Annotated in this window: 83 protein-coding genes, 5 tRNA genes and 1 pseudogene (1 of these 89 running past the window's edge); 48 read left to right on the forward strand and 41 right to left on the reverse strand. The window is 57.3% G+C overall.

The annotated features are described in order from the left end of the window. Nucleotides 1-77 precede the first annotated feature (77 nt). The 7 genes from dnaA to AH68_RS00035 all read left to right on the forward strand — a co-directional run bounded on the left by dnaA (nt 78) and on the right by AH68_RS00035 (nt 10863). The gene (gene dnaA / locus AH68_RS00005) at nt 78-1553 is read left to right on the forward strand and encodes a chromosomal replication initiator protein DnaA (protein ID WP_039196488.1); all 1476 of its coding nucleotides are present in this window, start codon (nt 78-80) and stop codon (nt 1551-1553) included. A 562-nt stretch (nt 1554-2115) separates the two neighbouring features. Beyond that, nucleotides 2116-3240 (forward strand): DNA polymerase III subunit beta, encoded by a 1125-nt coding sequence (gene dnaN / locus AH68_RS00010; RefSeq protein WP_039196489.1) that lies wholly within the window; start codon nt 2116-2118, stop codon nt 3238-3240. Nucleotides 3241-3404: 164 nt separating this feature from the next. Then, nucleotides 3405-4607 (forward strand): DNA replication/repair protein RecF, encoded by a 1203-nt coding sequence (gene recF, locus AH68_RS00015; RefSeq protein ID WP_039196491.1) that lies wholly within the window; start codon nt 3405-3407, stop codon nt 4605-4607. After that, nucleotides 4607-5092, forward strand: a complete 486-nt coding sequence (locus tag AH68_RS00020; RefSeq protein WP_039196492.1) for a DciA family protein — start codon at nt 4607-4609, stop codon at nt 5090-5092. The genes recF and AH68_RS00020 overlap by 1 nt, the downstream gene beginning before the upstream one ends. 282 nt (nt 5093-5374) lie before the next feature. Then, nucleotides 5375-7489, forward strand: a complete 2115-nt coding sequence (gyrB, locus tag AH68_RS00025) for a DNA topoisomerase (ATP-hydrolyzing) subunit B (protein ID WP_039196494.1) — start codon at nt 5375-5377, stop codon at nt 7487-7489. A gap of 53 nt (nt 7490-7542) precedes the next feature. Continuing rightward, nucleotides 7543-10248: a DNA gyrase subunit A gene (gyrA, locus tag AH68_RS00030; RefSeq protein ID WP_039196496.1), complete on the forward strand. Its 2706-nt coding sequence runs from the start codon at nt 7543-7545 to the stop codon at nt 10246-10248. A gap of 75 nt (nt 10249-10323) precedes the next feature. After that, the gene (locus AH68_RS00035) at nt 10324-10863 is read left to right on the forward strand and encodes a DUF3566 domain-containing protein (protein ID WP_039196498.1); all 540 of its coding nucleotides are present in this window, start codon (nt 10324-10326) and stop codon (nt 10861-10863) included. A 109-nt stretch (nt 10864-10972) separates the two neighbouring features. Here AH68_RS00035 and AH68_RS00040 read toward each other — a convergent pair whose 3' ends face one another. Continuing rightward, nucleotides 10973-12418, reverse strand: a complete 1446-nt coding sequence (locus tag AH68_RS00040) for an ATP-binding protein (protein WP_052189111.1) — start codon at nt 12416-12418, stop codon at nt 10973-10975. A gap of 390 nt (nt 12419-12808) precedes the next feature. Between AH68_RS00040 and AH68_RS00045 the strand changes: the two genes are divergently transcribed. Beyond that, the gene (locus tag AH68_RS00045) at nt 12809-14089 is read left to right on the forward strand and encodes an MFS transporter (RefSeq protein WP_052189112.1); all 1281 of its coding nucleotides are present in this window, start codon (nt 12809-12811) and stop codon (nt 14087-14089) included. Between the two features lie 143 nt (nt 14090-14232). Here the strand turns inward: AH68_RS00045 and gdhA are convergent, their stop codons facing one another. Further along, nucleotides 14233-15579 (reverse strand): NADP-specific glutamate dehydrogenase, encoded by a 1347-nt coding sequence (gene gdhA, locus AH68_RS00050; protein WP_039196500.1) that lies wholly within the window; start codon nt 15577-15579, stop codon nt 14233-14235. Between the two features lie 241 nt (nt 15580-15820). Between gdhA and AH68_RS00055 the strand changes: the two genes are divergently transcribed. After that, nucleotides 15821-16273, forward strand: coding sequence for an MscL family protein (locus tag AH68_RS00055; protein ID WP_039196502.1), 453 nt, complete (start codon nt 15821-15823; stop codon nt 16271-16273). A gap of 157 nt (nt 16274-16430) precedes the next feature. Here the strand turns inward: AH68_RS00055 and AH68_RS00060 are convergent. From AH68_RS00060 to AH68_RS00070, 3 genes are all read right to left on the reverse strand, one after another. Continuing rightward, nucleotides 16431-16503 (reverse strand) — tRNA-Ala (locus AH68_RS00060). Nucleotide 16504: 1 nt separating this feature from the next. Continuing rightward, nucleotides 16505-16577, reverse strand: a tRNA-Ala gene (locus AH68_RS00065). Between the two features lie 39 nt (nt 16578-16616). After that, nucleotides 16617-16690 (reverse strand) — tRNA-Ile (locus AH68_RS00070). A gap of 207 nt (nt 16691-16897) precedes the next feature. Here AH68_RS00070 and AH68_RS00075 point away from each other — a divergent pair. Then, nucleotides 16898-17569: a M48 family metallopeptidase gene (locus AH68_RS00075; RefSeq protein WP_039196504.1), complete on the forward strand. Its 672-nt coding sequence runs from the start codon at nt 16898-16900 to the stop codon at nt 17567-17569. Nucleotides 17570-17899: 330 nt separating this feature from the next. Beyond that, on the forward strand, nt 17900-18883 hold the full coding sequence (locus AH68_RS00080) for an L-lactate dehydrogenase (protein WP_039196506.1): 984 nt from the start codon (nt 17900-17902) through the stop codon (nt 18881-18883). Between the two features lie 175 nt (nt 18884-19058). On the opposite strand, the gene AH68_RS00085 is transcribed toward AH68_RS00080, so the two are convergent. The 4 genes from AH68_RS00085 to AH68_RS00100 form a co-directional block, all read right to left on the reverse strand. Further along, nucleotides 19059-20390, reverse strand: coding sequence for a hemolysin family protein (locus tag AH68_RS00085; protein WP_039196507.1), 1332 nt, complete (start codon nt 20388-20390; stop codon nt 19059-19061). A gap of 76 nt (nt 20391-20466) precedes the next feature. Continuing rightward, a complete protein-coding gene (locus AH68_RS00090) occupies nt 20467-21162 on the reverse strand; it encodes a carbonic anhydrase (RefSeq protein WP_039196509.1) in 696 nt (231 codons plus the stop codon). A gap of 153 nt (nt 21163-21315) precedes the next feature. Then, complete coding sequence (locus AH68_RS00095; protein ID WP_052189113.1) at nt 21316-22599, reverse strand: ATP-binding protein; 1284 nt, start codon at nt 22597-22599, stop codon at nt 21316-21318. Between the two features lie 240 nt (nt 22600-22839). Beyond that, complete coding sequence (locus tag AH68_RS00100) at nt 22840-25596, reverse strand: phosphoenolpyruvate carboxylase (protein ID WP_039196513.1); 2757 nt, start codon at nt 25594-25596, stop codon at nt 22840-22842. 361 nt (nt 25597-25957) lie between these two features. Here AH68_RS00100 and AH68_RS00105 point away from each other — a divergent pair, with 361 nt between their 5' ends. Then, nucleotides 25958-27697, forward strand: a complete 1740-nt coding sequence (locus tag AH68_RS00105; protein ID WP_236682482.1) for a threonine/serine exporter family protein — start codon at nt 25958-25960, stop codon at nt 27695-27697. 308 nt (nt 27698-28005) lie between these two features. After that, nucleotides 28006-29634 (forward strand): sodium/proline symporter, encoded by a 1629-nt coding sequence (locus AH68_RS00110; protein ID WP_039196517.1) that lies wholly within the window; start codon nt 28006-28008, stop codon nt 29632-29634. Nucleotides 29635-29947: 313 nt separating this feature from the next. Here the strand turns inward: AH68_RS00110 and trpS are convergent, their stop codons facing one another. Next, nucleotides 29948-31048: a tryptophan--tRNA ligase gene (gene trpS / locus AH68_RS00115; RefSeq protein WP_033501562.1), complete on the reverse strand. Its 1101-nt coding sequence runs from the start codon at nt 31046-31048 to the stop codon at nt 29948-29950. A gap of 127 nt (nt 31049-31175) precedes the next feature. Between trpS and AH68_RS00120 the strand changes: the two genes are divergently transcribed. Continuing rightward, nucleotides 31176-31556 carry a DUF3073 domain-containing protein gene (locus AH68_RS00120; RefSeq protein WP_004222827.1) on the forward strand — a complete coding sequence of 127 codons (381 nt, stop codon included), beginning with the start codon at nt 31176-31178 and terminating at the stop codon, nt 31554-31556. 111 nt (nt 31557-31667) lie between these two features. On the opposite strand, the gene AH68_RS00125 is transcribed toward AH68_RS00120, so the two are convergent. Then, nucleotides 31668-32105, reverse strand: coding sequence for a sterol carrier family protein (locus tag AH68_RS00125; RefSeq protein WP_039196524.1), 438 nt, complete (start codon nt 32103-32105; stop codon nt 31668-31670). Nucleotides 32106-32460: 355 nt separating this feature from the next. Here AH68_RS00125 and AH68_RS00130 point away from each other — a divergent pair, with 355 nt between their 5' ends. Next, on the forward strand, nt 32461-34908 hold the full coding sequence (locus AH68_RS00130) for a glycogen/starch/alpha-glucan phosphorylase (protein WP_039196526.1): 2448 nt from the start codon (nt 32461-32463) through the stop codon (nt 34906-34908). A gap of 327 nt (nt 34909-35235) precedes the next feature. On the opposite strand, the gene AH68_RS00135 is transcribed toward AH68_RS00130, so the two are convergent. After that, a complete protein-coding gene (locus tag AH68_RS00135; protein ID WP_033501558.1) occupies nt 35236-35463 on the reverse strand; it encodes a hypothetical protein in 228 nt (75 codons plus the stop codon). A 186-nt stretch (nt 35464-35649) separates the two neighbouring features. Between AH68_RS00135 and AH68_RS00140 the strand changes: the two genes are divergently transcribed. Together AH68_RS00140 and AH68_RS00145 are read left to right on the forward strand one after the other, a co-directional pair. Beyond that, entirely contained in the window at nt 35650-36444 is a 795-nt protein-coding gene (locus tag AH68_RS00140) for a rhomboid family intramembrane serine protease (protein ID WP_039196530.1), read from the forward strand. Between the two features lie 375 nt (nt 36445-36819). Beyond that, a complete protein-coding gene (locus AH68_RS00145) occupies nt 36820-38271 on the forward strand; it encodes a THUMP-like domain-containing protein (protein ID WP_144245670.1) in 1452 nt (483 codons plus the stop codon). A 186-nt stretch (nt 38272-38457) separates the two neighbouring features. On the opposite strand, the gene crgA is transcribed toward AH68_RS00145, so the two are convergent. Then, on the reverse strand, nt 38458-38937 hold the full coding sequence (crgA, locus tag AH68_RS00150) for a cell division protein CrgA (RefSeq protein ID WP_039199602.1): 480 nt from the start codon (nt 38935-38937) through the stop codon (nt 38458-38460). Nucleotides 38938-39060: 123 nt separating this feature from the next. Between crgA and AH68_RS00155 the strand changes: the two genes are divergently transcribed. The 3 genes from AH68_RS00155 (at nt 39061) to AH68_RS00165 (ending at nt 41809) form a co-directional block, all read left to right on the forward strand. Beyond that, complete coding sequence (locus AH68_RS00155; RefSeq protein ID WP_039196534.1) at nt 39061-39828, forward strand: DUF881 domain-containing protein; 768 nt, start codon at nt 39061-39063, stop codon at nt 39826-39828. A gap of 57 nt (nt 39829-39885) precedes the next feature. After that, complete coding sequence (locus AH68_RS00160; RefSeq protein ID WP_039196536.1) at nt 39886-40977, forward strand: class E sortase; 1092 nt, start codon at nt 39886-39888, stop codon at nt 40975-40977. Between the two features lie 187 nt (nt 40978-41164). Then, entirely contained in the window at nt 41165-41809 is a 645-nt protein-coding gene (locus AH68_RS00165) for an anthranilate synthase component II (protein ID WP_039196538.1), read from the forward strand. A 211-nt stretch (nt 41810-42020) separates the two neighbouring features. Here AH68_RS00165 and pknB read toward each other — a convergent pair whose 3' ends face one another. From pknB to AH68_RS00200, 7 genes are read right to left on the reverse strand one after another with little or no spacing between them, the layout of a single operon-like run. Further along, nucleotides 42021-44117: a Stk1 family PASTA domain-containing Ser/Thr kinase gene (pknB, locus tag AH68_RS00170; protein ID WP_039196540.1), complete on the reverse strand. Its 2097-nt coding sequence runs from the start codon at nt 44115-44117 to the stop codon at nt 42021-42023. After that, nucleotides 44114-45058 (reverse strand): serine/threonine-protein kinase, encoded by a 945-nt coding sequence (locus AH68_RS00175; protein ID WP_039196543.1) that lies wholly within the window; start codon nt 45056-45058, stop codon nt 44114-44116. The genes pknB and AH68_RS00175 overlap by 4 nt, the downstream gene beginning before the upstream one ends. Continuing rightward, nucleotides 45055-46521 (reverse strand): peptidoglycan D,D-transpeptidase FtsI family protein, encoded by a 1467-nt coding sequence (locus AH68_RS00180; protein ID WP_039196544.1) that lies wholly within the window; start codon nt 46519-46521, stop codon nt 45055-45057. The genes AH68_RS00175 and AH68_RS00180 overlap by 4 nt, the downstream gene beginning before the upstream one ends. Further along, complete coding sequence (locus tag AH68_RS00185; protein ID WP_039196546.1) at nt 46518-48143, reverse strand: FtsW/RodA/SpoVE family cell cycle protein; 1626 nt, start codon at nt 48141-48143, stop codon at nt 46518-46520. The genes AH68_RS00180 and AH68_RS00185 overlap by 4 nt, the downstream gene beginning before the upstream one ends. Next, nucleotides 48140-49756 carry a PP2C family protein-serine/threonine phosphatase gene (locus AH68_RS00190; RefSeq protein ID WP_039199605.1) on the reverse strand — a complete coding sequence of 539 codons (1617 nt, stop codon included), beginning with the start codon at nt 49754-49756 and terminating at the stop codon, nt 48140-48142. Before AH68_RS00190 ends, AH68_RS00185 begins: the two co-directional genes overlap by 4 nt. A 5-nt stretch (nt 49757-49761) precedes the next feature. Continuing rightward, nucleotides 49762-50277, reverse strand: a complete 516-nt coding sequence (locus AH68_RS00195) for an FHA domain-containing protein FhaB/FipA (RefSeq protein WP_039196548.1) — start codon at nt 50275-50277, stop codon at nt 49762-49764. 27 nt (nt 50278-50304) lie between these two features. Continuing rightward, nucleotides 50305-51012 (reverse strand): FhaA domain-containing protein, encoded by a 708-nt coding sequence (locus AH68_RS00200; RefSeq protein ID WP_003833618.1) that lies wholly within the window; start codon nt 51010-51012, stop codon nt 50305-50307. A 212-nt stretch (nt 51013-51224) separates the two neighbouring features. Between AH68_RS00200 and AH68_RS00205 the strand changes: the two genes are divergently transcribed. Next, nucleotides 51225-53672 carry a S9 family peptidase gene (locus AH68_RS00205; protein ID WP_039196553.1) on the forward strand — a complete coding sequence of 816 codons (2448 nt, stop codon included), beginning with the start codon at nt 51225-51227 and terminating at the stop codon, nt 53670-53672. 325 nt (nt 53673-53997) lie between these two features. On the opposite strand, the gene AH68_RS00210 is transcribed toward AH68_RS00205, so the two are convergent. The 3 genes from AH68_RS00210 to AH68_RS10690 form a co-directional block, all read right to left on the reverse strand. Beyond that, nucleotides 53998-54951, reverse strand: a complete 954-nt coding sequence (locus AH68_RS00210) for a sensor histidine kinase (RefSeq protein ID WP_236682420.1) — start codon at nt 54949-54951, stop codon at nt 53998-54000. A 307-nt stretch (nt 54952-55258) separates the two neighbouring features. Further along, nucleotides 55259-55915: a response regulator transcription factor gene (locus AH68_RS00215; RefSeq protein WP_039196557.1), complete on the reverse strand. Its 657-nt coding sequence runs from the start codon at nt 55913-55915 to the stop codon at nt 55259-55261. 7 nt (nt 55916-55922) lie between these two features. Beyond that, nucleotides 55923-56084, reverse strand: coding sequence for a hypothetical protein (locus AH68_RS10690; protein WP_158332974.1), 162 nt, complete (start codon nt 56082-56084; stop codon nt 55923-55925). 129 nt (nt 56085-56213) lie between these two features. Between AH68_RS10690 and AH68_RS00220 the strand changes: the two genes are divergently transcribed. From AH68_RS00220 to AH68_RS00230, 3 genes are all read left to right on the forward strand, one after another. Further along, nucleotides 56214-57278 (forward strand): alpha/beta fold hydrolase, encoded by a 1065-nt coding sequence (locus AH68_RS00220; RefSeq protein ID WP_173405831.1) that lies wholly within the window; start codon nt 56214-56216, stop codon nt 57276-57278. Between the two features lie 201 nt (nt 57279-57479). After that, on the forward strand, nt 57480-60068 hold the full coding sequence (locus tag AH68_RS00225; RefSeq protein WP_039196561.1) for a X2-like carbohydrate binding domain-containing protein: 2589 nt from the start codon (nt 57480-57482) through the stop codon (nt 60066-60068). A 362-nt stretch (nt 60069-60430) separates the two neighbouring features. Next, nucleotides 60431-61279, forward strand: coding sequence for a DMT family transporter (locus AH68_RS00230; RefSeq protein WP_052189232.1), 849 nt, complete (start codon nt 60431-60433; stop codon nt 61277-61279). A gap of 258 nt (nt 61280-61537) precedes the next feature. Here AH68_RS00230 and AH68_RS00235 read toward each other — a convergent pair whose 3' ends face one another. The 13 genes from AH68_RS00235 to AH68_RS00290 form a co-directional block, all read right to left on the reverse strand. Further along, nucleotides 61538-62383 (reverse strand): ABC transporter ATP-binding protein, encoded by an 846-nt coding sequence (locus AH68_RS00235; protein ID WP_201772597.1) that lies wholly within the window; start codon nt 62381-62383, stop codon nt 61538-61540. Between the two features lie 42 nt (nt 62384-62425). Next, nucleotides 62426-63559 (reverse strand): taurine ABC transporter substrate-binding protein, encoded by a 1134-nt coding sequence (locus tag AH68_RS00240; protein WP_201772598.1) that lies wholly within the window; start codon nt 63557-63559, stop codon nt 62426-62428. 60 nt (nt 63560-63619) lie between these two features. After that, complete coding sequence (locus AH68_RS00245; protein WP_039196565.1) at nt 63620-64447, reverse strand: ABC transporter permease; 828 nt, start codon at nt 64445-64447, stop codon at nt 63620-63622. Between the two features lie 38 nt (nt 64448-64485). Beyond that, on the reverse strand, nt 64486-65559 hold the full coding sequence (locus AH68_RS00250; protein WP_201772599.1) for an iron-containing alcohol dehydrogenase family protein: 1074 nt from the start codon (nt 65557-65559) through the stop codon (nt 64486-64488). Between the two features lie 97 nt (nt 65560-65656). Further along, complete coding sequence (locus AH68_RS00255) at nt 65657-67000, reverse strand: aminotransferase class III-fold pyridoxal phosphate-dependent enzyme (RefSeq protein ID WP_039196570.1); 1344 nt, start codon at nt 66998-67000, stop codon at nt 65657-65659. A gap of 225 nt (nt 67001-67225) precedes the next feature. Beyond that, nucleotides 67226-68425 (reverse strand): PucR family transcriptional regulator, encoded by a 1200-nt coding sequence (locus tag AH68_RS00260; protein WP_039196575.1) that lies wholly within the window; start codon nt 68423-68425, stop codon nt 67226-67228. Between the two features lie 65 nt (nt 68426-68490). Continuing rightward, nucleotides 68491-69210 carry a sulfite exporter TauE/SafE family protein gene (locus tag AH68_RS00265; RefSeq protein ID WP_039199610.1) on the reverse strand — a complete coding sequence of 240 codons (720 nt, stop codon included), beginning with the start codon at nt 69208-69210 and terminating at the stop codon, nt 68491-68493. A 296-nt stretch (nt 69211-69506) separates the two neighbouring features. After that, entirely contained in the window at nt 69507-69968 is a 462-nt protein-coding gene (locus AH68_RS00270; RefSeq protein ID WP_039196577.1) for an Hsp20/alpha crystallin family protein, read from the reverse strand. A 726-nt stretch (nt 69969-70694) separates the two neighbouring features. Further along, nucleotides 70695-72341 carry an ATP-binding protein gene (locus tag AH68_RS00275; protein ID WP_039199612.1) on the reverse strand — a complete coding sequence of 549 codons (1647 nt, stop codon included), beginning with the start codon at nt 72339-72341 and terminating at the stop codon, nt 70695-70697. Nucleotides 72342-72461: 120 nt separating this feature from the next. Further along, a complete protein-coding gene (locus AH68_RS10490) occupies nt 72462-72653 on the reverse strand; it encodes a hypothetical protein (RefSeq protein ID WP_144245671.1) in 192 nt (63 codons plus the stop codon). Between the two features lie 75 nt (nt 72654-72728). Next, nucleotides 72729-72811, reverse strand: a tRNA-Leu gene (locus tag AH68_RS00280). Nucleotides 72812-73041: 230 nt separating this feature from the next. After that, on the reverse strand, nt 73042-73290 hold the full coding sequence (locus AH68_RS00285; protein ID WP_034255222.1) for a hypothetical protein: 249 nt from the start codon (nt 73288-73290) through the stop codon (nt 73042-73044). A 368-nt stretch (nt 73291-73658) separates the two neighbouring features. After that, a complete protein-coding gene (locus tag AH68_RS00290; protein ID WP_039196579.1) occupies nt 73659-74144 on the reverse strand; it encodes a hypothetical protein in 486 nt (161 codons plus the stop codon). 194 nt (nt 74145-74338) lie between these two features. On the opposite strand from AH68_RS00290, the gene AH68_RS00295 reads away from it, so the two are divergent. Together AH68_RS00295 and AH68_RS00300 are read left to right on the forward strand one after the other, a co-directional pair. Beyond that, on the forward strand, nt 74339-75694 hold the full coding sequence (locus AH68_RS00295) for a hypothetical protein (protein ID WP_039196583.1): 1356 nt from the start codon (nt 74339-74341) through the stop codon (nt 75692-75694). Nucleotides 75695-75791: 97 nt separating this feature from the next. Next, nucleotides 75792-76496, forward strand: coding sequence for a response regulator transcription factor (locus AH68_RS00300; protein ID WP_039196585.1), 705 nt, complete (start codon nt 75792-75794; stop codon nt 76494-76496). A 211-nt stretch (nt 76497-76707) separates the two neighbouring features. Here the strand turns inward: AH68_RS00300 and tgt are convergent, their stop codons facing one another. Beyond that, complete coding sequence (gene tgt / locus AH68_RS00305) at nt 76708-78021, reverse strand: tRNA guanosine(34) transglycosylase Tgt (protein ID WP_039199614.1); 1314 nt, start codon at nt 78019-78021, stop codon at nt 76708-76710. Nucleotides 78022-78575: 554 nt separating this feature from the next. Between tgt and AH68_RS00310 the strand changes: the two genes are divergently transcribed. Then, nucleotides 78576-80567 (forward strand): S1C family serine protease, encoded by a 1992-nt coding sequence (locus tag AH68_RS00310; RefSeq protein WP_039196586.1) that lies wholly within the window; start codon nt 78576-78578, stop codon nt 80565-80567. Nucleotides 80568-80934: 367 nt separating this feature from the next. Further along, nucleotides 80935-83481 carry an HAD-IC family P-type ATPase gene (locus AH68_RS00315; protein ID WP_039196588.1) on the forward strand — a complete coding sequence of 849 codons (2547 nt, stop codon included), beginning with the start codon at nt 80935-80937 and terminating at the stop codon, nt 83479-83481. 42 nt (nt 83482-83523) lie between these two features. Here AH68_RS00315 and AH68_RS00320 read toward each other — a convergent pair whose 3' ends face one another. Together AH68_RS00320 and AH68_RS00325 are read right to left on the reverse strand one after the other, a co-directional pair. After that, the gene (locus AH68_RS00320; protein ID WP_039196590.1) at nt 83524-84534 is read right to left on the reverse strand and encodes an asparaginase; all 1011 of its coding nucleotides are present in this window, start codon (nt 84532-84534) and stop codon (nt 83524-83526) included. A 144-nt stretch (nt 84535-84678) separates the two neighbouring features. Further along, nucleotides 84679-86184, reverse strand: coding sequence for an amino acid permease (locus AH68_RS00325; RefSeq protein ID WP_039196591.1), 1506 nt, complete (start codon nt 86182-86184; stop codon nt 84679-84681). Between the two features lie 251 nt (nt 86185-86435). On the opposite strand from AH68_RS00325, the gene AH68_RS00330 reads away from it, so the two are divergent. The 5 genes from AH68_RS00330 to yddG all read left to right on the forward strand — a co-directional run bounded on the left by AH68_RS00330 (nt 86436) and on the right by yddG (nt 92142). Beyond that, nucleotides 86436-87914 carry an FAD-dependent oxidoreductase gene (locus tag AH68_RS00330; protein ID WP_039196592.1) on the forward strand — a complete coding sequence of 493 codons (1479 nt, stop codon included), beginning with the start codon at nt 86436-86438 and terminating at the stop codon, nt 87912-87914. A 193-nt stretch (nt 87915-88107) separates the two neighbouring features. After that, on the forward strand, nt 88108-89196 hold the full coding sequence (gene htpX, locus AH68_RS00335) for a zinc metalloprotease HtpX (protein WP_039196593.1): 1089 nt from the start codon (nt 88108-88110) through the stop codon (nt 89194-89196). 333 nt (nt 89197-89529) lie between these two features. Next, a tRNA-Gly gene (locus AH68_RS00340) sits at nt 89530-89603 on the forward strand. 231 nt (nt 89604-89834) lie between these two features. Beyond that, entirely contained in the window at nt 89835-91118 is a 1284-nt protein-coding gene (locus AH68_RS00345) for a helix-turn-helix domain-containing protein (protein WP_039196594.1), read from the forward strand. Nucleotides 91119-91185: 67 nt separating this feature from the next. Beyond that, nucleotides 91186-92142: an aromatic amino acid DMT transporter YddG gene (yddG, locus tag AH68_RS00350; RefSeq protein WP_039196595.1), complete on the forward strand. Its 957-nt coding sequence runs from the start codon at nt 91186-91188 to the stop codon at nt 92140-92142. Nucleotides 92143-92284: 142 nt separating this feature from the next. Here yddG and AH68_RS00355 read toward each other — a convergent pair whose 3' ends face one another. Both AH68_RS00355 and AH68_RS00360 read right to left on the reverse strand, forming a co-directional pair. Continuing rightward, the gene (locus AH68_RS00355) at nt 92285-94609 is read right to left on the reverse strand and encodes a YhgE/Pip family protein (protein ID WP_081995837.1); all 2325 of its coding nucleotides are present in this window, start codon (nt 94607-94609) and stop codon (nt 92285-92287) included. Between the two features lie 2 nt (nt 94610-94611). Next, on the reverse strand, nt 94612-97311 hold the full coding sequence (locus tag AH68_RS00360; protein ID WP_039196597.1) for a YhgE/Pip domain-containing protein: 2700 nt from the start codon (nt 97309-97311) through the stop codon (nt 94612-94614). Between the two features lie 308 nt (nt 97312-97619). On the opposite strand from AH68_RS00360, the pseudogene fbaA reads away from it, so the two are divergent. From fbaA to AH68_RS00430, 15 genes and pseudogenes are all read left to right on the forward strand, one after another. Next, nucleotides 97620-98686, forward strand: a pseudogene (gene fbaA, locus AH68_RS00365) (class II fructose-bisphosphate aldolase). A gap of 210 nt (nt 98687-98896) precedes the next feature. Beyond that, on the forward strand, nt 98897-100183 hold the full coding sequence (locus AH68_RS00370; protein WP_039196601.1) for an adenylosuccinate synthase: 1287 nt from the start codon (nt 98897-98899) through the stop codon (nt 100181-100183). A gap of 36 nt (nt 100184-100219) precedes the next feature. Beyond that, nucleotides 100220-101803 (forward strand): ClC family H(+)/Cl(-) exchange transporter, encoded by a 1584-nt coding sequence (locus tag AH68_RS00375; RefSeq protein ID WP_039196602.1) that lies wholly within the window; start codon nt 100220-100222, stop codon nt 101801-101803. A gap of 186 nt (nt 101804-101989) precedes the next feature. Further along, nucleotides 101990-103063 (forward strand): fluoride efflux transporter FluC, encoded by a 1074-nt coding sequence (locus AH68_RS00380; RefSeq protein ID WP_039196604.1) that lies wholly within the window; start codon nt 101990-101992, stop codon nt 103061-103063. Continuing rightward, nucleotides 103063-103458 carry a fluoride efflux transporter FluC gene (locus AH68_RS00385; protein WP_039196605.1) on the forward strand — a complete coding sequence of 132 codons (396 nt, stop codon included), beginning with the start codon at nt 103063-103065 and terminating at the stop codon, nt 103456-103458. Before AH68_RS00380 ends, AH68_RS00385 begins: the two co-directional genes overlap by 1 nt. Nucleotides 103459-103566: 108 nt before the next feature. Continuing rightward, entirely contained in the window at nt 103567-104994 is a 1428-nt protein-coding gene (locus AH68_RS00390; RefSeq protein WP_039196608.1) for a branched-chain amino acid ABC transporter permease, read from the forward strand. 3 nt (nt 104995-104997) lie between these two features. Beyond that, entirely contained in the window at nt 104998-105981 is a 984-nt protein-coding gene (locus AH68_RS00395) for a branched-chain amino acid ABC transporter permease (protein WP_039196609.1), read from the forward strand. After that, nucleotides 105974-106969, forward strand: coding sequence for an ABC transporter ATP-binding protein (locus AH68_RS00400; protein ID WP_039196611.1), 996 nt, complete (start codon nt 105974-105976; stop codon nt 106967-106969). Before AH68_RS00395 ends, AH68_RS00400 begins: the two co-directional genes overlap by 8 nt. Nucleotide 106970: 1 nt before the next feature. Further along, nucleotides 106971-107915, forward strand: a complete 945-nt coding sequence (locus AH68_RS00405; RefSeq protein ID WP_395947812.1) for an ABC transporter ATP-binding protein — start codon at nt 106971-106973, stop codon at nt 107913-107915. 396 nt (nt 107916-108311) lie between these two features. Beyond that, nucleotides 108312-109598, forward strand: coding sequence for an ABC transporter substrate-binding protein (locus tag AH68_RS00410; protein ID WP_395947813.1), 1287 nt, complete (start codon nt 108312-108314; stop codon nt 109596-109598). 374 nt (nt 109599-109972) lie between these two features. Continuing rightward, nucleotides 109973-111058 carry a LacI family DNA-binding transcriptional regulator gene (locus tag AH68_RS00415; protein WP_039196613.1) on the forward strand — a complete coding sequence of 362 codons (1086 nt, stop codon included), beginning with the start codon at nt 109973-109975 and terminating at the stop codon, nt 111056-111058. Nucleotides 111059-111282: 224 nt separating this feature from the next. After that, the gene (gene gtfA, locus AH68_RS00420) at nt 111283-112797 is read left to right on the forward strand and encodes a sucrose phosphorylase (RefSeq protein ID WP_039196614.1); all 1515 of its coding nucleotides are present in this window, start codon (nt 111283-111285) and stop codon (nt 112795-112797) included. 139 nt (nt 112798-112936) lie between these two features. Then, a complete protein-coding gene (locus AH68_RS00425; RefSeq protein ID WP_039196617.1) occupies nt 112937-113593 on the forward strand; it encodes a YesL family protein in 657 nt (218 codons plus the stop codon). A 10-nt stretch (nt 113594-113603) separates the two neighbouring features. Next, complete coding sequence (locus AH68_RS10495; RefSeq protein ID WP_144245672.1) at nt 113604-114056, forward strand: hypothetical protein; 453 nt, start codon at nt 113604-113606, stop codon at nt 114054-114056. Nucleotides 114057-114191: 135 nt separating this feature from the next. Next, nucleotides 114192-115343, forward strand: the 5' portion of a protein-coding gene (locus AH68_RS00430) for an ABC transporter substrate-binding protein (RefSeq protein ID WP_039196619.1). 135 nt of this gene lie beyond the right edge of the window; the window shows 1152 of its 1287 coding nt (coding positions 1-1152); its start codon is at nt 114192-114194; its stop codon lies beyond the right edge, outside the window.

Genomic DNA, 115343 nt, shown 5'->3' on the forward strand with positions numbered 1-115343 from the left:
GGTGGATAACTCGGGGAAAAGAGAGTACAAATAAACAGTTGCACTACTGGTAGAAGTCTGTCGAGAAAGGGGAATCCGTGGCCGATACGACAACCGATCCTCTCGATCAGGCTCGCGGGGTATGGTCCGACGCGCTGGCGTTGCTGCACCAGAATCCCGCGCTTTCCGTACGTGACAAAAGCTGGCTGGAAAATGTTTTTCCGGAAGGTATGTGGGGTCCCACCATCGTGTTGTGCGTGCCCAGCGCGGCCGCGCAGCAGACGTTGCAGAACGAATTGAGCCAACCTTTGCTGAAGGCGTTGCGAGAGGCCGCCGAACAGGATATTTTCCCCGCATTCAAGATCGTGGAAAAGAAGGAACCCGCCCAACCGGTCGTCGAGGAATACCCCCATTTTACCCCCGCGCCGCATGTTGAGGAAACCACGCAGGGCCAGCTCCCGATTCCGGTCGTCATGCCTCCGGAACGCCCCAACACCTTCCAACGAGGCCAGAACAGGCCTTTGCTGGACCCTAAGACCCATCTGAACAAGAACGCCACCTTCGACACCTTCGTCCCTGGCGATTCCAACCGTTTCGCACGCACCGTCGCATTGGCCGTCGCGGAAGGTTCCGGTCATGATTTCAACCCGCTGTGTATCTACGGCGGCTCCGGCCTGGGCAAAACCCACTTGCTGAACGCCATCGGCAACTACGCGCTGGTCAAGGATCCCTCGCTGAAGGTCCGTTACGTGACCAGCGAGGAATTCACCAACGAATTCATCGAAGCATTGGGCGACACCAACCAGAATTCCGGCCAAATCAAGGAATTCAACCGTCGCTACCGTGAAGTCGACGTGCTGCTGATCGACGATATCCAGTTCCTCAGCGGCAAGGACGCGACGCTCGAACAGTTCTTCCACACGTTCAACACCCTGCACCAAGCGAACAAGCGCATCGTGATCGCATCCGATGTGCCTCCGAAGGATCTGCAGGGCTTCAACGAACGCCTGATTTCCCGCTTCGAATCCGGCCTGACCGTTGACGTCAAACCACCGGATCTGGAGACACGAATCGCCATTCTGCGCATGATCGCCCATGAATCCAACGTTCAGGACGACGTGCTCAACCTTATTGCGGAACGTTTCACCGAGAACATCCGCGAGCTGGAAGGCGCGCTGAACCGCGTGACTGCCATGGCTTCCCTGAGCGGGCAGCCGGTGACTCGCGCGCTGGCGGAGCATACGCTGCAGGACTTCTTCGCGACCGATGTGGAAATCAAGCCCACCGACATCATCACCCAGGTGGCGAAATACTTCTACATCACGTTCGACGACATCGTCGGCCGTTCTCGCACGAAGAAAATCGCGCTGGCCCGCCAGATCGCCATGTATTTGGTGCGTGAACTCACCAGCATGAGCCTGAACGACATCGGCCAGGTGTTTGGCGGCAAAGACCACACTACGGTGATGCACGCCTACACCCGTATCAGCGATGAAATGCAGGAAAAGCAGGAAATCTACAACTATGTGACGGAGCTGACGCTGCAACTCAAGCAGCGTTCCGGCGAAAAATAACGTTTTTTTTTACGCGATTTTGCACGTTTACATGTGTTTCCGTGCGCCTATAAAAACGATTTTGCCGTTTTCTGCCTTGCTCAGGCGATTTTCAAAAGCCAAGTATGAGTATCAGTAAATTCTTTATCAGCTGATTTACCGACCATCCTGACACGCCGGCCTGTGGAAGATTTTTATTGAAGTTATCCACATGGTTGTACACAAATCAAGGATTTCTCGGTGGAAAACCCGTTGGAAACGCGAAAATTAGCGGTGGATGAATTGTGGACTATACACAGGCTTTTGTGGATAACTTTTTCTCATTGCCGAGCCTGTGGATAACCCCATGGTTTGTCCACACTCCATTCAAAAGTTATCCACAGGTAATGAGGTGAACTGAGCCCTTGCAAAATGTGGGGTCTAAGCACTTACCCACATTATCCACAGGCCTTATTATGACGAATATAGATTGTTGTAAGAAAATCATCATCGTCATCGTAAGTGGGGAATTCCCCACGCTTCGTCAAAACGCTGACAGCTCGCTAGAATGACTTATGGACCGAACGAAACGAGGAAACTAGCCATGAAAGTTGAAGTTAATTCCCAAGCGCTGGCAGACGCAGTAGCCTGGACCACCCGCGTGATCGACGCTCGCCCTGCATCCCCCATTTTGGCAGGCGTCCGTTTGGAGGCCATCGACGGCACTCTCCAACTTTCCGCCTTCAATTACGCCATTTCCGCCCGTCACCACATTGAAGCCGGCGTCGATGAAGCCGGATCCGTTTTGGTACTAGGCAAGCTGCTGGCGGATATCACCAAGTCACTTCCTGCTGCGAAAACCTACCTTTCCACCGATGGATCGACCATGACCATCACCTCCGGCAAATCCACATTCACCATGCAGCTCATGCCGGATGCCGAATATCCGGATCTTCCGGTAATTCCGTCCAAACTGGGCCAAGTGGACGCGCAAACCTTCACCCAGGCCGTCACCCAGGCATCCGTTGCCGTTTCCCGCGAGGAGAATCGCCCCGTACTCACCGGCATCCGCGTGCAGTTCCAAGGCGACAAGGTGATCATGAGCTCCACCGACCGTTTCCGTCTGTCTCGTGCGAGCTTTACGTGGACGCCGGAAAACCCGGACACCAACACCACCGCGCTTGTTCGCGGCGCACTGTTGCGCGACGTGGCACGCTCCTTGGATGAGCATCAGAACATCGTTGTGGACTTCGATACGGAGAATCCGTCGCTGCTGGGCTTCGAGAACGCCGGACGCGTGTCTACCTCGCAGCTGATCGACGGTGAATTCCCTGCGGTCGACCGCCTGTATGCCGACGAATACCCGATTCATGCGGTCATCAACAAGCAGGATCTCATCAGTGCCATCAAGCGCGTCTCCCTCGTTGCTGAGCGCAACGCACCGATCCGCATGGCATTCACCAGTCAGGAGCTCACACTGACCGCAGGAACCGCGGACGAAGCCCAAGCCAAGGAAATCCTCGACATCGACATGGATGGAGAAGACATCACCGTGGCCTTCAACCCGACCTACCTGATCGAAGGCCTGAGCGCCATTGCGGAACCGTTCGTGCGCATGAAGATGACCACCGCTGTCAAGCCTGTGGAATTCAACGGCCAGCAGGAGTCGGATTCCGAAGAATCCATGGACTATCGCTACCTGCTTGTGCCCATGCGTTTCAATAGCTGAACATAAGCCGATCCACACAAAACATGGATGTATCGCAAAAATAGGGCTGAACATGGCTATTATTGCCGGTTCAGCCCGTTTGCATGAATATTCATAAACAATCATATTCGTTAATAATTGCGATTATCCACGTAAGAAATTTGCTTGATTTTCAAGGATTGTGAATGTATATTTCCCGCCTAGCGCTCGACCACTACCGTTCCTGGGAACATTGCGTGCTCGACTTCGAACCGGGAATCAACATTCTGCAAGGATCCAACGGACTCGGCAAAACCAACATTGTGGAAGCCGTCGAAGTGCTTTCCACAGGATCAAGCCATCGCACGTCATCATCATTGCCATTAATCGAAAAAGGGTGCACTTCGGCCACCATCCGAGCCAATGTGGAAGACGACGAAACGCAACACACCTACGAAGCTACCATCGTGGCGCGAGGCGCGAATCGGGCGCGAATCGATGGCGGAAAATCGCAATACATGCGCGATCTCATCGGGCGCACGCCCTCCGTCTCCTTCACCCCCGAAGATCAGCGCTTGGTGGCAGGCGATCCAGCAACCCGACGCAACTTCATCAATCAGGCCGCTTCCCTGCTACTACCCCACTACGCGCAGCTGCTGCAACAATTCACACACGTGGCGAAACAGCGCACGGCACTGCTCAAACAACTCGGCGACGGCACGAATCTCGACCCGCAATACGGCCAGCAGACGGTCTTAAGCGGGCTGGAAATCTGGACGGGACAATTCATCGATCTCGGCATGAGACTGACACGGGAACGCAACGATGTAATCACACGCTTGGGGGAGCCTTTCGCGCGAATCTACGCGTCTTTGGCAGGAGACGACGAGCGGGCGGCGCTCGCATACGAGCCGTCCTTCGACGAAGTGATGCTGTTCGACGATCCGGGCGCGGAAATCAGCCGTCATTTCCAGCGCATCTACCCGGGCGAAGTGGCACGCGGGCAGAATCTGATCGGACCGCATCGCGACGATCTGACCTTGCTGCTCAACGACATGCCCGCCCGTGAATTCGCGTCCAACGGCGAGATGTGGACCATGGCTTTGGCGTTGAAAATGGCGCTATATGAAGCGGTTTCCGCGCAATTCGAAAGCAAGCCGATCGTGATTCTCGATGATGTGTTCGCACAGCTTGACGAATCCCGTCGTGGACAGATCCTCGATTTCGCGATGAGGCAGGATCAAGTGCTGATCACCGTCGCTGCGGCAAGCGATATTCCACAAATGGACGCTGTGCACGCGCATGTGATTGACGTGGCCGCGTTGCGTCGGCAATCGCAAGATGGCGGCGATGACGATTTGGCGGCGATGATGGCGCAGCTTGCGGCAGGAAGGGAGACCGACCGCTGATGCCTAATCCTCCAATCTGCGAAACATTGCATCTCGACCAACGCAAGTTGCCCGCCGAAGTGTTCGAACGCATCAGCAGACGCGCTGGACGCTACAAGGAACGTGAGGAATGTGCGCGACAGGCATGGGAGAATTTCGGCAAACCCGGACGAGACCCACAGACGGTCGGCAATATCTTCAACGTGATCGCAACGCAAGGTTCGTGGACGCCGCATTTGAAAATCGCGCAGATGCAGAATCATTGGGATCAGGTGGTCGGTGAAGAAAACGCGCGCCACTCCTACCCCGTCGACCTGCGCGACGGCATTCTGACGATCCGATGCGACAGCCCCGCATGGACCACCACCATGACGTACATGATTCCGCTGCTGACCGACACCATTCGCAGGAGACTCGAGGGACTGACCATCAACGAAGTGCGAGTCACCGGCCCCCAGCAACAGGGATTCAGCCGAGGACGAATGACCAGAAGGACCCGATATTAGTGAAATATCACGCGATATTGGTGTGATATCGGTGTGATAGTTGGTTTGCGATCGGCCGTTCGTCGAATATGTTCCCGGAGATGACCTTTGCGAGGGCTGGAAAATACTTTTCCGAACGCAAAAAACAGGAGTAAACGGCTGAATTTCAAGGATAAATGCCTCTGGCGTGCTGTCCCCCTGCATGAGTAGAATATCAAGCAGTGTATGTAAACGCCTAGAAGGGGCCTTTATTTGCGTTCTAGGTGGTATCACCTGCGTGAATGACCCTCATTGGCGGGAAAAATGCAGGAAGGAATCTCTGTGGCAGACCTTGATGCGGATTCGCTGAACGAATCAGCTGAAAACACGCAGGAAGATCAGATCCAAAACGATCAGCTCGAAGATGCGCAGCTCGACGACACCTTGGCTCCGGAGCATTACGACGCGTCCGATCTGAGAGTGTTGGAAGGCCTTGAAGCGGTGCGAATCCGCCCAGGCATGTACATCGGCTCCACCGGTCCCCGCGGCCTGCACCACCTGGTGTATGAGATCGTCGACAACTCCGTCGACGAAGCGCTGGCGGGCTATGCCTCGCATATCGAAGTGACGATTCTGCCGGACGGCGGTGTGCGCGTGGTCGATGACGGCCGAGGCATTCCGGTCGACGAAGTTCCGGGCGAAGGCGTTTCCGGCGTGGAAACCGTGATGACCAAGCTGCACGCAGGTGGCAAGTTCGGTGGGGGCGGCTACGCGGTCTCCGGCGGCTTGCATGGCGTGGGTATTTCCGTGGTGAACGCGTTGTCGACCCGCGTCGACATCGAAGTGCGCCGCCAGGGTTTCCACTGGACCCAGACCTACATCAACCAGAAGCCGACCTCGCGTCTGCTCAAGGGCGAACCGATGGGCGAAGACGAATCCACCGGCACTTCCGTGACCTTCTGGGCCGACGGCGCCATCTTCGAAACCACCACCTACGATTTCGAGATTCTGCGTAACCGTTTCCAGCAGATGGCGTTCCTGAACAAGGGCCTGAAGCTGTCCCTAACCGATCTGCGCGAGCCGGACCAGGCAGGAGACGAAGTCGCAGGCGACGGTGACGACAATGCCGAGAAGCATCAGACGGTCACCTACCAGTACAACGACGGCATCAAGGATTACGTCGATTACTTGGTGAAGTCCCGCAAGGCAACCCCGGTCGAACCGGATGTCATCGATTTCGAAGCGGAAGATCTGAAAATCGGCATTTCCGCGGAAATCGCCATGCAGTGGACCACCGCATACTCCGAAGCGGTGCACACCTTCGCCAACACCATCTCCACCACCGAAGGCGGCACCCACGAAGAAGGCTTCCGTGCGGCTCTGACTTCGCTCGTCAATCGTTATGCACGTGAGAAGAACATCCTCAAAGACAAGGACGAGAACCTCTCCGGCGACGACGTGCGCGAAGGCCTGACCGCAGTGGTATCGGTGAAGCTCACCACCCCGCAGTTCGAAGGCCAGACCAAGACCAAGCTCGGCAATTCCGAAGCGAAAACCTTCGTGCAGCGCGTGATGACCGACAAGCTCGGCGACTGGTTCGATTCGCATCCTAGCGAAGCCAAGAACATCATCCAGAAGGCCATTGAAGCCTCCCGTGCGCGTCTTGCAGCCAAGAAGGCACGTGAGAATACCCGCCGCAAGTCAATCTTCGAATCCGCGGGCATGCCAGACAAACTGAAGGATTGCCAGTCCAACAATCCTGAAGAATGCGAACTGTTCATCGTGGAGGGTGACTCCGCAGGCGGCTCCGCAATTCAGGGACGCAACCCAATCACGCAGGCCATTCTGCCGCTGCGAGGCAAAATCCTCAACACCGAGCGTGCAAGCCTTGACCGCATGATGAAGTCCGAAACCATCGAATCGCTGATCACCGCGGTCGGCGGCGGTTACGGCGAGGATTTCGACCTGAACAAAGTCCGCTACCACAAGGTCATCATCATGGCCGATGCTGATGTGGACGGCGCGCATATCGCAACCCTGAATCTGACGCTGTTCTTCCGCTACATGCGCCCGATGATTACCGCTGGTTACGTGTATGTGGCCATGCCACCGCTGTACCGACTCAAGTGGACCAAGGGTGCGCACGACTTCGTGTATACCGACGCCGAACGCGACCGCGTGCTCGCCGAAGGCAAGGCCGCCGGCCGTCAGTTGCCGAAGGGCGAAGGCATCCAGCGTTACAAGGGTCTGGGTGAAATGAGCTACCAGGAACTGTGGGAAACCACCATGGATCCTGACCATCGCATTCTGAAGCAGGTGCAGATCGAAGACGCGGCCGCAGCCGACGAAACCTTCTCGATGCTCATGGGCGACGAAGTCGAACCTCGTCGTCTGTTCATCCAGCGCAACGCACGCAATGTCAGCTGGATTGACGCGTAGGGATTTCAAGGACTTCAGGCAAGGTTTCATAAGGATTTAGAAGGACTTAGAAGTTGGCAGACGAAAACAACAGCAACGAAGACGGCCAGTTCGTGCCTGACGGCTCTATGGAGCCGTTGAGCCCGCAGGAGGCCGACAACACCGATTACGGCCTGATGGTGGGCGAACGCATCCAGAAGAAGGATCTGCAGCAGGAAATGCGCGATTCCTACCTGGCATATGCCATGTCCGTGATCGTGGACCGTGCGCTCCCGGACGTTCGTGACGGCATGAAACCGGTGCATCGCCGTGTGATCTACGCGATGTACGACGGCGGCTACCGCCCCGACCGCGGCTACTCCAAGTGCGCCCGCGTGGTCGGCGAGGTCATGGGTAAGTACCATCCGCACGGCGATTCCGCAATCTACGACACGTTGGTGCGTATGGCACAGTCGTGGTCGATGCGTTACACGCTGGTCGACGGCCAAGGAAACTTCGGTTCCCCCGGCGACGATCCGGCCGCCGCAATGCGTTACACCGAATGCCGTATGGCTCCGCTCGCCATGGAAATGGTGCGCGACATCGACAAAGATACCGTCGATTTCCTGCCGAACTACGATGGCAAGACGCAGGAGCCGACCGTGCTTCCGGCACGATTCCCGAACCTGTTGTGCAATGGTTCGTCCGGCATCGCCGTGGGTATGGCCACCAACATTCCTCCGCACAACATGCGCGAAGTGGCCGAAGGCGTGCATTGGGCACTTGACCACCCGGACGCAAGCCGCGAAGAGCTGCTCGAAAACCTGATCCGCATCATCAAGGGACCGGACTTCCCTACTGGCGCAACGATTCTCGGACACAAGGGCATTGAACAGGCTTACCGTACCGGCCGTGGTCTGATCACCATGCGCGCGGTAGTGAACACTGAAGAGATCAAGGGCCGTATGTGCCTTGTTATCACCGAACTGCCGTATCAGGTGAACCCGGACCGACTTGTCGTTTCCATCCGCGAAGCGGTGCGTGACGGCAAGATCCAGGGCATCGCAGACATGCGTGACGAAACCTCCGGCCGTACCGGACAGCGTCTCGTGCTCGTGCTCAAGCGCGACGCCGTGCCGAAGGTTGTGCTCAACAACCTGTACAAGCATTCCCAGCTGCAGCAGACCTTTGGTGCCAACATGCTGGCACTGGTCGATGGCGTGCCACGCACGCTGTCTCTGGATGCGTTCATCCGCCATTGGGTGGGCCACCAGCTGGAAGTCATCGCACGCCGCACCGCCTACCTCAAGCGTGAGGCGGAAGAACGAGACCACATCCTTCAGGGCTACCTGAAGGCCCTCGACATGATCGACGAGGTCATCGCGCTTATTCGTGCGTCCGAATCCGCGGAAGTCGCACGTACGGGCCTTATGGACCTGCTGAACGTGGACGAAGTGCAGGCCGACGCCATTCTGGCCATGCAGCTGCGCCGACTGGCCGCATTGGAACGCCAGAAGATTCTCGACGAACACAACGAGCTGATGCGTCGTATCGCCGACTACAACGACATCCTCGCCAAGCCGGAGCGTCAACGCAAGATCGTGGGCGACGAGCTTGACGAAATCGTGGCCAAGTATGGCGACGAACGTCGAACCAAGATCCTGCCATACTCCGGTGAAATGAACGTCGAAGATCTGATTGCGGAAGAAAACGTGGTCGTGACCGTCACTCACTCCGGTTTCATCAAGCGCACCAAGGCCGACGAATACCGTGCGCAGCACCGTGGCGGCAAGGGTATCAAGGGCGCCAAGCTGCGTGAGGACGACGTGGTCGACCACTTCTTCCTGACAAGCACGCACAACTGGCTGCTGTTCTTCACCAACAAGGGCCGCGTGTACCGTTTGAAGGCTTACGAGCTGCCGGAAGGGTCGCGCGATTCCAAGGGGCAGCATGTGGCCAACCTGCTGCAGTTCGGCCCTGACGAGACGATTCAGACCGTGCTGTCGATTCCGAACTACGAAGTGGCCAAGTACTTGGTGCTCGCCACTCGTTCCGGTAAGGTCAAGAAGACCGCGCTCGCCGAATACGATTCCCCGCGTCAGGGTGGCCTGATCGCAGTGCGTCTCATGACCGACGAAAACGGCGAGAACGCCGACGAGCTGATCGGTGCCGCACTGTGCAATGCCGAGGATGACATCATTCTCGTGTCGAAGCTGGGCATGAGCCTGAAGTTCCAGGCCAACGACGAGCAATTGCGCCCGATGGGACGTCAGACTGCCGGCGTGCAGGGTATGAAGTTCCGTGAAGGCGACGAACTGCTGGACATGGACGTGGTTTGGGGTGATTCCGACAAGGATCTGTTCGTGGTCACCAACGAAGGCTTCGCCAAGCGCACCGCCATCAGCGAATACCGCCTGCAGGGTCGTAATGGCTTCGGTGTCAAGGCCGTGCAGCTCGCCGAAGGCCGTGGTTCCCTCGTGGGAGCGGTGATCGTTGAGGAAGATGACCAGATCATGGCCATCATGAAGTCCGGCAAGGTCATCCGTTCCAACGTCGATGAGGTCAAGCGCACTGGACGTACCACCCAGGGCGTGACGTTCGCCAAGCCTGACAAGAACGACGAGATCATCTCCATCGCGCGTAACGAGGAAAAGGACGACGACGAATCCGCGGAAAACGCGGAAAACGCGACCGTGGACGCAACTGTGAACGAGGGTACTGCACAATCGTCTGAATCCGCCGTTGAAGCCCCTGCTGAAACCAACGCCGAATCCGGCGATGGCGAGAATGTAGAGGCCTGACCGCAACACGGGCAATCGTCTGTGAAAACTGGTAGCCTCAGCTAAGAACTGGGCACAATCTTGCAAGGAGCAACGATGAGCGAGAACAACGAAGGACAGCAAATGCCGGAGGTTGGGCATGCACCACGCGTGGCACGTTCCGCTTCCAGCCAGCCGCTAATTGGTGAGGATCAGGTTCAGGCACATGAGGGTGCCTCCTCCCCCGCTTCCGGCGGCGTGAAGGTTCGCGAGAAGCGTCGTGGCGGCGCTCCACGCGCACGCCGCATGAGCCTGTCTCTAACGCGTATCGACGCATGGTCGGCCGCGAAGGTGGCGTTCATGCTTTCCATCGCGGGAGGAATTATTCAGATCGTTGCGGTAGCTGTTCTGTGGGGCATGCTGAACGTGGTTGGCGTGTTCGACCAGGTTACGCAGATCGTGTCTTCCACGGGCTTGGATGCCGGTGGATTCGACCTGACGAATGTGTTCTCGCTGGGCACCGTGCTGAGCGCCGCCACCATTTTCTCCATTGTGGAAGTGGTGCTGATTACTGTGCTCGTGGTGATTCTTACGTTGCTGTACAACGTGGTGAGCACCCTTGTCGGCGGTATCCACGTCACGCTTGGCGACGATTGATCCGGCTGTCTTCGGACTTCAAGCGGCTTGCATCATTGCGATGCGGGCCGCTTTTCTGTTGCCTTTCCGTCGTGATTGAATTGTGCTTTGCCGGTTGCGCGGCCTGTTTTCAATTGTCGGACTGGTCGTTGCGATTGCCGGCTGGCATTCCATACAGCTCATCGGCGTCGAAAAAACGCACACGATCGGCATACTTGCTCCGGGTGGCCTGCGAAACGGGATTCTTGCTGAAGAACATGAAATAAGTAGTCGTATATCCCCGAATCAGGCCTTCCCTTTCCAGCAACGACTCCACTGCTTCGGTCTCGTTGAAATTGTTACGCCATTTGCATTCGCCAAGCAACACGGTTTTGGTCGATGGGTCGCCGGCCACAACGTCAATGTCGGTCTGTTCCTTTTTACGCGGGTTGGTGCCCCACCACTTGCCGAACTGTGTGGGCAGCAACGGCAGCTTGTCGGTACCGGTGGCGTTGGTGATCCATTGCAAGCAGATGGTTTCGAACTGTTGGCCTACGTAAGTGTCAAATGCTGCACCGAAAGCAGTACGCTGTGCTGTGATTGCGCCTTTTCCGCTTTCGATGGCACCGGTGCTCGGTCCTACAAAGTGGTACCAGTAGGAGAAGAAAGGATCGTTTATATTCCACATGCCTTTCTTGGATTTTGATGGATTGTCGCCGAACGGGACATTTCGTCGCACCAATCCGAGTCCGTCTAACATATTGAGATATGAGCTGATCGCGTCGGGATTGACTCCTGCGTGCTCGGAGATGGCCTTAGGAGTCGAATGACCATTGGCGATGGCTTGGAGCACGGAATAGTAGATTGCAGGGTCGCGTAGCTCCTCCCGCAGTAGCATCATGGGCTCTTCGCGAAGCATGCCATACGAATCGAAGCATAAGTTGATGACGTTTTGGCAGTAGGCGTCTGGCGTGGTGTCCAATTGTGCCAGATAGTACGGCGTGCCTCCGAATGTGGCGTAATATTCGACGAGTTCGTTGGGAGTGCAGTCTGGGAGAAACTGTGCGGCATCCATGTAGGTGAAAGGCAATAGTTTTATCTGCGCGGTACGCCTGCCATAGAGCGGACTTTTCCCACCAAGAACGTTGCTTTCCATGAAGCTCTCGTTGCTTCCTGACAGGATGATCATGGTATTGGTGGCGTTGAATCCATGATCGATGGCGATTTGCAGAGCGGAAGGCAAGGACTCATCTTCGAGTGCCGCATATGGGAACTCATCGAATACGAATACGAATGGTTTCTCGCGCTGCTGCGCCTGATTGGCCACATAGGTAAGAGCGCTCGTCCAGCTGGAGAACGATGGGGTATCGGAAGGAAGACTGAAGAAACGGGCCACTTCGGATGTGAAGTCGCGCAGATTGAGTTTGTTGCTTTGCTGGAGTGCGGTGAAGTACAGCGCTTCCTTGTCGGCAACAAATTGGTCCATCAGGGCTGTTTTGCCGACGCGGCGGCGACCATAGAGTACGACCATGTCGAACTTAGGGCGAGCGTAAAGCCGTTCCAGCACTTCGAGTTCGTGCGTGCGTGCAATGAACATGTGGCTGCTCCAATGATTGGTTTGCTAATGTAAGTATACTTAACTTAAGTATACTTACATTAGCAAACTCACTGCTGCCGAGGTTCTTCATAGTCTGGCGGCGGGCACTATGCGAGGGCTCTCTCAGGTCCGTACGAGGCTTGAGAAAGTGAGGCGCGAACTAAAGCCGATCCCGGAGAGCCAGTTCTGCGGTTTCAAAAAAACAAATTGAGTTACCGTTTTTGTGATGAGTTAGCCTATGCCTAATAGCCCAACAAGTAGATGATTATCGGCATCATAAAATTCCGAGATACTATGGTGAAAAAGGATATTTCAACACCATTGATTTTAAATGGTGCACCAAACGAATGAGTTCATTCGATGATAACAAGGTAAAAGATTGAAGGTTTCATGAAAAAGCGTGTGGGACTCTGGTGGAGACCTGACTACACTGCTTGGTTCGCTGCGGATACGGCGACGGCAATTGGCGTGGCGGTGCGTTCCCTGGCGATCTCCCTGGTCGGATATGCGGTTTCCGGCTCCACGGTCGCGGCAGGATGGCTGGGCTCCGCATCGATGATCGCGCAGCAGGTGTTCGGCGTCTTTGGTGGCACATATGTCGATAGACATGACCGCAGAACGTTGATTATCGTCAACGCGGTGGTGAGCATGCTGTGCTGGGGATCCGTCGCTGGACTGCTGCTGACGGGCGGATTGCGATATTCCGTATTGCTCGCGATTGCAGTGGTCTCGTCGGCGGTCAACGGATTCTTGGGGAGCGCCACCGATGCCATGCTCAAATCGATCATCGACATGCGCGACTACCCGAAGGCCCGCAGTCTCAACGAAGGACGAGATGCGACGGTGAATATGGCCGGAAGCCCGGTAGGGGGGTTTCTGTATGGCGTCAAGCCATGGCTGCCGTTTCTGATTACCGCATGCATGTATGCGGTTGCCGGTGTCGCCGCCGCCGGTATACGCGAGTCCCACAAGCATGATGCAACAGTGCGACCGGAAGCCGGAACGGCTGCTCCGGATGTCTCTGCTGATGGCGGCAGCAGGTCGTTCTTCAGGGATTTTCGTGAGGGCTGGTCGTGGTCGCTGCATCGCACGATGCTGGTGATGACCATGATCGTTTCGGCGCTGCTGAACTTCGGCATCAACGGCGTCCAATACGGCATTCAGCTGCATCTGGTGTCCGCTGGTATGAACGGCGCCTATATCGGATTCATCAACACCGGAATCTTCTGCGCGATGCTGGCCGGCGCGTTCATCGCGAATCGTATGAGCGACAGGCTGCCTGCCGGGCCGGTTGTGTGCGTCGGGTTCCTGTTCTCCTGCCTTGCCATGGTGCCGCTGGTGTGCACCAGCAACTATTGGGTCATGCTGATCTGTAATTCGCTTTCCGCTTTGCCGTTTCCGATCATCAATGCGATGATACTCGGTTTTGTGTTCGCCAAGACGCCGGATTCGATGCAGGGACGTATCACGGTGACGTTGACTGTGCCTGCGCAGGCGCTTTCCATGTTCTGCAGTGCTGCGGCGGGAAGCCTGTTACCGGTGTGTGGGTTCCAGCGGACGATACTGGTGTTCCTGATCGCCATGATGGTAAGCGCCGCGATTGTGGTGCTCTACCGTCCGCTGCGCACGATTCCCCGTGCCGATGCGTGGGACAGCGTCGAGCTGCAATAACCCTCCTTTCGAATGTCTGATTCTGGTGAATCGGACACACTGGATGGGAGAGGGAGATAGCACAAAGCCGGTTTGTGTCGCTCCGAGTACTCAACTCAAAGCGACACGAACCGGCTCAGTAAACCAAATCAGGATTCAGCGGATCACAGCACGCCCTGGGCGACCATGGCGTTGGCGACCTTCACGAAGCCGGCTGCGTTGGCGCCGAGCATCAGATCACCCTCGTGGCCGTATTCCTTGGCGGCTTCCAGGGAGTTGGCGACGATGTTCTCCATGATGGACTTGAGCTTGCCGTCAACCTCTTCAAAAGTCCAGGAAAGGCGGTAGGAGTTCTGGCTCATCTCAAGGCCGGAAACTGCCACACCACCCGCGTTCGCGGCCTTAGCGGGGCCGTAGAGCACGTTGTTGGACTGGTAGACGACGATTGCCTCCGGAGTGGATGGCATGTTGGCACCTTCGCACACTACGGTGCAGCCGTTGGCGACGAGAGCCTTGGCGGACTCCTCGTCGATCTCGTTCTGAGTGGCACACGGCAGGGCGATGTCGCACGGAACCGTCCACACGCCCTTGCAGCCCTCGTGGTACTCGGAGCCCGGCACGCGCTCCGCATATTCCTTGATGCGGCCGCGATGGCCCAGCTTGATGTCCTTGACCACGTCAAGCTGAATGCCGTTCGGATCGTAGATGTAGCCGTTGGAATCGGAGGCGGTCACGACCTTCGCGCCGAGGGCCTGAGCCTTCTCAGTGGCGAAGATGGCCACGTTGCCGGAGCCGGAAATGACCACGGTCTTGCCTTCGAAGGAGTCATTGCGCAGCACGCGCATTGCCTCGGCGGTGTAGTAGCACAGGCCGTAACCGGTGGCCTCGGTGCGAGCCAGGGAACCGCCGAATTCGAGGCCCTTGCCGGTCAGCACGCCGGAATACTCGTCACGAATGCGCTTGTACTGGCCGAACAGGTAGCCGATCTCGCGGCCTCCCACGTTGATGTCGCCGGCCGGAACGTCCGTGAACTGGCCGATATGACGGCACAGTTCCGTCATGAAGGCCTGGCAGAAACGCATGACTTCGGCGTCGGACTTGCCCTTCGGGTCGAAGTCGGAGCCGCCTTTGCCGCCGCCCATCGGCAGGCTGGTCAGGGAGTTCTTCAGAATCTGCTCGAAGCCGAGGAACTTGATGACGCCCTCGTTCACACTCGGGTGGAAGCGCAGACCGCCCTTGTATGGTCCGATCGCGGAGTTGAACTGGATACGGTAACCGCGGTTGACCTGCACCTTGCCCTCATCGTCGGTCCATGCGACGCGGAACTTCACCACGCGTTCCGGCTCGACGATGCGTTCGAGCACGCCCGCCTTCTCATATTCCGGATGCTTCGCGACCACCGGTTCAAGGCTTTCGAAAACCTCGCGAACGGCCTGCAGGAACTCCGGCTGGTCGCCGTCGCGCTTTTCCACCTGCGCGTACACGCGCTTGACGTACTCATCAGTGAGCATATTCTTCCCCTTCGGGATAGTTGGTTATCAATAGACGGTCTCATTCTATGTGTACGAATATGGACGGCACAAGACCTTGTTCAGGATTTGGAGACGCTTTTTGCGAGTGCTGGTTCCGAACCTGCTTCTTTTTACGGGATTGCCATGCCTTGTGTTGACTATAGGATGGAAATGCGGAAACGCGTGGGAGAGAGTACGTTCGCAACAGCATCTCACAGTCTCACATAATGGGAGAATCATCATGATTGAAGGATTCAAGAAATTCATTGCACGCGGCAACATGATCGATATGGCGGTCGGTGTCGTCATGGGCGGTGCCGTCACCACGGTTGTTAATTCGATCGTCAACAATGTGATTAATCCGTTCATTGCCATGATTTTCGGCAAACCGAATATGGATGGTCTGCTGGCAATCACATTCAATAATGCGACGGTTTCGTTCGGCGCGGTACTTGGTGCGATATTGAATTTCCTGATTATCGCGGCGGCCGTGTATTTCTGCATTCTCGTGCCGATCAACAAATTCCGTGACATGACCGAGGCGTTGCTCGCCAAAACCAAGCTTGCGGAAGAACAGCGCAAAGCCGAGGAGAAAGCTGCCGAAGAGCCGGAAATCTCTACCGAAGAGCAGACAATCCTGCTATTGCAGCAAATCCGCGACGAACTTGCCAAGCAGAATGCACAGAACGCCTAAGCGAGAGACGTCCATTCCGGGTACCTCGCTGGGTACCTATTTCGTGTACATTCGTATACTTTTCCGTACATTTTGCGCCGTATGCCTTGAAATCGTTGGAATTCCGCCGTTTTCGCATGAAAAAAGGGTTTCCGGAAATCATCGGAAACCCTGATTGTGGAGCTAAGGGGATTCGAACCCCTGACCCTCTCCATGCCATGGAGATGCGCTACCAGCTGCGCCATAGCCCCGTGGAGCTAGCCGGGTTCGAACCGGCGACCCTCTGCTTGCAAAGCAGATGCGCTACCAGCTGCGCTATAGCCCCATAGTTGAAAAAAAGCGGCCACGCCGCTCTTAATCACTGTGGGCCCGGGAGGACTTGAACCTCCGACCTCATCCTTATCAGGGATGCGCTCTAACCACCTGAGCTACGGGCCCGTTCCTGCTGCACTGTTAAGCACAACGAGTTGAAATAATACGTGATAATCAGCGAAAGTCAAAATCCGGTGCGTCTTCGGCGTGTCGTGACATAATGCAGACATGCCGAACAATCATCGTAACCAGCGTAACAACAGTGGGAGAGCCAGTAGGGGAGCGCGCAATCGTAATCGCACGCTATCCGAAGAAACCACGCAAATCGCTGGAATGACGGTGACCATCGTGCGTAAAGCCATCAAAAACATGTACCTGCGCATCAAACCGCCGAACGCGCAAATCGTCATCTCCGCACCTTCTCGCATGTCGCAAGCGGCAATCGCACGATTCGTGACGGAACGCAAACCATGGATCGAACGCGCGCGACGCACCATGCTGCAAGCCAAGGATGAACAGATCCGTCAAAGCGATTTCAATGGTTTGGACGGTGTGAATGGTTCGAATGGTCCGGAAAATCTGAATGGTCTGAAAAATTCAGGCGGCGTGGACGATCGAAACAATCCAGACGATCCCAATTGCTTGAATAATCCGCGCGCTTTCGTGTGGGATGACGCAATGAAGGAACGGGCCGTACGGGCCATCAACGCGCAACTGCCGGCGCTGCTTGCGAAATGGTCGCCAATCATCGAGCGGAAGCCGACGCACATCACGTTACGCATCATGACGTCGCGATGGGGGTCATGCACGCCGAAAACCGGCCGCATCCGACTCAACCTGCAGCTCGGTCTCATGGACCCCAGATTCCTGGAATACGTGCTTGTTCACGAAATGACGCACCTGTGGGAAAACGGGCACGGAGAGAGCTTTCAGCGGCGTATGAGCGCATATTTGCCGCAATGGAGGCAATTGCGACGGGAGCTGAACCATCACGTTGTACTGTGACGCTCGCGATGCTGTTGCGTTCGCCGTTGCATTTGCCGTCACGCTGCCATGCTGTGATGAGTTTACGTAGGGCGATGTTGTTGCGTTGCCTGTGATGTTGAAATACTTGCGATATCACGCCACTGCCGTCACATTGCGCGGATTGCCATGACTTGCCACGGCTTACGCACGTTTGATAACGACGTATAGGTGATTCGTATAGCTTTTTGTTCATAAGATGTTCAAAACGCTTAACATCCGCGATGTGCAAGCCTACAATCGTGACGACTGAAACGTTTGCGTGCAAACAGTTCACGCAGAAAGAGCGAATAAGTGAGGGAGGGGTCGATTATGGCTGTATTGAGAAAAGTCGGCATTATCGGCATCGGACACGTGGGCGCGCATGTTGCAAATGCCGTGCTTTCCGCAGGACTGGCCGAAGAACTGAAGCTGTGTGACATCAACGAGCAAAAAGTAGTCAGCGAATGTCAGGATTTAAGCGACACGCTGAGTTTCTACCCGCATAACTGCGTGATCGGCAACTACGGCACGCAATACGAGCAGCTAGCCGACTGCGACGTGGTAATCAACGCTGCCGGCGACGTGAAAACCAGCGCCAAAGATCGTGACGGCGAACTGTTCGTCACTACCGACATTGCACGCACCTGGATTTCCCGACTGTTCAATGCAGGCTTCCACGGTGTGATCATCACCATCTCAAATCCGTGCGATGTGGTCGCAACCGAAATCTGGCACATCACCGGCTGCGATCCGCGCAAAATAATCGGCACCGGAACCGCGTTGGATTCCGCACGACTGCGCAACGCCATCGCGAAACGCGTCAACGTGGATCAGAAATCAATCGGCGCATACATGCTGGGGGAGCATGGCAATTCGCAGTTCGCCTACTGGTCGAACGTGAACATTGCGGGCAAGCCGCTCGCTCAACTCGCGCAAGACAATCCGCAACGATTCACCCTTGACGAGGACGAAACCGAGCAGGACGCCCGACGAGGCGGGTACCGCGTGTACGCCGGCAAAGAGTGCACGGAATACGCTATTGCAGCCACCGCGGCACGCCTTACGCAAGCCGTGCTCTGCGACGAACACTATGCGGCCGCCTGCTCCACGCTGCTTACCGGCGAACAAGGCGAAAGCGGCAATTACGCCAGCCTGCCGTGCATCATCGGCGCGAACGGCGTTGAAGAAGTCCTCAATCCCACACTCACCGAAGGCGAACAGGCCAAATTCCACGCATCCTGCGAGCATATCCGCGCCAATATCGCGCAGCTTGCGTGGTGGGACGACGAATGCCATCCCACACTGCGTAGCTGAATCTGTGATTAAATCTGCGGCTGAATCTGCAGTAAATCAACAGATTTAATAACATGACAAACGTAATAGACAGACTTGCGATTACTGATGTTGATTGTATGAAAAATCAACATTTACATAATCGCAAGTCTGTTTTTATTTCGATTTATCTCAATTTATTTCGATTAATTTCAGATCATTTTGCAGTCTTTACGGATTTCGTGGTATCGCCATCAACCGTATGCTTGCGGATTTCCAACGTTTCGATACGACGGCCGTCCACTTTAGTGACGGTCATATCGTAGCCGTCGTCGGAAGACAGCACATCGCCGACTTCGCCCATCTTGCCAGTGTGCGCCAAGAAATAGCCGGCAACCGTCTCGTATGGGCCATCCTCAAGCTCGATACCGGTCAAATCAGCGAAATCCTCAATCGTCATACCACCTTCGATAGTGGCGACGCCATTGACGAACGCGGTACGCTCCGTGCGTTCGCCGCCCTTCTCTTCCGGCAGATCATATTCGTCGCGAATATCGCCGACCAGCTCCTCCGTCATATCCTCCAACGTGACGATGCCGTCGGTACCGCCATATTCGTCGATGACCACCGCCAGATGAATGCCACGCTTACGCAGCAATTCAAGGCTTGGCAGCAGCTTCGACGTGCCCGGCAGCGAAATGCCTTCGCGTGTTACGTCGGCGACCGTCTTCGCCTCGGGATCGCGAATGTCGAGCAGGTCGCGCACATGCACGAAGCCGAGCACGTCATCGAAATCCTTGCCGGTCACCGGATAACGGGAATACGGCATTTCGCGAACGTATGCGGCCGCATCCCCGATCGGCATGGCACCATCCAGAAACACCACGTCGGCACGTGGGCGCATCACTTCGGCCACAATCGTTTCGGACGCGTCGAACACGTCGTCGAGGATCGTGCGTTCGTCCTTGCTTAAGTTCGTATTGGTGTTGACGAGCACGCGCAACTCCTCGTCGGACACTTCGCTGTCGGTCTCGTTCGGGTCGAAACCAAGCAAGCGCACAATAATGTTCGTATTCTTGCCGATCAGCCAAATAATCGGCTTGCACACCTTCGCAAACACGTGAATCGCAGGCACCACGGCACGCGCGATCTGCTCGTTTCGTTGCATGGCGATACGCTTCGGCACCAACTCCGAAATCACGATCGAACAGTACGAAATAATCAACGTCAGCACGATGGTGGTCAGGGGAGCGGCCACGCTCGTTGGCACGCCCCAACTTTCAACAATCGGCACAATGTATGGCGAAATCGACGATTCGCCGAACGATGCGGAAAGAAAACCGCTCAACGTCACGCCGATCTGCACGGTCGACAGAAACGTGTTCGGATCGCGTGCGATTTGTGCGACGCGTTTGCCGCGGGCATCCTCCTGTTCCATTTGGTCGATCTGCGATCCGCGCAGACTGACCAACGCCAGTTCGGTGCCGGCGAACACGGAACCGAGCAGCAGGAAGATGAAGATCAGGAGGATATTCAAACCGAGTGACATGGTTCCAATCTAAAGCAACGGCATGTCAAAACAGCGCGACGCAACGGACTTGGAAGCCGTCTTTTCCGGAAAAATGTCAGAAGCTCAATACTTCGACTTTTCCGGTGTCGAGCTGGTAGCGTGCTCCGGTGATCATCAGCCGGTCCTCCGCCAGCGCGCGCTGAATCACCTCGGACTGTTCCACCAGTTGCTCGATGGTGCGTGCGATGTGCACGCGCTCGAAATCCTCCGTCGATTCCAGCTCCGACTCGTGCGCCTGCCAAATCGAAAAACCGACGGTGCGCAGCATCAGCGATTTCGCGTTCAGAATACGTTCGTCAAGGTCGGCAACGCTGTCAGCGGCCATCAGCGAATCCTCCGCGTCGGCGGTCAACTCGTGCAACAACGCCTCGTATTCCTTGCATGCCTGCTTGATCGCGCCGCAATTCTGATGGCCGAGCACCACCAAAAGGCGCACATCGAGCACATCCACCGCGTATTCCAAAGAGGCGATCACAGCATCGTCTATGATCTGCCCTGCCGTGCGCACGGTGAACAGATCGCCGATGCCTGCGTCGAAAATAATATCGGGGCTGACACGCGCATCAGAGCAGCTCAATACCGCCGCATCCGGCTCATGCGTGTCGATAACCGCCTTGCGTGCTTCCACACTGCGGTTCGGATGTTCCAGCTTGCCTTCCGTGAATCTACGGTTGCCCGCCAACATGCGGCTCCACACGCCGTTCGCAGTGCCCTCCACATCGTTCTGGTTCACAAATGTTTCGTCCGTCATTGATTCCACCTCTTTGTCATTTCATCACAGGCTATGGTTCATCATAAACGGTGTTTCTGAAGTTGTTTCGATTGAATCGCCATCTAAGGCAGGTGTAGCCTTCCTCGCCATGGTCTAATAGCGCCGTCCAGTGGTGGGGAGGGATTGTTCCGTTTAGGCTCCGAGCAAGGATAGCGGCACCACACGGATGCCCTCGGCAGTGGTGTAGGAATATGCGCCGTTACCTACCAGTACCATGAGGAACGAGGGGTCTCTTTGACGCGCATAAGGGTTCGCTGTGACCTTTTTCTTTACCTGTAGTAAGGACTCTACCGCTTCTGGTACTTTGTTTTCGCCAAGCTTGATTTCAATGGCAGCCCACCGTCCATCAGGCAATTCAAGGATGATGTCCGCTTCCAGACCTTTTTCGTCTCGATAGAACGATAGCGATGGCTTGTCCGGGCCGTTCCATGCCGAAGCGTATATGCGCAGATCTCGAATTGCCAGATTCTCGAACAGGTCGCCGAGAATCTGGCCTTCGGAGAGCAAACGTGTCGGAGTCAGACCCAGTGCTGCCGCGGCCAGCGAGGGGTCGGTGAAATACCGCTTCGGTTTGACCCGCATCCGGTTCTTCGCTTTGATGGGCGCATCCCAGCAGGGCAGCTCCTCAATAAGATATTCACGCTGCAGCATTTGGATGTAACTGGAGACGGTCGACCGCGCGGGTTCCTCATCTTGCGCCTGGTCGTCCGTGTAGAGGTCGCGGATCAAGGTCTTCATCGTTGCTGCTGTAGCATTATTGCGGGCGAGCGACATGATGGTACGGCGCGTCATGGCAGGGTTTTTGCCCATTCTGAGCGCGTTGTCTTCTATGACGGCGTCCAGGTATTGCCGTGGAATGTATAACGCTGCCTGCAGGGAACGATCCTTCGATGCGGGCCAGCCGCCACGGCAAACCCATTCCGCAATGTCAGTCAGCGAAGAGGATGCGGCGGCCTGTGGGCAGTTGCTGGCAAAAAGACCTTGAAGGGAAACAACCCCGGAAGATTTTCCAAGTTCAACAAGACTCATGGGCCACATACGCAGGTGCGCGATACGACCGGCACCGCTATGCTCGTAAGCTTCGGTTGGTGGTGCGCTGGAACCGGTGAGAATGTATTGTCCTGGTCGGTTGGAATGGCTGTCGATGTCATGCCGGACGGCGTCACGTACTTTGGGTGCGGTTTGCCATTCGTCAATAAGGTGTGGCTGTCCACCGATAAGCGCGATAGTCGGATCCGCTTCGGCCAGAGGGAGTACATTCTGGTCATCCAAGCTGGTCATGCTGTTGGCATGCGCCTGGCCGGACCACGTTTTTCCACACCATTTCGGTCCGTCGATTTGCACGGCACCGAATATTTGCAGTAACGTCTCAATTTGCTCATCAATGAGTCTTGGAATGTAGCCATGCGGTTGCAAGTCGTTCCTTCCGCTATTTACTGCCGATATCCGGTCACCATCTTACATTTTACGCTGATTTCATCTTACATTTTACGCTACTTTGGTTTTGCGTTTTACGCAACGTTGCGATATGAGATCCCGTTTCGCGCGCACGGAGGCGCCGACTAATCTAGGGCCGAATAACGCGAGCGGGAAGGCCCGCGCCGTTTATCGGCACGGAACCTCCCCGCTCACATCATCCAGGCGGTCAGCCGAAAATCAGCCCGTGTTCTGCAGGCCTGCGGCGACACCGGAGACGGTGCACAGGATCAGGTAGGTGTAGTTCGCCTTCTGTCCGTGCGTGAGCTCTTCCTTGTCCACGCGCTTGCGTAGCGAGCCGAGGGCGAGCACCTGGGTGGCGGACAGCGCATCCACGTACGGCGAGCGGATGCGGATGGCCTGGCCGAGCACGTGGCGGTGCTGCAGAGGCCACTTGTCGCCTACGATTTCGAGCACCCACTTGCGGGTGAGCTCCATCTCGTCGAGGACCTTCTTGTTGAGGTCCTCACGGTCTCCGAGAGCAAGGTACATCTTGGCGATGCGCTCGTCAGTCTTGGCCAACGACATTTCGATGTTGTCGATGAACGTGGAGAACAGAGGCCATTCCTCATATGCTTGACGCAAGGTGTCCAAATCGCCGAACTGCTCGCACGCGGTGCCCAGGCCGTACCATGCGGCCAGATTGATGCGTGCCTGCGCCCAGGAGAAGATCCACGGAATGGTACGCAGATCGTCGAGGGACTTGGCTCCAAGGCCACGTTTGGCCGGACGGGAGCCAATCGGCAACAGACCGATTTCGGTCAGCGGCGTGACGGTGGAGAACCACGGTGCGAAGCCGTCGGTGTTCAGCAGGTCGAGGAAGCGGTTATGCGCGGCCTCGTCGAGCTTGCTGGCCATGTCGGCGTACTTGGCGGTCATGTCCGTATTGCGCTTCTCCACGCTCGGAGCGGACTGCAGCAGCGTTGCAGCCGCAACGGACTCGACGTGGCGGATGGCCAGTGCCGGGTTGCCGTAGCGTGCGAAGATGACCTCGCCCTGCTCGGTGAGCTTGAAGCGGCACTTCACGGAGCCGACCGGCTGTGCGAGTACGGCACGGTTAGCCGGGCCGCCGCCGCGGCCGACGGCACCGCCACGGCCATGGAACAGGGTCAGATCGATGTCATGCGATTCCGCCCACTTGGCGATGCGTTCCTGTGCGGAATGCAGGGCCAGGGTTGCGGAGGTCGGGCCGGCGTCCTTCGAGGAGTCGGAGTAGCCGAGCATGACTTCCATCTTGCCGCCGGTGGCTTTCAGACGAGCCTGGACCTCCGGAATCTTGATCATTTCCTCGAGTGCGTCTACCGAGTTCTGCAAATCCTCAAGCTGTTCGAACAGCGGGATCACGTCGATGGTTGGAACATCCTCGGGATGGGAGAACGCCAGGCGGTTCAGCTCGTACACGTCCTTGATGTTTTGGGCGCTCTTGGTGAAGGAGATGATGTAACGGCGTGCGGCCTTGATGCCGTTGCGCTTCTGGATCGCGCCAAGCGCGCGGAAGGTGTCGAGCACCTCGTGGGTCATCGGCTGCAGTTCGCCACGCTCACCGTGCAGACCATGTTCGCGGATATCCTCCAGCGCTCGGGAATGCACGACGGAGTGCTGGCGGAACTCCATCTCGACCATATGGAAGCCAAAGGTCTCTGCCTGCCAGATGAGGTCCTGCAACGGGCCGTAGGCGGAACGTTTGGCGTTGGCTTCGGCGAGGGAACGCTGCACGACCTTCAGGTCGGCGATGTAATCCTCGCAGGAGTGGTACATGAGATCAATATCGCGGTCGATGGTGGCCTTCAGACGATCTGCCATGACCAGCATGACGGCACGGTGCAGCTCCTTGGTGGAGATCAGCGCGGCCTTGTCGGTCAGACGCTCGCTCATTTCCTTCTGATGGTTCCACAGGCTCTTGAGCTCGGCGCTCGGCGGAGTGGTCTCAGCTTCCATCGTCAGGTTCTTGCCAACGCGGCGGGTCTCGATTTGCAACGCGCCCAGCACGTGGTCGCTGAACTTGCGGGCCACCTGACGGCTTACCTTGGCGGTGACATTCGGGTTGCCGTCACGGTCGGAGCCGATCCAGCTTCCCGGGTGGAAGAACGCCGGGCATACCGGCGGCACGAGGCCAGCCTTATCTCCGAGGACCCAATCGTCGAAACGACGGTACACCTGTGGAATGGTATAGAACAACGTATTGTCGAAAATATCGAGAATGGTTCCAGATTCCTCAACCGGAGTCGGTTTCTTCAGTGCGATCGGAGAGGTGCGGAACAGCGCGTCGATCTCGTTGAAGAGTCGACGGGAGTTTTCCTTCTTGTCTGAACCGCCAAGCAGCTTGTGCGTTGCGAGCAGCTGGGAGATGCGGCGGATTTTGCCTTCCACGGCCTTGCGGCGGGCTTCAGTCGGATGCGCGGTGAACACCGGATGGAACTCGAGATGGTCGAGCAGTTCCTGGGCTTTGGCCGGACCCATTTCATTAATGAGCTGGTGGTAGGCGCAGGTCATTTCGTTCACTGGGTCGACGGCTTGGGTTTCATCGACGGCGGCCTCACGGCTGTGTAGCACGGAGACGCGGTAGTTCTCCTCGCATAGGTTGGCCAGATGGAAGTAGGTGGTGAAGGCGCGGGCCAGCAGCTGTGCCTCACGCACATCCGTTTTATCGATGATGTCGACGACCTTCTGCAGGTCATCCTGATCCGAATTCGTATCCGTCAGAATGCCGGAGAAGCGTTCGGCGCTAGCGTTCAGTGCGTGTTCGCGCACTTCATCGAACTTGGCCAGCAGCTTTTCGTCGAATTCGCCGAGAACCTCGCGAAGAATCTGCAGACACAGATCCATTTCTTCTTTGAGAGATGCGGGAAGATCGCGCTCTTCGGGACCTTTGGTTCCCGTGCCGGACGAGACGATAGCTGCGTCCGCAGGCGTGATCTGTTGATTATTATCTGCCATCAGATCTCCTTCTCCGAACCATCGGGTTGCTCGGTCTGTCGGTCCTTCGCGGCACCTCCGCGATTGTTTTGGCCATCTGTTGCGAGCCCACAGCCCTAAGTTCGGTCGGTAATACACGGCTATTGTATGCTCGGCAAATCGACAGTTTGGTTACGAAAACACCGGAAATGTCCGCATCGTGGTCTAGTGGTGTCCACAAAGTGAAATCGATGGAAATTTCGAAAAATCTCCGACCAGCCCACACGTTAGACCTGAACTTGTGAGCGCACAATACGAACATGAACATGAGACGAATTTCGAAAGCGCGGAAAAAAGCGCTTCGGCCGTCAGCAAATTCCATACACACTCCATTCCGCTCGATATGGAAGATATCGAACGGGATTGGGACAAGCCGGTCGCTGAAGCGGGAATCGCAGCAAAAGCCAGCGTGATCGTACGTGTCGGCATGCTCGATCTCGGCGCAGGCACCGGAAGTTTCCGTGTCCGCGAAATGATGCACCGCATCGCATATCCGCTCGGTGTGCACGTACGCGCCGACGTGAACCTCACCGACATCGAAGCTTCCTGCACCGACGGCAAAGACCGCATCACCGAAGTCATCGACCTGCCAACCACTGGCGTCAATACGGAACGCATTTGGCTGCTCGAACACTTCGCTGACTGGTTCAACGTGAACCTCGGCAAAGGGTCGATGTACCACAGCCAATCCGACGTGTCCGAAGGGCTTATGCAGCATCTTGACAAGCGTGATGCGTCGCAGGTGTCGGCCGACCTGTCGAAGCGTCTTCGCGAACGTCAGAAAGCCGAACAGAATCAGGAGGGATCTGACGATCCCGTGCTCGACGCGCTTGAAATGGTGACGGAACGCGCCGAAGCGACCGATACCACCGCGCAGCCGTTGCACTTGCGTGACATCGAAGCGGCAAGCGAGCAGCATAATCGCGGTGAACGTGAAACCGAACGTGAAACCAAGCGTGAAACTGCTAGTGCGGCCAACGTTACGTCAAGCGAATCGACCACGAAAAAAGCGCGCAAGAATCGCAATCACAAGCCACCAAAAGGCCAATACGCAGAACATTTCGACCATGTCGGCAAAGAAAAGAACCAAACGCAAGGCATCACCGTTCGTCAAGCGCACGAACGACTCAACATGATCGAACGGCGCAAGCCCCTGTATTCGCCGGCATTCGCGGGATTCGCCTCGGCCTGCGCCTGCGCATCCTTCGTGTTCCTGCTTGGCGGCGGCCCCTTCGACATGATCGGCGCGTTCATCGGCGCGGGACTTGGCCACTGGTTGCGCCGTCGCCTGTTCGCCCACCATCTCAACCAGTTCTTCGTGACGTTCGTATGTGTGGCCGTCGCGGCACTCGCCTGCACGGGCACCCTGCGATTGATTGGTATTTTCGAGCCCGTCGCATTGCAGCATGATACGGCTTACATCGGTGCCATGCTGTTTGTGATTCCTGGATTCCCGCTGATTACGGGCGGACTTGATATGGCGAAAATTGATTTTCCGTCAGGCATTCAGCGCGTTGCGTACGTGTTGTGCATTATTTTGATGGCGACGCTCGCAGGGTGGATGGTCGCTTCGATCGTGCATTTGAATCCAGAAGGATTCGAGCCGTTGGGACTCAATCCGGTCGTCAATTGCCTATTGCGTTTCGTGTTCGCATTCATCGGCGTCTGGGGCTTCTCCACTATGTTCAATTCCCCGCAGCGCATGTGCCTTGTGGCCGCCACCATTGGCGCCATTACTGACACCTTGCGTTTGGAAATCGTTGACATGGGCGTTCCCGCCGAAGCTGGCGCATTCATCGGTGCACTGCTCGCAGGCCTGCTTGCCTCCGCATGGCGTTCTGCGGTTCATCGCAGCTGGCTCGCCCCGCATCTCGGCTACCCGCGCATCTGCCTGACCGTGCCGTCCATCGTGATCATGGTTCCCGGTTTGTACATGTACCAAGCCATGTTCCACCTCGGCCAATTCGACACCTTGAACGCCCTCGACTGGGCTTTCCGCGCCTTCATGGTAATTATCTGCCTGCCGATCGGCCTAGCCATGGCCCGCGTTATCACCGATAAGTCTTGGAGATACGACATCTAAAAATTTGGCAATGGAGCGTTATCTGCGTTGATCCTCAGTCGACGTACCTTCGTACGCCTTCCTTCGGTACGCTTTGATACCGCACATATTGCCAAATTTCCCCTAGGGTCCAAGACGGTGCATAACAACTCGCAGGGTTTCGGCATTTGGGCGCGTAAATGAGATAAATGCGATTGTCGCAATGTTCGACCGGTACATTGGGACAATCGCATTTTTTCAGAAGAGATTCGAAAGAAATTCGTTTCGTCAGAGATTTGAAGAAAGAGATTCGAAAGAAGTTCGGCTAGAAATCTAAGAAGAGAGAATTCATGGTTACCAAAGATTTTTGGGTGCTGCTGGCGATGGTCATCTATTTTGTGGCCATGCTCACCATCGGTTTCATCTACTCCAAGCGTTCCAATTCCTCCACTCGTCAGTATTTCGCGGGTGGTCGAGGCGTTGGTCCATGGCTGACGGCTTTAAGCGCCGAAGCTTCCGATATGAGCGGCTGGTTGCTCATGGGACTGCCGGGCGTCGCCTACTTTACCGGTGCCGCCGACCCGCTGTGGACGGCCCTCGGTCTGGCTCTCGGCACCTACCTCAACTGGAAGCTCGTCGCACGCCGTTTGCGCCGCTACTCCGTGGTGGCAGGTGACGCGATCACCATTCCGGACTTCTTCTCCAAACGATTCCATGACAAACGCAACATCGTCTCCACCATCGCAGCGCTGATCATCCTCGTATTTTTCTGTGTGTATGTCGGTAGCTGCTTCGTGACGGTCGGCAAACTTTTCTCGACCCTGTTTGGCTGGGACTACCACCTGACCATGGTGATCGGTGCGGCCATCGTGTTCGCCTACACCTTGATCGGCGGCTATCTTTCCGTGGTCGTGACCGACTTCATCCAAGGCTTGCTCATGTTCTTCGCGCTGGCCGTGGTGTTCATCGGTTCCGTGGCGTCCGTCGGCGGCGTCGACAACACCGTCGCCTTCCTCAAAGGCATTCCAGGCTTCCTTGACGGCACGCAAATGGCCACGCCGATTCTGAACGATGCCGGTGAGCAGATTATCAAGGCTGGTCAGGCCATGTTCGACGCTCCTACCGAATACGGCGTGATCACCATGATTTCCATGCTTGCGTGGGGTCTTGGCTATTTCGGTATGCCGCAGGTGCTCGTGCGATTCCTGTCGATCCGCAGTTCCGAAGAGATCAAAAAGTCCCGTATCATCGCCACCACATGGTGTGTGGTGTCGCTTACGTGCGGCGTGTGCATTGGCTTGGTCGGCCGTGCGATGATGCCGACGCAGTTCGTCACGCAGTCCGCTGCGGAGAACATTTTCATTGTGGTTTCGCAGGCGCTGCTGCCGAGCTTCATGTGCGGAATCGTGGTGTCGGGCATTTTCGCCGCGTCCATGAGTTCGTCATCGTCATACCTGATTATCGGCGCTTCCGCAGTCGGCGAGAATATTTTCCGCGGATTGCTCTATCGCAAGGCCACCGATCGTCAGGTGATGATGGTGGCGCGTATCACGCTGCTCGTCATGTTCGTTTTCGGCATTGTGGTTGCGTTCGATCAGAATTCGTCGATTTTCCAGGTTGTTTCGTATGCGTGGGCTGGTTTGGGCGCTTCGTTTGGTCCGCTGATGTTGTGTTCGCTGTATTGGCGCCGCGCCAACAAATTCGGTGCGATTGCGGGCATGCTTTCCGGTACTGCGACCGTGCTGATCTGGCATAATTTCATCAAGCCGCTCGGTGGTGTCTTCGCTATTTACGAGCTGCTTCCAGCGTTCATCATCTCGCTGCTGTTCATCGTGGTGGTGTCGCTGCTAACGCCTGCGCCGAGTGCGGAAGTGCTGCACGAGTTCGACCACTATCTCGACGACCCGGACGACCGCCATGTGGACGACGATCTCGTGGCCGCCGAAATCGCAGCAGGGGAGAAGCGCGCGCAGATCTAGGTCGTTTTCCAGCATGCGTGAATTCATTTGCGCTATATGTGGCAGATTTGGTGTGCCTCAGAAACTCATTTGCGCTATATGTGGCAGTTCCTCAAGCAAGACTCCTTGATTTATACCCCCTAAACGGCTTTTGGGCGTTATTTTTGGAAGTCATCTGCCACATATAGCGCAAATGGATTTTCTTTGTTTGAGGAATCTGCCACATATAAGCGGTTTGGGTTCATTCCAGCCGTAGGTTGCAACAGTCGGATATGGAAAAGCCGGGCTGTGATTCGGTGTGGAATCGCAGCCCGGCTTTTTGCGCGAGTACTGCTCAGTAGCGCATGCCCATGGCTTCGCGGACTTGCTCCAAGGTTTCGTTGGCGATGGCGTTGGCCTTCTTGTTGCCTTCGGCGAGCACGTCGCGCACGTAATCCATATCCTTGGCGAGTTCCTCGCGGCGGGCACGATGCGGCTCAAGGAAGCTGTTCACCGATTCGATCACATACGCCTTCAGCGCGCCCGCACCGGAATCGCCGATCTCCTCGGCGATCTCCTTCGGATCACGACCGGTGACCAAACCGGCGGTCGTTAGCAGTGCGGAAACCTGCGGACGTGCGATCGGATCGAACGTGATGCGACGCTCGGAATCGGTCGGACTCTTCTTGATAAGCTTGGCGGTCTCCTGCGCGGTGGCGCCCAACATGATGGAATTGCCGTACGACTTGCTCATCTTGCGGCCATCCAAGCCCGGAATCTCCGGCGCTTCAGACAGAATCGCGGCCGGCTCGGGGAACACCGGATGCTTCTTGGCGTAGCGTTCGTTGAAACGACGTGCGATGGTGCGCGTGATTTCGACATGCGGCAGGTTATCCTTGCCGATCGGCACCACATTGGCCTTGCAGAACAGAATGTCGCATGCCTGATGCACCGGATAAGTCAGCAGCAGGCCGGTCAGCGCATGGCCGGAAGCTTCCATTTCCGACTTCACCGTAGGATTGCGATGCAGCTCGGCCTCAGTCACCAATGACAGGAACGGCAGCATCAGCTGGTTCTCCGCAGGAACGGCGGAATGCGTAAAAATCATGGTCTTTTCCGGATCGATGCCGGCAGCCATGTAGTCAAGTACCAAATTGAGCACATTGTCTTCGATATGCTCGGTCGTGTCACGATCGGTGATCACCTGATAATCGGCGATGATGATATTCGAATTCACGCCGCGATTCTGCATGGCGACGCGCTCACGAATCGAACCAAAATAATGGCCGAGATGCAGACGTCCGGTCGGACGGTCGCCGGTAAGCATGGTGAACTTACCCGGATTCTGTTCGATTGCGGCGAGCGTTGCGTCGGAACGCTTCTTCGCTGCGAGGAAGCTCGCGCTCATTTCATTGCCGACAGCGGTGATCTGCTGCTCCTGGGTTTCGTCCGTCATACGTGTCCTTTTCTTAAGAAAATCAGCGATTTTATCGTAAAAGTCTGAGCCGACAACGAAATATGGCATAACAAGTGGTACTCTCTTGTTTGATGAATTGATAGCACAGTAATCCTCAGGGGGTCAGATGGGCCGCGGACGTCAGAAAGCCAAACAGCAGAAAATAGCCCGAAAGCTCAAGTACCTGACCACCGACACCGATTATGATGAGCTCGCCAAGGAGCTCGGTGCCCAGGAGCCTGGTTCGGGTTCTTTTGATCCTTTCGCCGATATCGAAGCAAAATATTCTCACGATGCGGACGCTGAAGATGAGATTTCTGAAGATGCTCAGGAGTCCGCGCAGACCGACGCCGAGGATGACCTCGACGAGTATGCGAAGTGGGCCGCAGAGGCGGCGGCGAAGGCCACGAGCGGAGAGTTCCCGGCAGCCAAGTCCGCCGCGCCGAAGCCACACAAGCCCATCCCGATGCCGATGCCCAGCGCACTGAAGCCGAAGAAGCAGGACTGATCGGCATATCAGGTACTTTGTGAAACCGCGATGCGGATATGCCTGCTGGGTGTATCCACATCGCGGTTTTGCTATGCGTTTTTGCGCCTGTGACGGTCTTCTCGCAGCCTGTCACACCAACGGCAGCAAGCTACTCAAATCGTCGCGTTCGCCAACGGCCGTGATGCGTCCCGCCTCCTTTTCCTCCTGCCAGCTGGTGATGCCCGTGGCGAGTCTCATCCACACGTCCGGTTCCAGTTCGATCACATCCGGCGGTGTGAGATTATGCGGATCGGATGCCGGTCCGTCGAGAATCTTGATGGCACCCCACGGTGCGACACGCACTTCCACGCCCTCTCCGGGCGCTTTTTTCTCTAGCAGATGCAGCGAGTAGCGCACCGCCATCGCCCACAGCTGGCGTGGCAATCGTGGAGAGAATTCCAGACGGAAATCGCGTGCCGCGTCGGTATTTGCGGGAATACCGTCGGCGATCATGCGATGAGACGTTTGCAGCCATTGCGCAAATGCGTCATGTCCCTTATGCAGATCTTGTTCTCGAATAACAGCCATACGTGTTATTTTGTCGCTTGCAAGCGACTATGATGAGGTGTTGCAGACAGCGTAGTCACAACTGAATAGGGGTGTGAAGAGAAGAAAAATATTTGCGATTGCTGACAGCGTTCTCAATTTTGTTGCATGTCGTTTGCATGTTGTTCATAACGTTTTTGCAGTCGGTTTGCTTTATTTTTGCAAACGAATGCTGACCTGTAATCGCTTGAAATTTCGTCTTTTTTCTGATTGTGTAGTATGCTGTGTATGAGAACGTATGCATGATGTTACTTAGTGTTCATGCGGCCGCTAATGCAAGGACGCTGGGGCAAGGCATAATGTTTCTGGAGAGTAATCCGTCAAAGGGAGTCGATTAATGACTGAAATTACCGCACCGAAGTCCGCGGTCACCGCGGAGCAGTTCGCAGACGAGATCCGCGAGCAGCTGAAGTACACCCAGGGTGTCACCGTCGAGCAGGCCAAGCCGGCCGACGTGTATGTCGCCGCGTCCGCCGCGGTGCGCCGCCACCTCATGGATTCCTGGTTCAAGACCCAGGCTGACATGGTCAATGGCAACACCAAGGCAGTCGGCTACCTGTCCGCAGAATTCCTGATGGGCAAGCAGCTGCGCAACGCGCTGCTCAACGCCGGTCTGACCGAGCAGTTCAATGCCGCGGTCAAGGAACTCGGCTTCTCCGTGTCGGACGTCGTCAACGCCGAGCACGAGCCGGGCCTCGGCAACGGTGGCCTCGGCCGTCTGGCCGCCTGCTTCATTGATTCGCTCGCATCGCTGGGCGTGCCGGCATTCGGCTATGGCATCCAGTACAAGTACGGCATCTTCGAGCAGAAGTTCGACGAAAACGGCAAGCAGATCGAAACCCCGGACTACTGGCTGACCAACGAAGAGCCGTGGGGCCACATCGATTACAACCGTGACCAGAAGGTCTCCTTCGGCGGCGAAGTCGTCGAAGAGAACGGCAAGAAGGTTTGGAAGCCGGCTTGGTCCGTGCGTGCAGTCCCGGTCGACTACATGGTTCCGGGCTATGCTTCCGGCCGTGTGAACACCCTGCGCCTGTGGACCGCCAAGAGCTACGACGAGTTCGACCTGCTCACCTTCAACAAGTCCGAGTACCTTGACGCCGTCAAGCCGCAGGTCGAGGCGGAAAACATCTCCAAGATCCTGTATCCGGAGGACTCCACCCCGCAGGGCAAGGCGTTGCGTCTCGAGCAGCAGTACTTCTTCGTGTCTGCTTCCATCCATGACGCCATCCGCGTCTTCTACCCGGGTCAGGACAAGCCGGATCTGACCACCTTCGCAGACAAGATCACCTTCCAGCTCAACGATACCCACCCGGTCATCGGCATCCCAGAGCTCATGCGCGTCCTCATGGACGAGTACGGCTATGATTGGGACACCGCCTGGACCGTCACCAACAAGACCTTCAACTACACCTGCCACACCCTGCTTCCGGAAGCCCTGGAAGTGTGGCCGTCCAAGCTCATCGGCGAACTCCTGCCGCGTCACCTCGAAATCATCGAGAAGATCCAGGACCAGTTCGCAGCCGAGCTCAAGGCCAAGGGCGTCGACGAAGCTACCATCAAGGACATGGCCATCTACACCGGTGACGCCGTGCGCATGGCCTACCTGGCTACCTACGGCGGCTCCCACGTCAACGGCGTTGCCGAACTGCACTCCCAGCTGCTCAAGGACGTCACCCTGAAGAACTTCTCCGACGTGTATCCGGACAAGTTCACCAACGTGACCAACGGTGTGACCCCTCGCCGCTTCGTCAAGCTCGCCAACCCGCGCCTGTCCGACCTCATCACCGAAGGCCTCGGCACCGACAAGTGGGTGAGCGACCTCGAACTGCTCAAAGGCCTCGAACCGCTTGCCGCCGACGACGAATTCGTCAAGAAGTTCGCTGCCGTCAAGCAGGCCAACAAGGTTGACTTCGCCAACTACGCCAAGCGCGAATACGGCTTCGACATCGACCCGAACACCATGATCAACACCATGGTCAAGCGTCTGCACGAGTACAAGCGCCAGGCGCTGAAGATCCTCGCCGTGATCGCACGCTACGCCGACATCAAGTCCGGCAAGATCGCAGCCGACGATGTCATGCCGCGCACCATCGTGTTCGGTGCCAAGGCCGCTCCGGGCTACTACCTGGCCAAGCAGACCATCCAGCTGATCAACAACGTCGCCCGCGTCATCAACAACGACCCGGACGTCAAGGGCAAGCTGAATGTCTACTTCCCGTGGAACTACAACATTCGCCTCGCACAGCACCTCATCCCGGCCACCGACCTCGACGAGCAGATCTCCCAGGCCGGCAAGGAAGCCTCCGGTACCGGTAACATGAAGTTCGCTCTCAACGGTGCCATGACCGTCGGCACCCTCGACGGTGCCAACGTCGAAATCCGTGAGCGCGTCGGCGCTGAGAACTTCTTCCTCTTCGGCATGACCGTCGACGAGGTGGACGCCCTCTACGCCGAAGGCTACGATCCGAGGAAGTACTACGAGGCCGATCCGCGCCTCAAGGCCGCCATCGACATGGTCGCGGACGGTACCTTCTCCAACGGCGACAAGACCGTGTACGAAGACCTCGTCCACGATTGGCTCACCAAGGATTGGTTCATGACCCTCGCCGACTTCGGCGCCTACACCGCCATCCAGTCGGAAATCGAGGCCCTCTACGCCCAGCCGCTCGAATGGAACCGCAAGGCTCTCATCAATGTGGCGAACTCGGGCTACTTCAGCTCCGATCGTTCGATGGAGGATTACCTCGAGCGCATCTGGAAGACGGGTCCGCTCGCAGACTGACGGAGCGTTATCTACGTTGTGGAAGGCTCGACGTACCTTCGTACGCCTTCGCCTTCCACGCCTTGATACCGCACGCGTCAGTCCACTCGCTCCGCTCAAGTAATGACGGAGTGTCTGCGGCGTTGCTCCTCGGTCGACGTACTTTTGTACGACTTCCCTCGGCGCGCTTTACAGACATACGTGTCATTATTTTCGCTCCGCTCGTCTGATAGCGCTAGATAAGGCGTGATGACAAAGGGACGATTCTTTGGAATCGTCCCTTTTTTGTGTTTGGATAACAAAAAGCCCTGCGCGAAAGGGCGACAGGGCTTTGAAAAGAAGTAGGAATCAGGCGGCTTCGGGAGCGGCGGCGGCCTCTGTATCGGCTTCCTTGGCTTCTTCGGCATCCTTGGTCAGTCCAAGATCGACAGGAGACGAGCTGTTCTCCCACGGCTCCTCCCACGGATCGTAATCCGGATTCTGCTGCTTGTACACATACAGACCGACGACACCGGCAAGCAAAGCTCCGAAGAGCAGTGCGAAGAACTTCCAACCGTTAGAAGACTTGTTCTCCATGACGGCTCCTTTCCCAAATATCGGCGAACATTGGCTGACCTGCTCGTTCAAGCCAACTCTGTTCACTATATTAATTCCTTGAATGTGTTGATTGGGTGGATTTACGCGCCGAGGATTCACAAGAATGCAATCATTTGCAATGATTTCGCAGATTCGCGGATTCGCACGTTCCAGTAGGGTTGAAACATGGCTTATCAACGTTTCAGTCTGTTTCCCGATTCCCCGTCGTTCAAAGATCTCTTTTCTGCACGTTCCATGCGATACCGCTGGCGTAACGGCGATCCCGTGATCACCGTCGCAATCATGGTGATATGCGTCGCGGTCTGGATTGTCGAAACGCTATTGAAAATCGCCTGGCCGGCCGGCTGCAACGCATTCGTCGGCTCAGGCGTATTCATGCCCGCGCTGGCGACCCACCGCCCATGGACCTTCATTACGTCAATGTTCCTGCACCAGCCGGCCTCCTTATGGCACATTCTTTTCAACATGCTGACCTTGTGGTGCGTCGGGCCTGTATTGGAACGCATGATGGGGCATCTGCCATACCTCGCGTTATACGTGCTGTCAGGACTCGGCGGAAGCGCCGGCATGATGGTCTGGGCACTGTTTTCGCAAGATGGTTGGCTGACATCCGCATACGGCGCTTCCGGCGCGCTATTCGGCCTATTCGCGGCGATTTTGGTGGTATACCAGCGCATTGGCATAGACATTCGTTCCATGCTGATCTGGATGCTCATCAACTTCCTGATGCCGATCATCACGCCGAACATCGCATGGCAGGCGCATATCGGCGGATTCATTATCGGAGGAGTGTTCGCCTGGCTTTTGGTTTCCGGCCTGCATGCGTTGCGCGGCAAAAGCCTGCAGCAGCGCACGCTGATTTATGGCGCAATCATGTTGACCGTGATTATTGCGATTGTCGTCGCGTGTAATATGAGCAATCCACTTCGCGTAAACCCCCTTCTTGGCATGTTCTTCTAGTCGGAAGGTAGGAGAAAAGCAGATTCGGGGAATTGTAGATATGACTTATCCACATTTGTGGATAACTTTGTGGATAAGTAAGGGTCGAACTGTGGGTAAGTCGGGGATAACTCGGTGTATTATCCACAGGGATATTCACAAAACGGCGAATTCCCCGGCTTTTCAACGGTGGAAAATGTGGATAACCCGCTTGTGCATAGAGGAAAAATGGGGAAAACGCCGTCCTATATCTTGTGGACGTTCATAAAACTGTCCACAAGATATAGACGCTATCCACATTCGTCCACAATAATCCACGACTTATCCACATTGTGCGAAACTGGAAAATCCCCAGAATGACGACGAATCAACAAAATGAAATCAGGTGCGTCACCAATGACAATCATGAATGACGAAACGCGCGAATTCGTGGCGATGCATCGCGACGAGGACGTGCGTGAACTGGCGTTGAAAGCCAGGCGTGTGGACGGACTCGACCTGCCATTGGCGCTCGACCAGATCGCCGGATGGCAGATTGCAAGCAAAAAACTGCCGCAATGGGCCTCCTGCGAGGGAATCGTATACCCTCCGCACATTTCCATGGAACAGTGCTCTTCGCAGTTCACAGCCCAATACAAGTCCGAAATCGCACAAACCCTGCTCGCACCATCCGCAACCGTGCGCGTCAGAGTGTCCGATTCTGCCGAATCGGTCATGCAAACGGCAAAAAGTGCGTTCCAGTTGTCCGATTCTGCAGAATTGGGCAACTATGAGGCCGAAATGTGCTTACGGACGTCCGATTCTCCAGAATCGGACACGCAAGAGGTGAAAATGGGCGCGTGGATGACCGATTCTGCCGAATCGGACACATTGGTGGCGAAAAGGACGATGGTGGATCTGACGGGCGGGTTCGGCGTGGACTTCTCGTATCTGGCGCGCGGATTCAGCCAAGCCACTTATGTGGAACGACAACGGCACCTGTGCGATTTGGCCGAGCACAACATGGCCGCACTGGGACTCGACCAGGCGCGTATCGTGTGCGGCGACGGCGTGGAATACCTTAGGCAGATGGATCCGGTGGACTTTATCTACCTTGATCCGGCCCGCCGCGACGAGCATGGCGCGCGCACCTACGCGATCGAGGATTGCACGCCGAACGTGCTCGAATTGCGTAATCTGCTGCTCGCCAAATCGCAGTGCACGCTGGTCAAACTGTCTCCCATGCTGGACTGGCGCAAGGCGGTCGCCGATTTCGACGGGGCCGTACGCGAAGTGCATATTGTGGCCATCGGCAACGAATGCAAGGAACTGCTGCTGGTGCTGGGACGGCCGGCGCATTCGGATGCGCGCGATGGCGTGGATGGTGCGGGTTCGCACCGGCGTCTTGCGCCGCACGTGTTCTGCGTGAACGACGATCAGCGGATCGACTATGATTCCGCCGCATATACGCAAGGCCTGCGCGTTGGCGGCAAACCGCTGCCGGAGGCGAAAAACTACTTGTATGAGCCGAATGCATCGATTATGAAGGCCGGCTGTTTTGATCTGGTCGAGGAACGGTTCGGTGTGACACAGATCGGTCCGAGCAGCCATCTGTTTGTGTCGGAACAGCAGATAGCCGATTTTCCGGGACGAGGATTTGCGATTGAAGCAGTCGGAAGCATGAATAAAAAAGATACAAAACGATTGCTGAATGGTGTGAAACAAGCGAATATCGCGGTACGTAATTTCCCGCTTACGGCACCGCAGCTACGTAAGAAATTGAAGCTTGCCGATGGTGGGACGGTCTACCTGTTTGGTACCACCATGCAAGGTGGCAGTCATGTGCTGCTGCGCACGTCGAAAATCTGAACAAGCGACCAGGAAATTGAGAAAAGCGCGAGACAAGTGATAGGCGAGTCGCAGGAATTGCAGGACGATTGCGGAAGAATCGTAAAAAGGGTATGCGAAAAGGGCGTCTGACTGTGCGAAGAGTACAGACGCCCCACTTCAAACGTGCTACCGAAGCTGCCTAAACAATAAACGTGAAACGGTGGGTCAGCGCCACCACATGGTCATGATGAATCCGACCATGATGATCGCGAACGCGATGGCCAGATTCCATGCGCCGATGTTCGGAATCGGGTAGTTGGAGGTCAGGTAGTAGACCACGGCCCAAATCAGGCCGATGATCATCAGCGCGCAGAACAGAGGCACAAACCAACGTGGATTGGACTTGGTGCCCTTGATGGTCTCCTCCACGCGGCGGGTGTTTTCTGCCTGACGGTTCATCATGCGCTGCATCTGCGGGCTCAGGGAATCCTTGTCGGCAGTGGCGTTCAACACCGCTTCGACGCGGTCCATCGGAATGTCGAGATCGTCATCGTCGTCAGAATCAGCGGAATCGGATTCGACGGCGGTCTCCTCAGCGGCATCCTGAACGGTTTCGTTGCCCTCTTCAACGGCAGCGGTGTCGTCCGCGGACTGCAGATCGTTCTGGTCGTCCGCGGTGGTTTCGTGCAGCTCTTCGTCAGCCATCAGCATAGTCTCCTTTAATAGGCTAAAAGTCATAATAGTGGGTAGACTCGAAAGCGGCGAACTCACAGCGTAAAAACTGTTCTCGGTCAGAGCAAATGCTTAACAGGAATCAGGAAGGTCCGCATGGCGAAGCACACCGGAAAGCACACCGCGAAACGGTCGAAAGCGGCCGGAGCGGCGGCACTCCTCGTGCTCATATTCTCCGGATTCCTGCTCGCCACAAACCTGCGCGTGAACCGTTCCGTCGTGGTGACCAACGATACCGCCGAACTCGTGGAACAACGCGTGAAAAAAGTCAACTCCCTGCAGGCGGAAGTCGACGCGCTCAGCTCCCGCGTGAACGATCTGAGCAAAACATTGAGCAGCCAAGGCGACACCGACCCGCAAGACAGCGAAAGCGCAGGCAACGGCACCATGCTGCCCGCGGTTGAAGGCCCCGGACTCGTGGTGACGCTCGATGACTCGCCACTTTGGGAAAACATGGTCGACTCCAGCGGATCGACATCCAACATCAACGACTACGTGGTGCACCAGCAAGACGTCGAAGCCGTGGTGAACGCGCTGTGGGCGGGCGGCGCGGAATCCATGATGATCATGGACCAGCGCGTGCTTTTCAACTCCGCGGTGCGCTGTTCCGGCAACGTGTTGCTTCTTCAGGGAAAAAAGTATTCGCCGCCATTTACCATTTCCGCGATCGGGCCGGTCGACAATATGAAAAAAGCGCTTGACGATTCGCAGGACGTGACCATATACCGGCAGTACGTCAGCGCGTTCGGCTTGGGCTGGCAGGTCGAAGAAAAAGAAAAACTGCATTTCGAGGCGACCGACGCTCTGCAGCAGCCGCTCCAATACGCGCAGGCGATGAGCGGCGGAACAGAAGAAACGCAGTAAACGGACGAAACGCAGTAATCACAGGATGTGCAGGAATCGCAAGAGGGGAAGTGAACGATGAAGCACGTGGCACACAAACAACGCCGCAAAAGCGTGGTATGGACGATGCTCGGCATACTCGCCGAACTCATGCTGACCGCGGCGGCCATCTGCGCGCTTTACATCGCATGGCAAATGTGGTGGACGGGCGTGCAAGCCGAACACAACCAAATCGAAACGCGCCAATCCGTATCATGGTCCGACCCGGGCCAATCCGACAACGTCACCATCGCGCAGGCGCAGGAAGGCGACCCGCCAACGCAACCGCAAAGCGCGCAGGAAGGCGAACTGATCGCCCAAGTCTACATTCCGCGATTCGGCAGCCAATGGCAACGCAACCTCGTTGAGGGAACCTCCCTCACCGAACTCAACAAGCACGGCCTCGGCCACTACAAAGACTCGCAAATGCCCGGCCAAGTCGGCAACTTCGCCTTTGCAGGCCACCGCAACGGCTACGGACAGCCCCTCGGAGATGTCGACAAACTGCAGGAAGGCGACCCGATCATCATCCGTACGCAGGATTACTGGTACGTATACCACTACACGAGCCACAAAATCGTGCTGCCGACCGACATCGAAGTGGTCGCCGCCAACCCCGAAAATCCCGGCGCTACACCGACCAAACGCATGCTGACCATGACTACGTGCGAACCGAAATATTCCACGCCGACGCACCGCTGGATCAGCTACGCGGAATTCTCATACTGGGCGAAAGTGTCCGACGGCATCCCCCAGGAGCTCGCATCCACCGACTCCAACGGCAAAGTCAAATTCGTCAACAACGAAAAAACGTCGATCGTCTCATCCATCAGCTCGCTTGAACCGTGGATTTTTGGCGCGCTTGCCGCATACGTGATCATCTTCCTTTCCGCGCTCGTAGCATGGCGTTGGCCGTACCTCGCCGACGTGCGCGCGGGACGTCGCAAAAAGCCGGAATTCAGCTTGTACGGAGGATTGATGCGATTGCAGCCGGGCGTGCTTCCGATTCGACTCGTGCTGATGGCGTTGCTGATTTTCGCGGCAGCCGCATCGTGCTTTGAATGGCTGTTCCCGTGGGCCGCGACGAATATTCCGGCATTGCGGGAAATGTCGAATTACACGGCCGTATAAGGCGCTTTTGCAGTCGCCGCGGTTGCTGCGTGAGACGCGCGTCATGTCACGGCATGCTGCGCACGTAGACTGCTGTTCAAACGCAAGTATTCGCACAACGCAAGCATTCGGAATATTCGAGGGATTTGAAGCATTCGAACGATTCGAAATATTCAGATGCCGGCATTCCAACGTCGATAGGAGCATGATGACCGATTCCGCACGCATTCTGGTCGTGGATAATTACGATTCGTTCGTGTACACGATCGTCGGATATTTGAAGACGTTGGGTGCCACAGTGACGGTGGTGCGCAATGATGCGATCGACCCGGGCGAGGACGGTGTGATCGACGAATATGACGGCGTGCTGATCTCCCCAGGGCCTGGCGCTCCGGCGGAATCCGGCGCCAGCGAAGGCATGATCCGCCTGTGCGCGGAGCAATCCAAGCCCATGTTCGGCGTTTGCCTGGGCATGCAGGCGCTGGCCGAAGTGTTCGGCGCCACCGTAAGCCATGCGCCGACCATCATGCATGGCAAAACCAGTCTGGTGGAGCATATCGACGACGAGATCTTCGAAGGAGTGGCCAATCCGATGGTCGCCACTCGCTACCATTCGCTGGCAGTGGAGCCTGATTCCGTGCCGGAAGAGCTGGTAGTGACCGCGTGGACGCAGAGCGACCACATCGTGCAGGGCATCAAGCACCGCAGCAAGCCGATGTATGCGGTGCAGTTCCACCCCGAATCCGTGATGACGCAAGACGGCTACCGATTGCTTGCGAACTGGCTGAAGGTGTGCGGGCAGGAGAACGCGGTGGAGCGTTCCGCCGGATTGCAGCCGAAGGTCGCGGCCTGAAGGCACGAAAACACGTGAAAATGCGGAAACACGCGAAACGTAAGGACTATAGGGAATCACGAAATACGTGAACCACGCGAAAATCTTGGGAACGAATCTCGGAAAAACGTGAGTTTCGTAAAACGCAATCGTAAGCATGAAGGCCCGGCTGGGGATTTCCAGTCGGGCCTTCATTGTGAATTATGGCGGCTATCGCGGTTGTGACGATCGATCAGTTGCCTTCGCCGGGAGGGGTGCTGTTGCCGCCGTTGTTGCCGTTGTTGTTATTGCCGCTATTGCTGTTGTTGCCTCCGCCGTTGCCTGCATTATCGGTGCTGGAGGATTTGGTGGTCAACGTGATCGTGGCTCCGCTATCGGACTGGGTACCGGCGGTTGGAGACATGCCCGTGACGGTGCCATCCTCCGGACCGGAAACCGTGACCTGGAAGCCGTAGCTTTCCAGCAGGCTCTTGGCATTCGCATAGCTCATGCCGACCACGCTGGGCACGCTGATCTGCTGCTTGCCGGTGGACACCCAAATCGTGACCGCGGTACCAGCCTCAACCGTGCTTCCGACACCCGGATCGACGCGGGTCACAGCGCCGGAAGCGATGGAATCGGAATACTCGTTTTCGATGGTGATTTGCGTCAGACCGGCCTGCTTGAGCTGCTCAATGGCCGAATCCTTCGGCTGTCCTATCAGATTGTCGGGAATCTTGGTCATGCCGGACGAAATGTACAGCGTGATGATCGTGCCCTTGGTTTGCTTCGAATTGGCGGCAGGATCGGTGCTTACCACCTTGTCTTTTTCGATGGATGCGTTGTCTACCGTGCGTACGTTGCCCACTTTGAAACCGGCGGCCTCAAGAATGGACTTCGCATCGTCCTGGCTCTTGTTCGACACATCCGGCACCGCGACCGACTGTGGGCCGGTGGAGAACCATACGGAAACCGTGGAGCCCTTGGCGACCTTCTTGCCGCCCCTTGGATTCTGCTTGGTGATTGTGCCCTTCGGCTTGCTCGAATCGGAATCCTCGCGGGCATCGAGCTTCAGGCCTTTGGCTGTGAGCTGCTCTTCGACGCGCGCCTTGGATATATTCGCCGTGGCGGTGAAATCAGGTACTTCCACCATGTCGGCTGTGGAGTCGCTCTTGTTCAGCATGAAGAACACGCCCAGAATGACCAGCAAAGCCACCAGACCGCCCACGACGGAGCCGATGATGATCTGCTTCTTCTTGCGTGCCTTCGCGGCCTCCGCACGCTGTTCCGCACGGGTTTTCGTGGCAACGCCGTTCTGCGGGTTCGGTACGGCCTCAAACTGGCCTGTGACGGGATTGAACGCCTGCGTTGCGGCCGTTTCACCGGCAGGGGTCATGGCCACGGTATTCGCGGTCATTTCGGCCTGCTTGCGTGCCTTCATATTGGTCAGATCGGTCAACGGATTGAATGCGGCCGCCATCGGCACACCGCCGTTCATGAACGTCAGCAGATCGTTCTTGAATTCGGAAGCCGTGGCGTAACGGTTCTGACGATCCTTCGCCATCGCTTTCGCGCAAATCGAATCCCACATCTTCGGCAATCCTGGAACAACCGAACTTGGGGGAGTGGCGACCTCTGAAACATGCTGATAGGCGATTGCCACTGCGGAATCGCCGGTAAACGGCGGCCTTCCAGTAAGCATTTCATACAGCACGCAACCTGCGGAATACAGGTCGGAACGCATGTCGACGCTTTCGCCGCGCGCCTGCTCGGGAGACAGGTACTGCGCGGTGCCGACCACGCCCTGCGACTGCGTCATCGTGGCTGCGGAATCGTCGAGCGCGCGGGCGATGCCGAAGTCCATGACCTTGACCACGCCCTGCTCGGAAATCATGATGTTGCCGGGCTTGATGTCACGGTGGATGATGCCCATGCGGTGCGAATACTCGAGCGCGTTGAGCACACCCATCATCACCTGTTCGGCGTCGCGCTGGCTCAAAGCGCCGTTCACTTTGAGAATGTCGCGCAAGGTCTGGCCCTTGACATACTCCATCACCAGATACGGCAGATGCTCGGTCTGGCCGGTTTCGGTGGTGACGACTTCCTCACCCGAATCGTAGATGTTCACGATGTTGGGATTGTTCATTTGCGCCACGGAATGGGCTTCGCGACGGAAACGTTCAAGGAAGATCTTGTCGTTGGCGAAGTCGGCGCGCATGATCTTGACCGCGACGGTACGCCCAAGACGCGTATCGAGCGCCACGTGCACTTCGGCCATGCCGCCACGGCCGACCAGTTGGCCGAGCTGGTAACGTTCACCAGCCAAAGAGGTAGGCATGTTGATGTTCATCCCTGTTCCTTCCCATCAGTACTCAAGAAGATATGAGGTCTGCTGACCACGCGGCGCGGAAGCCTTCCACCTGCAGGCACCACCATCGTGTCAGCCAATTGTGTCTGCTGGTCGAGCAGACGGCGTTCGATGCGGGACAATGTGCGCGACACCGTCAACGCGTCCTTCGGACGGTCAAGGGGATCCTTGGCCAGCATCGACATGACAAATTCACGCAGCTGTACATCGACGGAGTCAGGCAGCGGCGGAACCGGATTGTTGACATGGGCTGCGGCGATGTCAACCGGCGTGGCGCCAGTGAATGGACGATGTCCGCACAGGCCCTCGTAGGCAACGACGCCAAGCGAATAGATATCGGATTGAGGCGTGGCATGTTGACCCTGCGCCTGTTCCGGGGAAATGTACTGCGCGGTGCCCACCACCATGCCATCCTGCGTGATCTGCTCCTGATTGGTGGAGTAGGAGACGCCGAAATCAGTGATCTTCACCTCGCCGGAATCGGACACCATGATGTTCGCCGGCTTCACGTCGCGGTGGATCACGCCATGCGAATGGGCGACGAACAGGCCACGCGCGGTCTGGATGAGAATCGGCAGCAAGCGGGTCGGCTCCATCGGGCCGTTCTGCTCGTGGAACAGGTCGGCCAACGACTTGCTGGGCACATACTCCATAATGAGGAAGCCGATGCCGTCATGCTCGTAGTATTCGAACAAAGCAGCGATGTTCGGGTGTGCAAGATTGGCGGAATTATGCGCTTCTGCGCGCAAACGAAGCAGTTTGGCCTCCTGCGTGACCCCTAAATCGCCACGCAATGCCTTGATGGCCACCGGGCGGCCCAACTGGATGTCGTAGCCTTTCCACACTTCGCCCATGCCACCTTGGGCCAGACGGGCGTCCAACCTGTAGCGTCGGTGGATGAGCTGTCCTTCAATCAGTTTCACTCTGCCAGCGCCTCCTGCATCATCGCTTTCATAATCGGTCCTGCGGCGAACGAGCCGTACAAGTCCACGTTGTGTACCACCACGGCAACGGCGATCTTCGGATCGTCCGCAGGGGCGAATCCTATCACCCAGCCGTCGATGGACGTGTTGCCGTCGCCGATCTGCGCGGTACCGGTTTTCGCTGCCACCTGCACGCCGTCAATGGCCAGATTTGGGTTTTCCTTGGGGACCACGGCTTCCATCATCTGCGTGAGCTTGCCCGCGGTGTCCGAACTGAATGCGCGGCTCATGACCTGCGGCTTGGTCTGTGAGATGACCGACAAGTCGGAGGAACGCACGCGATCCACCAGCGTCGGCTGCATGACCTTGCCACCGTTCGCCACTGCGGCGGCCACCAGCGCGTTCTGTAGCGGGGTCACCACGGTGTCTCCCTGGCCGATGGACGCCAAGGCGAGCTTGTCGTCGGCTGCATCGGTTGGGAACTTCGACGCCACGCTCATCCACGGTGTGCCCGTGGACTCGGAACCATCGATGGCGATAGGACTGTCGAAACCAAGCTTTTCGGCCATGGATGAGACCTTGTCGTCCCCCAAAGCCACTCCCAGCTGGGCGAATGCGGTGTTCGACGAATACGCCATCGCGTCTTCCAACGTGATCTTGCCATCCGAACCGTCGGCCTGCGACACCGCGTTCGGCAGCTGCGTGGCCGTTCCCGGAAGCGTGTAGCTCGATCCGGCAGGAATCTCAGTGTCGGTCTGATATTCGCCCGTTTCCAACGCAGCGGCCGCCACCACCGTCTTGAACGTGGATCCCGGAGGATACAGCTGCGAGGTGGCGCGGTTGAGCATCAGGTTCGACTCGTTTTGCGAGAGAGTGGAATAGTTGCTGTTCGCCTCGGACGTGTCATGGCTTGCCAGCTGGTTTGGATCGTAGCTTGGCGTGCTCACCATGGCGAGAACACGGCCGGTCTTCACCTCGATGGCCACGGCTGCGCCGTCATTGTTGGCAAGGCCGTTGTAGGCGGCCTGCTGGATCTTCGGGTCGATGGACGTTTCGATGGTTGCGCCCTTGTTCTCTTGGCCGGTGAACAGCGATTTGAACCGTTGCCACATCAGTTGGTCGGATTGGCCCGACAGCAGTGAGCTGCGCGAGGCTTCGATACCGCTCCAGCCGCGCTGGCTGATGGAGAAAAATCCGGTGACTGGCGCATACAGCTCGCCGGCCGCATAGGAGCGCTGATACGAGAACGCGTCGTTCGACGGGTCGGATTTGGCGATGACGGAGCCGTCCGACGCAAGAATCGAGCCACGCGGAGCACCATACTCGTGGTAGAGGGCGCGGGTGTTGCGCGGATCGCCGTTGAGCTGGTTCGCGCGGATCGCCGTGATGATCGTGGTGGACATGCCCAGGATGACGAACAGCGCCACCACGATGGTGAACAGTTGGCGGAGTGATTTATTCATGCTTGGCTCCCCTCTGACGTGTTGCCCGATGGGCTCGGTGTGCTCGGCATGTCAGATGCGCCGAACACATTCGATGGGGGAGCAGGGGGTGTGATTGGCATGCCTGCGACCGGCATTTCCGCGGAAATGATTTCCGTTGCTTGCGATTGCTGCATGGCGGCCGGTACGGCGACTTGCGGAACGTCTTGCGTGGCTGCTTGCGAAACAGCTTGCGATTGTGCATCGGATTGTGCAGAGGCGACGCTTCTGCTGGCGCGGCTCTGCTTGCGGGCGCGCAGCGCCTGCATCGCCTCGTATTGGAACGTGTCGCTATCGATATCGGATTCGGGTTTGTTCGCCGAGTTGGAAATCACCACTAAGAGTGCTGCCAACATGTAATTCGCTATGAGTGAGGATCCGCCGGCGGCCATGTACGGAAGAGTCAAACCCGTAAGTGGTATGACTAACGTGATGCCTCCCACCACAGTGAACACCTGGAAGGCCATGGTGAACACGAGGCCCGATGCGAGAAGCTTGCCGAACCCATCCTTGATTTTCATCGCAGTGATCATCCCGGCGGCGATGATGAGCAAATAGAGCATCAGAATGGCCATCAGGCCGGTGAGGCCCAGCTCTTCGCCAAGTGCCGCGTAGATGTAGTCGGAGTTGGCGATCGGAGTGAGCGACGGGTGACCTTGCCCAAGGCCGGTGCCCATCAAGCCGCCTGATGCCAGGCCGAAAATACCCGTGACGAGCTGGTATGAGCCGCCATACTCCTTGTTGTACTGTGCCGAGTCGAACGGATGCAGCCAGGCGTCAACACGGGCGCCGACATGGCTGAAAATGTTGGCCGCCGCGAACGCGCCCACGGCGAACGCGATGAAACCAATCACAATCCAACTGGTACGCCCCGTGGCCACATACAGCATGGAAACGAACATGGCGAAGAACATGAGCGACGTGCCCAAATCGTGCTGCACGACCAGCACGCCCATCGACACGACCCACACCACGATGATCGGCCCCAGATCCTTGATGCGCGGCAACTGCAGGCCCAACACCTTCTTGCCGCCGACGGCCAGCTGGTCGCGGTGGTCATATAGATAGGAGGCGAAGAAGAATGCGAGGAACAGCTTCGCGAATTCGCTTGGCTGGAACGATCCCAAACCAGGAATCTTCACCCAAATACGGGCGCCATACTGTTCGGAACCGACCACCGGAAGCATCGGCGACAGCAGTAACACCAAACCGATCACCATGCTGACGTACGAGAACCGCCGCAGCACACGGTAATCCTTCATGAAAATCACCAGCAGATTCGCCAAAACCAGCGCGATCGACAGCCAAAGCAACTGTTTGAACGCGACAGACGTGTTCAAATCCTGATCGATGCGGGCGATCATCATGACGCCGGTGCCCGTCAGCACCATCACGCAGCACATGATCGCCTGGTTGGCGTACGGCTGGAACCGCAGCAGCAATCCCCAGGAAGTCAGGAACAATGCGCCGATGAATGCGAGCATCCACAGGTAATTATGCGGAAAACCGCCGGTGGTGCGTTCGAACATCTGGAAGAACGCGACGCCGCAAATCAGCATGCTGAATAAGAGCAGGCCGAATTGTCTCAGACGGGTTGCCATCATGACTGGTCACCGCCTGACTTGTCTGACGAAGCGTTGCCCGAATTACCTGATTTGCTTGACGATTTGTCGGAAGCCGTATCAGAGGATTTGCTTGACGACGTGCTATCGGATCCGCTGTTCGTCTTGTCTTGCTTCTTCTGCGCTTCGTCGTCCTGCTGCTGTTTCAGCTGCTTTTTGATCAGGCGCGTATGCGTTTTCGCCTCGCCGTACGTGTCGAAGGAAATGCCCTGCGCGAGCTGCTCCTGCCAACTTGGCGGCAGTTCGCTCGTCTTCATATTGGTGTCGGTGATGGCATGCGACAGCTGGAAGCCGAACAGGCTGGTCGGCACGCCTTGGAAAATCGACACTTCGCCGTTATTGTCGCCGATATAGTACTTGGTTTGGCTCCAGCTGTAGGTTGCGAAAGCGCCGCCCGCCAGCCCCAGCAGTACTACGATGGCGACGATGATGGCGATCACGCGATTGCGTCGGGTGCGTGATCGCTTCGTCTTGCGTTGCTCGATATGCTCGTTGCGGATGGCTTTGGCGACTTCCGGATCGTTTGGATCGGCGGAAATACGGCCGTCATCCTTTTGTACAACGGGGATTTCTCCGGTATCGGGATTGGTGCGGTCGCCGTTTTCCTCGCGTACCGTGGAGGGTTGTGCCACGCGCTGTTCCGGAGGATTGTCGTTTTCGCCGGGATTCTTGCCGTTGCGCAATGCCGCCGCACGGGCCGCCGGTGACTTCTTGCCTTCGCGTAGGGCGGGTGCGGATGCGACCGGCTCGTTGATGATGTCGGCGATCGGTTCGAGGCTTGCGCTGGCCGCGCCACCAACCAGCGGCGTCTGATGCGGCAGGTCGAACGTGTCCGCGTCGAGGGCGAGCGTCGCGTCGGCGATGACTGCGGTGACATTGTCGGTGCTGCCGGCACGAAGCGCCATCGAAACCAGCTGTTGAGCGCATTCTTCCTGATCGGAGCAGGTGGATAGCACCTCCTGCAACGTGGAATCCTCAAGCACTCCGCACAAGCCGTCGGAGCATAGCAGCCAACGGTCGGATGGATGCGCCTTGCGCACGGCGATATCTGGGCGCGAATCGATATCGAAATCGCCCAAAACCCGCATTACGACATTGCGCTGCGGATGATTGCGCGCCTCGGACTCGCTGATGCGGCCGGTATCGATCAAATGCTGCACATAGCTGTGGTCGGACGTCATGCGGATCAAACGGCCATCATGCAGCAAATACGCGCGGGAATCGCCGATATGCGCCACAACCCAATATCCCGCAACCAACGCGACGGAAGTGACGGTGGTGCCCATGCCCGCGAGGCGGCGTTCACGCTTCGCCTTGCCGACGATCGCGTCATGCGCGGCCATCACCGAGGTTTTCAGCATGCGGGCAATAATCTGGACATCACCCTGCACATTGTCTTGCTCGATGTGGGCCAGCGAACGGATGGCGATGGTGGAGGCGGTGTCGCCTCCCGCATGGCCTCCCATGCCGTCGCAGATGGCGATCAGATGCTCGCCTGCGAACGCGGAATCTTGGTTGTTGGAACGTACGGTACCCACGTCGGAAACGACGGTGGAATACATGAACAGCGGTTGTGAAGCGGGGGAAGTCGGCAAACGGGTCACCTCAATTCGAAGGTGGTTGCGCCAATGCGTACGGGAACGCGCGATCCGAGGATCATCGGCGCGCTCAGACGCTGCTGGTTGACCACAGTGCCGTTGGTGGAACCTAGATCTTCGACGGCCCATTTGCCGGTGGCGGGATCCGTGTAGACGCGCGCATGATGGGACGAGACGAATTCGTCATCCAAGACCACGGTGTTCGATGCAGAACGACCAAGCGTGATGGTGTTGCCGGTCAGGGGGACGGAACTGCCGGCAAGAGGACCATCGATGATGACCAGCAAGGTGGGTTTAGCGCTTGATGTGGCGCTGACCACCGGCGCGGGGGCGGCCACGGGCGCTGGCGCTTCGACGGCCTTGCGCGCGCGACGCTCCTTACGGCGATGAGCCCGCGACTTGCGCGGGCTGAGCGTTTCCACATCCCTGTACAGCGAACGCACTGTGCAGGCTACGAAGATCCAAAGCAGTACGAGGAAGCCGTACTTGAGGATCGCGAAAGTAAGTTCAGTGAGCATAGAGGCAACTCCCGAGGTTGGGGTTGGTTACTCCTGATCCTGCGAAGAGGCCCAATACAGGATTCGGGTGCGGCCGATGGTGATGGTGTTGCCGTCGAGCAGCGTGGCCGCCTCGACATGGTGGCCTTCGACATACATGCCGTTGGTGGAGCCCAGATCGCGCGCGATGACGGTGCTGCCGTTGTCGGTGACGTCAATTTCCATATGGCGGCGGGAGATGCCCGGATCGTCGATCACGATGTCGCAGTCGGATCCGCGGCCGATGATGGTCTTGCTTTCCGTAAGCAGATACTGGTGCTCGCCGATCTCCAGCATCGGGCAATCCTCGGTTTGCGCCTCGGTAGTGACGGGCACGGTGTTGCCCTGCACGGATTCGCTCGTCAGCTTGAAGTTGCTCTTGGTCAAGTCGAGGTCCTCTTCGAAGATCACCACGACCGGGCCTACGAACGCATAATGCTGGTCCTTCGCATACTGGGTGAGGTTGTCGGCCAGCTCGTTGGCCAGCGCCTCGGCACCCCAATCGACGATGTTGTTGAAATCCGGTGTGCTGAGCTTAAAACGGTACTCGTTCGGCGCCACGGTGCGGTCTCGCGTGACGGGCATGGCCTCTTTATCAATCTCACGTTCCAGCGCGCTGGAAAGGTCGACGGGCTGCAGGTCCTTGGACCCGAACTTGGCGAAAACCCCGTTGACGGCGCCTTCCACGCTCTTCTCAAATCGGTCGAGAACACTCATGCTTGTCCCTTTCTATCCTCACCCATCCTACGCGGTAGAGCGCCGAGCGCCAATTCGTAAGCCCTTTAATTGCAAAAATTTCATGCACTATTTCGGTCTTTATACCACCTGGGGGGTATATGATTGTGGGTTTGTCACCATCATTTCGATTCCCATGCTGTGCGATGGATGTCTGTGGGAAAGGAGATATGGAATGGTGATAGGTTGGGAATATGACAGATGTGATTCGACAGTTTCCTCGTAAAAAAGCTCGTACATTGCGATTTTCCTGCGGAGCTCCGCGTGCCGCGCGTGTGATTGCAGACGGTTCCCGTGCATTGTTCCTGCGTTCCGATGGTCCGGAAGACACCGTCACCTCACTGTGGATGAGTGTGATCGACGAAAACGGCAACGCCAGCGAAATGCTGCTTGCCGATCCACGTACGCTGCTCGCCGATGCCGACGCCGAAGACGTTCCCGCTGAAGAACGGGCGCGTCGCGAACGTGCACGCGAAGGCGGTTCCGGAATCGTCGGCTATTCCACCGACGCAAGCGGCAACCGCGTGACCTTCACCATCAACGGACAACTCTTCCTCACCGACATCGCAGCCGGCGTGACGCGAGCCATCGCCATAGAGGAAGACGAGCTCAAGCCGGTACTGAACCCGCGTATCAGCCCTGACGGGCAACATGTCATGTACACCACCGGCACCTATCTGGTGAATGTCGATCTTGCCGATACCGCTTTCGATACGGCTTCCGGTGACGACGATTGCGAGATCGGAGACGCGATTTCGGTAGTCGCTTCAATCCCGCAAGACGGCGAATGGAAGATCGGCTTGGCGGAATTCGCAGCAGGCGAGGAAATGGACCGCTACGACGGCTTCTGGTGGTCTCCCGATTCCAAATATGTGCTGTTCGAAACCTACGACGAATCCCCGGAACCAATCTGGCATCTTTCAGACCCAGCTAATCCTGTGAATCCTGCACGATCCAACCGCTATCCGCAAGCATTGACCGCCAATGCCAACGTGCGACTGACCCTGCTGGAACTTGGCTTTGACAGCGACAACTGCTGCTACGGGGCAATCGCGAATGAGGTGCAGTGGGATCATGAAACTTACGAATATTTGGCCGCAGTCAGCTGGACGAGCGGGCATGAGCCGATCATCCTCGTGCAAGACCGACTCCAGCAGCACGATCAGGTGCTCGCCATCCACGTGGGCGAACCGATCGCTACCATGCGAGACGCGGAAAACGGATTCACCGACGATGAAGGCGATCAAGTCGAAACCTTCTCCATCGCCATTCCCGAATATGCCGAAGGTGAACGCCCGGGCAGCACGCGCGTGCTCGAAAAACACAGCAACGCCTACTGGCTCGATCTGATCCACGGCACGCCCGCATTCACGCCGAATGGACGCCTGATCTGCGCGATGAACGACATGGATGCCGACACGAACCGCCTTACCGTCGATGGTGTGCCCTTCACGCCGGCCGGACTGCAGGTGCGCGAAGTGCTCAATGTGACCGACGACGACGTGCTCTGCGTGGTACAGCGCACCCCCGAACTGTTGCCTGACGACAGCCTGCCATTCCTCTGGCAGTCCAACGCCGCCGATCATGACGCCCGCAGCTTCGACGTGGTGTCGATCCGCTATGACGGCACATGGGAACCCCTCACCTATGCGCCCGGCCAGTGGACCATGTCTCGCGCAGGCAACGGCTGCGTGGTGACCGGACGCGGCATGGATGATGTAACTGTGCAAATGCAGCATTGCATGAACATCGTCACAACCGACGAAAATGGTACAGACGTGGCGTCAATGGTGGTCTCACCAATCGAAAACCATGCCGAAACCCCCGGATTCACGCCGAACGTACACTTCACCCGACTAGGCGAACGTGGCCTGTACACGGCAATCGTGCTCCCCTCGGCTAGCAGCGAATACGCGCATGCCGACACTCTGCCGGTACTCATGAAGCCTTACGGCGGTCCCGGATTCCAGCAAGTCGTCGAAAACCAATCCTTCTACTGGGATGCGCAATGGTGGGCCGACCAAGGCTACATCGTGGTCACCGCCGACGGACGCGGCACCACCGGACGCGGGCCGAAATGGGACCGTGCCATCTACGAAACCATGAAATCCGTGACGCTCGAAGACCAAGTAGACGCCGTACGTGCGCTACCGGAAGCGTTGGCAACACTGGCCGCGCAAGAAAACAAGGAATCCTCGGAAACCACCATCCCGCAACCCGACCTCAACCGCGTAGCCATGATCGGCTGGTCGTACGGCGGATTCCTTTCCGCGCTCGCCGTGCTGGAAGCGCCGGAAACCTTCGCTGCGGCCTGCGCGGGCGCACCCCCGACCGACTGGACGCTGTACGACACGCACTACACCGAGCGTTACCTCGGCCTCGACCCGGCCGTGTACGAACGTAACAGCATCATCGCCGACGCGCCGCAACTCGATCGCCCGCTCATGCTCATCCACGGATTCGCCGACGACAATGTGACGATTGCGCACAGCCTACGCCTGAGCCAAGCGCTGATGGCGGCCGGACGCAAGCACACGTTCCTGCCGCTGACCGGCATCACGCATATGACCAACGACGAAACCGTCGCCGAAAATCTGCTGATCCTGCAGCGCGATTTCCTTGCCGAAGCGTTAGGGCGGTAGTGCTGCGCCGATAGCGCCGTAATGATAACTGCAAAAACGCGAGCAAAAGCATCAAGCAAAAGCAAAACGCGTTCCCCTGCGACTCCCGGACTGCCAAGCATCCGAGCGTCGTGGGCGAACGCGTTCCCTTCTCGATTGCCAACATAAAACAGGCGAAAACGACTTCGCAAGCGAGGGGGTACCACATTTGTGTACCCTCCTCCAAAAAATGGGCTTGGAAAAGCCGAAAAACGCTAGGAATAGGCGAATAATAAGCAAAATCGAAACGTGAATCACGTCAGAAAACACACGAATCACATCAGATTTGCAATGGCAATATGCACGATCACGCCTGCACTTGCTCAAACAATCCTGGCGAATCATCGATGACAGTCACCGGAATATACGCGAAAAGCGTCCAACTGCCGTCCTGCGTGGACGTGGTGAGCGTGCCCTGATGTGATTCAAGCTGCTTCTTGAACGAGGCAAGCCCATGACCGCCAGGAAGTTCGCCATCGTGCCAGTCGGCTCCGGCTATCCCTTCTTTCATGGGATTGATTTGCGTGATTTCAATGGCATTCGGTCTAAGCATCACCGAAAGATCAACCTTGCTTCCCGGAGCGGCATGACGGGCGATATTCGCATAGATTTCACGCAGCAGATTATTGGCGAGCCCGGCGGTTTCCCGCGATGCGCTCGGTTTGCCGCCCGCACAGTGCCGTATGGACGTGATTTCGAAGCCGAGTTTGCGCAAACGTCGGTCGCCGTCATCCATGGTGGTCTGCAGCAGATTGGCCAGCGCTTCGCCGTCAGCATCGCCGGGGATAATGGTGGTATCCATATTCAATTCGTCGATAACGCGATGCACGTTCGTCAGTGCGGAAAGAACATATTCGTTGATCTGACGCCAGTCTTCGGCGTCGGTTGCAGGGATTGCGCTGGTTGATATGGCACAATCGGCAGAGTCGTTAGGATTGCCGGAGTTGCCGCCGATATGCCGTTGCGCCACAAACGCCGCCGCCGACAAATCGCTCGTCACCGCATCATGAATGGCGTCGGCAATGCGTGCGCGGCTTTCCAACTCCTGCAACCGATTCTTGTTTTGCACCGCTTCAAAACGCTTCCGCGTCGTTTTCTCGCTCCAACTCAACGCCCGGCCGAGCAGCAGTACCATGGCATACATGCTGATCATGGAGACAGGGTTAGTGCCTGGGCCAGGAGGCGAAATCAGCAGGATAGCAGCAACGTAATATGTGAACAGCACTGCCGCGATAATGATGTTGGTACTGTACGCAAGCATGCCATAAGCGTAGAGATGCGTGGGAAGAGAATTACCCGAACTTGCGTAAGAGGTAAACAGATCGCCAGCGTAGGCAATCACAATAATCGCCACCGACATGCTTTTTGGAAACAATGGAGATAACACGAGAACTGCAACCAGCATCGCAATCCAAACTACGCCAGATATGTCGGTAGGCGGTGCGTAACAAACTCCATATATGGTCCATGCGAGCACGATCAACATGATGGTAAAACGGATTGGATGCCATAAATTCGGATGCAGCGTGCGCACACGATTCCGCCACGCAATGTACTGAATTGCAGGCTTAGAACGCATTGGACCTCACCCACAATGCCACTGCCTGACGCGAAGTCTTGCAGTTGAGTTTCCTTAAAATACTTTGCATATGCTTGCGGATGGTGGCTTCGGAAATCCCCAAACGCTCGGCAATCTCTCGATCAAGCATGCCCTCCGCACACAAAGAAATAATCTGCTCCTCACGAACAGTGAGCGTAGGCGCAGTCTCAGCCTCCCTACCAATACGCAAATTAGCCAACGCAGGCGGTTCAAACCCCTCCATCACCTCGCCATTGCACATACGCATAATAATCTGCGCCAACTGGTCGGCATTCTCCTTACCAACCAAACCCTGCGCACCAGCCTCCACCAGTTTGTCCCGATAACTCTTGATGGAAAAACTCGTCGCACCAAGAATCGGCATACGCTTGCCCATCAAACGCAACCGACGACAAGTAGCAGGCCCCTGCAAACCCTCCATCGACATATCAAGAATCAACAAACTGACATTGCTGTTCGCATCCTGACAGCGTTCTATCGCCTCATCGCCAGAAGTCGCCGTCCACACCACATACGCGGTCGGCACTTTGCTGGCGATGACGGCACTGAGCGAATCCAGCGCTCGCGGATCATTGTCGACCAGCGCGATGCGATGAATCTTAGGATGCTTTTCCGACGTGGTCACTATGCGATCACTTTCCTTTCCCACACAGCCATTGCAGCCATGTTGGACAGTTGGGATTCGCGGCAGTGGAGATATCGTCGTTGCCGTCAACGGGAGTTGCTGCATACGCATATGCTGGTGTGCTGGTGAGAGACAACGTCACCACCATCAGCAGTGAAACACATTTCATGCTTCCATAGTATGCGAGGATGACGCGCGGGGTGGCGATACAGTCGTGACGCACTGTTGATACATCGTTATACAACGCACATGCTTGTGATTGGTTTTGTTTTGGCTTTGTTCGCCTAAGATGGAATTCATGACTATCACGCTCATCGATGAGGCGCGTTACGACGCCGAAATGGACGAAACAGTACTGCCTGCGCTGCGTAACTGCATGGCGGAAGGCTGGATGGAACCTGCCACCGTTGATTGGGATGGCAATATGCTGCCTAAGCTGGAACATCCTGGACGGTTGCATTACTACTGCTACGACGCGCACAAATTCGACGCATTACGTGAAGACGGCGCATCGGGCGTATTCCGCGGTGCGGTGGTGATTTCGCACGGATTCACCGAATTCGGACGTAAATACAGCGAAATGGTGTGGTACTTCCTACTGGCCGGCTACTCCGTATGCGTGTTCGAACATCGCGGACACGGCCATTCCACGCACGACATGAGCAACCCGAGCCTGGTATGGATCGACGATTGGCGCCGGTATGTGGCCGATTTCGCCACGTTCGCGCAGACCGTGGGGCGCGAAGCGGCCGGCGATGGCCCAATGTACTTGTACTGCCATTCCATGGGCGGTGGCATCGGTGCGGCTGTGCTGGAACGCTACCCGTCGTTGTTCGACAAAGCGGTGCTGTCCGCGCCGATGATCGCGCCGGTGGTCGGTATGCCAACGTGGATTGCACGCATTGTGGTCGGCGTGATCTGCGGGCTTGGTTTCGGCAAATCGCGCGTGTTCGGCCATACCGATTTCGACGGAAACCTCAATCCCGACGATTACGAGGGAGCCTCCGAATCTCGCATCCGCTGGTTCCACAAGCAGCGTTTGGCAGACAAGTCATGCCAGACCAACGCGGCCACGTTCGATTGGGCGAACCAGGCGATGGCGCTTTCCCGAGCCGTGCTCAAACCCGACATGTGCGGAGCCATCGAAGCCCCGGTATTGCTATTCCAAGCCGGCCGCGACGTGTGGGTGCTCAACGGGCCACAAGATGACTTCGTTGAACGTGTGCGAGAAGGTGGCGGTTCCATCGAAAAAGTGCGATACAGCAAATCGCTGCATGAGATCTTCTCCATGCCCAACGCGATGGTCGGGCCGTACGTGGACAAGATCCTCGATTTCTACAACGCCCCGGAAGCGACATTGTAGGTGCGGAAACAACGGGAATAAGCGGTATTCCAGAGGGGCGCGTCCAAAGGGGGTGCACCCCAATTTTTATAGACAAATACGGTGACGACGGATAGTTTTACCGGAAAACCAGGGGGATGTCTGACAATGTTCTTTGCTTCATGATATTTCGAGGAATGTCGATCACGCCATGGAAGGCGTTCGAATTACAGAGAGAATATTATGAAGCGATATCAAACAACTTTGGGCAAAGCTGTAATTTCCGCTATTGCCGCTTGTTCCATGCTGCTCCCGATTTCCGTCGCATCCGCCGATGCTCCGGGCATCTCCGTGAAGCAGGGCGCGGGATACACCGCCACTAAGATTTCCCATCCGAATAATAGTCTCGGCCAGGATGACGGCATCGTCAATATTGACAAGAACGGCAATTCGACCGTGGCCGACGGCGACGCCGATCGCGGCCAGAGCTACGCCTGGTCGTCACTCGGATATGGCGACTGGATGTATGTGGGCACCTGCTATTCCGCGATGGGCTCCACGCTCAAGCACATCGCCTACAACCTGGGCACTTCCTACGCGAAGCTCAAGGCGGGCGTCGACGTGCTGTTCAACGGCGAGCTGTATCTCGATAACGGTGAGAACCACAGCCTGCTGCTGAAGATCAACACCAAGACCGGCGAGACGAAGATTGTCGTGCCGCCGGTTCAGATCGCCACCGGCGGCAAGATGAACGTGAACGGCTACCGTGCGGCCGTCGAATTCCACGACAAGCTGTACTTCGCCGCGGCCGCGCAGGGCACTCCGTATCTGCTGGAAGTCGATCCGAAGGACGATTCCTCCAAGATCGTGTACCAGAGCGGCGGTGTGGCCCCGGGCATTTCCACGGGCATCCGTGGTCTGGCCGTGATGAACAACGAGCTCATCGCCAGCATGATCGGCGCCCAAGGCGCGTACATCGTGGCTTCCTCCGATCCGTCCGCCGGTGCCGACTCGTTCCGCACCATCGCCACACAGCAGGATCTGCTGAACTATCCTGCGTACCACTACACCGACAACATCTTCGGCGGCGCCATCTGGGATATGGTGACGTTCAACAATCGCCTGTATATCACCGTCGTCACCGGCACCGCGAATAACAAGCAGTCGTTCGCGCTGTTCCGCGGCGAGGAAGGCACCGACGGCAAGTGGACGTACACGCCGCTCGTAGGCAACCCGGCCGACGGCGCGCGCTACGAATACGGCTTCGGCACCACCCGTTCCGGCGCGGCCAACATGGTGGTCTACAAGAACCACCTGTACATCGGCGGCTACAACGATCCGATGGTGGCGCTGCCGGACGTGCTCAGCACCATGAAGTTCAAGAACCTGTACGACGACATGTCCAACCCGGTGAACCTGTGGCGCATGGACGCCGACGAGAACTTCGAACTCGTGGCGGGCTCCGATGGAGACAAGTACTTCAAAGCTCCGAAGGGCACCATCGACGGCGAGACCATGCGCGCCGGCCTTGGCGAGGAACATGACATCAGCCGTTACCTCAACCAGTACGTGTGGCGCATGCAGTCGTATGACGGCAAGATGTACGCGGGCACCTTCGACATCAGCGACCTGTCCTACCCGGTGACGCAGTTCGCCAACGGCGACATCCTCCACCGCACTCCGGAGGAGTGGAAGAAGCAGATCGAATACATCAAGAAGTTCCTAGAGACAACGGAAACCGACGCTTCCGGCACCTCCACCTACGCTCTCATCGATGGCTCGGATGCTGATGGCGGTGCTGCTGATGCCGCCACGGCCGACGATATCGCCAAAGTGCAGCGCATGGAATCGCTGATGCAGGAGATGCAGGGCGACCTGGAATCCAAGCAGACCGACGTGCAGACCGACGACGCCGCTCCGATGGCGCCTGACGATGCCGAGGAATACACGATCGAGAATCGTGAGGACTTCCAGAAGATGCTGGAGGAGCTGCTGGCCCTGTACCAGCAGGTCAAGCCGATGCTGCCGGACTACGTCGTCGAACAGCTTGACAAGTGGCTCACGCAGGAGAACGTCGAGAACTTCACCTACTTCGTGGGCGTATGCCGTTACCTGCACTACGCGAACTCCGAAAAGCGTGGCTTCGACATGGTGGTCACCTCCGATGGTCTGAACTTCCAGACCGTCACCCGCAACGGCTTCGGCGACAACAACAACCACGGTCTGCGCGTGTTCGCCGTGACCAACTCCGGTCTGGCCGTCGGCACCGCCAACCCGTACCATGGCGCGCAGGTCTGGCTGCTGAATGACGGCACCGAAGTGAAGAACGCCTCGTTGACCGCGGGCAACGCCTTCGTCTACGACAAGTACGATTCCGCAGCTGCCGCCCCGAATGCGGCCGGTCTGAACGTGGGCATCGACTTCAACGGCAACACCGTGGAAAGCGTCGAATACAACTACAAGACCCTGGTGGCCGGCACGGATTACGTGGTGAACGAGGACGGTTCCGGCATCACGCTGACCAGCGCGTTCCTCAACGCCCAGGAGACCGGCAGCACCGGTTCCGTGGTGGTGCGGTTCAACCGCGGAGCGCGAGTGGACTTCACGGTCGATGTGAAGGACAGCACGCCAGACAAGCCGAATCCGGATAATCCGGTAACTCCGACTCAGCCATCCAAGCCAACCACTCCGACTGTCCAGCAGGGCGCCAATGCGCCTGCCGACGTCATCTCCAACACCGGTTCCAATGTGATGGGCATGATTGTGGCTGCTGCAGTGCTGGTATTGGCCGGTGGTGCGATGCTGCTACTGCGTCGTCAGCGCAACAAGTAATCGCCCGATCGCTGCTGTAACCGCGCAATAAAATGCCGGATGCTCCTCTACGGGACGTCCGGCATTTTGCATGCCTCATCGCAACACATCCCCTCACCCCCACGTGTCCGATTCTCCCGAATCGGACATTCGCAATCCAAAATCCGTACTCTGTGTGCCCGTTTCTGGTGAATCGGACGCGCCGTCCCATCAATCTCTGCTCCATGTGTCCGTTTCTCCCGAATCGGACATGCGAGGTATGGCAGAAGGACATATAAGCGTGTACGGTGTGCGATGAACGGAGGGACGTACAAGGAAGGAACCGTGTCGTGACAGGGAAAACGTTCGAGCGCACGCCGAAGGACCTGATTATCGGCATCGCAATGACCCTGTGCGGCGGCGTACTGTGGGGTATCAATGCGACCGTCTCCAAAATCCTCATGAACACGTACCACGCTTCACCACTGTGGCTTGCATGCGTGCGCGAACTGCTCGGCGGCGTGCTTTTCCTTATCTGCTCGGCCGCGCTGACTCCGAAACTGTTCACCGGCGCGCTACGCGATCGCAAATCATATCCGCGACTGCTGGCCACCGCCATCGTATGCGTGCTGCTGGTGCAGGTCGCATACCTCGAATCCATCGACTGGACCAATTCCGGCACCGCGACCGTGCTGCAAAGCCTGAACCTGCTGTTCGTGCTGGCATACGTATGCATTCGCGGGCGACGATTGCCGGGCAAACGTGAAGCGATCGGTGTGGCGCTCGCCTTCATAGGGACCGCGCTTATCGCCACTGGTGGCGATCTCACCACGCTGAAATTACCTTTGATGGGATTGGTTTGGGGATTGGTGAACTCGCTTTCCACTGCCGCGATGTCGATTTTGCCGGTGAAGCTGATGGCGAAATGGGGCAATTTTACGGTGAACGGCATCACTTTCGTGCTTTCTGGGATTATGCTGCTGCCGATTGTGCGCCCGTGGTCGACTGAGCCGCATCTGGATGTGATGGGCGTCGGTTTGATGGTGTTTACCGTGATGTGCGGCACGTTTGGTGCGTTCTGGCTATTCATGGCCGGAGTGTTGCGCGTCGGCTCGATGCGCGCCACCATGCTTGGCACCAGTGAGCCGGTGATGGCCACGGTTTCCGCGGTGGCATGGACGGGAGCCGTGTTCGAGCCGACCGATCTGGTTGGTTTTGTGATGATTTTCGTCATGGTGTTTTTGGTGCGTTAGCCTTTTGTCCGTTTCTGGTGAATCGGACATTCGCAACTCCAAATCCGTATCCTACGTGTCCGTTTCTCCCGATTCGGACACACGGTGTTACGTTTGGGGCGTCTGAGTATCCGATTCTGCAGAATCGGACACGTAAGGTTGCTTTGGGGGTGCAGGAGTGTCCGATTCGGGAGAAACGGACGTTTACGGTACAGATTCGGGTCTTCAGATGTCCGATTCGCCAGAATCGGACACGTAGGCTGACTGAGCCTGCGCCCCCTAATCCTGATCGTCCTGCTCGTAGATGGCGGTGGTGATTTGCTCGCGCAGTTTGGCGAAATCCGGATGCTTGCGCATCTTCTCCATATTGTCGGGATCATCCAGATCGCAAGGAATGTCAATCGGGATGTCCATTTTGATGGTGCCGGGATGCGCGCTCATCACAATCACCCTGGTAGCCAGGAAAATGGCCTCGTCAACGCTGTGCGTGATGAAGAAGACGGTTTTCTTTTTCTCCTCCCAGATGCGCAGCAGCTCGTTCTGCAGGCGCTCGCGCGTCAGGGCGTCCAATGCGCCGTACGGCTCGTCCATCAGAATCACATCGGGATCCGTGGCGAGCACGCGGGCGATCTGCGCGCGCTGCTGCATGCCTCCGGAAAGCTCGTACGGACGTCGTTCTGCGGCATCTTTCAGCCCGACCAGCTCAAGATAGTGCTCGGCGATCTGCGCGCGCTCCGTAGGCTTGACTCCCTGCATTCTCATGCCGAATTCCACGTTTTTGCGGACGGTGAGCCAAGGATACAGCGGTGGTTTCTGGAATACGACGCCGCGTCGCGGGCTGGGGCCGTCGACCTTGCGTCCCTGGGCGACGATTTCGCCGTCGGAGGGCTTTTCGAATCCGGCCAGCATGTTCAGCAACGTGGTCTTGCCGCATCCGGAGCGTCCGACGACGCAGATGAAATCATGCTCCTTGATCTGCAGGTTGATGTCATGCAGTGCGGTGACTTCCGCGTTCTCCTGCGTGGTGTAACGCTTGTTGACCCCGCGTATGTCGACGGCGATGCCCTGCGCCGCCATGGTCTGCTTCTCGGTCAGTTCGCTCCATGTCATGTCGTTGGCGTTCATGGTTCAGGTCCTTTCTTGACGGCTGGTGATGCCTGTGGCGCGTCATTCCGCCACGGCGTCGATGGCGTCGGTGTACAGCGCCGTTTCATAGGTGTCGTTCACGGTGTCCAGGCTGTTCTGCGATTTGAGGAATTTCGCTGTGGATTTGAGGATGGCGGGCAGTTCGCCGTGGAACGATTCGCTTTGCGCCTTGGCCTGCGGATAGGTGTATCCCTTCATCTGCGTGAGCACGTCCTTTTTGGCGGTGCCCAGCTGGGATGCGATGGCTTCGGCGGAGCTGTCCGGCTTGGTTTTCAGCAGGCCCGCGGCATAGTCTTCGACGGCGGTCCAGGTTTTCATCGCGCCGGGGTTCGCCGTGATGAAGTCGGTGGATGCGATTTCCATGTCGTACGTCGCGGAGCCGCTTTTGGCGGTTTCGGCGCTGGATGTCACGATGTGCCCGTCGGCGGCCTTCAGTTTGGAAAGCACGGGATCCCACACCCAGGCCGCGTCGATTTCCTTGCGATTCCATGCGCCGGCCATTTTGTCGGGATCGAGGTTGATGAGGTTCACGCTGGTTTCGCTCATTCCCGCTTTGCTCAGCGCGCTCAGCAGGCTGAAATGCGAGGTGGAGCCGAAGGGGACCGCGATGTTCTTGCCTGCGAGATCCTTGATGGTTTTGGCGGATTCGACATTGGTCACCAGCGATTCGGCCTCGCCGATGACGTCATGGATCCATACGATTTTCACCGGCAGGCTCAGCGGTGCGGAAACCGCGCGGACCGAGGGGCTTGATCCCGCCAGGCCGATGTCGATCGAGCGGGAGCCGAAGGCTTGGATCACGTCGCCGCCGGAATTGAACTGGTTCCATTGGATGGTGGCTTTCGGCATGCAGGCTTCTAGCAGGCCGAGATCCTTGACGATCAGATCGGCGTTCGGAATGGATTGCCATGCGATGCGGATGGTTCCGGTGAAGTCGTCGTTGGTGTCGACCGGGCAGGTGGTTGTGGCGCCGGTGGGGGAGATGCCGGCGATTTCGTAGGCCGTCGGCATGGCTCCGCAGGCCGTGGTGCCGGCCAGCATGCCGGCCGCGATTATGGCGGCCATGCTTTTGCCGAGCAGTCGTGTGGCGTGCGCCGAAGCGTGGGTTGTGGTGCGGTTCGTGGTGTGCGCCGGGAAGTGGGTTGCGTCGCTCATCGTCTTGTCCTCTCTTGTGTGTTGCGTTGCGGATGGTCGGTCCGCGGATGGCCGGTTCGATCAGTCCTTGCCGACCCACGGTGTGACCAGTTTGGTGATGAGCACGATCAGCCCGTCCAGAAGCAGCGCCGCGATGCCGATGACGAAGATGCAGGCGATGGTGAGCGAGGTGTTCAGCTCGGTGCCGGACAGGTAGGCGAGCGCGCCGATGCCGGGGATGCCGTTGTTGAGCTCGGCGGCCACCACGGTGGTCCAGGCGAAGCCGACAGCCAGTCGGATGCCGTTCATGATGGAGGGCAGCGCGCTGGGAAAGATGACGAACAGGAACGCCTTGAAACGGCTTGCGCCCAGTGAGAGCGCCGAATTGGCCCGGTCCTTGTTCACTCCTTGGATGCCTTCCAGGGTGGCGAGCACGATGGGCGGGAACGCGGCGAGGAATAGCAGCCAGATCTTGGTGGTGTCGCCGATGCCGAACCAGACGATCAGCAGGCCGATGTATCCGAGCGGCGGCAGCGCGCGGATGAAGTTGATGTAGGGCAGCACGATGCGGTTGAGCCATTCGACTTCGGCCAGAAGGAATCCGACCAGCATGCCGACGATGATGGCCAGCAGCATGCCGATGCCGATGCGTTCGAGGCTGACCACGAGATGCTGCCATAGGAAATATTGCTGTTCGCCGCAGATGATGCGGCTTGATCCCGGGGATTGCGGACGGCAGGAATTCGCTTCCACGAATGCGCTCCACACCGATTGCGGCGATGGCAGATACAGCGGATTGACCAGGCCGGCCGCGGTCGCGCCCCACCATAGGACGAGCAGCAGCACCAAGGAGAGCAATGCCTGAATGGTGCGTGATCCTTTACGAATGGTTGCCAGTAAGCGTTTCATCGTGCGCTCCTATCCTGTTTGGCATGTGGTTCGGCCGGTCAGTCGGTGCTGGCCAGGTAGTGGTACATGGTGTCGAGCATGTCGTCCGTGATCTCGACGGGATTGTTGTACAGGTTCGGATGCCGGCTGATGCGTACCAGGTCGGCGATCTGCTCCTCGGTGAGATTGAGGTCTTTCAGTCCCGTGCGCATGCCGATCCTCACCTTGAGGTCGTGGATGGCATCGGCCATCGCGTCCACATCCTTGAAGCCGATCCCGCGGGCGAACTCCTGCACGCGCCCGTGCTGCGCGTCCTTGTTGATGCGTGCGAAGTAGTCGAGCGTCAGTCCGCATGCCTCGCCGTGGGGAATGCCGTGGATGTTGGTCAGAGGGAACGAGCACGCGTGGGAGGAGGTGGTTTTGGGGAGTGTGAAGGCAAGACCGGCGATCACGGACGCCTCACACATCTTCTCGCGCGCCTCCTCGTTGTGCGGTTCGGCCACGGCGATCGGCAGATATTTGAAAACGAGTTTGGCCGCATGCGCCGCGCATGAATCGCAGATCGGCTGGTGTCCTTTGCTCCAGAATCCTTCGATCGCCTGGCTGAGCACGTCCATGCCGGTGCTTGCCGTGATTTTCGGCGGCACCGAGTAGGTCAGCTCCGGATCCACAATGGCCACGCTCGGAAAGAAACCGTCGGACACGATCGGCGCTTTTTTGCCGAGCTTGCGATTGGTGAGCACGGATACGCACGTGACTTCGCTGCCGGTGCCGGCGGTGGTCGGCAGTGCGATGATCGGCAGATGCTTCTGCGGCATCGCCTTGCCGGTGCCATGGTAGTCGGCGATGGAATCGTCGGTCAGACAGATGCTCGCCGCGGCCTTGGAAACATCCATCGCGCTGCCGCCGCCCATGGCGACGACGAATTCGCAATGGTTTTTCCTGATGATTTCGGCACAGGCGTCCACTTCGGTGACGTCCGGATTCGGAGAGAAGTCGGTGAACACGGTGGAGACCGCGCCGTCGCTGGCATCGATCAGCCGTTGCGCCTCGCCGGAATCGACGAAGAACTTCGGAGTGACCATGATGCCGTCATGCAGCCCCATCGCTTCGGCGATGTCCTTGATCTCCATCGCCCTTCCCTTGCCAAATCGGATCGTCACTGGTTGCGCGTAATCCCAAAGCATCTTGCCTGACCTTCCTTCCTGCTGTCGTGTGTCGCGCGATCGCTTAGTCGCACAGGTTCTCGTCGACCCAGGTGAGCACCTTGTCGAGCTTCGGCAGTTCCTCTTCCAGTTGCTCGGCGGTGATGATCAGCGGCGGGCAGATGTTGATGTTGGTTTCGCGGCCGAACGTGGAGAATCCGAGATCCATGAGCTTCGCCATGATCTGCGGCATGACGGAATTCGGCGTGTGGTACGGGGCCATGAGTTCCCTCGTCTCCTTGTTCTTCACGATGGTGAGCGCGGAGAACAAGCCGATGCAGCGGGCTTCGCCGACGCACTTGTGCTTCTCCACCATGCTTTCGAGGAACGGCTTGAGAATGCCTTCCATCTCCTTGACGTGGGCGCACACGTCATGCTCGAGGTAGTAGTTGACCGCGGCGACGCCGGCGGCGCAGGCGAGCGTATGTCCGGAATAGGTCAGCCCGCACTGCAGCACATGGTCGGTGAAATAGTCGGAAATCCGCTTGGAGACCACCACACCGCCCAATGGCACGTAGCCGCAGGTGACACCCTTGGCGAAGGTGAACATGTCGGGCTTGACGTCGAAATTCTGCCAGGCGAACATCTTGCCGGTGCGCCCGAAGCCGGCCATGACCTCATCGCAGATCATGAGGATGCCGTACTTATCGCACAGCGCGCGCACGCCTTCCATGTAGCCTTCGGGCGGAAGGATCACGCCATTGGCGCCGACGATGCTTTCCATCAGAATCGCCGCGACGCTGTCCGGCCCCTCGTACTGCAGCTGCTCGTCCAGGCGATGCAGATAGTCGGCGGTCACGGTGGCATCGTCCACGCCACGGGTATAGCCGTCCTCATACATGTTCGGATTCATGAAATGCACGAAGCCCGGAGCCGAGCCGCCCAGCTCGGTGGCGAAACGACGCCAGTCGCCGGATGCGTTGGAGGCGCCGATGGTGGAGCCGTGGTAGCTGCGGTAACAGCTGAAGATCTTCGGACGGCCGGTCACCATGCGGGCCATTTTGATGGCGTTCTCATTGGAATCGGCGCCGCCGTTGGTGAAGAACACACGCTGGTAGAAATCGGGGTCGGCCACGTCGACCAGCATCTTGGCCAGGCGTGATTTCGGTTCGGATGCGTAGGCGGGAGCCATGAAGCACATATTGTCGGCCTGCTCCTTGATGGCATCCACGATTTCGGGAAGCTCATGGCCGAGGTTGGAGCATACGAGCAGCGAGGACATGTCGGTGTAGCGCTTGCCGTCGTAATCCCAGAAATAGATGCCGTCGGCCTTCTTGATGGGCTTGACGGGGCCGCCCTGCTTGTGCCAGGACTGCATGACGTATTCGCTGTGCAGGGATGCGACCTCTTCGCCGGTCAGTTCTTCCATGGTTGTTCCTTCCGCCGTCACATCGGATGGGATGTGCGTCGTGCACAAAAAGCTTGTGCGACGTTTTCCGATGTTGATTTACCAATGCTCGCAATGCAGGAATTCACGTTGGAAATCCTTGCGATAACTTGCATTGTATGAATCCGGAAATTGTGGAACAATGCTGCAGCGCCTAAAGCTATTTGTGCTGCAGCACAAAAGAATGACGGGGTGTGGCCGCCGTTGTCAGCAGTCCAGCAGCTCCCTGACATGCAGTCCTATCGAAAGGGACTCACGCACCGCGAAATCCGACAGATTCACATCGAGGATGTCCTGGATCTTCCCAAGCTTGTAGCTCACCGTGTTGCGATGCACGTACATGCGCTCGCTGGTCTCCTTGATGCTGCCGCTGAACATCAGATAATTGCGCAACGTCTCGGTCAAATCGCCATTGTTGACCTTGTCGTATTCGACGAGCGGGCCGACGGTGTGGTTGTAGTAATCGCGCAATATCTCGGGGTCGCCTACGGACAGCAGCAGCTTGTCGACTCCGGCGTCGTCGTAAAGGAATGGCGTTTCGGATTTGCCGCGATGCTTCTGCAGACGTTCCAACGTCAGTCCCTGACGATAGCTTTTGCCGATGCAGCGAGCCGATTTCGTGATTTTGCCGATGCCGATGAACATGCGTTCGTCGTCATGCGCGATCGCCATGCATGCCGACAGCATCTCACGTGTGATCGTCGAAATTTTGTCGGCGTTGTAGCGGGCGAACACCATCACTATCCGATGGTCCATGGCGAATTGCGCGATCTGCCACTGATGCTGCGTGATCAGGGATTCGAGGGCGTCGCGGAACATATCGATGCGCGCGTCCGCCACATGCGGCAGCGCGCATTCGGCGGTGGGCACAGTGGACACGCAATCCATCACACCGACGCTGTAGTTCCAATCCTTGCCGAAGCCGTTCTGCTCAAGCGTGTCCAGGTAGAGTTCCTCGTTGGCCGGCCATTCGATGGCGTTCTTCAGGGCGACCCCCAGTTCGAGGGTGTATTTCTCGCTCAGGGTGATCGACAGGCTGAACTGGTGCATGATCTGCGCCATATGCTCGTTCCACGGCACGCGGAACAGGGGGAAATCGTGCTCGTCGCAGAATCGTATGGCGTTGGGGCTGATCTGGTGGATGAACGGGCCGACGTTCACCACGATGCCGCTTGCGCCGCATCGGTAGGTGCTGGCCACCAGTTCGGTGAGGCTTTCCTGGCTGTCCAAACCGATGCCGGTGGTGAACGCGATCTCCTGGCCTTCGAGGAATCCCGCGATTTCCTCGTTCTCGACCATGTGCACCCAGCGCACCGGCTGGTTGAGGCCAGCTCTTCCGGCGATCAGCGTGATGTCATGCTTCTGCGCGCGGGCCTGGTCGAAAAGCTCCTGCAAACGAACGGTCATAGCTGGAACTGTACCGGTCGTTTGTAACGGTGCGGCCCAGTTGTCCGCGCCTATGGTGTGTGGGCTTATAGGAGTATGGACGCGCCGGAAACGATGAGCAGTACGTAGGTCAGCTTCAGGAACGCCGTTTGACTGATGCGTTTCTGCAGCGCGTTGCCGATGAAGACGGCTGCGATAAGCGGCGGAATGCTGATGAGGGTGAGCAGCGCCGCATGTGTCGTCCAGGCGCCGGCTGTGATCTGCTGGACTCCCATCACCGAATTGAGCGCCACCCACACGCAGGCGACCGTGGCACGGAATTCATCCTTGTCCTTCAGCACGGCTGCCGCATACACCACCAGTAGCGATCCGCCGGAAACGAACAGTCCATGCACGATGCCTGCGCCGATCAGAATCGCAATCAGCGTTCCATGTCTTGGCATGGACGTGGACGGACGGAACAGATTCTTCACGGCGATGGCGATGATGAACAGGCCATATGCTTTTTGCAACGGCGCAAGCGGCAGCAGGCTGTACATCGCAATGCCTACGACCATGCCGACAGCCATGAAGGCGATCATGATGCCAAGTTCACGCCATCGGATATGGCGATGATGCTGGATGCCGAGCCATAGGCAGGATAGCAGCGCCATCATATTGAGCACCACACGTGCTTCATCCGTGCCGATGAGCAGCATTGAGGCCGGCATCGCCAGCACGGTTCCCGCGAATCCGGTGATCGCCTGGATCGCGTTGGAAACGAACAGCACCACAAGAAACAGCGCGTCGCGAAGTGTCTCGTTCATGAAACATACGCTACCGATGCGCGAGCACGGTTTTGTAACGATGCTCAAGCAGATCGCGTTGTATTCGTCGCCACGAATGTCCGTTTCTGCAGAATCGGACAAACAAGGTCGCGTTGATGGTGCGTGAATGTCCGATTCTCCAGAATCGGACACGTGGGGTCATGTTTGGGATGCATATTTGTCCGATTCTGCAGAATCGGACATTCGAAAAACGAAAATGCCGGGCACCTTGCACGGGTGCCCGGCATTGTTTGCTTAGTGATTACCGCGATTCACGGCTTGCAGAGGCCGGGAAATCAGCCTTCGATGGCGATCTGGTGCCTGGCCTCAACCTGCTGCTGCGCTTCGGGCTTCGGCATTTCCAGGCACAGGGTGCCGTCCTTGTAGCTGGCGTGAATGTCGGAATCCTTCACGTCCTCGCCAACGTAGAAGCTACGAGAGCAAGAGCCGGCGTAGCGTTCGCGACGCAGCCAGCGGCCGTTGTCGTCCTTGTCCTCGTGCGAGCTGTTGCGATGCGCGGAAACGGTCAGATAGCCGTTCTGCAGGTCCAGCGAAATGTCGTCCTTCTTGAAGCCAGGCATGTCGATGTCGACCATGTAGCCCTTGTCGGTCTCACGCACATCGGTGCTCATCATGCCTGCGGACATGTTCGGATCGTATGCGGCTGCGCGGTCCATGTTGCGCCAACCCTCGAAGAACGGATCGTCGAACAGGTCGGAGAACATCGTGTCATTCATCAAAGCCGGAAACATTGCCATAATCGGTACTCCTTAAGCAAATGCGCGTTCTGCGCGCGGAGTAATGCGGCTTGGCAGCCGGCCGTGCGATTATCGCTGCGGCGTCACCATCCAGCGACACCGGCGACCGGGTTCGTTGCCGCATCCGGAACCCTCCCGGGCTCCTGACCTTGACCTTTCACTTCATCCAACTCTTCCAGGCCGCGTCCATTCCGCGATTATGCTCACAGTGAAATGCATTGGAAATGCTTTCGATTGCGTGCGCTGTCGGGTGAGGGGATGGTCGGCTCGAGGGCTGCTCGTTTCCGTGGTGGGCAGCTGGGTTTGGCATATTTTTGTTGCATTTTTCGCCATGCCACATTTCCCAGCGGCATAGTGTTAAGCTGGTCTCAGCCGGGGGTCCTCTGCGGCGTTGAAATAAAACGCAATGAGCGGAGGCGTGCTCCCGGCTTTTTCGACTGCTCCCATATCCTCTCGGCGGATTGTGACGTTCTATGCCCTTAGGAGCATGGAGTGTGCGGTGGTTTGGATAGTGTGATCGGCTCCTTTCCGACCGTCGGAGAAGAACGGCGGCGATAGTTCTGTAATTCCATCGTGGAACAGAATCGGCGGAGCTGGTTTAGGCGGTTGGCTGCGGCAGCGAGGTTGTAATTGCTGTGAATTGGCTGCTTGCCGTAGGGGAAAACGCCAAGGGCGGAGTCGCTCTTGGCGCATGACAGGACGCAGTGGATTGGCCAATGTCTCATGTCATATTGCTGTATATCGCGCGTTGCGACCGCTCCCTACCTTTTTGGCACGACCTTCTTTGACGAGTTTCCGTAGTTGGTAGTACGCCTGATTCCCATCAAGGTGCAGCAACTCCATCACATCGTTTTTGCTTACGGTTTTTTGCTCGCGCATTAGCTTGATGATCAATTCGGGATAGCGCACTTTATCGATGCCTGACTGTCTGACGTATTCCACCATCTTGCCGCTGCGTCGATACACTTTTGCTCCCAGCGTGTACGTGCGGCGGGTGCCGGAACCGGCGCTTTCTACGAGTCCAGATTCCGTCAGCTGCCCCAATACAGTGCGCAGGCGCTGATTGCTCATGTCGAGAGAATCCGACAGTGCGTCAAAGCTACAGCGTCTTTCTCGTTTGAGCTTATCCAGAATGAGCAGTCCGTCGAGGGACATGGATTTGCCGCTGCGTTCGCGCTCCTCGGCCAGTAGCTCCACGAACGCTTTGTCAGGCGCGCTCCTGGGCAGGAGAACCGATACTCCGTTTCCGTTGGATCTTGAATAGTCAGGCAGGGGACGGCCATAGTTCAGGGCTCCCTCAAAGATACGGTCGATTCCGCGTCCGGTTCTTTCGGCAAGGCCTGTTCGTTTTAGTGCGTCCATGAGGCATGGGTTGCGTCCGTGTGGTTCCGCGGTAAGTAAGTTGTGGATGTTGATACCTTCCACGAATCCGCCGGGATTGGCAATGGTTAGTCCTGCGTCATCCACTGATACTCGTACCCGTCCGAGAACTGAATAGTCTCTGTGCCCGAATGCGTTCACCAAAGCCTCCCTGAAAGCTCTCTCGTCGAATTCGGGCACCATCGAAGAGAACAGTCCTACATTCAATTCCGTTCCTGGATTCCAAGGGGCGAATGACTCCGCTATTTGCTCTATGGTTTTGAGCAGTGGACCACGATATGTCTTGTTCACCTTGATGTCGGTGCCTACAAGGACTTGGAACGCTGCTTCGTTTGTTGGGACGAGGCGTTGCAATGATTCCTCGCGGCCGATGAGCAGCAGTCCCGTCAAGGTCGGTGTTATATTCCCGTTTGCTGACACGGTGAGTTGCAGAGATTTTTCCAGATTCTCGTCTGAGAGCTCCAGCAGATTTCGGTCGCTGGATTGATAAGTAGCAATGATTCTACGCAGCCGGTCTCGTTCCAGCGGATCGAAATCCTCCCTTGTGGCTTCCGGAACCGGCTGGGCGGAGTAGTCGAGCTTGCCTAGATCGGAAAGACGGGTGACGATTTCATACGGATACATGGGCGCGCTCTCAGGCGTGCCGTCCACTTTCATCATGCGGCGGAGGATTTTCCCTGATCTGGTTGACACCACGCTGTGTGACTTAGGCACGTCGACTTGGATGACGGTGATGTCATCTCCGACTAATTGCGCGCGAACCGATACCGGAGGCACGGTTCTGTTGGCGATCATTGCCGCCAGGCCGATGGGGTCCTGATGCTTACGCTGTGCACCGGTCGGAGTGCCATCGTCTTCGACTCCCAAATATACGCGTCCGCCGTCTGTATTGGCTAGGGCGACAACGGCTTCCACTAATTCGGAATCGGGCAAGCCCTTGATGTCACTTTTGAATTCTTTGGACAGGGTTTCTTTACCGTATTCATGCGCCATTTGCCACCGCCTGCTCTGATTCTCTGAATTTTTCTCTGAATTATACATTCCTTCTCTGAATTCAGAGAAAGAGCTCTGAATTCAGAGAAGGAGACTGGTCGCAAAGCCGATTGGGACCAATCAGGCTTCCTGATTTTGCTTCACACTCTCGAATTCAATGATGATGTTCTTTTTGCCGACTTCTTCGTGCATGCTTCGCACGAATTGCCCGAGAATGCCCTTGGTTCTCACACGGACCGAAGGGACCTTAACCGCATAGATGCTGCCATCGTCCTGTTTCCCTTTACTGGAGGCGCCATCAGTTGTTGCCAAATGTGTTGTCGTAGAAAGGATTTGTTGTTAAAACAAAAGGGCTGGAATCGTTGGATTCCAGCCCTTTTCGGCCCGTGCGAGCGGGGGGAGTTGAACCCCCACGAGCATACACTCACTGCCACCTGAAGACAGCGCGTCTACCATTCCGCCACGCTCGCAGACAATCGACTAATTTACACCTTTACTATCTGTGGCACAAATCGGCGTGTCGCGATGGTTACGGTGTCCGATTCACCCAAATCGGACAGTCTGGGGCGTTCGGATGATGCGTGCATGACTGATTTACCCGAATCGGACACTCGGGTGAGTGGAGGATGCGCTGCGAGTGACCGATTCTGGAGAATCGGACAAATAGACATGCGAATACGCGGCTGTGAACGGGCGTGAATCAAGGCAGCATCAAATCGGTGCCGCCGAGAAAACGGTAGCCGCCGTCATCCAGCAATCGGGTTTTCGCAAAATGTAAGCCCAGGAGCGTGGCTTGCACCTCGTCGATGCCGTAAATGACATGCTCCCAGACGGTCTGTCCAGAAGCGTCTTCCAGACGAACGTTTACACTCCAGGTGTCCTCGTCGATTTGCGGTTCGGAAACCGACAACACCCGATCTCCACCCTCGTATTGGAATTGTCGCTGCATGCTCGTCTCCCATCAAATGCGTGTATCTTCGATTGCGGGTTGTTCGCTCTTCGGGTCAGAAGATAGTGTTTGGCTATTTGTCGCATTGGAACTTTTTCCCGCTAGGCAGGCGGCATAGGCTGCGGCTACCCCGGCCCAGCATACTGCGGCCGCAGCACCGTGTAGGCGTTTGCATGTTTTCCCTAAAAGTTTATATTCGTGATCACACGTTGCTTTTGAGGAGACTGTGACTGCAGCTGCATTGCTTACTGATGGATTACTGATGGCGCATGGGGGCATTCCCTGAACTGTTGATAATGTACAAGCGAAGGTAATTGTTAGAATAGTTTTCAGCATAATTTAATGTCCTGCGATAACTGATATTGGAATTAAATTAAAATATTCGCCAGAATTTGTGCTACGCAATGTGCAGTGCTTGCGTTTACGCCATGCTGACGGAGGAATTGCTCGATTTTGCCAGCTGCCCAATTCTCAGGTTTTTGCAGAAAGCCGGAGAGATCGCCGAGCCATTTTGCTCCACTGAAAATTTTTGCCGCTACTTTAAGCGCTTTGGCTACATTTCCTACGGCTCCACGACTCTGTGGCACGTCATCCGTGTCATTCAATGGTTGCAAGGCGTTTGCATTTTTAGTGGGGAATATTCCGGAAGCCTCCGCCTCTGCCGGGTAAGCATATTGTTTGTCGGCTGTGGGCTGGACGGAGAGGCTATGTGCTCCGTGTTCGATTGCTGCGCTGTTCGGCACCTCATCCATGCTGGGAAGCGAAGCTTCATCTGCCATTGCTGTCGCGCTCCCCGATGCAAGTGTCGCACAAGCCAAAATAGTCGCAATAACACGTAACGTGTTCTTTTTCATATATATGTCCTTTCGTCAAGTTGACGTGACATCAGTCGAGAGTAGAAGCGTGTTCGCAATTGTGATAGAGTGCTGTCACCTGTTAGGGGGATGTGTCGCATTAAATATTCAAACGGGTGACATTGCTGTTGTACGGAACCGCATTGCGTGATTTACATGATGACGGAATGTGTCCCCCGGTGAAAGGTGTGAATATGCGACGGAAGCAAAATGCATGCGATTCGAACGGTGGCGTACATACTGAGCGCGTGACGGCCGGCATGCATGACCTTACATATGGCTTGAAAGATTTTTTCCGCGAGGTCTTTCTTGATAAGGACGATATCGACTATGAGCGCCGCTTTGACGTGCGTTCCTTGCCATTGCTGGTTGTAGCGATGGCTGCAGGATGGCTCTATTCTCGTGATGGAAACGGATTCTATGCGTGTGTCAGCGCGATTTTTGCTGTTTCCTATACTGTGTATTTCATCGTCAATCGAGGCGTGTACATCGTGCGCCTGTTCCGTGGGGAAAATATTTTCGGTAAACGGCGTGTGAGATGCATGAAATACCGTGGCACGATACATTCGTCGGTTGCGGGCGGGCTGGCAAAAGCCTTGGAAAAATTCGTTGATAACGATACGCTGTATGCGTATATCGGCGGATATGGTGTTCCGTTGCTGGGCACTGCGACAATGATTGCTTATGACGCGTCGCACTGGTTATGGTTGGCATTAGTCGGGGGAGTCTTGTGCGTTGTATATGCGCTGTATTGGCTGATATATGCATTTGTTGCCGCGCATCGGGCGCTTATCGCAGTGCTTGCGGATCGCGATAGGAGATTGGAACAGGCGGGTTATCGCATGACGGTTATGCGCCGAGATGCAAAATTGGCCAGCAGGACGCATGATACGGTTACCGGTGGTCTGTCGTATATTGCCTTTATTGCGCAGCAGCAGCTGGAGGGTAAAACCTTATCGGACGAGGAACGGGTTGCGTGGAAACATATCGATGATGCGGCTCAACGTACGATGGACAATGTTCATGAAGTTATTGATATTCTTGGACGAGATATCGACCCCGCAAATCCCGTTGGCGGCGAAGGGTTTGATTGCGAATCGCAAGAAATACAGATGCCAGATGTTTCTTCATTGGAGAGAATTATTCGCGAGCATTGTGATGAGGGGGATTCTCGGCTTAAGACGCTCGGGTTTGTTGGAACAAGTGAGATTCAGCTGGATGTTGCGGATGCTGATGATACTGGTGAAAGTGTTTGTGCGGATCTGATTGATGAGTGTACAAGTCTGATTGATGAGTTATACACCAATATTTCTTGTCACGCTGATACGAGTCAGCCATACGCTGTTTTTGTCAGTCGCGAGAACGGATGCCTCCGCATCACGCAGGTAAACGCTATAGCGTGCCCGCGCGATGCGCAGAGCGGCTATAAGAAGAAGGTTTCAGGAAGGGGACTTGCGTTTCATCGGAGGATGCTTGACGCGATGAGCGGGTCGATTACTACTTGTGAAGAGGGTGATACTTGGACGCTGCATGTGGTCATACCGTTGTGAAAACAATAGGTTTTGGTGTAGATATTTGATAATTATTCATGCTGAAGCTTTATAAAATATCGCAAGTAATTTGGTGGTTAATATAATGGAAACTAATGTGGAAAGAATTGACAAATCAGTTGAACATATAGGAATAGTCGACAATGATGTGTTGACGTTGAGTGCGTTGTCTAGCTATTTGACTCAACAATTTGGAGACAAGAAAATTTTATGGCGATGCACGCTTGGTAAAAAAGCTGCGGAATTATGTAGTAATTCGCAAACACGTCCCCAGATATTACTCATGGATATGTCATTATCTGATGCCGATGGCGTGCAGATTTGCCAGGAGATTCGGCGTACTGTTGACGATATGCCGATTTTGGCGATTACTTCTTTTCCGTTGCGCCGATATGCTGCTGCGGTGGCTCAGGCTGGAGTGCAAGGCATTGTCGCGAAACGAAATTTGCGCACTATTGCCGCTGCTCTCGAATGCGTTGTATCTGGACACGTTTATCTGCCGTATGAGTTAGCGGAAACCATGCCGGATCTGCATTTTGAGTTGCCAGTACAGGCGCATCGTAGGATCGTGGCAGAGACTCTTGGCGGGCAGGCCGTGAAACCAGTTTTGTCCGATCGGGAAACGGCGATTATAGCCAGGTATGCGCGAGGGCAGACCACACTTCAAGTGGGGGAATGCTTAGGATTATCGGAGAACACTGTCAAGACTTATACCAAGCGTGCCATGGCGAAGCTTGGGGCGAAAACGCGAGGTCAGGCAATAGCCCTCTGGCTGATGCAAACCATGACGCATGGTGTGTGATTTAGGCAGCTTTTATCTCTGATAAACGTATATGTGCTGTGACCGATTCTGGAGAATCGGACACTCGTTGGGTTTAGGAAAGAGCTTGGGTGTCCTTATTCTCCCGAATCGGACACATGGGACGGGATACGGGGAGGCATGAAAAAGCGCCGACGGGGGTTCATCGGCGCTTGAGCTGTTTTCAGGATACTTAATCCGGAGTGGCTTTGCCTCAGCCCTTGGAGCCGTTTTCGTAGAACTTGGCGAGTGTCTCGTCGCGGAATTCGTTGAAATAGCCGCCGTCGATCGATGCGCGGATATCGTCGAGCAGTTTTACGAAGAAGTGCTCGTTGTGGATCGTCGCCAGCGTGAAACCGTTGAATTCGCGGGCGCGCAACGCATGGTCCACATAAGCGCGCGAATAGTGTGTGCAGGTGTAGCAGCCGCAGTCCTCCTCAAGCGGACCGAAATCGTGCTTGAACTGCGCGCGCTTGATGTTGTAGCGGCCGTGGCGCGTGAAGATCGCACCATTGCGGCCGCAACGCGCGGGGGCCACGCAGTCGAAGGTGTCGCCGCCGTTCTCCACGCAGGCGAAGATGTCGTCCACCGCAGCGATGCCGAGCACGTGACGCGGTCGGCTTTCCGGCATCGCATCGCAAATCCAAGCGCAAGTGTCGCCGATAATGCGCTTTTCAATCGCGCCGCCGATGCCGACGCCGTCGAAATCGAGCGAAGCGATCTGTTCGGCCGCATGCCTGCGCAAATCCTCATAATTCGCGCCCTGCACCACGCCATACAGCGCCTGATACGGCTTGCCGACGCGCTCTTCGGTAAGCCTCTTATGCTCGGCAACGCAACGTTGCGCCCAACGGTAGGTGCGTTCCACGGAACGCTCCTGGTAGCCGCGCGTGTTCATCAGTGTGGTCAGCTCGTCGAACGCGAACATGATGTCGGCGCCGATCTTATGCTGGATTCCCATTGAAATTTCGGCGGAAAAACGGTGCAGTGAGCCGTTGAGCGGCGATTTGAACGTTACGCCGTCCTCGTCTACGAACGCGAGGCGCTCCTTGCCTTCGGCGATCACGTCGTCTGATTTCATGCCGGTCACATCCATGGCGAGCGTTTTCTTGAAGCCCGCGCCGAGCGAAAGCACTTGGAAACCGCCGGAATCGGTGAAGGTCGGACCGTTCCAATTCATGAATTTGGCAAGGCCGCCGGCTTCGTCGAGCACTTGCTCACCGGGGCGTTCATACAGGTGAAACGCGTTGGACAGCAAGCATTGTGCGCCGAGATCCTTCATGGTTTCAGGCAGCACGGCTTTCATCGCGGCCTGCGTGGCCACGGGCACGAACGCCGGAGTGTGAATATCGCCGTGGGGGGTGTGAATGATGCCGGTGCGGCCGTATCGTGCGCCGCCGCGTCCCTTGCCGTCGGCCGCGTCGGGAAGGCGGGTTTTCTGCTCGAAATAGAAGGCGTCGCGGCGGCCCGGCTTGTCTGGTTCCGCTCCACGCGGATGTTCGATGAGGTTTTCGACTGGTGTCGCCATGTTCGCTGCGGCTGTTGCTGCGGTTTCGTGCGCCGCCGCGTTGATCTGTGGTTTGTTCAAGCTTGTCATGCTTTCAACTGTATGCGATAGCGCCGATTGCCGACGGTGGCTACGTCGTTCGCCGGCTGAATACGATTTTCCTTATATGTGGCAGATTCGTTCCGTTGAAAAATGTGATTTTCCTTATATGTGGCAGTTTTCCGAAAACAAGAGTCGTTAGGGGGTATTGAAACGACGTTTTGAACCCATCTATGCAGAGGGAAGTGCCACATATAGCGCAAATGAGTTTTTGCGTGGCTGCATTTCTGCCGCATATAGCGCGAATGAGTTATCGAATTTCTTGCGATGGTTGTGAGAAGGCGTATCGGCTGAGGTTTGTCAAGTTGCATCGCATAGCCTCTGGCATCGTATAGAGAGAACTGCCAAGAGATTCGGTCGTTACTTTCAACAAACATTCAGGAAACTTCCAGAGCGAGTATCTTTACTCGTAGATAGCAGTTCGAGCGGCACGATTGCTGATTTGTGAAATGCCGCGAGACGAATAAGGAGCGAAAATGGCTGAAGAGAACGACCAGAACGCCGTGCAGCCGCAGAATGACGAACAGCAGACCGTGCCGATGCCGCCGGTTGATGCGGAACAGACACAAACTTACGCAGGCAAGCCGTATGCTGCAGAGTCGGCTACCGAACCGATTAACGTGCAGGGCGGTATTGAGGATCAGCCGACGGCCGCCATGCCTGTTGCGAACGATGGCGCTTCGGCGGAATCCGCGGCTGCGGCGGGCGATACGCCGGATTATGCTTCCGCAGCGGGCGAACGTACCGTGGTTGGTGGTTCCGCGCAAGGTGCGCCGGCCCAGCAGTATCGTCCGGCACCGGAATATGGTGCGTACGGTCCCGTGCCGCCGCAGCCGGCTGATGATACCGCAGCCGCGAATGGCGCTGCGAACGGTACTGCGAATGGCGCACCGAACATGCCGCCGCAGCCGCAATATGGCATGCACGGGCAGGCTCCGCAGCGGCCTCGCAATCCTTTCTTCGGAAATCCGTATGTGGGTGGAAATCAGCAGAACGATCAGCAGAACGCGCAATCGAATAACGGCAATCCGTTCATGAGGCCCACGGCGCAAGGCGGTGCCGACGTGCCACCGGCCGGGCCGAATAATCCGAATAATGGCAACCCGTTTGGGAATCCGAATAACGGTAATCCGTTCGGTACCCCGCGGCAGAATGGCGCTGCAGCCAAGCCGAAGTCCGCTTCCGGCGTGACCGGGCATGTGATGACCGGCGTGGTGGCGGCGCTTGTCTCCGCGGTCCTCTGCCTTGGTGTCGGATACGCGGCAATCACCAATGGATGGGTGACCGTACCCACCTCCAGCTCACTGACCAGCGTGAAATCCAACACCTCCGGCTCCGGATCCGCACAAGCCAAGTCCGGCGAGGCCGCAGACTGGAGCGCAGTGGCGAAAGAAGTGTCCGATTCTGTGGTGTCCATTGACGTGGCGACCAGCGACGGCAGCGCCAAAGGCTCCGGCGCAATCATCAGCGCCAAAGGCTACATCGTTACCAACAACCATGTGATTTCCGGTGCGAAGCAGATTCAAGTGACGCTTGCCAACGGCACCATCTACTCAGCGCAAATCGTCGGCACCGACGCCACCACCGATCTGGCCGTAATCAAGCTCGACAATCCTCCGAGCGATCTGAAGGCCGCGAAATTTGCCGATTCCGACAATCTTGCCGTGGGTGAATCCGTGATGGCCATCGGCAACCCGCTCGGCTACGATGACACCGCAACCGTCGGCATTGTTTCCGCGCTCAACCGCCCGGTGACCGTAGCCGATGACAACAACAACGACATCGTCACCAACGCCGTGCAGATCGACGCGGCCGTCAACCCAGGCAATTCAGGCGGTCCGACCTTCAATGCGGCCGGTCAGGTGATCGGCATCAATTCGTCCATCGCATCCACCACAACGTCTTCCGGCACCGCCGGATCAATCGGCATCGGCTTCGCCATTCCGTCGAACCTGGTAAAGCGTGTGGCCAACGAGATCATCGACAACGGCACCGTGCGGCATGTGGCGCTTGGCGTCACCATTAAGAGCTCCACGGTCGAGGCGGACGGCGTGACCCGCGGTTGCACGCAGGTGCAGTCCGTGGTCGACAACAGTCCGGCGGCCAAGGCCGGAGTGAAGGCCGGTGACTCCATCGTGGCGTTCAACGGCAAGGCGGTGAACAACAACTATTCGCTGCTCGGCTACGTGCGCGCCTCCGCCATGAATGACAAGGTGACATTGACGGTCGTGCGCGACGGCAACACCATGGAGCTTGACGTGACGCTTGACCAGGAGGAATCCCAGACGAACTCCTCTAACAGCCAGAACCAGCAGAACAACGGCAATGATGGCCAGAGCCAGAACGGCAACGGCAATGGTTACGGTAATGATGGCAATAGCGGCAACGGAAATGGACAGAGTGACGGCAACGGTAGCAACGGCTACGGTGACGGAGGCGGCCTGTTCGACCCGTTCGGCCTGTGGTAAAGCGCGGCGGACCGCCGCGGCTGGCCGTGTATGGTTGCGGTCGGTCGCGGCGGGCTGCAATAAGGGTGATGACCACCCGATAGGCTGACGGCGAAGACGCGACTGGAGTTGCTTAATCGCAAGAACGTCTTGTGAATGTCATCGCAAGAACGGTAAAACCGCGGAAAATCAATAAAAGTTAAAAGCAGAAGCGGGACTGTGGCGAACAATCGCACAGTCCCGCTTTTCTATTTTTGGCAATCGCGACACGAAAATCGCAAATGTTTGCTACGCTAGAAATATCTTTTTACGCCGTGTATCGATGGCTCGCGCGGGCGAGGTGCCGATGGGTTAACAAGGCGTCCGATACGAGCGTAAGGAGATTCTCATGCGTAGAATCATCGATATTTGCTGGCGACTGTGCAAGCAGGTTCCGTTATTACCGATCACCATTCTGGCCGTGATTCCGTTGGCATTGCTGGGGGAGTGGAGACCGTGGGGCGAGGCTGCATGGGTTTCGTGGGTTTCTCACGATTTGCATGCTGGCTTCGGTTGGCTGAGCGCGTTTGATCCGGGTGTTGGACAGTGGATAGTGATTGCGCTGGTCGCATACACGATTGTGGTGACGGTGCGTGGCATGATCGACGATTTGCGGCACGGCCATGTTGGCGTTGATCTGCTGGCGGTCGTTGCGATTGCGTCGACGGTTGCAGTGCAGGAATATTGGGCTGCTTGGGCCGTGGTGCTGATGATCTCATCCGGCGAGGCGATCGAGGAATTCGCACAGTCGAAGGCCGAAAGCAACCTGACCGCGCTGATCGACGCGGCACCCCGAACCGCGCACGTGGTTGCGCTGCCGGGAGTGCGCGGGCATGTGCATGCGACGGGCAGCGAGCATACGGCCGACGTGACAGCCGACGGATTCCGTGCCGTCAGAATGTCCGATTCTGCGGAAACGGACAACCAAGACAGTGAAAAGCATGCTTATGTGTCCGATTCTGCAGAATCGGACAACCAGAGCGGCAAAACGCGTGCGCATGTGTCCGAATCTCCAGAATCGGACACAAAAGATGCTTCGCAAACGTATGATGCGGCTGGAGAGCGCTTCGAAACGGTCCCCGTCGATCAGGTGCGGCTCGGCGACGTGATTCTGGTGCTGCCTGGCGAAACGGTGCCTGTCGACGGCGAGCTGCTGTCGGGTGTGGCCACGCTGGACCTGAGCAACATCAACGGAGAGCCTGTGCCGCGTGAAGTGTATGCGGGCGCTCGCGTGATGTCTGGCGCAGTCAATGGCTCGACCACGTTGACCATGCGTGCCACACAACTTGCGCAGGATTCGCAGTATCAGAAGATTCTCGAGCTGGTTTCATCGGCGCAAGAGTCGCGCCCCGCTGTCGTGAAGACCGCGGATATGCTTGCAGTGCCGTTTACCGTGCTTTCGCTTGCGATTGCTGGGATTGCGTGGGCGGTTTCCGGATTGCCGTTGCGATTTGCGCAGGTGTTGGTCCTCGCCACGCCTTGCCCGCTGCTGATTGCCGCGCCGGTTGCGTATGTGGCTGGAACAGGGCGACTTGCCAAAGCGGGAATCCTGATTAAAGCACAGGACGTATTGGAAAATCTAGGTCGCGTATCGCATATTTTCTTCGATAAAACCGGCACGCTTACCGTCAAGCAACCGCAAGTCGTGCGCGTGGAGAAACCGTTCGAAACGAGTTCGCCGTTCAATGAAGACCATATTCTCATGATGGCCGGTGTGGTGGAAAGTTACTCGGTGCACATTCTGTCGAAAGGTATTGCGGCGGCCGGGCGCAAGGCTACGGATGACTTGTACGCGCGGTATGAGTCGGGGCAGCGGTTGTGCGCTGAGCGTGATCTGCCTGGGCACGGGCACGACTATCCGGTGGTGAAGAACATTGTGGAGGATTCAGGCAAAGGTGTTTCCGGCGAAGTGAACGGGCATCGGGTGCGTGTGGGGCGTTTTGCGTATGTGACGGCCGACGAAGCCGGATTCATGCCGGTGCTGCATGCGCCGAGTGAACGCTGGATGTCCGATTCTGCCGAATCGGACATCCAGAGGGCTGAAACGCGTGCTTACGTGTCCGATTCTCCAGAATCGGACACTCTAGGAGTACGAGACGGAATGTCCGACGATGCGCAGTCTACAGTTGTAACCCCCTTTGTTACCCCTTTCGCTGAGGTGTCGCAGACGACGCCCGTCCGCAAGTCCGAAACCGCAAACTCGCTGTTCGCTCCGCTTGCGCCGGACGAGATGGCCGCATACGTGGCGATCGACGGCAAACTGGCCGCCCGCATCGTGCTTCGCGACGTGCCCCGTGCGAATACGAAACGTTCCTTGGCCCGTCTGCATGAGCTTGGCGTCAAGGAACTGTCCATGCTGACCGGCGACAAGGCCGCATCCGCCCGCATCATCGCAAACGAGGTCGGTATCGATGACGTGCAATCCGAGCTATTCCCTGAAGATAAGGTTGCCGCTGTCAAAAACGCCACCGAGTCCACGCATCAAAACCAGTCCATGCCCGCCCGCATCATGCGGCGTATAACTGGCGAATCCAGGAATCGCCAAGTCACCATGATGGTCGGCGACGGCGTCAACGATGCCCCCGTACTTGCGGTCGCCGACATCGGCATGGCCATGACCGACGGCACGTCCACCGCAGCTTCCGAATCCGCACAGGTGGTCATCATGAATGATGACATCGCCTCTGTGCCGCGTGCCATCGCCATCGCACGTCGTACGAAAAACGTGATGCTTCAGGCGGTGTTGATCGGTCTCGGCCTCGCCGTCATCGGCATGGTAGCGGCCGCATTCAACCTGATTCCCGTGGTCGTTGGCGCATTCATGCAGGAGGCGATCGACGTGGTCAGCATTCTGTGGGCGCTCACCGTGCTTTTCGACCGCGGCGAATCCGCTTGATTCGCGGGGAGTGGTGTTAAGCGCGGCGCTTTGGGGAAGCGTTTACAACGAGCTTGGCGAGACTTCGCCAGCGATCGATGCGCGCATCCACTTGCCAAAGTCGGCTCCGGTCACGCCTTGCGACAGCAGGAACATGATTTTCGCATACGCGGCTTCCAGCGTCATATCACCGGATCCGATCGCGCCGGCGCGAGCGATCGCATCGCCCGTCTCGTAATGGCCGAGCAGCACTTCCGCCTGCTGACATTGCGACGCGATCACAACGGGAACATCGTCATGCAGCACGTCGGCAATCACGTCGGTCAATCCTGGTTCGTCGCTCGGCACATTGCCGACGCCGTACGCGCGCAACAATACCGCTTCCGGACGCGGCGTAAGCATCGCTTCCAATCGCGCCGCGGAAATGCCGGGCACCATATCAATCACGGCAACATCGTGACGGGAGTAAGGTTGAGGTGACGTCCAGCCGCAACCGGCCGAAGCGGTATCGCCCGCATACCAATGCCATGGCGTGCCCGTACGAGCCAGCGGTCCGACGGAAGGCGCCGAAAATCCTTCAAACGCCCAACTCGACGACTTGCTCACGCGATTGCCGGCAAACAGGTGATGTCCAAAAAACAGTCCCACACCGTGGAATCGTCCGCTCATCGCGGCGTTCAGCGCGCCCGTGACATTCGCAATGGCATCCGATTCGATTTTGCCGAGCGGATGCTGCGAACCCGTGAAAATCACCGGCTTGCCGAAATCGGCCAGTGCGTACGAAAGCGCGGCGCTCGAATAGCTCATCGTGTCGGTGCCATGCAGTACCACGAACGCGTCGGCATCATCGTGATGCGCACGCAAGTCATCAACCATCGTCTGCCAATTGTCAGGCGTCGCGTTCGACGAGTCGATAAGCGGATCAAGCTCGGTGAACGTGAACGGGCTTGCGTCCATGTGCGCGTCCTCCAACAGGCGGAACAGCCATCCGCGAGTGTCGGCGCCCGGAATCAGGCCGTTTGGCGAGTCGATCATGCCGATGGTGCCGCCGGTATATGTGATGTGAATGCGCATATTGCCACCTCTTATGATGAGGGCCCTCGCTCGATGAGGGCCCGATTGCAGTTATTGCGATTGTACGTTCGCCTGACGCCGAAGCATGCCGGAACGCTGGAATGTCGGCGATTGCCATCGACGCCAAGGCTTGCGATGACGTGCCTACTTGCCCGGCACTTCCGCGGTTTCCGGCACGTCGGCGGCATCGTTGTCGTTGTCGTCGAGCATCTCATCCATGAGATTGCCGTTGATGCGGCCGCGCACGTAGAACCATCCGGCGATCATGGCCACAACCACCACCGCGAACATGAGCAGCGTCCAACGGCCGGCCGCGCTGGTGAGATTAGACAGCACGACCACGGCGAAGAACAGCAGCGAGATGTAGTTGGTGCACGGGGCTCCCGGCATGCGGTACGCGGGGCGGGTCTCCTCGCCGGCCCTGACCTTCTTGAGGAAGGCGATATGCGTGACGAGGATGGCGGCCCACGTTCCTGCGATGCCGATGCCGGCGAGGTTCATGACGATTTCGAACGCGTCAGACGGCAGCACGGCGTTCAGCACAACGCCGATCAGACCGAGCGCGGAGGTGATGATGATGCCGCCGTACGGTACGTGATGCTTGTTCATGCGGGCCGCGAACTTCGGGCCGGAGCCGGCCACCGCCAAGGATCGCAGGGTGCGGCCGGTGGAATACAGGCCGGCGTTGAGCGAGGACAGCGCCGCGGTGAGCACGACCACCTGAATCACGTCTCCGGCGTGCGGAATGCCGATGCCGGAGAAGAACGTGACGAACGGGGATTCGTTGGAAGAGTAGGCGGTGTACGGCAGCACAAGAGCCATCAGCACGACGGATCCCACATAGAACACGAAAATGCGGATGATCATGGAGTTGATGGCCTTCGGCAATACCTTTTCGGCGTCCTTCGCCTCGCCCGCGGCCACGCCCACCATTTCGGTGCCGCCGAAGGCGAACACCACGCCCAGCGTCAGGGCGAACACAGGGGCGATGCCCTTCGGGAACAGGCCGCCGTTGTCGGTGATGTTGGCCACGCCGGCGTGGGAGCCGCCCACCGGAGCGCCGGTGACGATGGCCCAGATGGCGATGACCATGAACGCGATGATAGTGGCCACCTTGATGGCGGCGAACCAGAATTCCGCCTCACCGAACATCTTCACGCTCAGCAGATTCAGCACGAACACCAACGCCAGGGCGATCAGTGCCAACAGCCACTGCGGCACGCCTTGGAACGCCTTCCAGTAGTGGAAATACACGGCCACGGCGGTGATATCGGCCATGACGGTGACCGACCAGTCGAGGAAGAACAGCCAGCCGGTCACGTAGGCACCCTTCTCGCCGAGGAATTCGCGGGCATAGGAAACGAACGCGCCGGACGACGGACGGCGGATTGCCAGCTCGCCCAAAGCGCGTACCATCAGGAACGCGAAAATGCCGCAGACGGCGTATGCGATCGCCAAGCCGGCGCCGCCTTGCGCGAGACGGCCGCCCGCGCCAAGGAACAGGCCGGTGCCGATGGAACCGCCGATGGCGATCATCTGGATATGACGGGGCTTCAGATCCTTCGCATAGCCGGCGTCGCTCTTGTCGAGCTTGCGTACGCCGCCTTGCTCCGGTGCTTTGGATTGCGCCGAGTTGTTGGAGTCACTCATAATTCTTCTTCTTCGTGATACGGTGCGCGCCGCAATCGTAAATTTTCCCACCACAACGCGTTGCAGTGGCGGTGTCAATCGATTGACGGTGCATAGTGTCGCACATAGTATATGGTTTGTTTATTACTTACGGTGGTGTTCGCCGGCGATATGACCCCCGTACTCCGTCGGGCGCGCATGCGTGAGGAAGTCGCAAGAAAATACTCGTGCGCCCCTGTTGCAAATGCAGGGAATGCATTAGGCTAGAGCGCGTGACTGAAACTAATGAACTTCGTATTGCTGTAATCGGCGCCGGCCCTGCAGGCGTCTACTCCTCCGACATTTTCCTGCGCCAGTTGAAGAAGCTCGGCGAGGAGCTTGGCCTCGGCTCTGCCGCGCGCATCGACCTGTTCGAAAAGCTGCCTGTGCCGTTCGGCCTGGTACGTTATGGCGTGGCCCCCGACCACCCGTCCATCAAATTCATCGCGTCGGCACTCGAAAAGACGCTCGACAACCCCGACATCCACCTGTATTGCGACGTGGAATTCGGCAAGGACGTGACCCTCGACGAGCTGCTTGAGCGTTACGATGCCGTGCTGTTCGCCACCGGTGCCGTTGAGGACAAGCCGCTTGGATTGCCGGGCGCCGACCTGGATGGCGTGTATGGCGCAGCCAAGTTTGTGGAATGGTACGACGGTTATCCGACCGGCGCTCGCGAATGGCCGCTTGAAGCTGAGGAAGTTGCCGTGATCGGCGGTGGCAACGTGGCCATGGATGTGGCGCGCGAACTCATGCGCAATGCCGACGATCTGAAGGAACGCACTGATATTCCAGACAATGTGTACGAGGGCATCAAGGAGAACAAGGCTCGCGTGCTGCACCTGTTCATCCGTCGCGGTGTGGCGCAAGCCAAGTTTTCCGTGCAGGAATTGCGTGAGATGGAGAAGCTACCGGGAGTGCAGCTGATCATCAACGAAGACGATTTCGATTTAGATGAAGACACGATTGAAGAAGCCGGCAAGGATAAGCTGACCCGTCAGATGGTCGAAGAGCTGTTCACGATTCGTGAGATGGCGGAAGACATGGAAGATGACGGTGACGTGGATTACGAGGGTAATCCGGCTGATCGCAAGTATTATGTGCACTTCAATTCCGCGCCGGTCGAAGTGCTGGGCGAGGATGGCAAGGTCGTTGGCATTCGCGTGGAGAAGACCGAAACGTCGGCTGACGGCAAGATGAGCCGCACCGGCGAGTTTGAAGAGTATCCGGTGCAGGCCGTGTACCATGCGATCGGCTACAAGCCGGCTACCGCTCCGGGCATCGCGTACGACGAGCGTCACGCGCATCTGGCGAACGCAAACGGTGACGGACGCATCACCGTTGCTGCTAAGGCTGGCTCTGATGGTGCGGATGGTGCGGATGCTGCGGTTGAGGTGCGTGAGCGTCTGTATGCGACCGGTTGGGCGAAGTGTGGTCCGGTTGGTCTGATCGGCTCCACCAAGTCCGACGCGTTGCTGATCGTCACCAACATGCTGGAAGATCTGTCGAAGGCTGCCGAGGGTGGCCGTGTAGCCGCTGATCGTGATCCGGAATCCATCGACCGACTGCTGGAGTCGCGCGGTGTCAAGCCGATCGACTTTGCCGGTTGGAAGAAGATTGATGCGTTCGAACGCGCTGAGGGTGCGAAGGAAGGTCGCGAGCACAAGAAGGTCATCGACCCGAAGCAGATGCGCGCCTTGGCTCACGCCTAAGGTGGGTGTTTGGAGTCCGGTCCGATAGGTTTCAGGCTTTTTTCATGCGTCTTGGGTGTCCGCTTCTGGAGAATCGGACACCCGGGGAGAAGCTGAGCGTGCGAACTTCCGCAACTGCCCCTAGTCCTTTCCACGGCCCAGTCTCCAGCGCATATCCAGCAAAAACTCAGACTCCGTTTCTACGCTAGTGACCATGAACGGCAAATTGCAGGTGCATGGCCATTGCAATGGCTTGAAGACAACGCTGTTATTCGCGTTGATGTGGGGCGTCATCATGCTCATTTGGTGGGCGACCGGTGGCGGCCAGCGTACGCTTGGTATCTACATTCTCATCGGACTTGGCTCAACGTTCGCATCCTACTGGTTTTCCGACAAACTTGCGATCGCATCCATGCATGCGCAGGAAGTCAGCGAGCAGGAAGCGCCGGTACTGTACAAAATCGTGCGCGAACTGTCGGCGAAGGCGGGCAAGCCGATGCCGCGTATTTATATCGCCCCAACCATGAGTCCCAATGCGTTCGCAACGGGACGCAATGAACGTCATGCGGCGGTCTGCTGCACGCAGGGTATTCTACGGATGTTGAACGAACGCGAGATTCGCGGCGTGCTTGGGCACGAGCTCATGCACGTGTACAATCACGATATCCTGACGTCTGCGATCGCGTCCGCAATGGCGACGGTCATTTCGTATCTCGGCTATTCGCTCATGTATTTCGGTGGCGGCAATTCGCGCGACGATCGCAATGACTCGTCTTCTAATGGTCTTGGATTGCTGGGTGTGCTGTTGAGCACGATTCTTGCGCCAATTGCCGCTTCGCTTATTCAGATGGCGATTTCGCGTACGCGAGAATATGATGCTGACGAAGATGGTTCCATGCTTACGGAAGATCCGGAGGCGCTCGCGTCCGCATTGAATAAGATTTCGAACGGCGCTGAGACGATGCCGATGCAGAAGACTGCCGGTACGCAGTCGGTTGCTGCGATGATGATTGCGAATCCGTTTTCTGCGGAAGGTTTTTCTCGCCTGTTTTCCACGCATCCTGCGACTGAGGATCGTATTGCCCGGTTGATGCAGATGAGTCAGGAAATGCGGCAACAGGGCGTGCAATCGGGCTATCTGGCCGGCGGTTATGCGGCGAGTGGCGTTGCGGCGTCGAACATCCATCAGGGCGGAAGTTTAGGTGGGATGCAGTTCGGCTCGCAATATGGGTCTGCGCATGGCTCGGCAGGTTCGTATGGCGGATATTCGCGCGACTATTCGCAACGGTCTACGCGCGGCTGATTTCTGACGGACGTTTTTTGCCGATTTTTCCGACGATTGGATGGTTCGTCTTCGTGCGCTCCTTGTGCTTTCCCTTGTGTGTTCCGCGCGCAATCGCATTCAAAAACGCTATATGTGGCAGAAATGACGATTCAGTCAAATTGATTTGCGCTATATGTGGCATGTTTTCTCGGATATGTACCCCCGAAATCCTTTGATCAAGCCTTTTGACGGTACTTTTCCGTAAGAGTCTGCCACATATAGCGGAAATCACTTTTCTCAATCCGGACAATCTGCCACATATAGCGGAAATCACATGCTAAACTAATTGCGCGTGCCCAAAAGGCACATTTTGCGGATGTAGTTCATCGGTAGAACGAAAGCTTCCCAAGCTTTAGAGGCGGGTTCGACTCCCGTCATCCGCTCCATTCGAAACCCTTGGAATCGTTGGAATTCCAAAAGTTTTTCTATTGCCGTAAAAGACCCGTGAAGTCAACTTCGCGCCGCGCAACTGTCGGTTGCGTCGCAAAATTTGGTTGCGAATCGCAATGCAACCGAAAGATGGTGGCGTGGAACGCGACGCTTATGACAAGCTGTTGCTTGGCAATCGCCAATAATCGCAAGTCGAGGCGATATGGAAACTCGACGAAAGGGCGGACATGAGTTTCAAAGAGAATCTGCAGTATCTGTGCGGTTCGCGCAACATGACGCAGGAACAGCTGGCAATGCTGCTGGGCGTTTCCCGGCAGGCAATTTCGAAATGGGAGTCCGAGAAGGCATACCCCGAAATGGACAAGCTGCTGATGCTTTGCGACATGTTCGGCGTGACGTTGGATGATTTGGTCATGGGCGACGTGCGCGCGTCGGCAGGCTGTGGGGGTGCGGGACGCGTGGACTTGGCTGCTGATACGGATGGTGTGGCCGCGTCGGTTGGGGCGGCCGACGCTGCTGTTGGCGCGGTTCCGGGGGTAATCGGGTTTGCGGCATCGCAGGTCGCAGGAATGTCCGATTCTGGTGAATCGGACGTGAGGGATACGAATCCGAATGTTTGTGCGTCCGTTTCTGGTGAATCGGACGCACAAGGTGCCAAAACCGGTGTTCAATTGTCCGTTTCTCCAGAATCGGACACGCGAGATGGGATGGGCATTCCGCAAAGCGTGCCCCGACATATCGTGCAGGATGTGGTTGGCTACGACAGTCACATGAGGCGTTTTGCGTGGCTTATTGCGATTGGTGTGGCCGCAATCATCCTCGGCGTCGCGGTTGGCATGTTGTTTTCGCCGGAGGGGTCTGTCCTGGGGCCGTCGCCGGTGAACGACGTGCTGGTCACGGTATGCACGTTGGTTGGCGCGATTGTCGGTCTCGCTTTGCTGATACCGGCCGGAATCATGCATGGCGATTTCCGCCGTCGCCACCCGTATGTGCAGGATTTTTACACGGATGAGGACAAGTCACGTGCGTCGGTCGTATTGGCGATTGGTGTTGCGATTGGTGCCGTGCTGATTTTGGCGGGCGTGTGCGTGCGAGTGTTTTGTGACGAGCTTGTTGCCGACGGAGACGCGGGGTGGCCGGACAGCATTCTGCTGGCTTGCGTGGCCGCGGCGGTGTTCTGTTTCATTATGTCCGGGATGACGCATGACAAGGTGAATGTGGACAAATACAATCGTGAATCCGAAGAGGAAAGCGTGCGCGAGGGACGTTCCGTGCCGCACCCGACGATGAGCGAGTCGGACAGATTTTACAGCAGACTTGCCGGTGCAATTTGTGGCGTGATCATGTTGTTAGCGACTGTTGTCGCGTTGCTTATGCTTTTTCTTGGAATGGCGGGCAGTGATGTTGACGCGTGGATGAAGGTGTTCTGGGTCCCGTGGCCGATCGGCGGTGTGCTGTGTGGCGTCGTGGGCATCATCGTGCCATTGGTTAAGGAGGCCAGGCGGTGGTAAACCAACAAATAGTGTCCGTTTCTGCAGAATCGGACATGCGGGGTGGGCGGCAGGTAGGCTGGAATCCGTGAATACGGATCAGAAACTTCCCGCCGAATCCGCAGGCGAACGCCCCAGTAACCCCCTATTTGGTCATGCCATATCACACGCGGCGACACTCATCGGCCTGTTCGCAATCGTCCTGTGGGGCTTCATGGCCGGCCTCGTGCGACTCGTTTCCGAATCGTTCGGCGCCACGCTAGGCTCGGCGCTCATCTACACTGTCGGCGGTATGCTCCTGCTCATCGTGCGACGGCCGAAACCGATTAGCCAAGCGCCACGCAAGTACCTCGTCGCAGGCGGACTCATGTTCATCGCATATGAGGCGTCGATCTCGCTGTCGATCGGTCTGGCCACAACGAACGCGCAATCTGTGGAAGTCAGCCTCGTCAATTATTTGTGGCCGACGCTGCTGGTACTGATGACCGCCGCCGTGTCGCACAAACGCGGCTCGGTCTCCGAAGCGCTGCCGGGTGCAATCGTAGCCACCGTCGGCGTGGCAATGGCGGTCGGCGGTGAAAACCTTGACGTGCAGGAAGCGGTCGCCAATATCGCCAGCAATCCATTGCCGTACGCGCTCGCGTTCGCAGGCGCCTTTATTTGGGCGATTTACGCGACCGTGACGCCATCGATGTCCGGTGGTTACGATGGTACGACGATTTTCTTCTGTTGCGTTGCTGTTGTGCTGTGGATTATCCATTTCGTTTCGGGCGACGGTTTGCCAGCTGTAGCGCCTGGCATCGGCGGCTATATTGCGCTGCTCGCATGTGCCGCGTCGATTGCCGGCGGCTACGCGTGCTGGGGGTATGGCATGCTACATGGCAGTATGGAAACGCTTGCGATCGGTTCGTATGCGACGCCGCTGTTCTCCACTGCTTCCAGCACGCTCCTATTGGGTGTGGCGTTGGGCATGCCATTCTGGATCGGTGTCGCGCTGGTGGTGGTCGGCTCGCTGATCAACGTGTGGTTTGCGCGACGCCGCTGATTGTCCGATTCTGCAGAATCGGACGTCTGAGGTGTAATGCGCCCATCTTGGTTGTCCGTTTCTCCCGAATCGGACTCCCAGACCGTGTACCAGCCGAAACCGATCTAAACCGGCTCAAACCAGCCCGTTCAAATCCGCCTCGTCACATCACCTTGGTGGACTCCAGATTGCGGCTCACCCAGTTGTTCAACCGGATCACCGGCTTGCGCAACACTAATCCCAGCAGCAGCGAAGGAATCAGGAACAAGGCGAGATACACCATGTCAAGCAGGTACTCATTGCCGTACGATCCGGCCATCGCGGCGTGCATGGCATCGATGGCGTGCGGGAATGGTAGGAACGGGTAGAGCATTTGGAAGAACTTCGGCAGCGTCTCGATAGGGAACGTACCGCCCGAACCGGCGACCTGCATCACCAGCAGCACCACGGCCACGGCCTTACCGATATCGCCGAACGACACGGTCAGCGTATACACGATATTCGAGAACACGAGCGCGGCAAGCCACCCCACGGCAAGGAACTGCAGCGCATGATTCGCCTGCACGCCAAGGAAATACGTGTCACCCAGGCAAACCAGTGTGCCCTGCAGCAACGCGAGCAGTGCGAAGATCGCGTACCGTCCGAAATACTCGTGGTCGAGGCGCAGTCCCCAACGTGAGGCGTTCCCCGGGCCGGACGGGCCGACGATGCGCGGCAGCGTGTCGCCCAAGCCCAGCACATGCGCCTTCTCGCGGTCCGAAATCGTCACTTTCAGCATGGCGCACAGGATGATCGCACCCACCCAGATTGACAGGATCGTATAGAACGGCGCCATGGCCGAACCGTAGTTCGCGATCGGGTACACCGAGACGCGATGCAGTGCGACGGGCGCGGAAATCAGCGTGGACAGTGTGGACGCGTTGGCGGTGGCCAGTGCACGTAGTTCGTCTGATTCACCCGAATCGGACGAACTGGCGTCGTTGTCACCGTCGCCACCATCGCTGTTGCCGTCACCGGCGTTCCCGCCCGTCTCCAGCTTCGTGATCAGCTCCTTCACCGTCGCTGCCGACGAGTCGAGTTTCTTCGCGATCGCGCCGAGCGTGGAACGGATGGACGCCACATTCGTCCCCACATCGCCCGTCACATCGTCCAGATTGTCGGCGGTGCCGCTCAGCTGGGTGATCATGCTGTCGGTTTGGGAGATCAGCGTGCTGACTGTGGAGGCAAGCGCGTCGATTTTCGGCTTGACGTTCGTGGCGTAATCGTCGCGCACATTGCTGATCGACTGCTTCGCGGAGGTGATGCGGTTCAGGATCTCCTTGCGGGAGCGTTCCGCGGCTGCGGTATCCTGCGTGACCTGCGTGGAAGCGTCTTTCAGCTGCTGCGCGAGCTTCTGCGAATCGCCTTTGGCGGCTTCCAGCAGCGTGATCTCCCGGTCGATGGCTTCCAACAGCGCCTGTTTCGCGGAATCACTGTCCGGCAGTTGTTCCACCGATTCGCGCATGTGGTTGAGGCTTGTGATGTACGTGTCGTACAGCGATTCGCCGCTGGAGACTTGTTCGCTCAACGTTGTCAACTGGCTGGCTGCGGTGTCTGAGTCCTTGCCGATCGCGTCGAACGCCTTGTTCACCTCGGCAGCTACTTGGTCGAACGCGCCTGACACCTGGTCGAGCGCGGTATTCACCGAGGAGGTGACGTTCGCACCTGCCGAAGTGAACGACGTGGCGCCTGATTTGCCTTGCTTCAACGCGTTCTGGGCCTGTTTGCCCGCCTTGGTCGCCGAGGCGAGCAGTTTGCCCGTGGAATCCACGATGTCGTTCGCCGAGCCGAGCAGCTGCGAATACGACGTTACCTGCTGCGATGCGCCGCTCAGCGTATCCGCCATGGTGGTGAGATTGCCGTTGAGGTTGCGCATGTATTCGGCCATTTGCGGGCTTTGCGAATAGTGTAGGATGCTTGAGGCCAGGTCGAGTCCGACTTGCGCAATCGTTTTGGCGAAGGTTTTGTCGATCGTGTTGACCACGGTTGTCGCGCCCTGATCGGTGATATGCGGGGCGATCGGGTTGATTTTCTCGTTCAGATAGTACTTGAGCTGCGCGTGTTTGATGTCGGGGGAGAACAGCGTCATCATGTCGGCGCTGAAACCTTTCGGAATTACGATCGCCGCATAGTATTCGCCGGATTTCACTCCGTCGATTGCCTTGTCGCTTTTCACGAACTGCCAGTCCAGCTGGTCGTTGGCGTGCAGTGTGCTGATGATGGTTTCGCCCACGTTGACGCGCACCGGTATGAGATCCGACTTGTAACCCTTGTCGTTATTGGCCACGGCGACCTTCAATGCCTTGGTGTTGCCGTAGGGGTCCCAGCTGGCCGCGATGTTGAACCAAGCGTACAGCGCCGGCACCACCACCAGGCCCATCGAGACGATCACGGCGATCACGTTGCGGGTGGCGTGGCACATGTCCCGCTTGAAGATGCCCCAGATCATTTTCACTGTTCGTTCCCCTCCTCACGCAGACTCCTGCCAGCATTTCCGTCCGTGTTTCCGTCCGCATGTTCAGGCGCATGTCCGGCCGAACCACCATGCGCAGCCTCATACAGCCTCGTACGTACGGCATGCATCGGCTTGTAATGCATGCCCGGCCGGAACAGCAGGTTCTCATGCAGGATCGCGCTGCGGAACTCTTCCGCACTCATCGCTTCCTCGCCCAGATAATTCGCATACCGTTCGCGCAGATACTCCACCACGATGAGATACGTGTCGATGGCGATGATCGAAATGATCCAACCGAGCAGCATGGCGAGCTTCATGCGCGTGATGAATAGCAACAGTAGGAACACGAACGGCAGTACCGCCAGCGCGAGGAATCCCCAGCGCACCAGGCGCGGGTACAGGCGGAAGAAATGAATCGCCCGTCTGTGGACGAGTTCGGGGAACTCCTCGGCGATCTGCTGCGCGGTCTCGGTGAGCCGCAACGGTTCCACCGTGCCTTCGTTATGTTCGGTGATCATCAGATCAGTGTCCGCCAGACGGTTGTCGAACAGGCGGTTAAGGTTCAACGCCAGCTTGCGGACCACCAAGCCGATGGACAGCGCCACAGGCAGATACCAGAACAGCGAGAGCATGTCGATCCAATAATGGTTGGCATACATGCCGCCGATCGGCCCGCGCATCGCGTTGATGCCGTAAGTGAACGGTAGGAACGGTTTCAGACGGCGGAAGAATTCCGGCATCATCTCGATGGGGTAGAGGCCTGCCGCGCCCGGAATCTGGATGATCACCAGAATCACGGCGACGGCCTTGCCGATATGCCGGAACGCCACGGCGAGCGCGTAAATGATGTTCACGTAGACGAACGAGGCGAAAATGCCGGCGAGGATGAACAGGAACGGATGCTCGCATTGGATGCCCAGCGCGAGATCGCCGATCGTGGCGATGATCGCCTGCAGGAATCCGACCGTGACGAACAGCAGCCAACGGCCCATATAGCCTTGGCGTGGCGTGTACATGCGGATCTTCTCATCGCGGTCCACTTCAAGCTTGTATATCGCGACGAGCACGAATCCGCCGACCCACAGCGCAAGATTCGTGTAGAACGGTGTGACCGCGGAACCATAGTTTTTGACCGGGTAGAGGACCTGTTCGTCCAAATGCACCGGCTCGCCCACGAACGAGCCGACCTCGCTCGCGTCAAGTCCGAGCGCTTGGGAAAGCTGCTGGAACATCGCCGAACTGCTCAACGCGGCCACATCGGTGCGCGTGGTGTTGAGCTGTTTAGCGAGATTGGCGAGCTGCGTCTGCGTGCCAGCAATGGTGGTGTTCGTTTGGGTCACGGTGCGCGACAACTGGTCGAGCAGCCCGTTGCCCTGTTCCAGCGTGCTTTGCAGCGTGGTAAGCGTGCCGGACAGCGACCCATTGGCCAGGCTGAGTGTATCGAGCCCGGTGTTGAGATTCGGCATGACCGCGCCGGTGATGGTCGTGCGTGCGCTCCCCATCGACGCCGTGCCGTTCTTCGCCAGCGTGGTGACATCGTCGTTGAACCCGTTCGCGGTGTTCTTCCCCGCGTTGATCGCAGCCGTGGTGTCCTGATCGAAGGCGTCGATGCGCTGCTGCTGGAACGTCAGCTGTTTGCGGGCTTCGGCGAGCTGCGCGGAAAGATCCTTATACGTTTGGCTGTTCGGATCCAGCTGGCTGGCCTGCAACGCCTTCTCCACGCCGTCGAGCACATTGCCGGTGGTGGTGTTGACGTGATGCATGGTGCTGGACACTTGGTCGAGCGCGTCCTGCGTGGTGTTCAGTCCGCTGAGCACGGTGCCGGTGGCATTGCTCACGTTGACCTGCAGGCCGGACAGTTGCGTGCTGCCGTTGTCGAGCGCTCCGACCAGCGTGTTCGAGAATCGTTCGGTTTGTGTGCGCGTCTCGCTCAGCAAGTCGGACGCCTTGCCGACGGTGTCAAGCGAGTTGGTGATTTCCGAGGCGAGCGCGATGTTGGACTGTTTGGCCGAATCGATGGTGGTGAGGGCCTTGTCGAGCGTGGAACGGGTGTCGCGCAGCTGCTGTTGGACGGTTTCGAGCTGGTTGATGGTGTCGGTCAGATCGTTGATGACGTCGCTTTGCGCGCTTTTCATGCTGCCGGTGGTTTCTCCCGCTGCCTCCTTCACTTCCTTCGCCACGGCGTCGGCCACGCTGGAAACGAAAGTGGTGTTGATTTGCTCGTCGATCGTGGTCGCGCCCGTATCGGTGATTTTCGGCGCGATTGCGTTCAGCTTTTCGTTGATGTAGTACGTGATCGACGGTCGGTCGTCTTTACCGGTGACGGTGCCGATTAGTCTGGAGCTGAAGTCTTCCGGCAGTACGATCGCCGCATAGTATTTGCCGGATTCCACGCCTTCGATGGCTTGCTGCTTGGGAACGAAACGCCAGCCGAGCTGATGGTTCTTCTTAAGCTGGTTAACGGTCTGCTGGCCAGCGTCGAGATGGCCGACCAGCGTGGAGGTTGTGCCCTTGTCCTCGTTCGCCACAGCGACTTGGATGTTGCCCGTGTTCGCGTACGGGTCCCAGTTGGCGAGGATATTGCACCATGCGTACAGTGATGGGATGATGGCCACACCCAGCGTGACGACGAGCGCCACGGGGTTCTTCAGAATGCGTTTCACGTCTCGAAGGAAGATGGCGAAAACCTGGTGCATCAAGCCTCCTCGCGGGTATTGGTCGCAACATCTACGTGCGGCGGCATGCCCGTGCGGGAACACCCGGTTGGGCTCTTCGTCGCGCAATCCGGTGGATATTCTATGACTTCCGATGGAACGATCGCAATGGTTTCGCCATGTTTATTGGTCGGTCCCGCAAGTGTCGGGATATGAGACGAGAACGCTCGGCATATGGCCCTAGCGGGGCGGGCGACCTGGATATGGAGCGGACGGTCGGGAAAACGGAAAGGAAAGATGGCGAATGTTGTCACATGACAAGTGGGATAGGGTCGGGCGATAATGGAGGCATGACTATTGCAACGCCGGAACGTTATGCGCAAATGCTGGACGCCGCACGCCGCGGCGGTTACGCCTATCCCGCGATCAATGTGACCAGCACACAGACCCTGAACGCCGCACTCCAGGGTTTCTCCGAGGCGGAATCCGATGGCATCATCCAGGTCTCCGTAGGCGGCGCCGCCTACTTCTCCGGGCAACGCGTCAACGACCGCGTCACCGGCTCGCTTGCCTTCGCAGCCTTCGCGCACGAAGTCGCGGCGAAATACCCCAACATCACCATCGCCCTGCACACCGACCACTGCGCCAAACAGTATTTGGACGAATGGGTGCGCCCCTGCTCGACCATGAAGTCGAACAGGTGAAGCACGGTCAGGAACCGACCTTCCAGTCACACATGTGGGACGGTTCCACAGTGCCGCTGGGTGAAAACCTCGACATCGCAGAAGAACTGCTCGACAAATCCCAAGCCGCGCACACCGTGCTGGAAATCGAAATCGGCGCGGTCGGCGGCGAAGAAGACGGACACAGCGCCGAAATCAATGACAAACTGTATTCCACGCCCGCACAAGGCATCGCCGTCGCGCAACGACTCGGCCTTGGTGAGCGCGGACGCTACATGGCCGCCTTCACCTTCGGCAACGTGCACGGCGCATACAAACCGGGCGTGGTGAAACTGCGCCCCGAACTGCTCGACGAAATCCAGACCACGGTCGCGCTCGCGATTAAGGCCGGCGAAATGCCCGACCCCGCGCACTCGCTGGATGTCGCTCCCGGTAAGCCGTTCGCCCTGGTGTTCCACGGCGGTTCCGGCTCCGCGCCGGAGGAGATCGCGCAGGCCGTGAGCTACGGCGTGGTGAAGATGAACATCGACACCGATACGCAGTACGCATTCAGCCGTGCGGTGGCCGGTCACATGTTCTCCAACTATGATTCGGTGCTCAAAATCGATGGCGAGGTGGGCAACAAGAAGCTGTACGACCCGCGTTCGTGGGGGCGCGAAGCGGAAAGCGCCATGGCCGCACGCGTGGTGGAGGCTTGCAGGCAGCTTGGCAGCGCGGGCAAGGCGTTGAAGTAGTGTGATGCCGCACGCGCCGTGTAATGCATGCGGCGTGTGCGGCACGGTGGGTGTGTCGCGTTGTATGAGACGAAAACGATGGAACTGACTAGTTTCAACGGCTGATCGGTGCATATCCGGCAGATATCCGGTAGAGGGCGCAGGGTAGTCTTTGTAAGGCCTTGGGTAAGGCTTTGAGGCGAAATCGCATACGCGCGGAGGTGCAACAACATGCCTGGAATTGTTTTGATCGGTGCCCAGTGGGGCGACGAAGGTAAGGGCAAGGCGACCGATCTTATCGGCACCAAGGTCGACTATGTTGCGCGTTTCAATGGCGGCAACAATGCGGGCCATACCGTGGTCGTTGGTGACGAATCGTATGCGTTGCACCTGCTGCCCTCCGGCATCATCAGCCCGAACGTGACCCCCGTGATCGGCAACGGCGTCGTCGTCGATCCCGAAGTGCTGTTCGAGGAGATCGACGGTCTTGAAAGCCGTGGCGTGGACTGCTCCCGACTGCTGGTGAGCGAAGCCGCGCACGTGATCGCGCCGTACCATCGCACGCTTGACAAGGTGACCGAACGCTTCCTTGGCAAGCATAAGATCGGCACCACCGGCCGCGGCATCGGTCCGGCCTACGCGGACAAGATCAACCGCGTCGGCATCCGCGTACACGACCTGTTCAACGCCGAACATCTGCATGACAAGGTCGAGGCGAGCCTGCATCAGAAGAATCAGATGCTCGTCAAGCTGTACAACCGTCGTCCGATCGACGTGGACGAGACTACCGACGAGCTGCTCAAGCTCGGCGAACGTCTGAAGCCGTATGTGGCCAACACCTCGCTGGTGCTCAATAAGGCACTTGACGAAGGCAAGACCGTGCTGTTCGAAGGCGGCCAGGCCACCATGCTCGACGTGGATCACGGCACGTATCCGTTCGTCACATCCTCCAACCCGACCGCCGGCGGCGCATGCACCGGTACTGGTGTCGGCCCGACCAAGATCAGCCGTGTGATTGGTGTTTCCAAAGCGTACGTGACCCGCGTGGGCGAAGGACCGTTCCCGACTGAGCTGTTTGGCGAGGATGGCGAGTGGCTGCGTGCGCAGGGTCATGAGTATGGCGTGACTACGGGTCGCCCGCGTCGTTGTGGCTGGTTTGATGCGGTGGTGAACCGTTATGCGGCTCAGGTCAACGGCCTGACCGACATCGTGCTCACCAAGCTCGACGTGCTTACCGGCCTGAAGGAAATCCCGTTGTGCGTGGCCTATGATGTCAACGGCGAACGCCGCGACGATATGCCTACCGATCAGTCCGAATTCGCGGCGGCGAAGCCGATCTACGAATCCATGCCGGGTTGGGACGAGGATATTTCCCAAATCCACGACTTCAATGATCTGCCGAAGACTTGCCAGGATTATGTGAAGCGTCTTGAGGAACTGTCCGGCTGCCGTATCTCCGTGATCGGCACCGGCCCACAGCGTGACCATATCATCCAGATCAATTCGCTGGTCGACTGACCGTCGGCAACGACTGTCAGCAACGAATTTCCCGGCTTGACTGGTAACGACGCGGCACATGATATCCGCCGGCTGATTCCGCGATTCGACCACTTGAAGTGGAAGATGGCGGCGGCCGGCATAGTCATTGGTCTGGTTTCAGGATTGCTGGTCGTTGTATACCGTCTCGGCATCGAATACGGCACGGATGCGTCCCGCTGGATATATGCGCGGATTCGCGAGACACCGTGGCTGATTGCGCCGTGGGCGGTTGCCGCGGTGGCGGCCGCGCTGGCGATCGCGTGGATGGTCGGCAAGGAGCCGATGGCCGGTGGCAGCGGCATCCCGCAGACCAACGGCGTGGTGATATGCGGCCTGAAGATGCGTTGGCAGACGATTCTGCCAGTCCGTTTCGTCGGTGGACTGTTGGGCGCGTTGTTTGGCCTGTCGCTCGGCCGTGAGGGGCCGTCCATTCAGATTGGTGCGTCGGGTGCGCAGTGTGTGTCCCACCGTTTGCGCGGCCGCCGCCGTGAGGACATGCAGGAGCATTATCTGGTCACCGCCGGTGCCGCGGCCGGCTTGTCCGCCGCGTTCAGCGCGCCGCTGTCCGGCATGATGTTCGCTTTGGAAGGGGTGCATCGGAGTTTTTCCCCTGCGATTCTGATGGGCGCCACCGCCGCATCGCTGACCGCCGATTTCGTCTCGAAATACTGTTTCGGTCTGCGTCCGGTTTTGGATTTCGGTGATATCGGCCAGCTGTCGTTGGAAGAGTATGTGTGGCTGATTCCGTTGGGATTGGTGGCCGGTTTGGTTGGTTCGCTGATGAACCGCTTGTTGCTTGGCTTCCAGACGCTGTACGGCAAACTGCCGGCATGGAGCCGCCCGATGATTGCGATTGCGATCGCTTTGCCGGTTGGAATTTGGCTGCCTGATGTGCTCGGCGGCGGCTCGAATCTGATTGATACCGCCGAACATGCACGCGTCGGCTTGGGAATGCTGTGTCTGCTGTTCGTGGCGAAGATGCTGTTCACATCCACGAGTTTCGGCTCAGGCGCGCCTGGCGGTATTTTCATGCCGATTCTTGCGGTCGGTTCGCTGGCCGGCGGCATCTGCGGTGAAGTGTTGCATCGATTCGGTGACCTGCCATCCGACGCAGTGGCGGTGTTTGCGGTGTGCGTGATGACGGGCACGCTCGCCGCGTCCGTGAAAACGCCGATCACGTCGATTCTGTTGGCTGTGGAGATGTCTGGCACGTTGACGCATATGCTGCCAGTCGCTGCCGTTGCTTTTATTGCGTTGCTGGTTTCTGATTTGCTGCGTACGAAGCCGATTTATGGCGAGTTGCTGAAACGCTACATGCGTGCGCAGGGTGACGATACGAGGATTCCGAGCCAGGTTGGCAGTGGCGTTATGGAATTGCCGTTGGAAATGGGCGCGATTGCGGACGGGCAGCGTGTGCGCGATGTCGCGTGGCCTTCGGGTTGTTTGATTATTGGCTTGCGGCGCGGAGAACGTGAGATTGTGCCGCGTGGGGACACGTTGCTGCGTGCCGGCGACTATTTGGTGGTGCTGTTCAGTGGCGAGGAGGAGCGCGAGGTGCGACCTGCGATGCGGCGGCTGTGTGATGCCCGGCTTGACTGAGCCTGGCTGAATTCGGCTGGCCCTTGGATGTGCGAATCTGCGGAATCGGACATCCAAGGTGTATACGTTGGCGCTCCGTGTAAACTCATATACGTTAGGAAGGCGGCAACCGCGGCCCAGCTCGTTGTTGCACGGCCTATGGGCGGAACAACGCTGTCCGCGGGAGGCCAGTACAGGGGGAGCGCAATGGAATCGCAAGAACAATCGCCGGGAGACATGGTGACCGCGGGTGAGGACTCGCATCCCATCACGCAGGCAATCGACACTGTTGAGGTGACGCATGCTGGTGCAACCACGCCCGCCGCTAACACCATGGATCCGCCTACGATTCCCCTGGCACCGATGAAACGTATGCAGGCGCGGTTCAATCCGCTCGCCGATGGACTGATGTATGTTGTGGTGTTCGTCGGTGGATTTGTTGGAGTCGGCTGTCGGCATGCGTTGGATATGCTTCTGCCGTCGGTCAGCGGGACGCCGTTCGTTGTGGGCACGTTTGTGTCGAATATGGTCGCCTGCTTCCTGTTCGCGATGCTGACCGAATTCATGGCGACCGCTTCGTGGCTGCGTCGCCGGGTGCGGCAGGTTGTCAGCCGTGGTGTTGGGCTCGGCTTGCTCGGCGGACTTTCGACGATGTCCGGCGTGATGCTGGAAACGATGGAAGGTCTGCACGAGCGGCATATCGCCAGTGCGCTTGGCTATCTTGCGGGAAATTTTGCAGGCGGTTTGCTCACTGCCGCCGCCGGCGTGGTTCTGATGCAGGCACTGCTGTCACGGAGTACTCGAAAGCGGGTTCGGGGTGCGTTTTCAGCTGTTTCCGTGTCCGATTCCGCCGAATCGGACACGCAGGGCGTACGCCATGTGAAAGTGGCCGACGTGGCGCGTTCTGCCGCGCAGGCCGCAATGGAAGCCGCGCAGGCGGCGCAGCAGGCCGCGCAGGCGGTCCAGCAGATTGCACAGACGGGACAGGTTCCGCGAGTCGAAACGCCAACCGTGCCGCCGACCGCCAGCCAGCCTATGCAGACAGGCCGCGTTCCGCAGATTCCTCCGCTGGCCGTTCCTCAGCTGACACAGCCATCGCAGCCGTTGCTGCGCGAGCCGGATACTCCAGACTTGGGGCAGCTGCCCGAGCCGATTCAGCAGTCGCAACCAATCCAGCAGCCCCAGCAGCCGGCTAACCCGCTTCCGCCCAGCTTCGAGCCCAAACCGATCACTGCGGAGATTTCGCTTATCGCCGACCCGGCTACCGGGGAGGTGCGCTGATGATGTGGATGATCTGTCTGTTCGGCGGTCTGGGCGCCATGGCCCGTTACGTGCTCGACGTGTCAATTCAACGAGGCTGGAATCGCGAGAATCGGAGAACGAACCGCAACTTCCCGCTATCTACGCTCGTCATCAACGGCGTCGCCTCGCTATGCGCGGGCATCGCCATGATGTCCTACTATTCGCAATCGGTGGATATGGACACGGTCATGATGTTCGTTGTCGGATTTCTCGGTGGTTTCTCAACATTCTCCACGGCGCTCAACGAAGTGGTTTCATTGATTCGCCAGCGTCGTTTTACGCTGGCTCTGGGCTATGGAATAGCAACCATCGCGGTGCCTCTCATTTGCGTGGCCACCGGTTTCGGCATTGCGCTGCTCGCCAATCCGGCGTAATTTTCACATTACACGGACGGTCGCTGAGTAACATGAAAGAAATCTGAGCGCAACCGCGCAAGCCGTTTCCTCTCCTACGTTGTGAAAACAACAAGAGAGGAAAAACCAATGACAGCCGTAACGTATTTCAAACGGCATCGTCGATCGGGAATCGCAATATTTTGTTCGATTTTTGCCGTTCTCTCGATGCTTTTCATATTCTCTCCCGTTGCTGCGATGGCTGCGGAAGCCGTCGACGTGTGCAATCCGACTTCCGACAATGGTTGCGTCAACGGCATTTTGCAGGATGCCGATAAGCGGCCGATTGCGGGCGCTACCGTCAAGTTGTCCGGCAAGGCTACGGCGGAGACCACAACCGCAGCCGACGGCAAGTGGGCGTTTTCCGTTGCCGATGATGGCGATTACATGGTCACGATTGACGATGCCGTTGCGAAAGAGCATGGACTGAAGGCAAGTAGCGCGACGGTCACGATCAAGAAGGCAAGTTTCGACAAGCAGCGCGGCGTCGTGAGGTTCGACCAGGCCGGTGCCAATTCCAGCGCATCCGGAACGTCCGATTCTGGAGAATCGGACAACCAGAGTGCAAAAAGTGGGGCTGGAACGTCCGATTCTGCAGACTCGGACACGCAGAGCGCCAAAAAGAGCGGCTCCAACATCGGCAAGCGCATTTGGCAGCAGCTCTACTCCGGTATCATCTTCGGCCTGATGCTCGGCCTCATGTCGGTCGGCATGAACCTCGTCTACGGCACTACCGGCCTGCAGTCCTTCTCCCACGGTGAGCAGGTTACACTTGGCGGCCTTATGGCGTATGTTGGCACGCAAATACTGCATATGCCGGTCGTGGCGTCCGCTATTTTCGCCATTGTCGTTGGCGCGCTAACCGGCTTGATTCAAAACGAAATCGTGTGGGGGCCGCTGCGCCGCCGTCACATCGGCACCATGCAGCAGATGATCGTCACCATCGGCCTGTCGATGGCATTGCAGTACACGTTCCAGTTCTTCTTCGGCGGCGACATCAAGGGCATTGTCAAATCCGTGCCGAACAGCTTCCAAATCGGCCCGATCACCACTGACATGCCAACGCTGCTTTCCGCGGCGATCGCCATTGTCGTGATCGTCGGCGTTACCTTGTTCCTGTACAAAACTCGACTCGGCCGCGCCACGCGAGCCGTTTCCGACAACGCGGCACTGGCCGCAGCGTCCGGCATCAACGTGGATCAGGTGGTCCGCGTGGTATGGATTCTCTCGTGCGCCATGGCCGCCTTGTCCGGCGTGCTGCTGGGCATCTATCTGAACGGCATCTCCTGGAACACCGGCGCGACCCTGATCCTGCTGATGTTCGCCGCGGTGACGCTCGGCGGCCTCGGCACCGCCAACGGCGCGCTCATCGGCTCGTTGGTCATCGGCATCGTAGCGGACATGAGCTCGCTTGTTATCCCCAACGATATGCGTTACGCCAGCGCGCTGGCAATCCTCATCATCGTTCTGCTGGTGCGCCCGCAGGGCATCTTCGGCAAGCAGCAAAGGGTGGGCTGATTCATGGATATCATGACAATCATCTCCAACGCGGCGGGCGAGCTGATCGCCCCCACCACGGCGGCATATGTATTGGCCGCCATCGGTTTGAACATTCACTTCGGCATGACCGGCCTGATGAACATGGGCCAGGCGGGCTTCATGCTCCTCGGCGCCTACGGATTCGCCATCACGCAGTCGATGGGCTGTAATCTGTTCGCTTCGGTGTGTGTGGCTTTGGCGCTTGCCGTCATTTACGCGCTGCTACTGGGTATTCCTACGTTGAAGCTTGGTCCGGATTATTTGGCTATGGTCACGTTGGCGGCCGCGGAAATCATTCGTATTGTTGGCCGTTCGACTGCTATGACGAAGTTCACCGGCGGTTCCGCAGGTATTTCCCCGCAGGATTTCACGGAACGTTTCGAAGCGTTTTCCCCGCTTCCGGACGGTTCGACCACGTTCCTGCTGTGGACGTACAGCAACAATATTGCGAATTCCTGGTGGCTGCGCATTGTGGCTTGGGTTTTGGTTGCGATTGCCGCGTTCCTGTGCTGGCGTTGGTTCCATTCGCCGTGGGGTCGCATGCTGAAGGGTATTCGTGAGGATGAGAATGCGATTCGTTCGCTTGGCAAGCCGGTTACGAAATACAAGATGGAATCGTTGATTTTGGGCGGATTGTTCGGCGCGATGGCTGGCATTATTTTCGTGCTGCCTCGTTCCGTGCAGCCTGATTCGCTTGGTCGTACGGTTACGTTCTATGTGTGGACGATCCTGCTGTTGGGTGGTGCGGCTACGATTCTTGGCCCGGTGCTTGGCTCGTGCGTGCTGTGGGTGTTGCTCACGTTTGTCAAGGAGGTCATGCGCAACACTGTTCCCGAAACTTTGATTTCCTCCAATCAGATTGAAGCCCTTGGCTGGGTGATTGTCGGCGTTTCGCTGATGTGCCTGGTGATTTTCAGACCGCAAGGTTTGTTGGGTGACCGAAAGGAGTTGGCTTTCCATGCCTGATACAACGAATATTTCGACGTCGGCAACTCAACCGATTCCACAGCCGGGCGTACCGTTCCATGATCTGACCAAGTGGGCCACCAAAACCCCCGAAGGTGAGACGCTGATCTCCACGGCCTATCGTGACAAAGTCACGGAAGATTTGAAATTCGTGGAGAACAAGCCGGGAGTTCACAAGCCTGATCCGATTCTGATCGCAGATAATGTAACCCGTAAATTCGGCGGTATGACGGCAGTGGATGTCAATCATTTTGAAATCGAAAGGCATGGCATTACTGCACTGATCGGACCGAATGGTGCTGGTAAAACCACGTTTTTCAATCTGATGACTGGCTTTGATACGCCGAATACCGGCACTTGGCAGTTCGACGGTCAAGACATGGCGCATGTGCAGCCTGAAAAAGTGGCGCGTATGGGGATGGTTCGCACGTTCCAGCTGACCAAGGTCATGAGCCGTTTGACTGTGCTCGACAACATGCTGCTTGGTGCCCCCGTACAGCCTGGTGAGGGCATGTTCCGCGCGCTGTTCCCCGGCATGTGGAAGAAGCAGGAGAAAGCGAATATTGAGAAGGCGGAAGCGTTGCTGGAACGTTTTCTGCTGATCAAAAAGAAGGATGATTATGCGGGTGCGCTTTCTGGTGGTCAGCGCAAGTTGTTGGAAATGGCGCGTGCGCTGATGTCTGATCCGCAGTTGGTCATGTTGGATGAGCCGATGGCGGGTGTGAATCCTGCGCTGAAGCAGTCGCTGCTCGACCACATTATGGCGTTGCGTGAAGAGGGCACCACGGTGCTGTTCGTGGAGCATGACATCAACATGGTGCGTCATATCGCCGATTGGGTGACTGTGATGGCGGAAGGCAAGATCGTGGCGGAAGGCCAGCCGAAGACCGTGATGAGCGATCCGGCTGTGATTGACGCGTATTTGGGTGCCCACGCCAACATTGATTTGGGTGACGATTCCGTGCTGGAAGATTTGAAGGAGGCCTGAGATGAGCGACGTCACGAACGCAACTGATCCGACGCGTGTTCCTGCCGCCAGTGTGTCCGATTCTGGAGAATCGGTCATCCAGATGTCTGTTGGGGCGCTTTCCGTGTCCGATTCGCCAGAATCGGGCACGCAGGGTGACATGCAGGGAGGTGCGCAGGAGTCGGGGCCGTTGTCCCGCGCGCAGATTCATGTGGGGGAGCCGGAGGGTGAGCCTCTGCTTGACGCGGTGGATTTGGTGGCTGGCTATATTCCTGGCGTGAATATTCTCAACGGCGCGTCCCTCACGCTCCACGAGGGCGAGATCGTCGGCATTATCGGCCCGAACGGTGCCGGCAAGTCCACGTTGCTGAAGTCGCTGTTCGGCCTGGTGCATATTCATTCCGGCAAGCTTCTGCTCAAGGGCGAGGACATCACCAATCTGCGTGCCGACAAGCTCGTGTCCCGAGGCGTTGGCTTCGTGCCGCAAACCGAAAACGTGTTCCCCAGCCTGACCATTGCGGAAAACATGCATATGGGCGCGTTTCAGGCGCCGAAACTGTTCAATGAGCGGTTTGACTATGTGTGTTCGATTTTCCCCAAGCTCGGACAGCGTAGGAATCAGCTCGCCGGCCAGCTGTCTGGCGGTGAACGTCAGATGGTGGCTATGGCCCGGGCCCTGATGATGAAGCCGTCGGTCCTCCTGCTGGACGAGCCTTCCGCGGGCCTGTCGCCAATGCTTCAGGACGAAACCTTCATCCGCGTGCGTCAGGTCAACAAGGCCGGCGTCTCCGTGGTCATTGTCGAACAGAACGCCCGCCGTTGCCTGCAGATCTGTGATCGTGGCTATGTGCTCGACCAAGGTCGCAACGCCTACTCTGGCAAGGGCCGTGATTTGATGAACGATCCGAAGGTTGTCTCCTTGTACCTGGGCAATCTGGAAGAGGAGGTCCAGGAAGAGGACAGGTAGCCCCGGTAAATCGCAGAACGGAGCGTATAAGGCCCGTCATCCTCTTCGCTCGAAGCGCTTTCGTGTGCTTTGGAGTGCTTTGGAGTGCCTTAGAACTCGGATGTCAGTCTCCGTACACGTTACGCGATCTCCTACAAGCCGGAATTTCGGACTCTGAAGCAAGTCTCCGCCGGTGGGGCGGAATACCCCCGCCGGCGGTTCCACCATGCCTGAAAACTGACACAAATCCTTGTGTTTCCAACAATTTTCATACTTCATCTCCGGTTAACTTCACGCATACACGTTCGGTTTCCTCGCAGCCTATAGTGCACCTCAAGATGTTCGAGCAACCTATCTCGGCAATCGTCACCAAGGGTTCGGCAATCAGCGGAGCCAAGAGAGGAAATGGTGATTCATATGAAGAAGACAAACATGAAGGGCATGAGAAAGCTGTCCATCACCGCCGCCGCAGTAGTGGCCGCCGCGGTCATGGCGCTCGCCGGCTGTGGCTCCGGCTCCGGAAGCTCCAGCTCCGACGCATCTGGTTCCGGTGCCAAAACCACCAAGTTCGTGCTTGGTGGTCTGTGGCCGGAAACAGGATCCCTGGCCTATCTGGCACCGCCTGAACTGGCTGCCGAAAAGCTGGCAGTCAAAGACATCAATGACGCCGGTGGCGTACTTGGCAGCAAGGTCACCACCGTGGACGCTGATACGTCCGATGCTGACCATGCCGACCAGAACACGTCCGCGGCCCAGTCCGTGCTGAGCAAGAACCCATCGTTCATCATCGGTCCGGCTTCCAGCTCCGTGGTCAAGAACACATACAAGTCCATCACCTCGCAGAACATTCCGATGCTGTCGATGGGGGCCACTTCGGCCGGCTTCTCCGGCCTGTCCGACTACTTCTTCCGTACCGTGGCACCTGATACTGTGCAGGGCGCGGTCATGGGCAATCTGATCGCGCAGGACGGCGTGCAGAAGCTCGCCATCGCGGTCTTCAACGACGAATACGGCACCGGTCTGCGCGACACGGTAGTCAAGACCGCTTCCGCGGCGGGCGTCGACATCGTCTACGGCGAAAAGGACACCTTCGATCCGACCGAGACGAACTTCTCCTCAATCGCCACCGCCATCAAGGCGTCCAACCCCGACGCGACGCTCGTCATCGCCTTCGACCAGACCAAGCCGTTGCTCAAGGCGCTCGCCTCCGCCGGGGTCGACACCAAGAAACTGTACTTCGTGGATGGCAACACCTCCGACTATTCGAGCGAACTCGACGCGGGCCTGTTGGAAGGCTCGAAGGGCACCATTCCTGGCGTCAACCCGTCCGACGATTTCATCAAGCGTCTCGAATCCACCGGCGTGGATCTGAAGAACACCACCACGTATGGTGCTGAAACCTACGATGGCATTATTCTGGCAGCTCTTGCCGCTCAGAAGGGTGGTAGTGCTGACGGCAAGACCATTCAGGCCAATATGGCTGCGGTTTCCGGCGCTAATGGCGGCGAGAAGTGTGACTCCTACAAGGCTTGCCTTGCTCTGCTGAAGGATGGCAAGGATATCCAGTACCAGGGCCAGACCGGTATCGGACCTTTCAATAAGAACAATGATCCGAGTTCTGCGAATATCGGTGTTTACACCTTCGACAAAGACAATAAGCCGGTCTTCGACCACACCCAGTCCGGCGACGTTCCGACCGACTGATCGCAATGTAGGTCATCATCAATATAAGAAGACGGCGCAAAGTGAGCGTGGATATCGCAAGCTTTGCGCCGTTTCTTTTGTTGTGTGTAATTGCGATGTTTTGCAGGATGTTGCGCATGATATATCTTTCATCGATGCAGTATCGGATGAAGTGCGAAACAATAATCCGTACAACGTGATTTCAAGGGAGAAATCAAGGAAAGTCAAAAAACGAAAATCGAAAAAACTGTGGTGGGGGCCGTCAAACGATATACACACCGGACTGTCGAACAGGTTCGAGAGAATGTGAAAATAAGTATAATATCTCGCGAGAGGCGCGCAGTAAGCGCGTGAGAATACAACGATAGAACAGTGATAACGGGGAAGGTGCGATCATGGTCGGCATGCGCGATGTGGCGAAGAAGGCCGGGGTGTCTCTGAGCACCGTCTCGCTGGTGGTGAACGGCAACGGGTACGTATCCAACGACATGCGCGACCGCGTGCGTAAGGCCATGCAAGCCCTCAATTATGTGCCGAACGAGCTTGCCCGCAACCTGTACCACGATCGCACGAATCTGGTCGGCGTCATCGTGCCCACCATCCGTCATCCGTTCTTTGCAACGTTTACCGCACATCTGCAGCATGCGCTCGCCGCGCAAGGATTACGCACTATGCTGTGCTCTACCGCAGATGAGGCGGACGGCGAAATCCAGTATGTCGACATGTTGCGTCGGCACATGATGGACGGCATCGTCATGTGTGCGCACACTTCGCATCCTGGCGATTATTGGACGTCGATTCACCGCCCGATCGTCGCGTTCGACCGTGTGCTTGGAGATGGTATTTCGTCGATCGGATCCGACCACGAGCAGGGTGGGCGACTGATTGCGCAGATGCTGATTCGCAATGGTGCCAAACATGTGGTGATGATTGGCGGTCCGCGAGATCAATTCTTCGATTTGGCTGCGCGCGGAGAAGTTGAGGAAGGATCGTTCGATTTGGGAAAGACCACGTTCCCGACGGTGCGCTACTACCTCACGTTGGAACAGGAATTGACCTCCGCGGGCGTGAAGTATGAGTATATCGAGGCCGGTGAGGTGATGGATTTCGCCGGCTATCATCGTGCGGTTGGCCGTGCGCTTGATGGGGTGGCGACCGATGGCGTCGATGCCGTGGTCAGTTCCGATATTGGTGCGTCGTTCTGCGTGCGCGAAGCGTTGAGCCGCGGAATTTCGATTCCTGACGAGCTGCAGATCGTTGCCTACGATGGCACATATTTGACCGATTTGGCCGGCATGAAACTGACCGCGGTCGCGCAGGATTTCTCGGCGATCGCACAATCGGCGGCCGACCATATCGTGCAGGCGATTGCCAATGAGGAAGTGGCCGCGGCTAACGCCTCACGCAAGAACATCCCCAAGCCGTTCGAGCCGAACGTGCTTATTCCCATGACGCTGGTGCCAGGCGATACCACGCGTTGATGCTGCGCGTTGGAACGCTGAGTGGGGATCGGACAGGCTGGGCTGCGTAGAACACCGCATCAAACCGGTTCGACACGCGCATTTCGCTGCGTGACTGGACATTGATGCCCCTCTCGAGGTAATATCGAACCGGTTCGATACATACGTGAGTATGCAAATACGTAAACAACAAACAGGCAGACGCGCACACATTGCACCCGCGCCCATGAGCCAAGGGAGGTCCCATGAAAAACAAAGTGCAACTCATCACTTACGCCGCTCGTCTCGGCGATGGCACTCTTAGTTCGATGACCGACATCCTGCGCACCCGCTTCGACGGCGTGTATGACGGCGTGCATATCCTGCCGTTCTTCACTCCGTTCGATGGTGCGGATGCAGGCTTCGACCCGATCGACCACACCAAAGTCGACCCGCGTCTCGGCAGCTGGGACGACGTTGCTGAACTTTCCAAGACCCACGGCATCATGGTCGATGCCATCGTCAACCACATGAGCTGGGAATCCAAGCAGTTCCAAGACGTGCTTGAAAAAGGTGAGGAATCCGAGTATTACCCGATGTTTCTGACCATGAGCTCCGTCTTCCCGAACGGCGCCACCGAAGAGGATCTGGCCGGTATCTACCGTCCGCGCCCGGGCCTGCCGTTCACCCACTACAAGTTCGCAGGCAAGACCCGCCTGGTTTGGGTCAGCTTCACCCCGCAGCAGGTTGATATTGACACCGATTCCGACAAGGGCTGGGAATACCTCATGTCCATCTTCGATCAGATGGCCGCATCCCACGTCAGCTACATTCGTCTCGACGCCGTCGGCTACGGCGCCAAGGAAGCTGGCACGAGCTGCTTCATGACCCCGAAGACATTCAAGCTCATCTCCCGCCTGCGTGAAGAGGGTGTCAAGCGCGGTCTAGAAATCCTCATCGAAGTGCATTCCTACTACAAGAAGCAGGTTGAGATTGCATCGAAGGTCGATCGCGTCTACGATTTCGCGCTTCCGCCGCTGCTGCTGCATTCGTTGAACACCGGTCACGTTGAGCCGGTCGCGCATTGGACCGACATCCGTCCGAACAATGCCGTCACCGTACTCGATACGCATGATGGCATCGGAGTGATCGATATTGGTTCCGACCAGTTGGATCGTTCGCTCAAGGGGCTCGTGCCTGATGAGGACGTTGACAATCTCGTCAACACCATTCACGCGAACACGCATGGCGAATCGCAGGCCGCTACCGGCGCTGCCGCGTCCAATCTTGATCTGTATCAGGTCAACAGCACCTACTACTCGGCGCTAGGATGCAACGATCAGCACTATATTGCGGCTCGCGCAGTGCAGTTCTTCCTGCCAGGCGTTCCACAGGTCTACTATGTTGGCGCGCTTGCCGGCAAGAACGACATGGAGCTGCTGCGCAAGACCAACAATGGCCGCGATATCAATCGTCATTACTATTCCACTGCTGAGATCGACGAGAATCTGCAGCGTCCGGTGGTGAAGGCGTTGAATGCGCTCGCCAAGTTCCGCAATGAGCTTGACGCGTTCGACGGAACCTTTTCGTACAGCGCCGACGGTGACGCGTCCATCAGCTTCACGTGGAAGGGCGCAACTACCGAGGCCACGCTCACCTTCGAGCCGGGTCGCGGTCTTGGTGTGGAGAACACCACGCCGGTCGCCACGCTCGCATGGCGTGATTCCGCGGGCGAACATCGTACGGACGATCTGATCACCAACCCACCGGTCGTCGCTTGATCGCGCGTGCATCCATAAATCTGTAATCGTCCTTCTTGTCACCTCTCCTTCAGGAAGGACGATTCGCATTCTGGTTCTCAAGAAATCGTTTTTCCCGAGAATCAGCTGAAATCCAAGCACAAACGGGTAAGGTGAGCATATGTCAAAGATGTCAAAGCTCTTCGATCAAAACAACATGTTTTTCACCATCATGGGCGTGCTGTTCGATCTGATTATTCTCAACGTGCTTACGCTGCTGTGCTGCCTGCCGATCGTTACGGCGGGCGCTTCGTTTACGGCGATGCACGGTGTGCTCTGGCGCATGGTTCGTCATGAGGAAACGTACGTGGCACGACAGTTTTTCGACTCATTCAAACGTAATCTCAAGCAGTCGTTGTTGCCGTGGCTTGTGTTCTTGTTAGCGGCGGTTGTGCTGGTGATTGATGGCATGCTCGCTTGGTCCATGGGGTCGATGCGCGGACCTCTGGTGGCGTGCGTCGCGTTCGTGGGATTGGTGATTATTGCGATTGCGCAGTATTTCTTCCCATTGCTTTCTCGCTATGAGAATCCGACTTCCGTAACGCTGAAGAACGCGACGAAGCTTGCGTTCGGCTTTTTTCCGCGCACGCTGTGCATGCTGGTGATCTTGGCCGCGTTCGCTGTGCTGTATGCGCAGTTTTTCATCTATATGATTCCGCTACTGGTTTTGATGGGCGTTACGTTGCCGCAATACTGCTGCTCGTGGATCTACAACTGGATTTTCCGTCGCATCGACGGTGAAATCGACGCTAAAGGCCACAAAGTAGCGCAATCCTAAAGTTACGTACGTGCAAAAGGCCGTTCTGGGAATCTGCCGGATTTCCAGAACGGCCTTTTCTCATATTCAGCACCTCATAAGAATGTCTGTTTCTGCAGAATCGGACATCCGGGCGGTGTGGAATCAGCAGGGGAGGATGGCGGTGCTGCGGGCTGGGACATGCAGTTGGTTGCTGTCGAAGATCGCGGGGCTGCTGATGTTCAGCAGTACTGGTTTTGCTGCTTCTTGTGTTGGTGAGCCTGCTTGCAATAAATTTTCCGTTTTGTGTGTCTTTGATAATGATTCACCGGTGTATCGCAACGTTGTATATGTCGATAGATATATCGGCGATGATTTTCCGTCATTATGGTCTGTTCGAGGTATATTTGATGCGCTCGAAATGTTAACGTTTGCAATACGTCAATCGATTGACGCGACACGCCGGCAAACGGTACCGTGCACAACGTTTCTCGAACCGGTTTGACGACTATCGAACCGGTTTGATATCCTGTATGCCAAGGACGGAGAAATTCCGACAACGCGAGTCGGAGATTCGCCTCCTTTATCACCTCATTGGGCAGGGCTGCTCAGTGAATAGTGGGTAGAAAGGGATTGGAAAATGAGCAAGTTCTCTTCTTGGAAGAAAGCTGGCACCGCTATCGTCGCAACGCTGATGACCGTTGGCATGCTGGGAGCATGCGGATCGTCGTCCAGCTCCAGCGGCACCAAGATCACCATCTTCAACTCCAAGGTTGAAATCGAAAGCCAAATGGAAGACATGGCTGCGAAGTATTCCAAGGAAAAGGGCGTAGACGTTGAGGTCTATTATTCCAACGACACCGTCGCAGCACACCTAGCCACCAAGTACGCCTCCAAGGATCCGTACACCATCTCCATGGTCGACGCCAAGGACATCTACTCCTTGGCCAACGAGCATGCAATCGACCTGTCTGACCAGGATTGGGTCAAGGACACTGACTACGCCATCAGCATCGACGGCAAAACCTATGGCTTCCCGGTTTCCGTCGAAGCCCGTGGCCTGATCTACAATGCTGACGCCATCAAGAAGGTCACCGGTAAGGAATTCAAGCCTGAGAACTACAAGACCCTTGACGAATTCAAGGATCTCATCGACGAGCTCAAGGCCGGTGGCATGAAGTCCCCGACCGGCGTCATGAAGGAAGACTGGTCCCTCGCCGCGCACTTCCTGCCGGAAGTCTATGAGGAGCAGGAAGACCCGGATGCCTTCTGCTATGAGCTCAAGGACGGCAAGGTTGACCTCGGCTCCAACGCCAAGTGGAACTCCCTGATGGACTTCTTCGACGTGATGAAGGACAACAACTACGCCAAGTCCTCCGCCATCTCCGCCGAGCGTGAGGTGACTGAGCAGAAACTGGCCGAGGGCGAAATTGCTTTCATGTTCGGCGGCAACTGGGATTGGTCCGTGCTTAACCAGTACGATTACACCGAGAACATGGGCCTCATGCCGGTTCCGCAGAACACCGATGACGGCTCCAATGAGAAGCTCGTCGGCGGCGGCTCCAAGTATTTCTTCATCGACTCCTCCGACAACACCTCCGACGAGCAGCGTAAGGCCGCCAAGGACTTCCTGAACTGGCTTGCCGAAGACAAGGAAGGTCAGGAGTTCATCTCCAAGGATGCCGCTCTGATCTCCCCGTTCAAGAACAACAGTATCGAAGCGGCCGATCCGCTGGGCAAGTCCGTGAAGTCCTATGCCGACGAAGGCAAGCTTATCGACAACTACAACTAC

This window comes from Bifidobacterium catenulatum PV20-2 (genome assembly GCF_000800455.1).
Classification (GTDB): domain Bacteria; phylum Actinomycetota; class Actinomycetes; order Actinomycetales; family Bifidobacteriaceae; genus Bifidobacterium; species Bifidobacterium kashiwanohense_A.

What these genes read in the sequence shown, in the direction of transcription:
- AH68_RS00040 (WP_052189111.1), bottom strand. Translation starts at nt 12,418, where the DNA reads ATGTTCATTGCACGCACGCACGAACTCGAAGTGCTGGAACGGCTTTAC.
- AH68_RS00200 (WP_003833618.1), bottom strand. Translation starts at nt 51,012, where the DNA reads ATGAGTGTTCTCGACCGATTTGAGAAGAGCGTGGAAGGCGCCGTCAAC.
- htpX (WP_039196593.1), top strand. Translation starts at nt 88,108, where the DNA reads ATGAACGGCAAATTGCAGGTGCATGGCCATTGCAATGGCTTGAAGACA.
- AH68_RS00405 (WP_395947812.1), top strand. Translation starts at nt 106,971, where the DNA reads ATGAGCGACGTCACGAACGCAACTGATCCGACGCGTGTTCCTGCCGCC.
- AH68_RS00395 (WP_039196609.1), top strand. Translation starts at nt 104,998, where the DNA reads ATGGATATCATGACAATCATCTCCAACGCGGCGGGCGAGCTGATCGCC.
- AH68_RS00085 (WP_039196507.1), bottom strand. Translation starts at nt 20,390, where the DNA reads ATGTCACTCGGTTTGAATATCCTCCTGATCTTCATCTTCCTGCTGCTC.
- AH68_RS00165 (WP_039196538.1), top strand. Translation starts at nt 41,165, where the DNA reads ATGACCGATTCCGCACGCATTCTGGTCGTGGATAATTACGATTCGTTC.
- AH68_RS00055 (WP_039196502.1), top strand. Translation starts at nt 15,821, where the DNA reads ATGATTGAAGGATTCAAGAAATTCATTGCACGCGGCAACATGATCGAT.
- AH68_RS00210 (WP_236682420.1), bottom strand. Translation starts at nt 54,951, where the DNA reads ATGCTTGCGTACAGTACCAACATCATTATCGCGGCAGTGCTGTTCACA.
- AH68_RS00250 (WP_201772599.1), bottom strand. Translation starts at nt 65,559, where the DNA reads ATGGAGATCAAGGACATCGCCGAAGCGATGGGGCTGCATGACGGCATC.
- AH68_RS00155 (WP_039196534.1), top strand. Translation starts at nt 39,061, where the DNA reads ATGGCGAAGCACACCGGAAAGCACACCGCGAAACGGTCGAAAGCGGCC.
- AH68_RS00360 (WP_039196597.1), bottom strand. Translation starts at nt 97,311, where the DNA reads ATGCACCAGGTTTTCGCCATCTTCCTTCGAGACGTGAAACGCATTCTG.
- AH68_RS00100 (WP_039196513.1), bottom strand. Translation starts at nt 25,596, where the DNA reads ATGGCAGATAATAATCAACAGATCACGCCTGCGGACGCAGCTATCGTC.
- AH68_RS00145 (WP_144245670.1), top strand. Translation starts at nt 36,820, where the DNA reads ATGACAATCATGAATGACGAAACGCGCGAATTCGTGGCGATGCATCGC.
- AH68_RS00240 (WP_201772598.1), bottom strand. Translation starts at nt 63,559, where the DNA reads ATGAGCGACGCAACCCACTTCCCGGCGCACACCACGAACCGCACCACA.
- AH68_RS00110 (WP_039196517.1), top strand. Translation starts at nt 28,006, where the DNA reads ATGGTTACCAAAGATTTTTGGGTGCTGCTGGCGATGGTCATCTATTTT.
- AH68_RS00075 (WP_039196504.1), top strand. Translation starts at nt 16,898, where the DNA reads ATGACGGTGACCATCGTGCGTAAAGCCATCAAAAACATGTACCTGCGC.
- AH68_RS00265 (WP_039199610.1), bottom strand. Translation starts at nt 69,210, where the DNA reads ATGAACGAGACACTTCGCGACGCGCTGTTTCTTGTGGTGCTGTTCGTT.
- AH68_RS00045 (WP_052189112.1), top strand. Translation starts at nt 12,809, where the DNA reads ATGAAAAAGCGTGTGGGACTCTGGTGGAGACCTGACTACACTGCTTGG.
- AH68_RS00135 (WP_033501558.1), bottom strand. Translation starts at nt 35,463, where the DNA reads ATGGAGAACAAGTCTTCTAACGGTTGGAAGTTCTTCGCACTGCTCTTC.
- AH68_RS10690 (WP_158332974.1), bottom strand. Translation starts at nt 56,084, where the DNA reads ATGAAATGTGTTTCACTGCTGATGGTGGTGACGTTGTCTCTCACCAGC.
- AH68_RS00320 (WP_039196590.1), bottom strand. Translation starts at nt 84,534, where the DNA reads ATGCGCATTCACATCACATATACCGGCGGCACCATCGGCATGATCGAC.
- AH68_RS00290 (WP_039196579.1), bottom strand. Translation starts at nt 74,144, where the DNA reads ATGAAAAAGAACACGTTACGTGTTATTGCGACTATTTTGGCTTGTGCG.
- AH68_RS00310 (WP_039196586.1), top strand. Translation starts at nt 78,576, where the DNA reads ATGGCTGAAGAGAACGACCAGAACGCCGTGCAGCCGCAGAATGACGAA.
- AH68_RS00090 (WP_039196509.1), bottom strand. Translation starts at nt 21,162, where the DNA reads ATGACGGACGAAACATTTGTGAACCAGAACGATGTGGAGGGCACTGCG.
- pknB (WP_039196540.1), bottom strand. Translation starts at nt 44,117, where the DNA reads ATGAACATCAACATGCCTACCTCTTTGGCTGGTGAACGTTACCAGCTC.
- AH68_RS00245 (WP_039196565.1), bottom strand. Translation starts at nt 64,447, where the DNA reads ATGAAACGCTTACTGGCAACCATTCGTAAAGGATCACGCACCATTCAG.
- AH68_RS00270 (WP_039196577.1), bottom strand. Translation starts at nt 69,968, where the DNA reads ATGGCAATGTTTCCGGCTTTGATGAATGACACGATGTTCTCCGACCTG.
- dnaN (WP_039196489.1), top strand. Translation starts at nt 2,116, where the DNA reads ATGAAAGTTGAAGTTAATTCCCAAGCGCTGGCAGACGCAGTAGCCTGG.
- AH68_RS00380 (WP_039196604.1), top strand. Translation starts at nt 101,990, where the DNA reads ATGGAATCGCAAGAACAATCGCCGGGAGACATGGTGACCGCGGGTGAG.
- AH68_RS00370 (WP_039196601.1), top strand. Translation starts at nt 98,897, where the DNA reads ATGCCTGGAATTGTTTTGATCGGTGCCCAGTGGGGCGACGAAGGTAAG.
- gyrB (WP_039196494.1), top strand. Translation starts at nt 5,375, where the DNA reads ATGCAGGAAGGAATCTCTGTGGCAGACCTTGATGCGGATTCGCTGAAC.
- AH68_RS00180 (WP_039196544.1), bottom strand. Translation starts at nt 46,521, where the DNA reads ATGAATAAATCACTCCGCCAACTGTTCACCATCGTGGTGGCGCTGTTC.
- recF (WP_039196491.1), top strand. Translation starts at nt 3,405, where the DNA reads ATGTATATTTCCCGCCTAGCGCTCGACCACTACCGTTCCTGGGAACAT.
- AH68_RS00020 (WP_039196492.1), top strand. Translation starts at nt 4,607, where the DNA reads ATGCCTAATCCTCCAATCTGCGAAACATTGCATCTCGACCAACGCAAG.
- AH68_RS00160 (WP_039196536.1), top strand. Translation starts at nt 39,886, where the DNA reads ATGAAGCACGTGGCACACAAACAACGCCGCAAAAGCGTGGTATGGACG.
- tgt (WP_039199614.1), bottom strand. Translation starts at nt 78,021, where the DNA reads ATGGCGACACCAGTCGAAAACCTCATCGAACATCCGCGTGGAGCGGAA.
- AH68_RS00235 (WP_201772597.1), bottom strand. Translation starts at nt 62,383, where the DNA reads ATGAACGCCAACGACATGACATGGAGCGAACTGACCGAGAAGCAGACC.
- AH68_RS00285 (WP_034255222.1), bottom strand. Translation starts at nt 73,290, where the DNA reads ATGCAGCGACAATTCCAATACGAGGGTGGAGATCGGGTGTTGTCGGTT.
- gtfA (WP_039196614.1), top strand. Translation starts at nt 111,283, where the DNA reads ATGAAAAACAAAGTGCAACTCATCACTTACGCCGCTCGTCTCGGCGAT.
- AH68_RS00130 (WP_039196526.1), top strand. Translation starts at nt 32,461, where the DNA reads ATGACTGAAATTACCGCACCGAAGTCCGCGGTCACCGCGGAGCAGTTC.
- AH68_RS00225 (WP_039196561.1), top strand. Translation starts at nt 57,480, where the DNA reads ATGAAGCGATATCAAACAACTTTGGGCAAAGCTGTAATTTCCGCTATT.
- AH68_RS00415 (WP_039196613.1), top strand. Translation starts at nt 109,973, where the DNA reads ATGGTCGGCATGCGCGATGTGGCGAAGAAGGCCGGGGTGTCTCTGAGC.
- AH68_RS00195 (WP_039196548.1), bottom strand. Translation starts at nt 50,277, where the DNA reads ATGCTCACTGAACTTACTTTCGCGATCCTCAAGTACGGCTTCCTCGTA.
- AH68_RS00035 (WP_039196498.1), top strand. Translation starts at nt 10,324, where the DNA reads ATGAGCGAGAACAACGAAGGACAGCAAATGCCGGAGGTTGGGCATGCA.
- AH68_RS00255 (WP_039196570.1), bottom strand. Translation starts at nt 67,000, where the DNA reads ATGGAAGAACTGACCGGCGAAGAGGTCGCATCCCTGCACAGCGAATAC.
- AH68_RS00080 (WP_039196506.1), top strand. Translation starts at nt 17,900, where the DNA reads ATGGCTGTATTGAGAAAAGTCGGCATTATCGGCATCGGACACGTGGGC.
- AH68_RS00325 (WP_039196591.1), bottom strand. Translation starts at nt 86,184, where the DNA reads ATGAGTGACTCCAACAACTCGGCGCAATCCAAAGCACCGGAGCAAGGC.
- crgA (WP_039199602.1), bottom strand. Translation starts at nt 38,937, where the DNA reads ATGGCTGACGAAGAGCTGCACGAAACCACCGCGGACGACCAGAACGAT.
- AH68_RS00275 (WP_039199612.1), bottom strand. Translation starts at nt 72,341, where the DNA reads ATGGCGCATGAATACGGTAAAGAAACCCTGTCCAAAGAATTCAAAAGT.
- AH68_RS00220 (WP_173405831.1), top strand. Translation starts at nt 56,214, where the DNA reads ATGACTATCACGCTCATCGATGAGGCGCGTTACGACGCCGAAATGGAC.
- AH68_RS00205 (WP_039196553.1), top strand. Translation starts at nt 51,225, where the DNA reads ATGACAGATGTGATTCGACAGTTTCCTCGTAAAAAAGCTCGTACATTG.
- gdhA (WP_039196500.1), bottom strand. Translation starts at nt 15,579, where the DNA reads ATGCTCACTGATGAGTACGTCAAGCGCGTGTACGCGCAGGTGGAAAAG.
- AH68_RS00185 (WP_039196546.1), bottom strand. Translation starts at nt 48,143, where the DNA reads ATGATGGCAACCCGTCTGAGACAATTCGGCCTGCTCTTATTCAGCATG.
- trpS (WP_033501562.1), bottom strand. Translation starts at nt 31,048, where the DNA reads ATGACGGACGAAACCCAGGAGCAGCAGATCACCGCTGTCGGCAATGAA.
- AH68_RS00400 (WP_039196611.1), top strand. Translation starts at nt 105,974, where the DNA reads ATGCCTGATACAACGAATATTTCGACGTCGGCAACTCAACCGATTCCA.
- AH68_RS00140 (WP_039196530.1), top strand. Translation starts at nt 35,650, where the DNA reads ATGGCTTATCAACGTTTCAGTCTGTTTCCCGATTCCCCGTCGTTCAAA.
- AH68_RS00390 (WP_039196608.1), top strand. Translation starts at nt 103,567, where the DNA reads ATGACAGCCGTAACGTATTTCAAACGGCATCGTCGATCGGGAATCGCA.
- AH68_RS00355 (WP_081995837.1), bottom strand. Translation starts at nt 94,609, where the DNA reads ATGATCTGGGGCATCTTCAAGCGGGACATGTGCCACGCCACCCGCAAC.
- AH68_RS00105 (WP_236682482.1), top strand. Translation starts at nt 25,958, where the DNA reads ATGGAAGATATCGAACGGGATTGGGACAAGCCGGTCGCTGAAGCGGGA.
- AH68_RS00385 (WP_039196605.1), top strand. Translation starts at nt 103,063, where the DNA reads ATGATGTGGATGATCTGTCTGTTCGGCGGTCTGGGCGCCATGGCCCGT.
- AH68_RS00315 (WP_039196588.1), top strand. Translation starts at nt 80,935, where the DNA reads ATGCGTAGAATCATCGATATTTGCTGGCGACTGTGCAAGCAGGTTCCG.
- AH68_RS00295 (WP_039196583.1), top strand. Translation starts at nt 74,339, where the DNA reads ATGCGACGGAAGCAAAATGCATGCGATTCGAACGGTGGCGTACATACT.
- AH68_RS00345 (WP_039196594.1), top strand. Translation starts at nt 89,835, where the DNA reads ATGAGTTTCAAAGAGAATCTGCAGTATCTGTGCGGTTCGCGCAACATG.
- AH68_RS00120 (WP_004222827.1), top strand. Translation starts at nt 31,176, where the DNA reads ATGGGCCGCGGACGTCAGAAAGCCAAACAGCAGAAAATAGCCCGAAAG.
- AH68_RS00230 (WP_052189232.1), top strand. Translation starts at nt 60,431, where the DNA reads ATGACCCTGTGCGGCGGCGTACTGTGGGGTATCAATGCGACCGTCTCC.
- AH68_RS00410 (WP_395947813.1), top strand. Translation starts at nt 108,312, where the DNA reads ATGAAGAAGACAAACATGAAGGGCATGAGAAAGCTGTCCATCACCGCC.
- AH68_RS00425 (WP_039196617.1), top strand. Translation starts at nt 112,937, where the DNA reads ATGTCAAAGATGTCAAAGCTCTTCGATCAAAACAACATGTTTTTCACC.
- AH68_RS00125 (WP_039196524.1), bottom strand. Translation starts at nt 32,105, where the DNA reads ATGGCTGTTATTCGAGAACAAGATCTGCATAAGGGACATGACGCATTT.
- AH68_RS00260 (WP_039196575.1), bottom strand. Translation starts at nt 68,425, where the DNA reads ATGACCGTTCGTTTGCAGGAGCTTTTCGACCAGGCCCGCGCGCAGAAG.